We start from the raw sequence: 107844 nt of genomic DNA, 5'->3' as shown, positions 1-107844 counted from the left end.
GGCGCTCCCTCGTGGCGTGAAAGGGGCGCGGGTGAGTCGGTGATCTCGGAGAGGTGCTGACATTCGACAGTTCGTGCTTCATGTAATATCATGAGTTACATGAGACGCGACAGCAAACTTTCCTCGATCCTGCACGTGCTGCTGCACATGGCGCACAGCGGCCGTTCCATGACCTCCGAGGAGCTCGCCGGCTTTCTCGATACGAATCCGGTCGTCGTTCGTCGCACGCTGGGCAGCCTTCGCGAGCTGGGGTATGTCGATGCCGTCAAAGGCCACGGCGGTGGCTGGTCGATCACCTGCGACCTTGCGCATGTCACGCTGCATGACATCTACGTGGCCGTGGGCGCCCCCGCGGTCTTTGCCTTGGGCAATCGCAACGAGCATCCGGCCTGCCTCGTGGAGCAGGCGGTCAATACCGCCCTCGATGCTGCCTTGCGTGAAGCAGAAGCCTTGCTCGTCGCGCGTCTTGCCGACGTGACCCTGGCCGATCTCTCGGCCGACTTCAATCGACGCTTCGCGCGTGTCAAAGGAGCCCCGGATGCCGCCCATTGATCCCGTCTCCCTGGCCGATGCCGCCGTGATTGGCGGAAGCTACGCTGGTCTGTCGGCTGCCCTGCAACTGGCCCGCGCACGCCGGCGAGTCGTGGTGATCGATGCCGGCCAGCGACGCAATCGCTTCGCGTCCGCTTCACATGGTTTTCTGGGCCAGGACGGCCGCTCGCCCGGTGAGATCGTGGCGGACGCCCGGGCACAGTTGCTGGCGTATCCGAACGTGGAGTGGCGCGACGCCACGGCGACGCAAGCGACGGCCACAGCAGAGGGCTTTCGCGTGTCCTTCGCGCAAGGTACTGCGCTATCGGCCCGCAAGCTCGTGCTCGCCACGGGCGTGATCGACGGACTTCCGCCCATCGAGGGCGTGGCAGCGCGCTGGGGCCAGCACGTGTTTCATTGCCCCTACTGCCATGGCTACGAGCTCGATGGCGGGCACATCGGCGTGCTCGCCGTGGGACCGGTGTCGCTGCATCATGCCCTGATGCTGCCGGACTGGGGCACCGTCACGTTCTTCACGAACGAGGCCATCACGTTGAGTGAGAGCGATCGGGCCGCGCTCGACGCCCGTGGCGTCACGCTGGAGCCTGCCCGCGTGGTGGCCATCGAGGACGAGGCAACCGTGGCGCTCGCCGACGGGCGCCGGGTGCCGCTCGCAGGCCTCTTCGTCGCGCCGCGCACGCAGATGGCGAGCCCGATCGCCGAAGCCTTAGGGTGTGCGTTCGACGACGGACCCATGGGGCCGTACCTGCGGGTCGATGCCATGCAGCAGACGTCCGTACCCGGTGTGTTCGCCTGCGGTGATGCGGCACGAGCCGCGGGCAACGTGGCGTTGGCCGTGGGCGATGGTGCGATGGCGGGAGCGGCCGCGCACCGGGCGCTCATGTTCGGTTGAGGGCGCGACGCGCCGCGTGGATGGATGCGGCGCGCCATCTGAGCATCACTCGCCGGCGCGATCCCGGTGATCGACTGGCACGAAGCCAAAGCCCTTGCCCTGTGCGCGCACGTGTCCGATGCCCGGGAATGCGAGGTGCGCGCCCGCGATGGCGGTGCGCTCCTGGGCGAACTGGCTGAGGAAGCGCTCGCGGGTGGCTCGAGCAGCCGCGGGGTCAACGTCGTACACGATGGTGATGTCCGGCCTGGGCATCTGCACGGATTGCACGTGGAGCAGATCGCCGATGAATGTCAGGGATTCGTCCTGGCTCTGCAGGCGGTAGAAGCTGTGGCCAGGCGTGTGACCGGGCGCGGGAATGGCGGTGATACCGGGCAGGATCTCGGTCTGGCCCTGAAAACCGCGCACCTGGCCGCGGGCTACGTAGGGGCCAAGGCTCGCGGTGCCTTGCTGGAAGTACGCAGCGTCGTAGCCCTTGACGCCTTGCTGGTGATCGGGCGCGAGGAAGTAGTCCACCTCAGCCTGACCGACGTGCACCACGGCATTGGGGAACACCGGCTTGCCGTCCTGGCTGAGCCCGCCGCTGTGGTCGGCGTGGATGTGCGTGATCAGCACATCCGTGATGGCCTCGGGTGCGATGCCCAGCGCGGCTAGACGTTGCACAAGCTTGCCGCCATTGCCCGGCCCGAAGAGCGTGCCCGCCCCGGTTTCGATCAGCACGTGGCGCTCACCGATCGTGACGAGGTAGGCGTTGATGGAGGCTTCGACCGGGTTCCGACGGAAGGCTTGGTGCAGCAGGGCGTCCGTTTGCGCAGGCGTGGTGCCGAGCAGGAGTGCGTGCAGATCCTGCGGCACTGAGCCGTCGGACAAGGCGGCGACTTGCAGCGCACCCACGGCGTAGTGCTGGATGCCGGGCTGCTGACGCGAAGCGGTGGCTTGCTCCGCGACAGGGCCGGCGTGAAGGGCAGGTGCGGCAGCAGCGAGTGCTGCGACGAGGAGGAGGATGGGCAGCGGACGTTGGGAGGGCATGGGTTCAGTCGTGGCCGTCGGCCCCGATGCGGTATCGGCTGCATCGATAGGGTGGGCGGCGTCTCGTGGCAGAATGAAGGAGTGGTCAGCGTAAAGCCTGCCCATCACGGCGGAAAAATCGTATCTGCCGATCTGACCTATCGGAATCATGGATATCCACCGGGCCGACTTGCCGCTGCTCATCTCTCTGGACGTGTTGCTCGCCGAGCGCAATGTCACGCGGGCTGCGCGGCGCCTGCATCTGAGCCAGCCTGCGCTGTCCGGGCAGCTCGCGCGATTGCGGGAATGGTTCGGGGATCCGTTGCTGGTGCCCTCCGATACCGGGCGCGGCATGGTCCCCACCGAGCGGGCGCTGGCCTTGCAGCCACGCCTTGCCGAGGCGTTACGCGCCCTGCGCGAAGCTGTGGCACAGGATGCGGCATTCGATCCGCGCACGTCCGAGCGCACCTTCGTGATCGCGGCCAACGACAACGTCCTCAGCATTCTTGCGCTGCAGGTGATGGACGACCTGATCCGGGATGGCAACCCCGCGCTGCGTCTGGCGATCTTACCCCCCACGGCGCCCGACCTGATCGATCGCATGGCAGCGGGTGAGGTCGATCTCGTGCTGGGCGACGTGTCCGGCTTGCCGGGCTCGTTGAAGGCGCGGGCGCTCTTGTCCGACACGTTCGGCTTCGCGCAGCGCAAGCAGCATCCAAGAGGCATGACGGCGCCCAGCCTGGACGAGTACTGTGCTTTGCCGCACGTGGTGGTGTCGTCCCGTGCGGAGTTTTCCACGGCGGTGGACGATGCCTTGTCCGAGCTCGCGCGCGAGCGGCGGGTGGCGATCGCCGTTCCGAGCTATGCGCAGGTGGCCGTCGTGCTGTCGCAGACCGATGGGGTGGCGACCCTGCCGCGTCAATTGTTGCGGCGATTTGCGAGCCTGGTCGACGTCTTCGATGTGCCGCTGCCCCTACCGCCTTTCGAGATGGCGATGGCGTGGCATCCTCGGGCGCATCAGGATCCCTCCGCCCAGTGGCTGCGCGCGCGAGTGCTGGCCGCGGCCGAGACGCTGGCGCAGGCCCGCGACCCGGTCAGTGTGCCGTGCCTTGCGCGGCCAACACCTCGCCCTGCCAGCTGAAGTAGGGGTTGAAGGTAAGCCGCGCGTGGACTTTGCCGGGCTCCTGGTAACCCCAGTCGGAGAACCACAGCGTCTCGTCGGCAGCGCAATCGTCGCGCGGTGGCAGGGCTTGTCCGTTCCAGCAGATGCGCAGGCTGCCTGCTCGGCCGTACAAGGCGTTCTCAGGCGAGAAGAGCACACCCATGTGCGAGAACTGGCTGATCCGCCAGTCGGGCAGGCGATCGGGCCGCACGAGGATGCGCGGATCGTGTCGCGCCTGGACCGGTGCATTGCCATACCAGATGAGTCGGCTTGCCGGGTGGGTGAAACGCGTATGGAACGTGTCGGCCAGGGCGCCCGTGTCGATGACGGAATCGTGCTCGGCGACGACCATCAGCGTGGGTTTGTCATACGGTGCCTGCGCGAGGTCCTGCAGGACCTGGCGGCTACTCCGGTAGAACTGCGCAAACCCGTTGGTGGGCACGGTGAGATAGCGCACCGCATTCTGGACGGGCCGTGAGCCGTCCGGCGTGAGCAGCCACGGACGCACCCAGCGGATCCACGGGGTCAGCCAGTCGTAGGCACTATCCGATCGGAACGCGGGCGAGAACAGGAGCAGGCCGTCGACATCATCGCCAGCGTAGGCGCGATGCACGGCCAGGTTCGCGCCGGTCGAAAAGCCGCCGAGATAGACCTGGTCCACATCCGCGCGCAGCGCGGCCACCTGGGTGGCAACCACACGCTGCCAATCGCCCAGGCTCACGTCGAGCAGGTGCTCGGGGCGCGAGCCATGACCGTCGAGCAGCACGGTGCGCACCAGAAAGCCCTGCGCGGCCAGTTGCTCGCCGATGTCATGGAACGACCAGGGCGAATCGCCCAGGCCATGCACCAGCAGGACACCGCGTCGGGTCGGCCCGGCGGGTCGCCATTCCCGGGGGCCGTTCCAGGCGAGCTCGCGGTCGTGGTCCGCGCTCTGGAAAGCCCGGGTCGCCCGCAGTTCGGCGAGGGTGCGGGATTGATACTCGGCAAAGCTCGTCGGGACGACCGGTGGCGCGGGCGTGGTGCAGGCGGCAAGGCCAGCGAGCAGCACGCACGCAACCGCGAGATTCAGGCGGCGTGGCTGCCGCGTGTGGCGAGGGCGCCGGGACACATTGCCGGGCGACAGGACGGTGGACATGGGGATCTCGAAACGCCGGCATGCAGGGCCGGCACGCAGGGCTCTCGCCGGTATACCATGGCGCCATATCCCTGACACCGTTCAGATCTCAGGAGCCTTCTCTCGTGCTCACGCTCTACATCGGCAACAAGAACTACTCGTCCTGGTCCATGCGGCCATGGGTCTTGATGAAACAGGCCGGCATTCCCTTTGACGAAGTGGTGGTGCGTTTCGACGGCTTCGAGCCGCAGTCGCAGTTCAAGCAGCGCATGGCCGAGATCTCGCCGGTGGGCAAGGTGCCCGTGCTGGAGGACGACGGCCTGCGCATCTGGGATTCGCTCGCCATCGCGGAGTACTTGGCCGAGCGCTTTCCGCGGCGCCAACTCTGGCCGGCCGACGTGCCGGCCCGCGCCCTGGCGCGCGCCGCCTGCGCTGACATGCACAGTGGCTTCACGGCATTGCGCTCGCACCTGCCGATGAACATCGAGGCGAGCCTGGCCGCCGTGGGCGAGCGGGTGCTGCGCGAGCAGCCGGCTGTCGTGGCGGACGTGCGGCGTCTGGAAAGCCTGTGGCTCGGGCTGCTCGAGGCCCATGGCGGGCCGTTGCTCTTTGGTGCCTTCTCGATCGCCGACGCCTTCTTCGCGCCGGTGGCCAGCCGCATGCGCACCTACGCCGTCCCCTTGCATCCGGACGTGCAGCGCTACGTGGATCGTGTGCTGGCGCTGCCGGGCGTGGTGGCGTGGGTGGACGATGCCGTTGCGGAGCACGACTTCCGGCCCTTCGAGGAGCCGTATCGACAGGCCGCGCCATGAAGGCTCACGTGTGCGGCGTCAGCTGCCCCGGCGGATCGACCTGGACCGTCACGTGATCGATCGTGTAGCGCGTCTGTAGCCAGGCTGCCACCTGGGCGGGAAGGGCGAGGGGATCCGCGTCCGGCGCTGGCGTGACGTGCACGGTGGCCACGCTGGAGGCGTCGGTGAGCGTCCAGGCATGGAAGTGACCGGCTTCGGCCACGCCGGGCAGCCGGGCGATCTCGCGCTCGGCTTCGTGGGCGTCAACGCCGCGTGGCACGGCCTGCAACAGCACGCGGATGGCGTCCGAGACGAGGCCCCAGGCCGAGCGCACCACCAGCGCAGATACCAGGACGGACAGCAGCGGATCCAGCAGCGTCCAGCCCGTCAGCAAGATGCCGATGGCGGCGGCGATGGCGCCCAGCGATCCAAGCAGATCGCCCAGGACGTGGAGGAGGGCGCCCTTGAGGTTCGCGTCTCCGCGATTGCCGGACCACAGCACATAGGCCCCCACCACGTTCACGATGAGCCCGATCGTCGCGACGATGAGCATGGGCCCGGCGAGCACCGGCGCTGGCGTGTGCAGCCGTTGAATGGCTTCCCAGACGATCCAGGCCACCAGGAGGAGCAGCGACGCGCCATTGGCGAGCGCGGCCAGCACGCGGACACGATGGAATCCGTAGGTGCGGGTGCCGTCGGCCGGGCGACGCGCAATGCGATAGGCCACGAGCGCAAGCAGCAGCGCGGCGGCATCCGAGACCATGTGGCCGGCGTCGGCGATCAGCGCGAGCGAACCGGACAGCCAGCCACCGACGGCCTGGACCACGGCGTAGCCTGCCGTGATGGTGAACACCACCGCGAGCCGACGTTCGTTGCCGGCGGTGACGACGGGGCTGTGAGTGTGGCTGTGGCTGTGGTCGTGCGCATGCCCGTGACTCATCGACGCGTTCTGCCGGCGCTCGCCGCCCGAGGCGGGAAGGTCATGATCATGATCGTGGCCATGACCATGACCATGATCGTGATCGTGTGGTTGGGGGGCGGGTTCTTGTGCGGGCATGCGGACATCCTGGTGCAAAGACGGGGCAATGACGAATACGGCACTCTACACCGTTGTCGTTCGCGCTCCGGAGGGCTCGGCGTTCGCGAGACCGGAGCGCCACACTGCCCCATCTGCCCCTCGACAGGTGAGCAAAGGGCGGGCTTGGTGTCCATGACGGCATAATGCGGGCAGGCGCGCTGCGCCCTGTCTTCACTCTCTGACCGTCTGCCCATGTCGCGTACCCGCGCTTCCCTCGCTGCCCCCATCCCGTCGTCGCTGTCCGAGCCGATCGAGTCTGCCCCGGCGGGCATCGATCGCCTCACGATGGGCGAGCGGCTGCGGGCCTTGCGCAAAGGGGCCGGGCTCACGCTGCGCGAGCTCTCGGCACGCTCGGGCGTGACGCTGCCCACGCTGTCCAAGATGGAGCTGGGACGGGTGTCGATCAGTTATGAGAAGTTCGCTGCCGTGGCGCGTGCGCTGGACGTGGACATCGCGCGTCTCTTCGATCCTCAGGCGGCCGCGCCGGTGGCGGTGCCCACCTTCGTGCGCTCCTCGCCTGCAGGCGCTCCCCTCTACACCAGCGATCACTACGCTCACCACATGCTCGCGGTGGACTATCCTGGCAAGTGGATGACGCCGGTGCATGGGCGCATTCTCGCCCGCTCGCTCGGGGACTTTCCCGAATTCATGCGGCATCCCGGACAGGAATTCGTGACCGTGCTGACGGGCGCTGTCCGCATCTGCTTCGAGACCGGCGAGCACGTGGATCTGAAGCCCACCGAGTCTGCGTACTTCGACAGCGGCGTGGGGCACGTGTATGTGTCCACGAGCCGCCGCCATGCGGAAGTGCTGATCGTGATGGCGCGACGCTAGCCCGCTCAGGGTTTGCACCGATTATCAGATAAGAGAACAGTTGGCATGCTTTCTGCATGATTCCAAACGGGGTGCCTGCGGCGTCCGATTATCATTTATGATAATTCTGGATGGTGCCGCGGGCGCACCCGAAGTGTGCGTCATGCACGATGTCAGGGCGAACGCGGAGAGCCGCGGCGCCTGCTGACTGCGCTTACTGCCGGTTTGCGGCTCAGGGGTTGATCATGAAGTCCCGCGTCACGTCGATTCTCGCTTCGGCCCTGGCGGCCGCCTCGCTGTCTGGCCTGGCCCACGCCGCCTACCCGGACAAGCCCATCCAGCTCATCCTGCCGTTCCCGCCGGGAGGCGCGGCCGACGTTGGCGGACGACTCGTTGCCGCCCAGCTCGAGAAAGTGCTGGGCACCACGGTCATCGTCAACAATCGCCCGGGCGGCGGCACGATCATCGGCGCGCAGGCGGCGGCCAACGCGGCGCCCGATGGCTACACGCTCTTCATGAGTTCGAACTCCACGTTCACGCTCAACCCGGCCATCCGTTCGGATCTGCCCTACGACGCCGTCAAGGATTTCGAGCCGATCGGCGCCGTGGGCACGTTGCCCATCGTGCTGGCGGTGAATTCCGCGCAACCCTACAAGACGCTGGCCGAGCTGGTCGACGCCGCCCGCGCCAAGCCCGATGCGCTGATGTACGCCTCCTTCGGCACCGGCACCGTGGCTCACTTTGCGGGAGAGATGTTCAAGTCGGCCTCCGGGATCCGCATCTCGCATGTGCCTTATCGGGGCAGTGCGCCCGCCATGACCGATCTCATCGGCAATCAGATCCCCATGGCGTTCGACACCGTGGTGGGTGTCCTGCCGCAACTCAAGTCCGGCAAGGTGCGTCCGCTGGCCGTGACGACGTCCAGCCGGGCCAAGGCATTGCCGGATGTGCCGACGGTGGCAGAGAGCGGGTATCCTGGCTTCGATCTGAGTTCCTGGGTCGTCATGGTCACGCCGGCAGGCCTGCCCGACGATGTCGCCGCCAAGCTCAAGGAGGGTCTCGTCACGGCGATGGCCGATCCGCAGTTGCAGGAGCGCATGGCGGCGGCGGGCTTCGAACCCGTGCCGACCCGCGTCGACGACTGGAAGTCGCGCGTCTCCGAGGAGACCGCGCGCCTGAAGACCATTGCCGAGAAGGCCAACATCAAACCCGAGTGACACGCTTGCCCATGACTGCCGAATCCTTGTTGTCCCTGTCCGCCGTGGAGCTGCGCCGCCAGATCGGTGCGCGCCAGCTCTCGCCTGTCGAACTGCTCGAGGCGTGCATCGCGCGTATCGAGGCCGTCAATCCTGCCGTGAATGCAGTGACGGCAACGGCATTCGATCGGGCGCGGGTCGAGGCGCGGGAAGCCGAGGCGGCGGTCATGCGCGGGGACGCGCTCGGCCTTTTGCGTGGCCTGCCGCTGGGTGTGAAGGATCTGGAGGACACCGAGGGGCTGCTCTCGACCTATGGCTCTGCGCGCTTTCGCAGCTACGTGCCCGCGCGTGACAATGCGCTCGTGGCCCGGCTGCGCGCCGCAGGCGCCATCGTGACGGCCAAGACGAACGTGCCGGACATGGGGGCCGGCGCCAATAGCCGCAATCCGGTCTGGGGCGCGACGGGCAATCCCTTTGATCCGACATTGAACGCGGGCGGTTCTTCGGGCGGTTCGGCGGCCGCCCTGGCCCTGGACATGCTGCCGGTGTGCACGGGCTCGGATACGGGCGGCTCGTTGCGCATCCCCGCCGCCTTGTGTGGCGTCGTGGGGTTCCGGCCCTCGCCCGGGCTGGTGCCCGTGGATCGGCGGCAGCTCGGCTGGACGCCGATCTCGGTGGTCGGCCCCATGGGGCGTACCGTCGAAGATGCCTGCCTGCAGTTGGCCGCGAGCGTGGCACTGGACGACTGCGACCCTTTGTCCTATGAACGTGACGGCAGCGCGTTCCTCTCGCCCGCCATGGCCGATCTCGGCAGCCTGCGGGTGGGGTTCACAGAAGACTTCGGCGTGTGCCCCGTGGATGACGGCATCCGCCAGGTCTTTCGCGAACGTGTCGCGTCCATCCGCCATCTCTTTGCTCAGTGCGCCCCCGTCACGCCCGACATGGGCGAGGCAGACCGCTGCTTCGATATCGTACGCGCAGCGAGCTTCGTGGCGGGGTTCCGCGATGCGTATGCGCGCGAGCCCGAGCTGCTGGGCCCGAACGTGCGGGCGAACTACGAGATGGGCGCGGCCATGACGCTGGACGACGCCACCTGGTCGCATCAGGAGCAGACCGCCATCTTTCGCCGGTTTCAGCGGCTCTTCGATGATGTGGACGTGATCATCGCGCCGACGACGCCGGTCTCGCCGTTCCCCTGGACGCAGCTCTATCTGGAGTCGATCAACGGCCAGCCGCTGCGCAACTACTACCACTGGCTGAGCCTGACCTACGTGGTGACGCTCGCCACCAATCCGGCCATCAGTCTGCCGTGCGGGGTGGATCACCGCGGCATGCCGTTCGGGCTGCAGGTGATCGGCCGCTATCGCGATGACGCGGGCTTGCTCGGCGTGGCCCGTGCCATGGAAGCCGCGTTTGCGGGTATTCGCGAGACGCAGCGCCCGCGCCCTGATCTGTCGCGCCTGGCCGAGCCACGTCCGGAGCTGCGCTCCATCGTGACGCATCCCCCGGTGTTCGACGGCCCCGCGGGCGGGGCGGCCAGCGCACCGGTCTGAATCAGGTTGGGCGGCGACGGCAAGGGCGCCGTCGCACGCCCTTGAGTTATCAAATACGAGAAATAGGAAGTGCAATGTCGGATGCGAAGCGGTATGACGTCGCCGTGATCGGCGCAGGCATGGCGGGGGCATCGCTCGCGTGGCAGATCGCCCCGAGCGCGAGCGTGATCCTGCTCGAGCGCGAGAGCCAGCCCGGCGATCACTCGACCGGCCGTTCGGCGGCCATGTTCATGGAGACGTATGGCACGCCCATGATCCAGGCACTCACGCGGGCGAGTCGTGCGTTTCTCACGCAGCCGCCGGACGGCTTCACGGATCAGGCGCTGCTGCATCCGCGTGGCGTGCTGTACCTGGCCACGCACGAACAGACGGATCTGCTGCAGCAGACCTACCAGCATCTGCGCGCACAGGCCGACAACGTCGAGCTGATCGACGCCCAGGCCTGCGTGGCGCGTGTGCCATGTCTGCGCGCCGAGCGTCTGTCGGGTGGCATCGTCGAGCCTGATGCCATGGACCTGGAGGTGCATGCGCTGCACCAGGGCTATCTGCGCGGTGCGCGTCAGGCCGGGGCCGAGCTGCGTTGCCACGCCACGCTCACCAGCGCGCGGCGCGAAGCCGACCATTGGGTGCTGACGCTCGCCGATGGCAGCCTGGTGCACGCCCGGCAGTTGGTCAATGCCGCTGGCGCGTGGGCCGACGACGTGGCGGCGCTGTGTGGCGCCCAGCCGGTGGGCCTGGAGCCGCGCCGGCGCACGGCCTTCACCTTTGCCGCTCCGGCTGGCGTCAACACTCAGACCTGGCCCGCGGTGGTGGGGGTGGCCGAGAACTTCTACTTCAAGCCCGATGCTGGGCAACTGCTCGGTTCGCCGGCCAATGCGGATCCTGTCGCGCCGCATGACGTGGTGGCCGAAGAACTTGACGTGGCGATCGGTATCCACGAGATCACCGAGGCCACCACGCTCGAGATCCGTCGCCCTTCCCACGTCTGGGCCGGGCTGCGCTCGTTCGTGGCCGATGGTGACTTCGTGATCGGCTGGGACGATGCCTGCCCCGACTTCTTCTGGCTCGCCGGGCAGGGCGGTTACGGCATCCAGACCGCGCCGGGCGCGTCGACGTTGGCAGCGGCGCTGTTGCGCCGCGAACCGCTACCCGCGGCGTTGACCGATCACGGGGTGGACGCGTCGGCCGTGGCCGTGCGCCGCCTGCGACCCTGAACTTTTCCCTAGGAGACTCCATGAGCGTGCAACGCTTTGCCTCGCCCCTTCCGCTGCCTTTCTCCCGTGCGGTGCGCGCGGGTGACTTCCTTTTTCTGTCCGGGCAGGTGCCCATGGACGCAAACGGCCAGGTCGTGCGCGGCGACATCCAGACACAGACCCACGCCGTGATGGCCCGCATCTGCGAGAGCCTGGCGGTGGCTGGAGCGTCGCTCAAGGACGTCGTGCGCGTGACCGTCTGGCTGGCCGATCTGGCCGACTTCGCGGGCTTCAACGAGGCCTATGCGACGCACTTCGCCAAGGAACACCTGCCGACGCGTTCCACCGTCGAGGCACGCCTGGCGCTCGACGTGGGCGTGGAGATCGAGGTGCAGGCGTATCTGCCGGATCGCTGATCACGCCCGGCTGCGTACGCAAAGACACACCTTCGGATACATCTGCACTGCACTCTCATTTACTATTTGCGCTCTACCGTAACTGGAATGACGTAGCGCATGCGTGCATCCGACCATTCGCAGGAACCGGCAGACCGCCGTCCCCTGGCCTCGCGCGGCACGCGCTGGGCCCAGGGCATGGCTGCTGCCTTGCTCAAGACACCGGCCACGCCCAACGGCATCTCTGCCACGGGCATCGGTTTCGCCGCCGCAGGGGGCCTGGCCTTCGCGTTCGCCCCGCAGCATCCCTGGCTGTTCCTTGTGGGCGCCTTGCTCGTGCAGGCCAGACTGTTGTGCAACCTGCTGGATGGCATGGTTGCGGTGGAAGGGGGCAGGGGCTCGCCTACCGGCGCGCTCTACAACGAGATCCCGGATCGCTTTGAGGACAGCTTCCTGCTGATCGGTTTCGGCTATGCGAGTGGCGTGCCGGAGTTCGGTTTCATCGCGGCCTTGCTGGCGGTGCTCACCGCCTACCTGCGGGCCTTCGGTGCCTCGCTGGGGCTGGGTCAGGATTTCCGCGGGCCCATGGCCAAGCCGCAGCGCATGGCCGCGCTCACGATCGGCGCCGTGCTGGCGCTGCTCGAGGTGAGCCTCGTCGGGTCGTTGTACGTGCCCATCGTCGTCATGGTGATCGTCGTGATTGGCACGGCCTGGACGTGCTGGCGGCGCATCGCGCGCATGGCCGGCACGTTGCGGAGGCCGTCATGATCGATACCGCACTTGTCGGTCTGTCGCGGTTCCTGGTAGGCGGTCACCCCGAATGGGTGGGCTGCGAGCCGTCCGCGCGCCAGCGCATCTATTTCGCCAATCACGGCAGTCATCTGGACACCGTGCTCATGTGGGCGGCGATCCCGAAAGTCCATCGTCGCACCACCCACCCGGTCGCGGCCGCCGATTACTGGGGCAAGGACAAGTTCCGGCGCGCCATCGCGATCGGCCTGCTCAATTCCGTGCTGGTCAACCGCAGTGGCGGCGCCACCGGCGAGGATCCGCTTGCGCCGCTCGAGGCCGAACTCGCGCGCGGTCATTCGCTGATCATCTTTCCCGAGGGCACGCGCGGCAGCGAGGCCTTGCCGGGCTCCTTCAAGTCAGGCCTCTACTGGCTCGCCCAGCGGCACCCGAACGCCGAACTCGTGCCCGTGTACCTGGAGAATCTCGCGCGGGCGTTTCCGCGTGGCGCCTTCCTGCCCGTGCCGATCTCGTGCGCGGTGCGTTTTGGCGCGCCGATCCAGCTTGCCCCGGACGAGGACAAGACCACCTTTCTGGCGCGCGCCCGCGGTGCCGTGATCGCCCTGGCGTGAGGACATGATGGATTCGACCTTGCTGACGTTGTTTGGTGGCCTGGTGGTGCTGCTCACCCTGGCTTCCGTCATCGGACGCGTGCTGGGCCAGCGCGCGACCACGGCCGATGGCCGCGCCACGGTGGAGAACTTGAACGCCCGCATCCGCGCCTGGTGGGGCATGGTGGCGATCTTTGCCATCGCGTTCGTGTTCGGCCGGACGGTGACGCTCGTGCTGTTCACCCTCACGTCCTTCTATTGCCTGCGCGAGTTCATCTCGCTCACGCCGACCCGCCCGGCGGACCACACGGCGCTCGCGTTCGCGTTCTATGTGTTCCTGCCGCTGCAGTACATCCTGATCGGGGTGGATTGGCAGACGCTCTTCTCGATTGCCATCCCCGTCTACGCCTTCCTGCTGCTGCCAGTGCTGTCCGTGCTCAAGCACGATACCGACAACTTCCTCACCCGCACCGCCAAGGTGCAGTGGGCGCTGATGCTCACGGTGTACTGCATCAGCCATGCGCCGGCGTTGCTGTTGCTCAAGATCCCGGGCTACGAGGGGCAGGGCGTGCTGCTGCTCTTCTTCCTCGTGGCCGTGGTGCAGCTGAGCGACGTGCTGCAGTACGTCTTCGGCAAGCTGATGGGCAAGCACAAGATCGCGCCGGTGGTGAGCCCGAACAAGACGTGGGAAGGTTTCATCGGCGGCGGCCTGGCAGCCACGCTGATCGGTGCCGCGCTCTATGGCATCACGCCCTTCACACCCTGGCAGGCCGCCGGGATGGCGCTGGCCATCGTGCTCGCGGGCTTCTGCGGCGGGCTGGTGCTGTCGGCCGTCAAGCGTTCGATGGGCGCGAAGGACTGGGGTCGCATGATCCAGGGCCACGGCGGGGCGCTGGATCGCATGGATTCGGTCACGTTCGCCGCGCCCCTCTTCTTTCACCTCACGAACTACTTCTTCGTGCCGTGAGCGGGCAAGCGGCGATCCGGCGCAGGTGCCGGATCGCCGAGGCCGCGGGGCAGCGCCCCCGGCACCCCGAGCCGAGCGCTCAGGGTTTGACGACGTGCCAGACGCTCTTGAAGCCGTCGCCCGTCTTGTCGCCAGGCTTGGCGTCGGATTTGTAGCGATACAGCGGCAGGCCCTTGTGGGCCCACTGCTTGGTACCGTCGTCGCGGGTGACCACGGTGTAGTCGCCTTCCGGCGCTGCCGTGGCGCTGGCAGCCAAAGGCGGCCACAGATCCGCGCAGGGGCCGTTGCAGGTGCTCTTGCCGCTGTTGGCAACGTCCTTGTCGAACGTATAGAGCGTCATGCCATCGGCATCGACAAGCATGCCGCCCGCCGCCTTGGCGGGGACGGCGGCATAGGCCGCGTGGCCCGCGAGAGCGAGGGCAGCGGCCAACAGGGTCAGACGAACGCGCTTCATGACATCCTCCTCGGATGAACGTGGGATCACGCGCGTTCATTGTGCGCTTCGCGCGCCGGTTTGTGCAGACTGCCGCTGCGGCACAGCCGCCGCTCAGAACCGGTGACGCCAGCCGATGGCCGCCTGGGTGGCATGCCAGCCGGCGTCCCACCAGCTGCCGCGCGCATGTGACACCACGCCATATACCCCGGTGCGCGCGGACAGGGGGTAGGCGTAGCCTGCCGAGACGACGTGCTGACGATGCGTGGCATCGCGGCGTGCCAGGCTGCCGGTGCCGCGCGGCAGGCTGGCCTGCCACGACGTCATGATGCGCCCGGGCCCAAGCGCCATGTCTGCACCGAGCATCAGGCCGAGCACCGTGCTGCCGGGAAACTGTGCGTATTGGCCCGGCGAGGGCGCCTCTGGCACCAGTGCGCCGTGTCTCAACCAGGCGGCTGCTGCCGTGATCGTGGCGGTCTTGCCTGTCCATCGGGTGGCCAGCGTCACCGCCGAGGGCGATGCCGCGTCGCCAGCGGCGCGCATGGCGAGCTCATTGGCCGTCCCCGTCTGCCAGGTGGCTCGCTCGCCTGTGAGTGCCGCGGCCCAGGGGCCGGCCGTGGCGGTCAAGGCTGCGCTCCAGACGCGTGCACCCGCCTGCGCTCCGTCGTCGCGCGCCGCACGGCTGTAGCCCACGCTGGCCTGCCATGGGGCGGACGCCGGCGTGCTCAGCACCAGCGCGTTGTCCAGCCGATGGGTGGCGTAGGAGAGCAGTGCGGTCTGGGCGCCGGCCATCAGGTATGACGCTTGGAATGGATCGAAGGCGCTCAGCGCACCGGATGCTGGCGACGCCTGCCGGCCCAGACGGAACTCGCCAGCTGGTGCGGACAACCCCATCCAGGCTGCCCGGCCGAAGGCCCTGCCGCCTTGTGCGGCGCGTCCCGTGCCCGCGACGAATCCGCCTTCCAGCTGGAGATTCGCGCGCACGCCGCTGCCCAGCGCATGCTGTGCGCGCAGGCCCCAGCGCGAGCCCGACTGCGTGCCGCTCGCCAGGCTCACGGTGCGGGGCGTGTCGGTGGCACGCTCGAGCGCTACGCCGACGTCGACGACACCATAGAGCGTGACTGCGTCTTGGGCGGCTGCGCCGGCCGGGAGCAGGACGCACAGGGCGAAAGCCTTGAGCGGCCCGAGGGTGCGGCGCATCACAGGTATTTCAGCCAGGTGATGTCGCGCCGGCGTGCCTTGAGGGCGGCAAACGCGCGCACGGGTGGGTAGAGCGCGACAGCCAGCAACAGGGTGCAAAGCCAGATGCCGGCCATCGACGAGAAGCCGAAGTACGTGCCCTGGTTCAGGCCCCAGATCGCCACCGCGCCGAGATAGAGCAGCTTGAGCACGTAGAGATGGAGCAGGTAGAAGAACATGGGCGCGCCGCCGTAGCCGCGCAAGGCGTGGAGCCAGCGCGCCTGCGCGGGCGCGCGTTCGAGCAGCGCGAGCAGCCACAGCCCCAGGCCGAGCGTGACGAGCAGGAAGAAGAGCGAGGGCGGGTACTTGGTGATGTTCAGAAAGCTCATCACGCTCTGCAGCGCGGTGTCGCCCGGCGTCCAGGGCTGCGCCTGGCCGTAGGCGTTGAACCCGCGCAGCACGCCGAAGGTCAGGAGCGATGCGGCACCCAGGGCCAGCAGGCGGCGTTGCCGCGCGAGGGCGTTCGTGCCGGCGCCGAACCACGGGCCGATCGCGTAGCCGAGTGCGATCACGCCGATCCATGGCAGCCACGGATAGGAGGTGCGCAGCCGGAGCGTGTCGCTCACCTCGATCCAGCCGCGGTCGTGCAGGATCGCCCACGGCACGTGCAGCGCTGAGCCGGGCGCGACGTGTACGGCGTCCAGCAGATTGTGGCCGGCCACCAGCGCGATCCCGATCAACGCGAGCACCGGACGCGGCAGCCAGATCAGGGCGGCAAGCGCGATCATGCTGAGCCCGATGACCCAGATCACCTGCAGATAGACGACAGTCGGGGGAAACTGGAATGTCCAGGCGAAGTTCACCAGCGTGACTTCGAGCACCACGAGGAAGAATCCTCGCGTGAGCAGGAAGCGGCTCGTATCGCTTCGGCTCGTCTTCTGACCATACAGCCAGGCAGACAGACCCGTCAGAAAAATGAAGACTGGCGCGCAGACGTGCGCCGCCAGCCGGCTGAAGAAGAGTTCCGGGGACGTGCTTGCCACGTCCATCGGATCGCCGACTTGGTAGTGCAGGTAGAAGGTTTCGCGCACGTGGTCGAGCAGCATGATGAGCATGACCAGACCGCGCAGCGCGTCAATGCTGACAAGGCGGGACGAGGGGGGTGGGGATGACATGGCCGAGCGCCGGATGAAAACGCAGTATTGTAATGTAATAACATTGCAATTCTGCGACGCAATGCCGCCGCCCGTCGCAGCGCTTCGCGCTCGTCGCTGCGCCGGGCGGGTTCAGTGCAACCAGCGCATGAGCCTGGCCATCTCCGGTGCGGTGAGGAACTGGATCCGGTGCTCGCGCGCGTATGCCGCTGCCTGGTCGGTGATGTCGCCAATCGTGACGAAGATGCCTTCGTGGGCGCCTTCGGCGTCACACGCGGCGGCCAGCTCGCGTAGCGCCGGCACGCCCACCTGCGTCGCCTTCCAACGGCGTGCACTCACCAGGGCAACCCGGCCACTTCGGATCAGGGAGAAGTCCACGGGACCGTTCGGCACACGGGTCACACCGCAACCATCCTCGCGAAACCCGCGGGCCATCTCGTCGCCGAAGGTCTTCCAGCTCATCCCGCGCACGGCGTCCGTGACCGCCTGCACCCGGGCATCCGAGGGATGATGACGCCGCTTCCACCCCGAAATGCCAGCGATGACGACGAAAGGCACGGCAGCAAAGAGCAGAAAGACCGACAGCGCCGGCTGGGGCACGACCTTGGCAAAGAGCAGCAGCACGCCCGCCACCAGAGCGCTCATCCACCACGGCGAGCGCAACAGCACGGCGAACACGGAGTTCTGGGCCATCTTGAACTTCACAGCGATTCTCCCGGGTCGGACAAGGGGCGCCAGTATAGGCGAGGGGCGGGTCAGCCCGGCGCCGGGCCGAAAGCGGCCGCCAGGGCGAGGCCGTGCGTGGCAGGGGCCAACCCGCAGAGCGCGAGGAGCGCGCCGTCCTCGAACGAGGCCACCGGGACGCCGGCCAGCCCCTGGCGGGTGGCTTCCAGCGTGACCGCCGCCAGCGCCGTGCCAGTCTCGATGAGGACGAAGCGCCCGCCGCGCTCGCCGTATTTGGCGAGCGTGCCTTGCGCCTGCACAACGAAGAAGAGCACGAGCGCCGGCGGCCCGGCCCAGTCCACGCCCAGCGACGCGGCGAGCGCCTGCCAGGGCGGCAGCGCGCCAAGCGGCACCAGCCCATGATGCTCCGGATCGTACCAGGCGAGCTTGCCCTGGAGCGCCGGTGCGTCGGCCACGTTCAGCACGGCCGCATAGGTCAGCACCGGATACTTGGCGCCGCCGGAGGGCAGCAGCCGGCCACGCTCGCCGGGCGTGATCGCGGCCCGGCTCGCGAGGGGGGACAGCAGATTGCCCAGCCCGGCGGCGGTGAGCGGTGTTGCGCCGAAGCGGCGTTCGCTATGGCGCTCGCGCCACAGCGCGGTGAGCGGCGAATCCGGTGCTGGCAGCCGTTGGGCGGCAGTCCCGTAGAGAGGGCGAGGCGGTGGCGCGGCCTGCATGGCGTCCATACTGATGGCCTCGGCCAGTCGCAGGGCGCGCGCGGGCGTGAGGCTGCTGTTGTCCCAGAACAGCCGAAAGGCTGGGGCGGGATCTTCCGGTGGCAAGTCAGTCATGCGGTCAGCCCAGCGGATGCGGCAGCGGGTTGGGAAACGGCGTGCGGGCCACAGCACCCGGGTAGCGCCAGCCTGCCTGCGCGCAGCTGCCGCCGAGAAAGGGCGCGCGTTCATCCGCATGCAGACTCGCCAGGCGCGGGGCGATGACGCGCATTACGCGCAGCCCGGTCTCGGCCACGTCAGGCGGGGTGAGTTCGCGATAGTAGAGATCGATGCCGGCGCTCGCCAGGTGCTGGACGAGTGCGTGCAGCTGCGGCGCAGGGCCGTCATGGACCGCGGCAGCGTGCGCGGGCAGGTGAGCCGGCGTGCGATGTCGGATCAGGGGCGTCTCGCCCCAGAGGTCCGGCCGCATCGTGTAGAAGGCTGCATGCTCCTCGAATCGCCGCAGTGCCGCGGGTGTGGTGGGCAACGCGCTGGCCCGCGTGCGGCGCAGGTGGCCGGCAAAGGCGATCGATTGCCGCCACTCCGCCATGGCCTTGTCCAGCGCGTGTGCCGGATCGGCTCGGCAGGCCACACCCAGGCCATGCCGCATCGCGCCTTCCTGCGGGAGGCCGCCCGCCACGGCGATGACCGGGTGTGGGTTCCAGGCCTGGGTGAGGTCGAAGGCATGCAGATGGCCGCCACGCGCGGCGACGGCGTCGGCCCACGCGGCGGGCAGCGGCACTTCGCGTCCGCCCAGGCCGTGCAACCAAGTCACCGTGAGCGCGTCGCGTTCGAGCACCTCTTCGGCCGCCCGCAGCAGCGCAAGCCAGGGGCCGCCCGCGGCGTCCCGATGGGCGGCCAGGCCGCTGGACGTGGACGGCATGCGGGGCTCGCCTTGGCGCGGCCCGAGGCCTACCCATTCCTGCGCCGCCCAGAAGCCGGCGTTGTCCCGCAGACGATAGACCTGGGCGAAGCCATCGGCGGGGTCGGCCGCACTTGGCCAGGGAAAGTCTGGCTGGGCACGTTGCGCGGGCGTGAAGAACGTGTCCAGGCCGTCGGCCACGATGGCGTCTCGCGGGATGGCCGCGCGCGGCGTCACGGCAAAGCGGGCATGGGCGGCGGCGATCCGTTCGAGCGCTTCAGCGAGTGCGCCAGTGCGGGCGTCGGCCTTGGTGATGCCGACAGCGCCGCTCACCGTTTGCCACGGTTGCGCCGGATCCGCCGGCACGGCCGCGTTCGCCAGCCCCGGCAGGTCGCTGGGCGGCATGGGCACGTCGTGCACGGCCGGCACCAGGCCGCTGCGCGGATGTGCCGCGCGATCGAGCAGTGCCGTCGACAGCGCGGGCGCGATCAGAACAGGCCCATCACGCTCAGCCACAGCACCACTTCGATGACGAGCAGGATCGACATGCCGACAGTGAGGATGGCTGCGCGGATCAGCCCGTCGCGCGCCGGCAGACGATGGCTTTCATAGACTTTGGCGAACACGATGAAAGGCACGACCAGCGCGAGCAACGCGCCGATGCCGCCACTCAGCACGCCAAAGGCAATGGCGCACAGAATGGTCAGCGGAAACATGAAGAAGCCGAGCAGGCGTTGCTGCCTGGGTGTCATGCCGGACGCCGGCGCGGAGAGGGGATGCCCGGTGCCGGCGCCGGTGACGGGCGACGAGGCTGCCGACGGGGCGTCAACGCCTATGTCGACGTCCGTGTCCACCTGGGCAGGGACTGCAGCGCCGGCCGGTTCGGTCTTGCCAAGGCGCCCGGCAGCCCCGTCGCTTGCGTCGTCATCCACGGCGTGGAGCCCGCGTACGCCTGCCAGCATCTGCGCAGGGACCACCGTGCCCACGATCGCCGAGACGATGCAGCAGCTGCTGCAGGTCGTGGAGGTGGAGCCGCCGCCGGCGGCCGCCAGCGTTACATCACGGGCTCGTGTATCGAACGCGTCGGGGAGTCGGTACATGGACACTGGGCGCTGGCTGCGAAGCCGCCATGATAGCGCGTGGGCGGTGCGCGTTCAGCGAGGTGCGACCCAAGGTAGCGCCACGCTGCCGTCTCCCGTTCCGCCCGAGGCATCGCCGCATACTGGGCACCACGGCAACCGGAACACCCGGGCGCGATCCGTGACGAGCGTGTCCAGGTTCAGGGTGACGCAGGTCTCGAGCAAGGCGATCCAGCCGGCATGGGGTGGTGCCGCGTCGCTGACACGACCGCGCGACAGCCGCTGACGAACCAGGCCGGCCGCAAGCCCCGCATCGGCACCGGCCAGCGGGCGTGGCGGTACGGGCGGATCCCCCCAGCGATGGCGGATGCGCGCGCCCAGGCAGGCGATGCAGGCTGTCTCGCCCGGCACCACGTACGGCCCGATGCACAGGGTGTGGTGATGGGAAAGATCCAGGAAGAGATGCGGACGGCGCAGCGCGTGCGCGGCGTAGGCGCGCAAGGCCTGTTGCCAGTCGCCCGTGCGGCGCACCACCAGATGGACATCGGCGTCTTCTGCGTCTGGCGTCCATGCGAGTCCAGGGAGGTCCGCCTGCAAGGCCGCGGCGAGGTCGGCGTCCGGCTCGTCCAGCCAGCGCACGCTCCAGGTCTGGGCCGGCGCGGCCGCCGCGTGAGGTATCAGGGCACCGAGCCGGCGCAGCTGGCGCACCGCGGCGGGCGCCATCGATTCCTCGACCTGGCCCTGCGTCCAGGCCTGGAGCAGAGCGGTGCGCTCAGTCGGCAGGACGGCCTCGTCGACCACATAGGTCTCGTCGGCTCCGCCCGTGACGAGCAGGAACTCGTCCTGGGTGAACAAGGCCCAGTGCGGGGAAGGGACGAGGGGGAGGGCAGCTTGGACCATGGCTGCCGCTATGATACCTGCCCACTCCCTGGCATCTCGACGATGACACGTCTCGCGGTCGAACCTGCCCCCTGGCGGCGCGCCCTTGTCTGGGTCGCGCTGATCGGCATCGTCTTCGTGGGCGGCTATCGCGCCACCAACGCGGCCGCTGCGGCGCACGCCGTGCCTGGCCCGCTGCTGCCCCTGGATGCGACCATCCCGTTCTGGGCGTGGACACTGATCCCGTATCTGAGCCTGAACCTGCTGGTGCCGGTGGCGTGTCTGTTGCAGCCCACGCGCGCGCGGCTCGATCGGCTGGCGCTGCGCCTGATGGCAGCCATCGCGCTGTGCCTTCTGGTCTTCTGGTGCTGGCCGACGGCACTCGCATCGCCGCGACCCGAAGTCGGCATGCCATGGGCGCCACTGTACGTCGCCTTGCGTGCCTTCGATGGCCCGCACAATCTCGTGCCGTCCCTGCATGTGGCGGTGGCGATGATCGTGTGGGCAGGCCTGCGCCGCCAAGTGCCAGCGGGCGCCTGGCGGTGGGCCTGGTCGGGTGTGTGCGGGCTCATCGTCGTGTCGACGCTCACGACCGGGCAGCACCACCTCGTGGATGTCTTGGCGGGGCTGGGCGTCGGGCTGGCCATGCTCGCGATCGTGCGCGATCCGCCCGGTTAACGCTCAGCCGGCCTTGCGAAACGTGAGGTTGATGCGGCGCTCGCCGACCAGCGGGTGGGCGTGGCCGCGCACTGGGGCCACCCCGTGAAAGCGCAACCGGTCAGGACCGCCCCAGACGACCACGTCGCCGTGCTCGAGCCGTATGCGCACCGACGGGTCCGTGCGGCGCAGCCCACCAAAGAGAAAGGTCGCGGTCATGCCGAGCGAGACGGACACGATGGGGGCATCGAGATCCTGCTCGTCGCGATCCTGATGCAGGCCCATGCGGGTGCCGGGGGCGTAATGATTGACGAGGCAGGCATCCGGCGCGAAGTGGGGAAAGCCCGCCGCCTCGGCGGCGCTGGCAGCGAGCGCCGTCAGCGCCGGCGGCATCGGCGGCCACGGCAGGCCGCTTTGCGGATCGATGCCGGTGTACCGATAGCCGCGGCGGTCCGACGCCCATCCGAGCGGGCCGCAGTTGGTGAGGGCAGCCGACATGGCGTGACCGCCCGGCGTGATCATGTGACGCGGTGGGGCGCAGCGCACCACGGTGTCGATGGCCGCGAGCACGTCCGCCACGCCCGTCAGGGCGAAGCCGCGCAGCACGACGGCGGCGGGGCCGATGGCCTCGCGCTCACCCGCGTTGTGATTGGCAAAGAGGTCGAAGCTCATGGGTCAGGCCGGCAGCAGAGAGGCCGCCAGCACGCAGCATAGCGCGTTGGCGGGTGATGCCAGGGTGAGGCCGGCCGTCACGTGACGCGGCGTGCCCACGCAAGGCGATCGGCGACGCGCAGGCCGGCACCCGCTTGGCCTCGCCGGCCAGGACATGGGAAGATCTGCTGTGACGTCCCGGCATCGCGGGACCGCTCTTGGGAGATTCACTGTGAAGACCACGCTCGTGCGCGTCGAGGAACTGGCTGCCGCGCCAGGGTGGCGCGTCGTCGACTGCCGCCATGACCTGACCGATCCGAACGCGGGGCGCGCCCAATACGACCAGGGCCACATCCCGGGCGCCGTGCATGCGCACCTCGACTCGGTGATGTCGGGCGCCAAGGATGGTCGCAACGGTCGACACCCCTTGCCGGATCGGCAGGCGCTGGCGGACTGGCTGGGCGCGCAAGGTATCGGGCCGCAGGACCAGGTCGTCGTCTACGACGCGTCAGGCGGGGCGATGGCGGCTCGCCTGTGGTGGCTGCTGCGCTGGCTCGGGCACGAGGCAGTGGCTGTCCTCGATGGGGGCTGGCAGGCGTGGGTGCAGGCGGGACTGCCGGTGAGCACCGATCTGCCCGCACCCGCGCCGACGACGTCCCGTGGGGGAAAGCCGGGTGCGCACGGTGACGACTCAGGATGTCGTGGGCAATCTCGCCACGGGCCGGCAACAGGTCGTCGATGCCCGGGCCGCGGGACGTTACGCCGGCATCGGCGAGACGCTGGATCCCAAAGGTGGGCACATTCCCGGAGCGATCAATCGCCCCTTTGCCGACAACCTCGCGGCCAATGGGCACTTCAAGCCCGCTGACAGCCTGCGCGCGGAGTGGGCGGCCGTCCTGCAGGGCAAGCCACCACGCGAGGTGATCGCGCAGTGCGGCTCCGGCGTGACGGCCTGCCACAACCTGCTGGCGCTGGAAGTGGCCGGCTTGGGTGGCGCTGCGCTGTATCCGGGCTCGTGGAGCGCCTGGTGCAGCGATGACAGCCGACCGGTGGCGACTGGCCCGACGCCGTGAGAGCGATCAGCCGCGCGGCGGGATGTTCAGGCCGCGCGTGACTGCCGGGCGGGCGATGAAGGTCTCCAGCACGCGTTTGACGTTGCCGAAATCGTCGAAGCCCACGAGCTCGCCCGCCTCGTAGAAGCCGATGAGATTGCGCACCCACGGGAAGACCGCGATGTCGGCGATGGTGTAGGTATCGGCCACCAGCCAGGCACGCCCATCCAGCTGCTTGTCGAGCACGCCCAGTAGGCGCCGCGCTTCCGCGACATAGCGGTCACGTGGGCGCTTGTCCTCGTATTCCTTGCCGGCGAACTTGGTGAAGAAGCCCAGCTGGCCGAACATCGGCCCCACGCCCCCCATCTGGAACATGAGCCACTGCAGCGTCTCGTAGCGCTGTGCGACGTCCTCGGGCAGGAACTGGCCGGTCTTGCTGGCCAGGTAGACCAGGATCGCGCCTGACTCGAAGAGGGCAAGCGGCTTGCCCCCGGGGCCGTCCGGATCGAGGATGGCCGGAATCTTGTTGTTCGGGCTCACCGATAGAAAGGCCGGCAGATGCTGCTGGTTGTCGTCGAAGCTCACGCGGTGCACTTCGTACGGCAACCCGGTCTCCTCCAGCAGGATCGACACTTTCACGCCATTGGGCGTGGGTAGTGAGTACAGCTGGAGACGGTCGGGGTGCGTGGGCGGCCATTGCTGGGTAACGGGAAACGAGGCGAGCGCGTTCATGGACTCATCCAGGAGAGGCGGGCAGTGGCTGTCGGGATGGCAGCCCGTCCGCCAGTGTGCCATCGAATCCCGTGTCTGGCAGGCCGTGGAAACGCTCTGTGACGCGCGCCGACCTCGGGTGCAGGATAATCCCCGCGTCCAGCATGGAGGAAGACGGAATGCAGCGGCGCGGCGGATTCAGGTCCATCGGAATGGGAGCGTGGATCGTTGTCGGCACGATCGGCGTGACGTCGGTCTCGGCTGGCGAGGCAGGCACGGTGGCATCGATGGCCTTGCCGCCGGCCCTGGTGGGCGCCGCGCCTGTCTATCGGCAATACCGCGACTGGCTGCTCGTGTGCGACAACGCCCTGCGGTGTGAAGTCAGTGCGATGGTGGAGGACGCCCAGCACGCGGTGCGGATCATGCGCGAGGCGGGGCCGCAGACGCCCGTCACCCTGCGGGTCGAAGCCATGGGGGCGCTCGACGCCGACCTTCTGCGGATCGACGACAGCCCCACGGTGCTGCAGACGCTGCCCTGGGAGGCGGGGGCGGACGACAATCACCACAGCGATCTGACCCTGACGGGCGAGGCAGCGCGCCGCGCGGTGGCGGAGCTGCGCGATGCACGTCAGCTGGACCTGGGCGACACCGCGGACGATCCGATCGTCTCGCTGATGGGCCTCACCGCGGCCTTGCAGGCGATGGACGAGGCGCAGGGGCGCCTGGATACCCCCGGCGCCCTGGTACGCACCGGCCCGCTACGCGAGTCACGCGTGCACGCACCCGCAGCCTTGCCTGTCGTCCCGGCCTATCCGATCGCCGCCGCGCCGGCGCCCGCCATGCTGGCATCGGCGGTACGAAAAACGCACGCCCAGGTGCTGGCTGATCGCTGCGAACAGCCGCTGCAGGGTCCGCGTGATAGCGCCCACGCGCTGGATGCCGACGTGGCCCTGGTGTTGCTGGAATGCCAACAAACGACCACGCAGCGTCGTTTTCTTGGCTTCATCGTGCCGCGCACCCAGCCTGAGCGTGCCCTTGGCCTCGTGTTGCCGGCGCCTGCCGGCAGCGGCGCCGTCACGGATGGTCCGCTCTTGACCTCCGCGTGGTTCGACCCTGACACGGGCACGCTCACCGTCGCTCACAAAGGCAGCGGCCTGGCCGATTGCGGCTACTTCGGGCAATGGCGCTTCGACGGCCAGGGGTTTGCCCTGGCCACCTACCTGGAGCAGCAGACCTGTACCGGGCTGCCGTACGCCTGGCCCGCGTGGTATCGCTCGTTGACTCAACCGCCAGCGTCGGCGTCGTCCGGTGCGAGCAGCGCGGCGAGGGCGGCGATGGGTCCTGCGGCGGCCTCGGCCGCCGCCGCTTCGATCGCCTGGTAGTGCGCAAGCACCTGCTCGCCCAGCGGTGTCAGGCGCGAGCCACCGCCCTGAGCGCCGCCGGTGGCACTCTCCACCGCCGGCCCGCGCAAAGCCTGGTTCATCGCATCCACGAGCTGCCAGGCCCGCCGGTACGACATTCCGAGTTCGCGAGCTGCGGCCGATAGCGAGCCCGTCTCAGCAATGGCTTGGAGCAGCGCGATCTTGCCGGGGCCGATGGCAATGTCGTCGCCACGGTACAGCCGCACGCGAAAGCGCACGCGCGCGCTCATCGCCGCGCCCGCCGAGCGTCGACGGCGCCACGGCGGGATGCGCAGATCCGGGACAGGGGCAGGCGTGGCAGATGCATGATCGTAAGGGTCAGCAAAGCAAGACCTCCACCCTAGCACGCGGATCCGGGGTACCCGTGTGCGGCTCGGGGTTTCCGCGCGAATGTGCCCGCAAAGTCTTCAAGCGCGTGCACCGGGGCCTTCGATGGGCAGCCATGAAAAAGCCCGCGTGAGCGGGCTTTTTCTCATCCGTCGAATGGCGTGAACTCAGGCGCCGGCCCCCGACAGGCGAGGGAGGCTGCCTGCCAGATGCGCTTCAGCATCGACGTTCGTCATGGGCCGGCGAGCAGGCGCCCCGCCGCGATCCTCATCCACGCGGAACACCGCGACAGCCGCTTCCAGCTGGCGCGCTTCGCCATGCAGGGCCGCTGCCGCCGCGTTGGAGGCTTCCACCAGCGCAGCATTCTGTTGCGTCATCTGGTCCAGGTTGGTCACGGCCAGATTCACCTGACCGATGCCGTCACGCTGCTCGCCCGACGCGGCACTGATCTCGCCGATGAGATCGGACACGCGGCGCACGCTCGCCACGATGTCATCCATGCTGCGCCCGGCTTCTTCCACCTGCTCGGAGCCCACCGCCACGCTCTGCGAGGAAGCGCCGATGAGCTGCTTGATCTCCTTGGCAGCCTCGGCGCTGCGCTGTGCGAGCGAACGCACTTCGCTCGCGACGACCGCGAACCCACGCCCCTGTTCGCCGGCGCGGGCGGCTTCGACCGCGGCATTCAAGGCGAGGATGTTAGTCTGGAAGGCGATGCTGTCGATCACGCCGATGATGTCGCTGATCCGCCCGCTGCTCTCGGTGATCTGCCGCATGCTCGTCACGACGCTGCCCACCACCTCGCCGCCGCGCGCCGCGGCCTGCGCAGCCGTGGCGGCGAGTTGGTTGGCCTGGCGGGCCGTCTCGGCAGACTGCGTGACCGTGGCGGTGAGCTCCTCCATGCTCGCGGCGGTCTCCTCCAGATTGGCCGCCGTCTCTTCGGTGCGCGAGGACAAGTGTTGGTTGCCCGCCGAGATCTGCGCGGATGCGGAGGACACCGAGGCGACGCCGTGGCGCACGTCGCGCACGACGTGGCGCAACTGACCCGCCATCTGCGAGAGCGCGCGCAGCAGCACGCCGAGTTCATCCTTGCGGGTGTCCTGGACGTTCACTGTCAGATCGCCCTGGGCGATGGTCTGGGCAACGTCGACAGCCTGGCGCAACGGACGGGTGATGGAGCGCACCATGAGTCCGGCCGCGCCGAAGGCCAGCAAGGCCAGTACGGCGGCCAACGCCGCGCCGGTGGCGAGCGTGCGTGCCTGATCGGCGGCGGCTTCCGCAATGGTCTCGTCGCGGGAGACGCGTTGCAGTTGAACGAAGCCATCGAGCGAGGCGAGGTAGGCGGTGCCGGCCGGGCGCAACGAGCTCTCCACGTGCCGCGCCACGCCGGTGGCGTCCCCCGCTTTGCGCAGGGCTTGCGCACGTCCGATCGATTCCAGCAGCGCCTTGCGACTCTCGACAATCCGATCGAGCTGGGCGCGCTCGCGCTCGCCCACCGGCATGGCCTGGATCACCTTTTGGAGTTCGCTGATCTTGGCGCTGGCCACCTGCCGGTCGGCCTCCAGCCGCTGGCTGAGCGCCTCGTCTGCGACGGCGACGCTCACGATGGCGCGATCCACGCCCAGCTCGGTGAGGCTGCTCCACTGCATGGCCACCATGATGCGTTCCTCGGCCGCACGCAGGCGCGCGGCCGCAGCGTCACCCACCGACACGACGTGCAGGATCAGGCCGATCGCGAGCACGCCCAGGGAGACGAGCAGCGCGATGACGAGCGTCCACAGCTTGGCCGCCATGGATAGGTTGTTCAGTTTCATGATTGGGTAGATAGAGTAGGGAAGGCCGATCAGCAGAGAAGATCTGCTGTCCCCGCTGCAGACGCCGGCGAGGCACGTTTGGCGGCGCGCAACGGCGCGTCGCACGCCTATAACGGCCAGTTTGGCGGCGACTTGAGCAGCGCCGCACATGATGAACGCAAAAAAGCCCGCTTGCGCGGGCTTCTCAGCAATCAGACCGAAGTCTGTCAATTCTTGGTGCCCAGAAGAGGACTCGAACCTCCACGCCTCTCAGCGCTAGTACCTGAAACTAGTGCGTCTACCAATTCCGCCATCTGGGCACTGGCGCAGCAAGCTGCGTCAGAAGCTGCGCATTATACACATAATTTTTAACGTGTGTGGGATTCGCGGCGCGTACGGCGCGGTTCGCCATTCGGCAAGGTGCGAAAAAGACATGGGCATGCGACACACATCTGCAACCCACTCGGCGCAGAATGCAAAAAAGCCCGCTTGCGCGGGCTTTTCAGCAATCAGACCGGAGTCTGTGAATTCGTGGTGCCCAGAAGAGGACTCGAACCTCCACGCCTCTCAGCGCTAGTACCTGAAACTAGTGCGTCTACCAATTCCGCCATCTGGGCCCTACCGGTGTCCAATGCTTTTAAGCGTTGGTCGCCGTAAAGAAACGTACTTTAACAGAAAACTTTCCGATTTGGCAAGTGTGCTGCAAAATACGGCTTTGCTTGTTTGCTCATGCGCTTGGGAACTCACCTTCGCGTCGAGCAGCAAAGCGCGGCATTCTAAAGAGAAATTCAAACTTTGGCAAACCGAAGCGATAAAAAACATCCCGTCCCCTCCACACCGGTGGATTTCGATCCCGACGTCCCGTCGCGCGAGGCGATTCTGCAGGCGTTGCGCGACGCCGATGCGCCCCTGTCCGTGGACGAGCTCGCCGAGCGGCTGAGTGTCTCGCGCGAATCGACGTGGGTTGGCTTCGAGCGGCGCTTGACGGCGATGGAGCGCGACGGGCAGTTGATGCCGAATCGCAAGGGCGTGTTGTTGCTCGCATCCAAGCTGGATTTCATCGCCGGACGGGTACAGGGTCACCGGGATGGCTTCGGGTTCCTGATTCGTGATGACGGCGGCCAGGATCTCTTTCTTTCGCAGCGCGAGATGCTCAAAGTCCTGCACGGGGATCGCGTGCTCGCGCGCCAAGTGGGTGAGCACCGGGGCAAGCCGGACGGGCAGATCGTCGAAGTCATCGAGCGCCGCACGAACCGCCTCGTGGGCCGCTTCCTGCACGAGCGGGGGCTGGATCTCGTCGTTCCGGAAGACCAGCGCATCAAGCACGACGTGCTGGTCGCGCCCGCTGACGTGAACGGTGCGGCGCACGGGCAGGTCGTCACGGTGCAGATCATCGCCCAGCCGACGCGGCATACGCAGCCGCAGGGCAAGGTGATCGAGATCCTGGGCGAGATCGACGATCCCGGCATGGAGATCGAGATCGCCGTGCGCAAGTTCGACGTGCCGCACGAATTTTCCGAGGCCGCCCAGCGCGCAGCCGACAAGCTGCCGGACGCGGTCCGCAAACGCGATCTGACTGGACGCATCGACCTTCGCGACGTGCCGTTCATCACCATCGACGGTGCCGACGCGCGCGACTTCGATGACGCGGTCTATTGCGAGCCGGTCGAACTCGGTACCGCCACGCGCAAGCGTCCCGGCTGGCGCCTTTTGGTGGCGATCGCCGACGTCAGTCATTACGTGCAGCCGGGCGAGCCGCTGGACGTGGACGCCATCGAGCGCAGCACCAGCGTGTATTTCCCGCGTCGGGTGATCCCGATGTTGCCGGAATCCCTGTCCAACGGGCTGTGTTCGCTCAACCCCGCCGTGGACAGGCTGGTGCTGGTGTGCGACATGGTGATCCCGGCCTCGGGCGCCAAGGCGGGCACGATCTCGGCCTACCAGTTCTACAACGCCGTCATCCATTCGCATGCGCGCACCACCTATGATCAGGTGTGGGCTGCGCTCGCGGGCACGGACGACGCCGCCATCCTGGGCCGGCGCGCCACGCCGGGCGCGCCGGCGCCACTCCCCCAGGCGCTGATGCCGCACGTCGAGCATCTGCACCTGCTGTACCAGTTACTGTTCCAAGCGCGGCAGGCGCGTGGTGCCATCGATTTCGACACCGTCGAGACGAAGATTGTCTGCAACGAGTTCGGTCGCATCGAGCGCATCGTGCCGCACACCCGCAACGACGCGCACAAGCTCATCGAGGAGTGCATGCTCGCGGCGAACACGTGCGCCGCGGACTTTCTCGCCCGCAGCAAGCACCCGGGTCTGTACCGCGTGCACGGTGGCCCGACCACGGATCGCCTGCAGAACCTGCGTCAGTTCCTGAAGACGCTCGGGCTGTCGCTGGGCGGCGGTGACAAGCCGGCTGCCGCCGACTATGGTGCCCTCATGCGCGAGATCGCCGGGCGTCCGGATGCGAGCCTCATCCAGACCATGGCGTTGCGTTCCATGCAACAGGCGGTCTACAGCCCCGAGAACGTCGGCCACTTTGGCTTGGCCTACCCGGCATATACCCATTTCACCTCGCCGATTCGTCGCTATCCCGATCTGCTTACGCACCGCGTGATCAAGGCCTTGCTCGATGGCCGTCGCTACGTGCCGGACGGGGTCGAGGGGGGAGGCAAGGGCAAGGAGGCTCGCGAAGCCGAAATCGCCGCCTGGGAGAAGCTCGGCATGGTCTGCTCCGGCAACGAGCGGCGTGCCGACGACGCGTCGCGCGACGTCGAAGCCTGGTTGAAGTGCTGGTTCGTGAAGGAGCGCGTGGGCGAGAGCTTCAGCGGCACCATCACGGGCGTGGCCGCATTCGGCATCTTCGTCACGCTCGAAGATCTGTATGTCGAAGGCATGGTGCACATCTCCGAACTGGGCACGGAGTACTTCCAGTTCAACGAGAGCCTGCATGAGCTGCGCGGTGAGCGCACGGGCATGCGTTACCGCCTGACCGACAAGGTGCAGGTGCAGGTCGCCCGGGTCGACCTGGAATCGCGTCGCATCGAGTTTCGACTCGAAAAGGGCGTGAGCTACGCCAGCCTCAAGCGCTCGGCAGACAAGTCGGCAGGGCCGTCCTCGGACGCACCCGCGGCGCGGCCCAAGCTGGGCGTGTCGACCCCCGCAGCCAAGGGTGCGACGGCCAAGACGCGGCGTGCGGCAGCCAGCAAGGCGACGCGACAGGCGAAGGACGCGCGCCAGGAAAAGCGCGGCTCCAGCCGCAAGCAGCGCAACAGTCGCTAAGCGGGCCCAGGCCGCGCGATTTGCGGCCTCGGTGTGCAAGGTAGGGCAGCGCTGCGCGTGTGTGCTGCCAGCTGCCTACTGCATTGGCGCCTCGGGCGCGCTGGCCGCATCCAGGGCGGCAATGGCATCGGCATCCAGGCGCAACTGCGTCGAACCGATCAATTCGTTCAGTTGTTCGATGGACGTTGCGCTCGCGAGCGGCGCGCAGATGCCTGGGCGCGACATCTGCCATGCCAGCGCCACCTGCGCCGGCGTGGCGTTCAGCGACTCGGCCACGCTGTCCAGTGCGGCCAGGATCGCCCGGCCGCGCGGGTTCAGGTATTTCTGCACGATCATCTTGCCGCGCACACTCTTGCCGGCGTCTTCCTCGCTGCGGTACTTGCCAGTGAGAAAGCCGCTCGCCAGCGGAAAGAAGGTGATGACGCCAAGATGATTGGCGCGCACAAGGGGCTCGAGCTCGGCTTCGTAGCCGGCGCGCGCGACGAGGTTGTATTCCGGTTGCAGAGTCTCATAGCGTGGCAAGCCATGCTGCGCGCTTTCCTGAAGGGCTTGCGCAAGACGTTGCGCCCCGTAGTTCGAGGCGCCGATCACGCGCACCTTGCCCTGTTCGATGAGGCGCGCGTAGGCACCCAGTGTGTCGGCGAGCGGCACGTCGCTGTCGTCGTCATGCGATTGGTAAAGATCAATGTGGTCAGTTTGCAGCCGGCGCAAGGAGGCCTCGACGGCCTGCTGGATATAGGCCGGCGCGAGCCCCTTGCGCCCCTCGCCCATGTCCTTGCCGACCTTGGTGGCGAGCACGATGCGGTCGCGCTTGCCGCTCTGACGCAGCCACTTGCCGATCAGCGTTTCGGATTCGCCACCCTGATTGCCGGGCACCCAGCGCGAATACACGTCGGCGGTATCGATTAGATTCAGGCCCGCGTCGACGAAGGCGTCGAGCAGGCGGAACGTCGTGGGTTCGTCCACCGTCCATCCGAAGACGTTGCCGCCAAATGCGAGAGGCGCAACGTTCAGGCCGGATTGGCCGAGTTCGCGGTGTTGGAGCATGGCGATCTCCTGAAGGATTAGGGTTTTCCGGGGCTCGCAGGGATCATACCGAGCGCGGTGGACCCCGCCAAACCGCGCCTGCCCGGTTAGACTAGCGGGGCTTCGCCGCGCCGCAGGCCGCACGGCGATAACCCATTCGATTCCGGTAGGAGATGTGCCATGTTGAGAACCGCCCGTTTTGGTGCCCTGGCCGCGACGGCCCTCTTCGCTGCGGTGTGTGCCATGCCCGCTGCAGCCCAACAGAAGTCGGTTGCCGTCCTGTCCATCGTCGAGCACCCCGCACTCGATTCCGTGCGCGATGGCGTGAACGAGGCGTTGAAGGAAGCCGGCTTCGAGCAAGGCAAGAACCTGCGCTGGCAATTCCAGAGCGCCCAGGGCAACGTCGCCACCGCGGCGCAGATCGCGCGCAAGTTCGTGGGTGATCGTCCGGACGCCATCGTAGCCATCGCCACGCCGGCCGCGCAATCCGTTGTCGCCGCCACGCGCGACGTGCCGCTCGTCTATTCTGCGGTCACCGACCCGATCGCCGCGCAGCTCGTCAAGGGCTGGGAGCCGTCGGGCACCAACGTCACCGGCGTGTCCGACGAGCTCTCGCTCGACAAGCAGATCGAACTCATCAAGCAGATCCTGCCCAACGCCAAGCGCGTCGGCATGGTCTACAACCCGGGCGAAGCCAACTCGGCCGTCGTCGTCGAACGCATGAAGGAAGCGCTGCCCAAGCACGGCATGACGCTCGTCGAAGCCGCCGCGCCGCGCACCGTCGACGTCGGCGCTGCCGCCGGCCGACTCGTGGGCAAGGTCGATGTGATCTACACCAGCACGGACAACAACGTGGTCTCGGCCTACGAGGCGCTGGTCAAGGTGGGTAACGACACCAAGACGCCGCTCATCGCGGCCGACACGGACAGCGTCAAGCGCGGCGCCATCGCCGCCCTGGGCCTGAACTACCATGACATCGGCCGCCAGACGGGCAAGATCGTCGTGCGTATCCTGAACGGCGAGCAGCCGGGTGCCATCGCCTCCGAGCGCAGCGAGAACCTGGATCTCTTCGTGAACCTGCAGGCTGCCAAGCGCCAGGGCGTGGAAGTGCCTGAAGCCGTCGTTTCCTCTGCCGCGGAAGTGATTCGCTGATGTCGCTCTTCTCCCTGCTCGGAGCCCTCGAGATCGGCCTGATCTTCGGTCTGGTCGCCCTCGGGGTGCTGATTTCGTTTCGGGTGCTGCGCTTTCCGGATCTGACCGTCGACGGCAGTTTCCCGCTGGGCGGCGCCGTGGCGGCCACGCTCATCGCCGCTGACGTCAATCCGTTTGCGGCCACCGCCGCGGCGGTGGGTGCGGGTGCCGTGGCGGGCTTCATCACGGGCTGGCTGAATGTGAAGCTGCGCATCATGGATCTGCTCGCCAGCATCCTGATGATGATCGCGCTGTATTCCGTGAACCTGCGTATCATGGGCCGGCCCAACGTGCCGCTGATCAACGACGACACGGTCTTCACCCTGAGCCTGCCCGGGATGCTGCCCGACTACATGGAGCGCCCGCTGATGGTGCTTCTGGTCGTGATCGTGTGCAAGCTGCTGCTGGACTGGTTCTTCGCCACGCGCCAGGGCCTGGCCATGCGCGCCACCGGCTCCAATCCGCGCATGGCGCGGGCCCAGGGCGTGGCCACCGGCCGCAGCGTGCTGGGCGGCATGGCGCTGTCCAACGGTCTGGTGGCGTTGGCCGGCGCATTGTTCGTGCAGTCCCAGGGCGGCGCGGACATCTCCATCGGCATCGGCACCATCGTGATCGGCCTGGCCGCGGTCATCGTGGGCGAAAGCATCCTGCCGGCACGGCGCTTCTTCTGGATCACGCTCGCCGTGATCCTGGGCGCCTTGCTCTACCGGATCTTCATCGCGCTCGCCCTCAACAGCAACTTCATCGGTCTGCAGGCCCAGGATCTGAACCTGGTCACCGCCGTGCTCGTCACGTTCGCGCTGGTCCTGCCCATGATCAAGAAGAAGTTGTCACGACCCGCCCGCAAACCGGGCTGACCGTGCCCACCGACGGGATGCCGGCAGGGCTCTGCCGGCATCCCTGTCCGAAGGAGACTCACGTGCTGCACGCACACGATCTACACATCACTTTCAACGCCGGCACGCCCATCGAGAACCGGGCGTTGCGCGGGCTTTCGCTGGATATCCCGCAAGGGCAGTTCGTGGCCGTGATCGGCTCGAACGGCGCGGGCAAGTCGACCTTCCTCAATGCCGTCTCGGGCGAGCTGTCGCTGGATTCGGGCGTCATCGAGATCGATGGCGTGCCCGTCACGCGCCAGCCGGTGTGGGAGCGCGCAGGCCGGGTGGCGCGCGTCTTCCAGGATCCGCTCGCAGGCACCTGTGAAGATCTCACCATCGAGGAGAACATGTCGCTCGCGCTCTCGCGCGGCCAGCCGCGCGGTTTCGCGCGGGCACTGGACAAGTCCTCGCGCGAGCTCTTCCAGGAGCGGCTCGCGGTGCTGGGGCTCGGCCTGGAGCGCCGCCTGAGCGATCGCATCGGCCTGCTCTCGGGTGGCCAGCGCCAAGCCGTGAGCCTGGTGATGGCGGCCCTGCAGCCCTCGCGGATCCTGCTGCTCGATGAGCACACGGCGGCGCTGGATCCCAAGACGGCCGCCTTCGTGCTGGACCTGACCACCCGCATCGTGGCCGAGCACGGCCTCACCACGATGATGGTCACGCACAGTATGCGTCAGGCGCTCGACGTGGGCGAGCGCACGGTCATGCTGCACGAGGGCAAGGTGGTTCTCGATGTGAGCGGGCCCGAGCGCAAGGGCATGGACGTCAAGGACCTCTTGCAGCTCTTCGAGAAGGTCCGTGGCGAGGAGTTGTCGGACGACGCCTTGTTGCTCGGCTGATCGACTATCGCCTGTGGGACTCGCCGGCCGGCACCGTGACTTCGGTGCGGCCGGTGTCGTTTGTGGTGATGGTCTCAGCGATGCGTGCCGATGCGGCGGGCGAGGTGGCTCGTGCCGCGTGGGCCTGCGCAGTGCGAGGACGCCAAAAAAAAACGGCGCCCCCGCAGCGCCGGCGCCAACGAGAAGGGAGACGGCTCCTCGTCAGACATGCGCTGGTTGACGCCGCATGGGCGCCATCCGCTCAGAAGTAGCGGCCTTGCGAGGAAGTGCGGCGGCCGGCTTCTTCCACCGTCTCGGCGTACGCGTCAAGGAAGGCACCAAAGGAGCGGCCCACTTCGCGCAGCGCACGGCCCAGACGGCGAACAGGCTGGAGCATGTCACTACGGTCTTCTTCGCGGACCATGCGATTGACGAGCTGGCGCTCCATGTCGTCGGTCAGGCGGATGTCGGCGTTGAGGTTTACGTAGGCCATGGTGTTTCTCCTGTTCAGTGCGTAAGGTGTGTTTGCTAGGGTTAACCCTATTATAGGGAAAACCCTATGCTCTTAGCAAGGAAAAACTAGGGAAAACCCTAGATCGTGTCAACCGAGCAACGGTCCATACGAAAGGCGCTCGGCACGGGAGGTACGGCGCGGGTCACCCAATGACAAAAGCGCCCCTCAGGGCGCTTCGCGTGTTAGCCGAAGAGGGGCGGCCCCGTCGCCCCGGCAGGGTTATTGCAGGCGCTCACCCACAATGCGCAGGCTGGCTTCACGACGCGTTTCTGCGTAGACCTCGACGAAGGCGCCGAAGGCAGCGCGAGCACGACGACCAGCGCCAGCCATCGAAGCCAGTACGCCGTCTTGCTTGCGCGACGTACCGGCGAGCAGGGCGCGCTCGAGCTGGTCGGTGAAGCGGATGTCGGATTGGGCGTTGACGATCGTGGTCATGGCAGTTGCTCCTGAGAGCCCCCGAAGCCGTTGCTTCGCAAGGGTTAACCCTATTTTAGGGAAAACCCTAGGCCTGTGTCCAGGGGAATTATCGGGAAAACCCTAGGTCGTCGGATATGTGGCAGCAATGCAACGATCTGCGGTGCTCCGGCAGGCACCGCAGATCGCAGGTTGGCTAATGACTGATCATCCACGGCCTGGCGCCAGGAAAGGCCTTGGGCTGGCCATTCGCTGTCGTCTTCGGCGTGCAGCAGGTGCAGGACATGCCATGGCGGGCCGTGGAGCGCGGCTCGTGCCGACTGCGCTCGTTGGTGGCATGGGCCGAGCGCGCTGCTGCCGTCAGGGCCGAAAGCGCGGGCGGCGTGGCGATGGTGCGTCCTGCGGAACTGCCGCATGCGGGGCAAGCGGCGGGCTCCTGGCGTCGCGCAAGCGGCACCAAGGCATCGAAGCCGGTGCCGCACGCCGTGCACGCATACTCATAGACGGGCATCACGCACCTCAGCGGTCGTAGGCAATCGGCAGGTCCGCACCGCCTGCGATGGCGATGCTCGGCCCGTCGGCCCCCGGATTGATGTCGAAGTCGAAGATTTCCGTCGGCAGCCAGAGCGTGGCGCACGCGTTGGGAATGTCGACAACGCCGCTGATGTGCCCTTGCACCGGTGCCGTGCCCAGGATCGAATAGGCCTGCGCGCCGGAGTAGCCGAACTTCTTCAGGTACTCGATGGCATTGAGACATGCCTGGCGATACGCCACATGTACGTCCAGGTAATGCTGCTTGCCCTGTTCATCCACGGAGATGCCCTCGAAGATCAGGTAATCATTGTAGTTGGGCGTGAGCGGGCTCGGTTTGAAAATGGGGTTCTTGATGCCGTACTTGGCCATGCCACCTTTGATGAGGGACACGCGCATGTGTACCCAGCCGGCCATCTCGATGGCCCCGCAGAAGGTGATCTCTCCGTCGCCCTGCGAGAAGTGCAGATCGCCCACGGACAGCCCGGCACCCGGCACGTACACCGGGAAGAAGACGCGTGCGCCGCGCGACAGATCCTTGATGTCGCAGTTGCCGCCGTGCTCGCGCGGCGGCACCGTACGTGCGCCGTCGGCGGCTGCCGCCGCCTTGGCGTCGCCCGTGAGCTTGCCCATGTGGGCCGTGGCCGCAAAGGGCGGGTTGGCAAGCGGTGGCACGCGATCCGGCTGGGTGGCGATGAAGTCCACCTCGCGCTGGTTCCAGGTGTCCAGCATGGCCTTGTCGGGCAGGCAGCCGATCAGGCCCGGGTGGATGAGACCGGCGAAGTTCACGCCGGGAATGTGCCGCGAGGAGGTGTAGATGCCGGAGAAGTCCCAGATGGACTTCTGCGCGTGCGGAAAGTGTTCCGTCAGAAAACCACCGCCGTTGTTCTTGGAGAAGAAACCGTTGAAGCCCCAGAGACTGTCAGCCTTCGGTCCAAGATCCAGCAGATCCACCACCAGCAGGTCGCCGGGTTCGGCGCCATGCACGCCCACCGGCCCGGACAGGAAATGCACCGTGGTGAGGTCCACGTCGCGCACATCCTCGGCGCTGTCGTCGTTCTGGATGGCGCCGCCGGTCCAGTCATAAGTCTCGAGGATGAAGTCGTCACCGGGCTTGACCCAGCACGCCATCGGGATGTCCGGATGCCAGCGGTTGTGGACCTTCTCGTTCTCGTACGGGGATTGGGCGAGATCGACCTGGATGAGAGTCTCGGGCATGGTGCGCTCCTTCGGTGGGTGAACGGATCGGAAAGCTCAGACAGACAGATAGCGGCTGATGGTGGCGACGTTGGCGTTCTCGCGGCGGTCCTCGTGCACGAAGCGGCCCTTGTCGATCACAATGAGGCGATCAGCGATCTCCATCGTGAAGCTCAAGACCTGCTCGGAGACGACGATGGCCAGGTTGCGCAGCTTGCGGATCTCCAGCAGGCTGCGCGCGATGTCCTTGATGATCGAGGGCTGGATTCCCTCGGTGGGTTCGTCCAGCAGCAGCACCCGCGGGTTGGTGACGAGGGCGCGGGCGATCGCGAGCTGTTGCTGCTGGCCGCCGGACAGGTCCCCGCCGCGGCGCCGGCGCATGTCGAAGAGCACTGGGAAGACGGCGTAGATTTCTTCGGGGATCGGCGTTGACAGCGCGCGCGTGCGAAAGCCCGTGCGGATGTTTTCCTCCACGGTGAGGGCGGGGAAGATCATGCGGCCTTGCGGCACGTAGGCCACGCCCTCGCGCACCCGGCGAAAGCTTGGCAGGCGGGTGAGCTCGGCGCCTTGCAAGGCGATGCGGCCTTCGTTCGCAGGCAACAGACCGATCAGGGTCTTGAAGAGCGTGGTCTTGCCCATGCCGTTGCGGCCCATCACCGCGACGATCTCGGCCTCGCCTACGGAAAGATCGATGCCCTTCAGGACAGTGCTCTGGCCGTAACCGGCGACAAGCTGGGTGACGTCGAACATGGCGTTCTCCTCAGTGGCCCAGATAGACTTCGATCACGCGCGGATCTGCCTGCACCTGATCCATGCTGCCTTCGGCGAGCACCTTGCCCTGATGCAGCACGGTGACCCGATGGGCGATGTCCTTGACGAACTCCATGTCGTGCTCGATCACGATGAGCGAGCGGCCCTGGCTGATGCGATTGAGGAGCTCGGCCGTCTTGCTGCGTTCCGATACGCTCATGCCTGCCACGGGCTCGTCCAGCATCATGAGCTCGGGCTCCTGCATGAGCAGCATGCCGATCTCGAGCCACTGCTTCTGGCCGTGCGAGAGCTGGTCCGCCGGGTCGTCCAGGCGATCCGCCAGGTAGATCTCGTGCGCCACTTCCTCGACCCGGGCGACGACGTCCGGCGTGCGCCGAAAGGCGATCGCGCCAAATACCGTGCGGCCTCTCGGAAACGATACCTCAAGGTTCTCCCGCACACTCAACGTCTCGTAGATCGAGGGCGTCTGGAACTTGCGTCCCACGCCAGCCCGAACGATGGCGTGCTCAGAGAGCCGCGTGAGCTCGATGTCCTTGAAGCGGATGCTGCCTGCCGTGGCTTGGGTGCGGCCGCAAATGAGATCGAGCAGCGTCGTCTTGCCCGCGCCGTTGGGGCCGATCACCACGCGTAGCTCGTTGCGGTCCACGTAGAGGTTGAGACTGTCGACGGCAGTGAAGCCGTTGAAGCGGACCGTGAGATCTTCGACGTACAGCGCAAATTGCGGGGCGGCGGGGTTGCCGCCCACCGGTGTGTGGGTACTCGGGCTCATGCGGTCTCTCCCGGAAGTGTGGCGTTGGAGGCCGTGTTGGCCGGGCGCGTGGACTCGGCGTGCGGGCGTGTGGAAGGGGGCTCGACACGCGGGCGCGGGGCTCGGCGCACCAGGCGCGGCCGGACATAGCGTTCGTAGACGCCCGCCAGTCCGTTCGGGAAGAGCATCACCACCGCGATGAAGAGCCCGCCCATGAGAAAGAGCCACAATTGCGGGAATGCCTCGGAGAAGTAGCTCTTGGCGAAGTTGACGACGAGCGTGCCGTAGACCGCACCGAGCAGCGAGAGCCGCCCGCCCACCGCCGCGTAGATCACCATCTCGATCGAAGGCACGATGCCCACGAAGGAGGGCGACATGAAGCCCACCTGCAGCGTGAACATCGCCCCGCCAATGGCCGAGAACGCCGCGGCGATGCAGAACGTGAACGTCTTGAAGTTGGCGACGTCGTAGCCGGAGAAGCGCACACGCTCTTCCTTGTCGCGCATGGCCATGAGGAGCTTGCCGAGCTTGGAGGACAACAGCCCTCGCGCCAGCAGGATGCAGCCGATCAGCAGGCCGGCGTTGACGAAATACAGTGTGGTGCGCGCCGAATCCGTGCGGATGTCCCAGCCCAGGAGCGTCTGCAGGTCGGTGATGCCGTTGACGCCACCCGTGAGGCCTTGCTGGCCGATGATGAGCACCGACAGGATGAGCGCGATGGCCTGGGTCACGATGGCGAAGTACACCTCGCCCACGCGGCGCTTGAACATCGCTACGCCGATGAGCAGCGCCAGCAGCACGGGCACCAGCGGGATCGCCACCAGCGTGAAGGCGAAGCTCTTGAAAGGCTCCCAGAACCAGGGCAGGGCGGTGAGCTGGTTCCAGTCCATGAAGTCCGGGATGCCGGGCGTGGACTGGATCTTGGTGGCCTCGGGCGTGGAGGCCTCCAGCTTCAGGAACATTGCCATGCAGTAGCCGCCCAGGCCGAAGAAGATCCCCTGGCCCAGGCTCAGGATGCCGCCATAACCCCAGCACATCACCAGGCCCAGCGCCACGAACGCGTAGGTCAGATACTTGCCGACCAGGTTGAGCCGGAAGGCGTCCAGCAGAAGCGGGAAAACGGCGAAGAGGAGGGCGGCAAGGATGGCGATGCCGATGGCGCCCTCGCGTCCGCCCAGGAGATTGCGATACAGGGTGTGCATGATGGCTCCGGTGGCGGCTATTTGCGCAGCTTCAGGCTGAAGAGGCCTTGGGGCCGCAGCATGAGGATGAGAACGACCGTCGACAGCGTGAGCACCTTGGCCATGGAGCCGGTCATGAAGAACTCGGACACGGACTGCGTCTGTGCGATTACGAACGCCGAGGCAATCGTGCCGAAGAGGCTTGCCGCGCCGCCGAACACCACCGTGAGGAACGTGTCGACGATGTAGAGCGAACCGCTGGTGGGGCCGGTGGCGCTGATCGTGGTGAAGGCCGCGCCCGCGATGCCGGCGATGCCGCACCCCAGCGCGAAGGTGGTGCGGTCCACCCGGCGCGTGTCGATGCCCACGGCACCGCTCATCGCGCGGTTCTGCACCGTGGCGCGCACGCGCAGCCCCCAGCCCGAGCGGAACAGGGCCAGCATGACGCCTGCCGTCAGCAGCAGCGTGACCACCATCACGAAGAGTCCGTTGATGGGGATGTCCACGAAAGGCAGCGGCTGGTACGAGCCCATCAGCCAGTCCGGCAGCACCGGGCTCACCTCGCGCGGCCCGAAGATCGAGCGCAAGGCCTGCTGCAGGATGAGCGACAACCCCCAGGTGGCGAGCAGGGTATCTAGCGGCCGCCGATAGAGGTGGCGCACCATGGCCCACTCCACCAGCCAGCCCAGGGCGAAGGTCACGCCGAAGGCGGCCAGCATGGAGACGAGGTAGTAGTAGGGCATGGCCTGGGGCAGCCAGGCTTGCGTGGCGGACGAGAAGACGTACGTGGTGTACGCGCCGATGGCGAGGAATTCGCCGTGGGCCATGTTGATGACGCCCATCTGGCCGAAGATGATCGCGAGCCCCAACGCCATCAGCAGCAGCACGCTGAAGACGGACAGGCCGTTGAAGCCCTGCATGAGCAGGATGGCGCCAAGCTCGGAGAACGATTCCATGGCGAAGACCTCGCTGCGGGAAGGAAGATGGCCGCCGAGCACGGGCGGCCGGCTGGCTTACTGATAGCCTTCGGGGAAGGGATTGGGCTCGATGAGATCCGGGGTTTCCCAGACCACGTCGAACTGTCCGTCGCCGCGCATGCGGCCTACGCGGGTGCGGCTCCACAGGTGGTGGTTGGGGTGGATCTTCACGTAGCCTTCGGGCGCCTTGTCGAATTCCAGATTGGGCGAGGCGGCCACCACGTCGTTGACCTCGAAGGAGCCCGCCTTCTCCACGGCCATCTTCCAGAGCCAGGGGCCCAGGTAGGCCGCCTGGGTCACGTCGCCGATCACTGAGTTCGGCCCGTACTTGGCCTTGAAGGCATCGACGAAGGCCTTGTTGTTGGGGTTGTCCAGGCTCTGGAAGTACTTCATGCAGGAGTAGTAGCCCTCGACGTTCTCCCCGCCGATGCCCAGCAGCTCGTCCTCGGTGACCGAGATCGTGAGCAGGGTGGTGTTCGCGCTGGAGAAGCCCGCGGCCTTCAACTGCTTGTAGAAGGAGACGTTGCTGCCGCCCACCACGATGGCGTAGATGACGTCGGGCTTGCGCAGCTTGATCTTGTTGAGCAGCGAGCCGAACTGCGTGTGGCCCAGCGGGTAATACTCCTCGCCCACGACCTGACCCTTCAGCACGTTCTCGATGTGCTTGCGGGCGATCTTGTTGGAGGTGCGTGGCCAGATGTAGTCCGAGCCGATCAGGTAGAAGGTCTTGGCCTTCTTCTCGCGGTTGACCCAGTCCAGGCCAGACAGGATCTGCTGAGTGGCTTCCTGGCCGGTGTAGAAGACGTTCTTGGATTGCTCCAGGCCTTCGTAGAAGGTCGGGTAGTAGAGCAGGCCGTTCTCCTTCTCGAAGATCGGCAGCACGGCCTTGCGCGAGGCGGATGTCCAGCAGCCGAACACGGTGGCCACGCGATCGCTCACGAGCAGCTTGCGCGCCTTCTCGGCAAAGGTCGGCCAGTCCGAGGCGCCGTCTTCCTGGATGACGCGGATCTGGCGGCCGAGGATGCCGCCGGCGGCGTTGATCTGGTCGATGGCCAGGCGCTCGGCCTGGATCGAGCCGGTCTCGCTGATTGCCATGGTGCCCGTGGCCGAGTGCAGCTGGCCCACCACCACCTCCTTGTCGGTGACGGCGAGCTTGGCGCCCTGCGCGCGGCCGAAACCGGGGGCGGCCAGCATGGGCAGGGCGGCCAGGGCCATGGCGGCACGGCGGCGGCCAGGGGATTGCAGGTCTTCGGGACGGGGTTTGGCACGAGACATCGATCGCTCCTTGAGGACGGCTTTGCGAGGCCGGAGACGGCGGCTGCCGGGACGGAGTCGATACTAGGCGTAACTGCTGCGGTGCAATATACGTCGATTGACGTAGCCGGATTCCGCAGGTGCTGGTGTACAACAGGGGTGCAGCAATATCCCGCCACGCCTGGGTCTGTGTAAGGAAGCGTCACTGCCATGGAGGCCTCTCCACCCTCGAGTGCACCGCAGCGGATCGCCACCGTCCGGCGCGACTACAACACGTGGGTCGCCAACGAGACCCTGGAGGACTACGCGCTGCGTTTCACGCCGCGCGCCTTTCGCAAATGGTCAGAATGGCGGGTGGCGAACACGGCCGTCGGCGCGGTGTCGTTCCTCGCGCTGGAAGCGATCGGCGGCGCCATCGCGCTGAACTACGGCTTCGTCAATGCCTTCTGGGCCATCCTGGCGGTGTCGGTGCTGATCTTTCTCACCGGCCTGCCGATCGCCTACTACGCGGCGCGCCATGGGTTGGACATGGATCTGCTCACCCGCGGGGCCGGTTTCGGCTATCTCGGCTCGACGCTGACCTCGCTGATCTACGCGTCCTTCACCTTCATCTTCTTCGCCCTCGAAGCGGCCATCATGGCGCTGGCCATCCAGTTACTGACCGGGCTGCCGCTGTCCATCGGGTATCTCGTGTGCGCACTCGTCATCCTGCCGCTGGTGGCCTACGGGGTGACGCTGATCAGCCGCCTGCAGGCCTGGACGCAGCCGATCTGGCTCCTGATGCTCGTCGTGCCCTACGTGGCCATCCTGCATCAGGATCCGCAGGCGCTGAACGGGCTCTTCGCCTTCGCTGGCATCGAGGGCAACGGAGGGCAGTTCAATCTGCTGCTCTTTGGTTCGGCGGCCGCCGTGGCGGCGGCGCTGGTGACGCAGATCGGCGAGCAGGTGGATTTCCTGCGCTTTCTCCCGGAGCAGACGCGCAGGAACCGGGGGCGCTGGTGGGCGGCGCTGCTGTGTGCCGGCCCTGGATGGATCCTGCCGGGGGCGGCCAAGATGCTGGCCGGCGCGTTCCTGGCCTACCTGCTGGTGTCGGCTGGCGCCACGGCGGACAAGGCGGCCGATCCGACGCAGATGTATCTGCTCGCCTACGGCTACGTCTTTGCGGATCCGGCGTGGGCGCTGGCGGCCATGACGCTCTTCGTGGTGATCTCGCAGGTCAAAATCAACGTCACCAATGCGTACGCGGGCTCGCTCGCGTGGTCCAACTTCTTCTCGCGCGTCACGCACAGCCACCCCGGGCGGGTGGTCTGGCTCGTCTTCAACGTGCTCATCGCCATCGTATTGATGGAGCTCGGGGTGTTCCAGGCGCTTGAGCACGTGCTCGCGCTCTTCGGGCACGTTGCGCTCGCGTGGATCGGCGCGCTGGTGGGCGATCTCGTCATCAACAAGCCACTGGGCCTGAGCCCGCACGGGGTGGAGTTCCGCCGCGCCTATCTGTACGACATCAATCCGGTTGGCGTGGGCAGCATGTTCGCCGCCTTCGGGGGGTCGATCCTGGCCTTCGCCGGCGCGTTCGGCGAACTGGCTGGCGCCTTGTCGCCGTTCCTGGCCTTGTTCGTGGCCATGCTGCTCGCCCCGGTGATCGCGCGCGTCACGCGCGGGCGCTACACGTTGGCCCGGCCGCGGGACGGTCTGCCGCCCGGGCCCGCCAGCCTGCACTGCGTGATCTGCCGCAATGCCTTCGAGACGGACGACATGGCGCACTGTCCGGCCTACAGCGGCTTCATCTGCTCGCTGTGCTGCACGCTGGATGCCCGGTGCCACGACCGCTGCAAGCCCGAGGCGCGGTTGGCCGAACAGCTGGGCGGCGTGCTGGCGCAGCTGGTGCCGGCATCCTGGCGGCCCCTGGTGCATCGGCGCCTCGCGCACTATCTGCTGGTGCTGGTGTCGTTCAGCGCCATCCTCGGCGTGGCGCTGGGGCTGCTGTACTACGAGGAATCCGCCAAGCTGCAGGTGGCGGGGATCGATCCGCCCCGCTCTTTGCCACCTTCGCCAAGATCTATACCGTGTTGCTGCTGATCGCGGGCGTGGCCTCCTGGTGGCTGGTGCTGGCGCGCGAGAGCCGCCGCGTGGCCCAGGAAGAATCCGATCGCCAGACCGCGCTGCTGCTGCGCGAGATCGATGCGCACAATGCCACCGACGCGCAATTGCAGCGCGCCAAGGAGGCGGCAGAAGCCGCCAATCTGGCCAAGAGCCGGTTCCTGACCGGGATGAGCCACGAGCTGCGGGCGCCGCTCAACGGGATTCTCGGCTACGCGCAGGTGCTCCAGCGTGACCCGGCCATGCCCCTCGGGCGGCGCGAGGCGGTGGAGGTGATCCTGCGCAGCGGGCGACACCTGCTGGGGCTGATCGATGGCCTGCTCGACATCTCTCGCATCGAAGCCGGCAAGCTGCGCCTGGAGCGCACGGAGTGCGTGTTCCCGGCTTTCCTTGACCAGATCGTGCGCCTGATGCGCCCGCAGGCCGAGGACAAGGGCTTGCGTTTCGAATGCGTCGTGCAGTCCCGGCTGCCGGATATCGTGCACGTGGACGAGAAGCGACTGCGCCAGGTGCTCATCAACCTGCTCAGCAACGCCGTGAAGTACACCGACTCGGGTCGTGTGCGGCTGCGCGTGCGCTACGCGCGCGAGCTGATGCAGTTCGACGTCGAGGACACGGGACCAGGCATTCCGGCGGAGGATCTGGAACGCATCTTCCTGCCGTTCGAGCGTAGCTGGGCGGGCGAGCGCCAGGCCGATACCGGCACGGGACTCGGGCTCACGGTGTGCCGCATGCTGACCCACGTGATGGGCGGCGAGCTGCAGGTCCAGAGCACCGTGGGCGAGGGCAGCCACTTCGGGCTGAAGCTCTTCCTGCCGGAGGTACGCATGCTGAGCGGTGACCCGCACGTGCCGGGTGTGGTGTTGGGCTATCGCGGTGCGCCCCGGCGTCTCCTGGTGGTGGACGATCAGGTCGCGCACCGTCGGCTGCTGCGCGACATGCTCGAGCCGCTCGGCTTTCACGTGGACGAAGCGCTGGACGGCGAAGCGTGTCTGGCGGCGGTGGCCGCACAGGTGCCGGATCTCGTCCTGCTGGACGTCACCATGCCTGGGCTGGACGGCTGGGCCGTACGTGCAGCCTTGTATGCCCGTCAGCCGCAACTGCCGGTCATCATGGTGTCTGCCACGGTGGCCACGCTGGATGCTGCGGCAGTGGCAGGCACCACGCGCTTCGTCGCCAAGCCCGTGATGCTGCCCGAGCTGCTGCTGCGGATCGGCCAGTGCCTGAACGTCGAGTGGATCACCGAGCCTGCCGGTGAGCTTGCGCCGCTGCAGGACACGCCCGCCACGCTCGACATCGTGCTCGAGCGCGACGATGCGGACGCCTTGCTCGAGCTCGGCGCGATGGGCTATGTGAAGGGCGTGCTCGTCAAGCTGGACGAGATCCAGGCGCGCCTGCCGCGCGCCGCACCGCTCACCGCCCACCTGCGCACGCTCGCCGCCGGCTTCCGGCTGAAGGAATACCAACAGGTGCTCAAACGCCATGTCCGCCATGCCCAAGCCCCTGAATGAGGGCAAGCTCGTCCTGCTCGTGGACGACGTGCCCGACAACCTGCGGCTCCTGTCCGATGCACTGGACGCCGCGGGATACACGGTGCTCGTCGCCACGGATGGCATCTCCGCGCTGGAGCGCCTGGATTACGTGACGCCGGACATCGTGCTGCTCGACGCGGTCATGCCGGGCATGGACGGCTTCGAGACGTGCCGCCGATTGAAGGCACATTGGGGGGCAGGGCACGTGCCTGTCGTGTTCATGACAGGCCTGACCGAACCGGAGGACGTGGTTCGCGGTTTCCAGGCAGGCGGCAGCGACTACGTCACCAAGCCCGTCGATCCGGATGCGGTACTGGCGCGCATCGAAGCCCACCTGCGCAGCGCCCGGATGATGTCCAGTGCGATCGACACCCTGGATGCCGTCGCACATGCGGTGGTAGTGCTGGATGCCGAAGGCAGGCCGCTCTGGGAGACGCGGCGCGCGCGGCACTGGTTGCGGACGTACTTCGAGGCGCACGAAGCAAGGGACGGTAGCGGCGAGCGTCCCGCAGGTACCGGTGCTGTCGATGAGCCGGACCGGAACCCATGGTTACCGCAAGCAGATCTGTCGTCAGCCGAGGGGTCGAGCGAGCGGCGACCGGCGCGGTTCGCCACGGCGTTGCCTTCTCCCCTGGTGCGCTGGGTGGCGGAGTGGCTGACTGCCGTCGCGCGCAACGAGCCCTTGACGCCGCGGGTGGTCGAAGGCCCAGGCCGACTCGTCATCCGGCTCGCCCGGGCACAACGGCCTGGCGAATTCATCCTGCTCCTGGAGGAGGAGGCCGATGCGTTGCGCGCCGCGCAGGCCTTGGCAGGCCAGTACCGACTCACGCCGCGCGAGACTGACGTCTTGCTCTGGGTGGCTCGCGGCAAGACGAACCGGGACGTGAGCGACATCCTCGGCATGAGTCCGCGCACGGTGAACAAGCATCTGGAGCACGTCTTCGTGAAGCTGGGTGTCGAGACGCGTGCCGCGGCCACGGCGCTGACCCTGCGGGCGCTCGGGGCTGCCTCGCCATCGGATCTCGCCTCGTCGCCGTGAGGCACATGAAAAAGCCCGGCTTGCGACCGGGCTTCGACAGCGGATCCTATGCGCTGATGTGCGATCAGTCTTCTTTCAACTGCGGCAGCGCCGTGCCGCTGGCCGACAGCAGGCCGGCTTGCGTGTAGGTGACGAGCTTGGCACGGGTGTCGGTGATGTCCAGGTTGCGCATCGTCAGTTGGCCGATGCGATCGGCCGGCGTGAAGGGCGCATTCTCGACCTTCTCCATGGACAGGCGCTCGGGCGCGTAGGTCAGGTTGGGCGAAGTGGTGTCGAGCAGCGAGTAATCGTTGCCGCGGCGCAGTTCGATCGTGACTTCGCCGGTGACGGCGCGCGCCACCAGCGCTGGGCGGCTTCGCGCAGCATGATGGCCTGCGGATCGAACCAGCGGCCCTGGTACAGCAGGCGGCCGAGCTTGCGGCCGTTCTCGCGGTACTGCTCGATCGTGTCTTCGTTGTGGACGCCGGTCACGAGGCGCTCGTAGGCGATGAAGAGCAGGGCCATGCCCGGGGCTTCGTAGATGCCGCGGCTCTTGGCTTCGATGATGCGGTTTTCGATCTGATCGCTCATGCCCAGCCCGTGACGCCCGCCGATGCGGTTGGCTTCGAGCATGAGTTCGACCGGGTCGCTGAACGTGACGCCGTTCAGAGCGACCGGCTGGCCTTCCTCGAAGCGCACGGTGACGGTCTCGCGCTTGACCTCGACGTCATCACGCCAGAACGCCACGCCCATGATGGGCTTGACGATGGTCATGCCGGCGTTCAGGAACTCCAGGTCCTTGGCTTCGTGCGTGGCGCCGAGCAGATTGGAATCCGTCGAATATGCCTTCTCGGACGACATCTTGTAGTCGAAGCCCGCGGCGCGCATGTACTCGGACATCTCCGAGCGGCCACCGAGCTCGTCGATGAAGGTCTGGTCCAGCCAGGGCTTGTAGATCTTCAGGTCCGGATTGGTGAGCAGGCCGTAGCGGTAGAAACGTTCGATGTCGTTGCCCTTGAACGTGCTGCCATCACCCCAGATGTTGACGCCGTCTTCCTTCATGGCGGCAACCAGCATGGTGCCGGTGACTGCACGCCCGATGGGGGTCGTGTTGAAGTACGTGACACCAGCCGTGGTGACGTGAAAGGCACCGGCCTGGAGCGCCGCGATGCCTTCGGCCACGAGCTGTTTGCGGCAGTCGATCAGGCGGGCGAGCTCGGCGCCGTATTCCTGCGCGCGGCGGGGAATGGCGTCGTAATCGGGCTCGTCGGGCTGGCCGAGATTGGCGGTGTAGGCGTAGGGGATGGCGCCCTTCTTGCGCATCCAGAGCAGGGCGGCGCTGGTGTCCAGGCCGCCGGAGAAGGCGATGCCGACTTTCTGACCGGTCGGGAGTTGGGGCAGGATCGTGGTCATGGTGCGATGGATGCGCGAAAAGTGGCAACCGACGCTGCGAGGTCGCGGCACCTCGCAGCGGGCAAGAAATGGCGAAGGGCCGCGACAAGCGGCCTAACCCATGATTGTAGCGCGCAGGCTCAGCCCTGGCGGCCGAGGACGAGGAACTCCATAAGTGCCTTCTGCACGTGCAGTCGGTTCTCGGCCTCGTCCCACACCACGCTCTGGGCGCCGTCGATGACGTCAGCGGTGACTTCCTCGCCACGATGGGCGGGCAGGCAGTGCATGAAAAGCGCTTCCTTGTCGGCGAGCGCCATCATCTTGGCATCGACGCACCAGTCGGCAAAGGCCTTGCGGCGGGCCTCGTTCTCGTCCTCGTAGCCCATGCTTGTCCACACGTCGGTGGTGACGAGATGCGCGCCTCGGCAGGCGTCCTCGGGGCGATCGAACACCTTCAGGTGGCGCGCGTCGATGCCCTGGATGCGATCAGCATCCAGCGTGTAGCCGGCCGGGCACGACACGTGGACGGTGAAATCCAGCATCTCGGCGGCCTGCAGCCACGTGTAGGCCATGTTGTTCGCATCGCCCACCCAGGCCACGGTGCGTCCCTGGATCGGGCCGCGATGCTCGAGGAAGGTGAAGATGTCCGCGAGGATCTGGCAGGGATGGTATTCGTTCGTGAGGCCGTTGATGACAGGCACGCGCGAATGCGAGGCGAAGCGCTCCAGGCGGGTCTGCTCGAAGGTGCGGATCATGACCAGATCCACCATGCGCGAGACGACGCGCGCGGTGTCCTCGATGGGCTCGCTGCGTCCGAGCTGGGAATCGCCCGCCGTCAGGTTGATGACCGAGCCGCCCATCTGGTACATGCCGGCCTCGAAGGACACGCGGGTGCGCGTGCTGGCCTTCTCGAACACCATGGCGAGGGTGCGGTCATGCAGGGTGTGGTGCGGTTCGTAGCGCTTGAAGCGGTCCTTGATGAGACGCGCGCGGCCGAGCACGTAATCGATCTCGTCGCGCGTGAAGTCGCGAAACTGAAGAAAGTGCCGCAGCGGGCCGGTCGGTTGGGCAGTCGTTGTCATAGGTCGCGGGCCCGGCGCCGCAGCGCCGGGCGTCGGTCAGGCGCTGGCGCCCGACAGAAAGGTTTTGATGGTGGGCACGAGGCGGGCGACGATCTCGTCGGCATCGGCTTCGGTCAGGATGAGCGGCGGCAGAAGGCGCACGACGCGGTCACGCGTGACGTTCACCAGCAGGCCGGCTTCCAGCGCCTGGCGGACGATGGCACCGCACGCGCGGTCGAGTTCGATGCCAATCATGAGGCCGCGGCCACGCACTTCCTTCACGCCGGCCACGCCGGCCAGCGCTGAGCGCAGCGCATCCTGAAGATGGGTGCCCACGCGGTGCGCGCTTTCGAGCAGGCCATCGTCCTCCAGCGTCTGCAGCACGGTGAGCGCGGCATGACACACCAGCGGGTTGCCGCCGAACGTGGTGCCGTGGCTGCCCGGCTTGAAGACGCCGGCGGCGCGTCCGCCCATCAGCGTGGCGCCGATCGGCACGCCGCCGCCCAGGCCCTTGGCAAGCGTCATGACGTCCGGACGGATGTCGGCCCACTGATGGGCGAACCACTTGCCCGTGCGGCCGATGCCGGACTGGACTTCGTCGATCATGAAGAGCCAGCCACGCTCGTCGCACAGGCGGCGCACGGCCTGCAGATACTCGATCTCGGCCGGGCGGATGCCGCCTTCGCCCTGCAGCGTCTCGAGCAGCACGGTGTTCACGCGCGGCTCGGCCGCGGCGGCATCCTCGATCGCCTTCAGGCTGTTGTAGGCGACCTGGATGTAGCCGGCGGGCAGGGGCTCGAAGCCCTCGCGCGCCTTGGCGCTGCCCGTGGCCGCCAGCGTGGCGAGCGTGCGGCCATGCCAGGACGAGTCCATCGTGATGACGTGCGCATGCGGGTTGCCATTCTGGTGGCCGTAGTAGCGCGCGAGCTTCAGCGCTGTCTCGTTGGCTTCGGAGCCGGAGGACGTGAAGATGCACTCGGACAGGCCGGAGAGCGCGACCAGACGCTCGGCCAGCGCGGCCTGCTGCGGTACCTCATAGAGGTTGGAGACGTGGATCACGCGCTGCGCCTGCTCCGTGATGGCAGCGACCAGGCGCGGGTGGGCGTGACCCAGGGAGTTCACGCCGATGCCCGACAGCGCGTCCAGGTATCGTCGCCCGTCGGCATCCCACAGCCAGACACCCTGGCCATGCGTGAAGGAAACCGGAAGACGGGAGAAGATATTGGACAATGCCGAGGACATGCGTTGGCTCCGTGTGAACGGGGAAAAGGGTGCGGAAACCCGCGGATCCTGGCCTGTGGCGGCTGCTGCAGGCCAATGGGGATGATACTTGAGATTACCTGTCGATCATGACAGGAACTGACGGCAACGATGTACTAAAATCGCGGCTCATCTGAAAAGACCCCATGACAGATCCGGTTCGGCAAATCATCATCAAGGGTGTCACATCGCGTGGCTCCACTTTCCGTCCCAGCGACTGGGCCGAGCGCCTGGCTGGCGTCATGGCCCAGTTCCGTCCGCCTGGCATGGCGGCGAGCCACCTGACCTACTCGCCGTACACCCGGCCCACGAACATCGATGGCGTCAAGAGCGTCGTGGTCGATGAGCGGTTGCGCGCGCTCGAGCCGCTCGCCTGGAAGTTCTTGCTCGACTTCGCCAAGGACAACGACCTGCAGATCGTCGAGGTCTGCATGCTGCCGGACGGCACGCAGGCCTGACGCTGTACGCGGCCATCACGGCCGCAGCGGATAACGTCACCGCGCCTTGACCCGGTCGCCAGGCTTTGTCTTATCATGGGACAGGCCTTGGCCGCGTCGCCCACCTCGGGCTGCCCCGCCTTGTCGCCGGCATCCTGGAGCCGCCATGTCTGTCGTCATGTCCCCGGAGGAGGCCGCGCTCGCGCCGCCCACCGAGGGCGACGGCCAGCGCTGGCTGCTGCGCAAGAACTGCTCGTTCACCCCGCGTCAGGTGCTGATCTTCTACGGGACGCTCACGGCCTTGTCCTTCGCCTTCGCCAGCGTGTTTGCCTGGCGCGGTGCGTGGATGGTCTGGCCTTTCGCGCTCTTGGAGAACGCCGCGCTCGCCGTTGCCTTGCTCTTCTATGGCCGACACGCACTCGATCGCGAATGCGTGTTCCTGGAGGGGGACACCGTGCATGTCGCCGTGGTCCGCGGTCATCACACCACACACCACCGTTTCAACGCCGATTGGGTACGCCTGGATTGGCGCGGCCGGCGCGCGGACGTGCTGTGGCTCTGCGAGGGGCGGCGCGAGGTGGCGGTGGGCACCTTCCTCACGCCCGGCCGGCGTCGACGTTTCGCCCAGGAGCTGCGAAGCGCGCTGCGCGCGCGCTGAGCGGGGCGCTGGCTCAGCGTGCTCGGCGCAGGTCGCGGGGCCGCATGCCCGCCAGCAGCAGCACCGCGCCGTAGATCGCGCCCCCGGCGGCCACGAGGCCCAGCAGCCAGCCGATGCGCACCATCGGCGTGGCCTGCAGTGCGTACCAATCCAGTCGGGCGTTGGCCAGGATGAGGAATGCGGCCATCGCGAGCACAGCCAAGACCAGGCGCAGCAGGAACTTGCCCCAGCCCGCGGCCGGCCGGTAGATGCCGCGACGCAGCAGGCCGACGAAGAGCGCGAGCGCGTTGGCGCAGGCGCCCAGCCCGATGGACAGGGCGAGGCCTGCATGGCCCAGGAAGGGCACGAAGATCGCGTTCAGGATCTGGGTGACGACGAGCACGGCGATCGCGATGCGCACGGGCGTGCGGATGTCCTGACGGGCGTAGAAGCCGGGGGCCAGGATCTTCACGGCGAGCAGGCCGGTCAGCCCGACCGCATAGGCCACGACCGCGGTGGTGGTCTGCATCGCGTCGCGCTGGTCGAACGCACCATAATGAAAGAGGGTCGCGACGAGGCCGTCGGCCAGCAGGGCAAGGCCAACGGCGGCCGGGATGCCCGCGAGCAGCATGAGACGCAGCCCCCAGTCCAGCAGGGCGCCGTAGGCCTTGGTGTCGCCGGCGCCGTGCGCGCGTGACAGGCTGGGCAGCAGCACTGTACCCAGTGCCACGCCCAGCAGCGCGGTCGGGAATTCCATCAGCCGGTCGGCGAAGGACAGCCAGGTCACGCTGCCCGGCGTGAGCCAGGTGGCGATGTTGGTGTTGATGATGATGGAGATCTGGGCCACGGACACGCCGATCGTGGCCGGCAGCATCTGGCGCAGCACGCGGCGCACGGTCTCGTCGCGCCAGGCGTCGCCCACGCGCGTGCGCAGCCGTGGCGCAAGCCCCAGGCGGGCGAGGGCGATCCACTGCACCGCGAGCTGGGCGACCCCGCCCGCCATGACGCCGATGGCCAGCGCGTGGATGGGCGGATCGAAACGGTCCACGAGCCACAGGCTCGCCGCGATCATGGCCAGGTTGAGCAGCACCGGGGTGAACGCCGGCACGGCAAACCGCCGCCACGTGTTGAGCACGCCCGAGGCAAAGGCCACGAGCGACATGCAGAGGATGTAGGGAAACATCGCCCGCGTCATCCACACCGCCGAGACGAACTCTTCGGCGCGAGCCTCGTGCCGCATGCCGGTGGCCATGGCGGTCACGATCCAGGGGGCGGCGATGACGCCAATCGCGCTGACCACCATCAAGGCCACGGTGAGCAGGACGGCGACCCTGTCCAGGAGCTGGCGCACGGCATCCTCGCTCTGCTGCTCGCGCGCAGCACCGAGGATGGGTACGAAGGCCTGCGAGAACGCGCCCTCGGCAAAGAGCCGGCGCAGCAGATTGGGGATGCGGAATGCCACCCAGAACGCGTCGGTGAGCGGGCCGGCACCGAAGGCGCGCGCGATCAGGACGTCGCGGACCAGGCCGGTGATGCGAGAGAACAGCGTGAGCCCGCTGATGGTGGCGGTCGAGCGCAGCAGACCCATGGGAAGGCTTCTTGAAAAAGACGCGGCCCGCGAACGGCGGGCCACGGCACAGCAATGGCGACGGACGCGACGGGCCGGCGGCCCGCCACGCGCTCGCGCAGTTTACTTCGGCGCCAGACGGATCGCGCCATCCAGACGGATGGTCTCGCCGTTCAGCATCTCATTGGTGATGATGTGCTGGGCGAGCTTGGCGTAATCCTGCGGCGTGCCCAGGCGCGAGGGGAAGGGCACGCTCGCGGCGAGCGAATCCTGCACTTCCTGCGGCATGCCGAACATCATCGGCGTGCCGAAGATGCCGGGGGCGATGGTCACGCAGCGAATGCCCACCTTCGCCAGGTCGCGTGCGATCGGCAGGGTCATGCCCACGATGCCGCCCTTGGAGGCGGAATAGGCCGCCTGGCCGATCTGGCCGTCATAGGCAGCCACGGACGCGGTGTTGATCAGCACGCCGCGCTCGCCGGTGGCTTCGGGCGTGTTCTCGCTCATGGCCTCGGCGGCCAGGCGGATCATGTTGAAGCTGCCGACGAGGTTGACGGCGATGGTCTTCTGAAAGAGGTGCAGCGGGTGCGCACCGCTCTTGTTGACTGTGCGGGCCGCGGGGGCGATGCCGGCGCAGTTGACCAGGCCAAAGAGCGGGCCGAGTTCACGGGCGCGGGCCACCACGGCCTGGCCGTCTTCCTCGGAGGTCACGTCGCAACGCACGAAGGTCTGGCCGAGCTCGTCAGCGAGCTTGGCGCCGGCTTCTTCCTGAAGATCGGCGATGACGACCTTGGCGCCGTTGGCCGCGAGCATGCGGACCGTACCGGCACCCAGGCCGGACGCGCCGCCGGTGACGATGAAGACTTTGTTGGCGATTTCCACGATGGCTTTCCTTGTCGCGGGAGAGATTACTTCAGCGCTTCGAAGAGGCGCTGCTTGATGTCGTCGACCGACCCCACGCCAGCGATGCGGCGGTACTTCGGTGCCTTGGCGGGCTCGGCAGCCGCCCACTCCTGGTAGTAGTCCACGAGGGGGCGCGTCTGGTCGCGATAGACCTCCAGGCGCTTGCGCACGGTCTCTTCCCGATCGTCGTCGCGCTGCACCAGCGGCTCGCCCGTCTCGTCATCCTTGCCTTCCACCTTGGGCGGATTGTGCGTGACGTGATACGTGCGACCGCTCGCCGGGTGCACGCGGCGACCGCTCATGCGCTCGATGATCTCGCTTTCCGGCACGTCGACTTCGATGACGTAGTCGATCGCCACGCCGGCGTCCTTCATGGCGTCGGCCTGCGGGATGGTGCGCGGAAAGCCATCGAAGAGGTAACCCTTCTGGCAATCCGGCTCCTTCAGGCGATCCTTCACGAGGCCGATGATGATGTCGTCGGGCATCAGGCCGCCAGCGTCCATGACCTTTTTGGCTTCCAGGCCAAGCGGCGTGCCGGCCTTGACGGCCGCACGCAGCATGTCGCCGGTGGAGATCTGCGGGATGCCATATTGCTCGCGCAGAAACGCGGCTTGGGTGCCTTTGCCGGCGCCGGGCGCGCCAAGAAGGATAAGACGCATAACGAATGTCCTGATAGCTGTTGCGCGGTTGGATCGGGAACAAAGCTGGGCAGCCGCGCCTGTCCTCTGAATTTGTTCAAACCGTTAAGAATTACATAGGGATATATCCCCGGTCAATGGGGCTTTCCCCAGTCAACCTGGTGGCGCAGCCGCGAGTGCGGCCCGCACGCGCGCCAGATCCTCCGCCGTGTCCACGCCGCCGGGGGGCGCACCGTGCGTGACGTGCACCCGGATGGCATGGCCGTGTTCGAGGGCGCGCAATTGCTCCAGCGCTTCGACTTGCTCCAGCACGCCCTGGGGCAACGTGGGAAAGCGCCGCAGGAACGCGACGCGATACGCATACAGGCCGATGTGGCGCAGCGCGGGCACGCCGGGCGCCAGCACGCGCTGGCCGCCAGCGAGGGCGTCGCGCGCCCACGGCAGGGGGGCGCGGGAGAAGTACAGCGCGCGCCGCGGGCATCGCACACCACCTTCACGGCATTCGGATCGAAGAGCTCGTCCGCGCTGTTCACCGCATGCGCGGCCGTGGCGATCGCCGCGTCGGCGTCGTCGGCCAGCGCATCCGCCACGGTCGCCACGAGCGCCGGGTCGATCAGCGGCTCGTCGCCCTGGACGTTGACCACGATGGCGTCGTCCGGAAGGTCGAGCAGACGACAGGCCTCGGCGAGCCGATCGGTCCCGGTCGGATGCGTGGGCGAGGTCATCACCACCTCGATGCCATGCGCGCGCACGACATCCGCGATTTGCGCGTCGTCCGTGGCCACCACCACTCGCTGGGCGCCGCTGGCCGCGGCCTGGCGTGCGGTGCGCACCACCATCGGCAGGCCGCCCACGTCGAGCAAGGCCTTGCCGGGCAGGCGGGTGGACGCGGCCCGGGCGGGCACCATGGCGATCCAGTCGGCCATGGTCAGGGCAGCGTGACGGGCGCGGGTGAGGCGTCGGTGGCAGGCAGTTCGCGCGCCGCGGACACGAGCATCATCGGCACGCCGTCCTGGATCGGGAATGCCAGCCGGTCGGCCTTGCAGACCAGTTCGTTGCGCGCGGCGTCGCGGCGCAGCGGGCCCTTGCAGATCGGGCAGACCAGGATATCAAGCAGTCGAGTGTCCATGCGGGGGAAGGTCCGGGCTGAGTGACGGGCGGCACGCGGTCAGACGCTGGTGCAGCCAATCGAAAAAGTGCGGATCGGACAACGCGATGCTGGCGCTCACCGCCCACAACCGCCGATCCGGCAGATGCGCGCATTTTACGGCGTCTTTCTCGGTGAGCAGAATGGCCTGCGCCGCAAGGTCGTCGAAGTCGAGGTGGGAGAAGTCTGCGTGGTCGGGAAGGGCGCGGGTCTGGGCAAGCGGAACGCCCGCGGCGCGCAGGGCGGCGAAGAATCGCTCAGGCCGGCCGATGCCGGCGACGGCGGCAACGGGTGCATGGGCCTGCGCCAGCGCCGGCAGTGAAAGCTGCGCTCCACTCGCCAGGTGGCGTGCCCCCGTGGAGGTGACGTGCATGCCGACGAGACGCGTGCGTGCCGCGGGGGCTTTGGCGGGATCGCCATTGCAGACGATGGCGTCGACACTGTCGCGCACGTGGACGGCTTCACGCAAAGGCCCGGCCGGAAGCACGCGGCCATTGCCCACGCCGCGCTCATCCTCCACGAGCAGCTCGACGTCCCGGCCAAGCGCCCGGTGTTGCAGGCCATCGTCCGACACGATGACGTCCACGGCAGGGTGGGCGGCGAGCAGGGCACGAGCGGCAGCGGGCCGATCCGGATGCACAGCCACCGGTACGCCCGTGGCGGCCGCGATGAGCGCAGGTTCGTCGCCGATCTCAGCTGCGGCTGGCGTGCCCAGCCCCACGCGAGGTACGGCCCCCACCGTCACGCCGTACCCACGGCTCACCACCCCGGGGTGCCAGCCGCGGGCCTGCAAGGCCTGGACGGTGGCGACGAGCAACGGGGTCTTGCCGGTACCTCCCACGAGCAGGTTGCCGATCACGAGGACCGGGACGGGTGCGCGCCAGGCGAGCTGCGGCTCGCGCGCATAACGCTCGCGGCGTCGGTCAGACACGCGTTGCGCCATCCAGCCCAGTGGCGCAAGCACGCGCGCGAGGAGGCCGTCGTGCTGCCAGGCGGTCTGCAGGTGGCCGGCGAGGCGCGCGCGCCAGGGTGTCGCCGCATCAGGCCGTGACGCGGGCGTCGTCATGGCCCCGCGGGACGCTGCGCGTCCTGGGCACCGAAGCTCAGGCGGCCGATGCCCGCGGCGCGAGCGGCTTGCATGACGTCCACCACGGACTGATGGCTCGCCTGGGCATCCGCGTAGATCACGAGCAGCGGTGATTCGCGGCCTTGGGCCGCCGCGCGCAGCGCCGCCGCCAGGCTGCCGGGTTCGCTGGCGAGCGTCTGGCCTTCGAGCGCGACGCGCCCGTCCGCAGACACCTCCAGATGCAGAGGCGCGCCTGCCTCCATCTGGGTCTCCCCGGCGGCGGGCAGCGCGACGCCGAGCGTGCCGAAGCGGGCGAACGTGGTGGTGGCCGTCAGAAAGATCAGCAGCACCAGCAGCACGTCGATCAACGGGATGAGGTTGATCTCCGCTTCCTCGGGTGGCTGGGCGCGCCGGAATCTCATCGGCTGGACTCCGGCCGCAGCGTATCGAGCAGGCGCGAGGCGGCCTGCTCCATGGCAACGACGTAGCCAGCGACGCGGGCGCGGAACCAGCGTTGGCAGATGAGAGCAGGGATGGCAACGAAGATGCCGAACGCGGTGTTGTACAGTGCGATCGAGATGCCGCGGGCCAGCTGAGCAGGATCACCGCCCGTGGGTGACCAGCCGCTGAAGATCTCGATCATCCCGATCACCGTGCCGAAGAGGCCCATCAACGGTGCGACGGCTGCGATCGTCCCCAGGGCACTGAGGTAGCGCTCGAGCTCGTGCGTGACCTGGCGCCCTGTATCCTCCATGGCTTCACGAACGCGCTCGCGCGACAGATGCCGTGCCTTGAGGCCACTGGCGAGGATCTGCCCCACGGCGGAGCGGGCGGCGAGATCAGCCAGCGCATCGGCGGGGACGTTCGGACGTGCCGCGAGTGTGGCCGCCTGGGCGAGCTGGCCAGACGGGACGACGCGATCCGCGCGCAGCGCGAGCAGGCGCTCGATGATCAGGGCCAGGGCAACGACAGAAGTCGCCAGCAGGGGCCAGATGGGCCAGCCAGCGTCGCGGATGATGGACAGCATGAGGGATCCCGGCAGCGTAACGCGGGCAGTGTAGCGGGATCCGTGCAGCGGCGAACAGCGCGATGACCGCAGACTATCCACAGGAGTTGTGGATATCTTTGTGGGAAACGCCCTGGAAATGGCGTGAATGCGTGGCCTGCGGGCCGTGCTGGAATCGCGGGCAGCGAGTGCTGACGCGATATTCCCATATAAATCAATACCTTGAACAACCGTGACGCTTTGATGACAGACAAAATCCTTGACAGGCGCATCCCCGTTGGCTGTGGAAAGCTTTTTGCCGGGAGAGGCCGATGAACGCGGGCTCTGCGCTCGGCTCGGCGCCAAACGATGCCCCTCTCACGGTCACGCAACTCAATCGCGCCGTGGCTGGGATGCTGGAGCAGGCGGTGCCACCGGTCTGGGTGCGCGGCGAGGTGTCCAATTTCCTGAGCGCCGCCTCGGGTCACTGGTACTTCACGCTCAAGGATGCCGGCGCCAGTGTGCGTGCCGTGATGTTCCGCATGAAGGCGACCCAGGTGGGCTTCGTGCCGCGCGCGGGCGATCGCGTGGAAGTGCGCGCCAAGGTCTCGTTGTACGAGGCACGCGGCGATTACCAGTTGCAGGTGCAGGCCATGCGCCGAGCGGGGCAGGGCGACCTCTTCGAAGCCTTCCTCCGCTTGAAGGAAAAGCTGGAGGCCGAAGGCCTGCTGAGCCCTGAGCGCAAGCGCGCGCCGGTCGAGTTGCCGCGTGCCCTCGGGGTTGTCACCTCGCTGCACGCTGCGGCGCTGCGTGACGTGCTGACGGCGCTGGCGCGGCGCCTGCCGCACGTGCACGTGCATGTGTACCCAACCCCCGTGCAAGGCGCTGATGCGCCGCCTGCGATCGTGCGGGCCATCGAGACGGCCAACCGGCGGGCCGACGTCGATACGCTGCTGCTCGTGCGCGGTGGCGGCAGCATCGAGGATCTCTGGGCGTTTAACGATGAGCGCGTCGCCCGCGCGGTGGCAGCCAGCGCGTTGCCGGTGATCTGCGGGGTCGGCCACGAGTCGGACTTCACCATTGCGGACTTCGTGGCGGACGTCCGGGCGCCCACGCCCACGGCCGCTGCCGAACTTGCCGGCACGCCGCGCGAGCAGCTGCTGCAGTCTGTGATGCATCTCGCCCAAGGCTTGCGGCGCGCGCAGAGCCGGCGTCTGGAGCAGCTCGCACAGCGGCTGGATCGTTCAGCAGCCAGGCTGGTGTCTCCTGCGCAACGCCTCACACGCCAGCAGGATCGGCTGACCGCCCTGCAGGCCGCGCTGCAGCGCGCGCAGGCGCTTCGGCTCGAGCGCGCACACCAGCGCGTGGCGCGCTTGGCGGACCGGATCGTCTCGCCTGCGCAGACGGTGCAATGGCAGCAGGCGCGCGTGGCAGGGCTGGCGACGGCGCTGGGCCAGGCGCAGGGGCGCCGCCTGGAGCGACTCGCCCAGCGGGTGAAATCGGCGGGCGCGCATCTGCGGGTATTGGGGCCACAGGAGACACTCGCGCGCGGCTACGCCATCGCACGCGACGAAGAGGGTCGCATCATTCGCGATGCCAGTGCGCTGCGTGCGGGGCAGGGGTTGTCCGTCAGCTTCGCGCAGGGCAACGCTGACGTGCGCGTCGAGCGCACGTCAGACGCCGCCGGCAGCGCTCAGTAGCGCGTGGGCATGCCGTGGATGCGCGTGCCGGGCTTGATGCCCCGCTGCGCAAACCACCCTGCGTTCATCTCGAGCGCGGCGGCCACGGGCTCGGACGAGCAATGACTGTCCTCGGTCTTGGGCTGCATCTCGGCGATGTTCACGATCGTGCCGTCATCGCGCAGGAACGCCACAGCCAAGGGAATGAGCGTGTTGCGCATCCACATGCACTGCGTGCCGTGCGAGCCGAAGAGAAACAGCATGCCCTGCTGCTGCCCGAGCTCAGTGCGGAACATGAGCCCGCGCTGAAGCGTCTCCGGCGTATGCGCCACCTCGGCCTGCACACGATACATGCCGACTGACAGATCGAGCGTCGGCAACGGTGCGTCGCCTGCGAGCGACACACCGGAGAACCCACACAGGACAGCGGCGGCGACCCGGGTAATCCAACCCCGGGGCGTCATGCGGCGTTCGTGATGTTCAGTGCCTGCTTGCCTTTCGGTCCCTGGATCACCTCGTAGGAAACCCGCTGACCTTCTTTCAAGGTCTTGAAGCCGGTCATCTGGATCGAGGAGAAGTGTGCAAAGAGATCTTCGCCGCCGTCGTCCGGCGTGATGAAGCCAAATCCTTTTGCATCATTGAACCACTTGACGGTGCCGGTGGCTTTCGGCGCGCCGCCGGGATCGGCGGGCGAAACAGGGGATACATCAGCCATTTAGCGTGCCTTTGGGCTTGGTGAAGCGAGCGCTGCACGTCGGCGTGCTCGCGTGGGGAAATCATCCGAAAGATGCGATCGTGCGTCAAGCCGGGAGAATCCCCTGCGAAAAAGAACGACGAAAAACACTTGCACACCTTCTTCGAATTGCGCTATAGTTACGTTCTTCGCGGCGCATTAGCTCAGTTGGTTAGAGCGACGGAATCATAATCCGCAGGTCCGGGGTTCGAGTCCCTGATGCGCCACCAGTTTTTGCAGTATGCGTGAGCGTTGACGCGGCGGCAAGCCCGCCTCCTCAGAGGATTGTTTCAAGGTTTCAACGCATGCTCGTGCCGCGATCGAACGGCACCCTTTCAGTACCTGTCGAACTGCCACCTCGTGTGGCAGTTTTTTTTTGCCGCTCATGCCTCCTCGCTTCGTCGTCTTCGATTTCGACGGCACACTGGCCGATTCGATGCCGTTCTTTCTCGAGAACCTCGATGCGGTGGCGCGCACCCACGGGTTTCGCAGCTTCGCGCCCGAGGATCTTCCCGCGTTGCGGCGCATGAGCACGCGCGAGCTGATGGCGCATGTCGGCCTGCCCTGGTGGAAACTGCCGCGGGTGTCGCGCGATTTCCGCCAACGCATGAGGGCTTCTGCGCATCGCATCGCGCTCTTTCCGGACGTGCCGCGGATGCTGGCGACGCTGGCGCAGCAGGTGCCGGTCGGTATCGTGACATCCAACAGCCAGGCGAACGTCGAGGCGATCCTCGGGGATGCCATGGCGCACGTGGCGGTGGGGGAATACGCCGCAGCCTTCCTGGGAAAGACGGGGCGCTTGCGCCGGATCTGTCGTCGGGCCGGCGTGGCGCCCGAGGCCAGCATCTACATCGGCGATGAGGAGCGCGACATCGCGGCGGCCCGAGCGAGCGGCATGCGGTCGGGTGCAGTGTCGTGGGGCTATGCCGCCGCGGAGGCGATCCGTGCTGCGCAGCCGGATCATGTCTTCCTCGACCGCGATGATCTCGTCACGCAATTATTGCGTGCAGCCTGACACCGCCCGTGCGAGGGCGGTGTGTTGTGCCGTCAGTGGCTCAGCAGCAGCGGAACGGGGCAGTCCTTGAGCAGGGCGCTCGTGAAGCCACCGAACACCAGCTGGCGCAGGCGCGAGTGGGCATAGGCTCCAATGACGAGCAGGCCAGCGTTGTTGCTCGTGGCGTGGTGCAGGAGCACGTGCGCCGCATCCCCTGAGCTTTCGAGTTCGACTGCGTTGGCCTTCACGCCGTGTCGCAGCAGATGAGGGACCACGTCGGACGCGCGGCCGCCCGTGCCCAGATCCTTGTCGTTGATGATGCTCACGACATCCACCCGGCCCGCCTGACGCAGCAAGGGCAGGGCATCGTTCAGGGCCCGTGTGGCCGGCGATGTGCCGTCCCAGCCGACCACCACGGTGTCCAGCGACAGGCTGGTGACACTTGCCGGCACGACCACCACGGGTCGCGAGGCGCTGAACAGGACGTCCGAGAGCAGTTCGCGCTGCGTGCCCGTCGCATCGGAGGAGGCGTCCGCCACCACGATGTCCGCCAGGCGCGCCTGCGCGGTGACCTGGGCTCGCACGTCAGAGAACGACGCCGACGCCACGGCGACGTTGGCGCTCACGCCGGCCTGGCCCGCCTCGGTACGCAGCGCCTGGGCGATGGCCTCGGCTGCTTCGCCTTGCTGTGCGTTGTCGCCGCCGACGATGTTCTTCACGAGCGATGCGCCGAACACGTTCGGCACGGCGCGGTGCGGGACGGCGACCAGCGCATCGAGCTGGGCGCCCGAGCGGGCGGCGAGGGCGGCTGCCCAGCGGCTGGCCGTGGGCGGGTTGCGATCCTCGACTTCGTCTTCGAAGCGATAGGTGAAAACGCTCTTGGGGTAATCCAGGGCCATGCGAGCTTCTCCTCAAGCGGTGCGGCGCGTTCGGCGGAATGCCGTGGCGGGTGATGCTTTTATAGCGATGTGCCTGCGCCGGCGTTTTGACCTGCATCAGCAAATTGAGCGCCCAGCCTGCTTTCCCGGTTGATGAGATAATCGACGATCCCCTCGTTTTCGGTCCGGTTCACGCCGGTACGTCATCATGTCCGGCAGCTCTCTCGGTACTCTCTTTCGCGTCACCAACTTCGGCGAATCGCACGGCCCGGCCGTGGGCTGCGTCATCGATGGCTGCCCGCCGGGGATGCTGCTGGACACGGCCGACATCCAGGCCGAGCTCGATCGCCGCCGGCCGGGCACCTCGCGCCACGTCACGCAGCGCCAGGAGCCGGACGCCGTCGAGATCCTCTCTGGCGTGTACGAGGGCCGCACCACGGGCACTCCAATCGCGCTCCTCATCCGCAACCAGGACGCGCGCAGCAAGGATTACAGCAACATCGCCGAGACCTTTCGCCCGGGTCATGCGGATTACACCTATCGCCACAAGTTCGGCATCCGTGACCCCCGCGGTGGCGGGCGCTCGTCGGCCCGCCTGACGGCGCCCACCGTGGCGGCCGGAGCCGTGGCCCGCAAGTGGCTCGCCGAACGCTATGGCGTGCGCATCCGAGGCTACATGCGGGCCCTGGGCGAGATCGACATTCCTTTCGAGAGCTGGGACGCCGTGCCCGGCAATCCGTTCTATGCGCCCAACGCCGGCATCGTGCCGCAGCTCGAGGCCTACATGGATCAACTGCGCCGCGATGGCGACTCGGTCGGGGCTCGCGTGGACGTCGTTGCCGAAGGCGTGCCGGTGGGCTGGGGCGAGCCGATCTACGATCGCCTGGACGCCGACATCGCGCACGCCATGATGGGGCTCAACGCCGTCAAGGGGGTGGAGATCGGTGCCGGGATGGCGAGCGTCGCGCAGCGCGGCAGCGAGCACGGCGACGAGATCACGCCCGACGGCTTTCTGACCAATCACGCGGGCGGCATCCTGGGCGGCATCTCCAGCGGCCAGCCGATCACGGTCAGCCTGGCGATCAAGCCCACTTCCAGCATCCGCACGCCGCGCCGCTCGGTGAACCTCGCCGGTGAGCCGGTCCAGGTGGAGACCCATGGCCGCCACGATCCGTGCGTGGGCATCCGCGCCACGCCCATCGCCGAAGCCTTGCTGGCACTGGTCCTCGTCGAGCATGCGCTGCGGTATCGCGCGCAGTGCGGCGACGTGCCCGTCGCCGGGCGCGTGCCCGGCCAGATCTGATCGCTTTTCCGTCTAACGCAACCCCCGGAGAACCTTGATGAAACTGCGCGTCGTATCCCGTGTGGCAATTCCTCTGATGTTGGCTGGTGTTGTCGGCTGCACCTCGGTGCAGACGACCGGCGCTGGCGATGTGGGCGTCGCCCGCAACCAGTACATGAGCGGACTGGTCTCGGAAGCGCAGGTCGAGCAGGCGGCGGCTCAGCAGTACGCGCAGACGCTCAACGAGGCTCGTGCTGGCGGTGCACTCAACACGAACGCAGCCGTCGTGAATCGGGTGCGCAACATCTCGCAGCGCCTCATCGCCCAGGTGCCCGCCTTCCGTCAGGATGCGGCCAAGTGGGATTGGCAGGTCAACGTCATCAGCAGCGATGAAGTGAACGCCTGGTGCATGCCGGGCGGGCGCATCGCCGTCTACACCGGCCTCATCGACCGACTGAAGCCGTCTGACGACGAGCTCGCTGCCGTCATCGGCCATGAGATCGCCCACGCGCTGCGTGAGCACACGCGCGAGCAGATGTCCCAGCAGATGGCGTCCAACGTGGGGCTGTCCATCCTGGGCGCGGTCACCGGTAACGCCGCAGTCGCGGATCTGGGCGGCCAGCTGAGCCAAGTGATGTTCGGCCTGCCCAAGAGCCGCCAGGCCGAGACCGAGGCCGATGCGATCGGTGTCGAACTCGCGGCCCGTGCAGGCTACGATCCTCGTGCAGCCGTCACCCTCTGGCAAAAGATGTCGTCGCTGGGCAGCGGCCAGGTCGAGATCCTCTCCACCCACCCGTCGCCGGCCACGCGCATCAACGATCTGAAGGTCATGTCCGAGAAGGTCGTGCCCGCCTACGAGCAGGCCAAGGGCCGCCGCTGACATCCAGGGCCTGCCGCGTGGCGGGCCCGTTCCTGTTTTTCCCACCTCCCTTTTGAGGAAGCCGTTTCATGAGTATCGAGCGAATCGCCCCCGGCAAGCGCATGTCCGAAGCTGTCGTCTACAACGGCGTGGTCTATCTCGCGGGCCAAGTGGCCGAGGATGGCAAGCTGGACGTCGCCGGCCAGACCCGCCAGGTGCTGGACGCCATCGACGCGCTGCTGGCCAAGGCTGGCACCGACAAGACCAAGCTGCTCACCGCCACGGTGTACCTCGCCAGCATCGGCGACTTCGCCGGCATGAACAGCGTCTGGGATGCCTGGGTCTCGCAAGGCAATCTGCCCACCCGCGCCACCGTCGAAGCGCGCCTGGCCGCGCCGGATCTGAAGGTCGAGATCGTCGTCACCGCGGCGGTCTGATTCTGCGGGGGACGACCGCGGCGTGCCGGCACTCGGCAGCGCGCCGCACACTGTTCTGGCGCCTGTGCGCGCTAGAGCAGGAGGGTGGCGGCCAGGGTGCCGCCACTTTCCCGGCACTGGGCCAGCGTGGCCTCGTCCACCGTCTTGGGTGCCAGGATGGCCTCGGGCGTCTGCGCCCCGTTGCGTGCCACGATGGGCGCGAATGTCTCGCGCAGCCGCCATCCCGTGACAATCCGCTGCAGCTGCCGCAAGGCGCCCTGGCCATCCGTGCCGGCGGCGATGATCGCGGCATAAGGCCGGCCGGCAACCGCGTCGAGCACCGCATAATAGTGGCGGTCGAAGAAGGCCTTCATCTCGCCCGTCAGCGCGGCGAGGTTCTCGGGGGCACAGAACACATAGCCATCGGATTGCAATACGTCTTGCGTCTGGACGTCCTCCGCGCGCACGAGTCGCACGTGCAGGGTCGCATCCTCCATGGCGTGCGCTGCATCGCGTGCGCCCTGCGCGGCGGCTTCGGCCATCTGGCGGGCCGCACCAGTGCGAGAATGCCAGACGATCAGCAAACAGGGTCGGGAGGAGGGCGCGGATGAAGGCATGGCAATCATGGTATCAAAGGGGCCGCGTCCAACGCGCGTTGGCGCGCTGGCATGCCGAGGGTCACATCGATGCCGATGTGCGGGTTCGTGAGTGCGCGGCCGTGCCCACGCCCACGACGCGGGATTGGCTGCGCTTCTGGCGCGACGCGGCCGCCTGGCTCGGCATCGTGCTCCTGTGTTCCGCGCTCGTGTGTTTCGTGGCGGCCAACTGGTCTCGTCTGTCTCCGGGCGTGCGCATGGGCGGCGTGCAGGCGCTGCTGGTGCTCGCCACGGTGTGTGCCGCGGTCGGCCGATGGCCGGCGTGGGTCCGCACGCTGGCGATCGGCGTCGCATGCGTGAGCGTCGGTGCATGGCTCGCTCTCATCGGCCAGACGTATCAGACAGGAGCCGACCCCTGGGGCCTTTTTGCGCTCTGGGCCGTGCTGATGGTGCCCTGGGCGCTGGCCTCGGGCGCGGTGACGGTGTGGCTGCTGGTGCTGGCCGTGGCCAACGTCGGCCTGCGGCTCTGGAGTGACATCTACCTGGGCCGCTGGCAGGTCATGCTGGCGTTTATCGTGGCCAATGGATTGGCTCTGCTCATCTGGGAGCGTCTGCGGCGGTACCGTCCCCGTTGGGATCCTGCCCGGCATGGCGCCCGCGTGCTCGCGGGGTTCCTGGTCATCGGTGCCGCCCTCATCGGCATGGGTGAGCGCTTTGGCGTCACGAGCGCGGCCACGCCGGCCCTGGCGCTGTGGCTGCTGCATTCTGCCGCCGTACTTACCGTGTATCGGTGGTGGCGTCCGGATGTCATCGTGCTGGCGCTGTGGGTGTTGAGCGCGCTGGGCATGTTCACGCTGTACACGGCGTGGTGGTTCGTCAGCGTCCTGACGCTCGACACCTGGATCGTCTGGCCGGTCGTGGCAGCGCTGGTGCTGGGGGCGGCTGCCGCGAGCGCCCGTTGGCTGCGCGGTCTTGCTCACGCGACGGAGGCAGCATGACGAGCTCGCACAGCCCCACAGACACGGTGGCGGCGCTCTCCTCGTCACTGATGGCCGACGGTGTCTGGCGTACGCCCGCCTCGCGTGATGCCGCTGGCACGCCGTGGTTCGTTACGTTGCTCCAGGCGGGCGCGGCCTGGCTCGCGGCCTTGTTGCTGTTGCCCTTTCTCGGCTGGTTCCTGCTGGGAATGGGCGAGGCCCGCATGGCCGTGCCCATCGGCGTCGTGGCCTTCGGGATCGTCGCGGCGCTGCTGGGCAGGCTGGGGCGCGAGCGCATGTTCCTCGGTCAGCTCGGGGCCGCGCTGGGGCTGGCCGCCGGCATCATCGCGCTCGCCTGGGCCTACGATCGCGCGTTCGGGTGGATCCTGCCGGCCGTGCTGGCGGTGAGCCTGTATCTGGCCGGACCGAGTTTCTCCAACCGTCTCCTCAACGGTTTCACGCTGTGTGCGGCGGTGTATGTCAGTACGTTCCGTGGCGACCCGTTCGACGCGCTCCTTGCCGGCAGCCTGACCGCAGCGGCCATGCTCGGCTGGACGTCACTGCTCGCCTGGGCGGTCACTGCCTGGCCGAGGTGTCGGCAGGCGCTAGCCGCAGCGCCCCTCGCCTGGGCGTGCGCGGTATCGGCAGGGCTGCTCGTCCTCATCGGCGCCGAGCCGCTGGGCACCTCGGTCGCGGCCCCCCTGGTGCCGGGCGAGTGGCAGGCGGCCCGCATCGCCTGTGCTGTGCTGCCCCTTGCAGCCTGGACGTTCGCCTGCGCCCAGCCGGGCGCGCCGCGACTCGGCCGCGGTGTGGCGACGGGCGTGGCGGCGGTCTTGCTCCTGCTGGTCCCGCTGGGGCACGCCGCGCCCGGCATCGCCCTGGCCGTCGCCTGGCTCATCGTCGGCTTTGCCCAGTCGCGCCTCGTCCTGCTCGCCGCGGCCGCGCTGGGCGTCCTGGGCTATCTCGGGCGCTATTATTATCAGCTTGACGTCTCGCTGCTGCACAAGGCGGCTTGGCTGGCTGGTGCCGGCCTGGTGCTGGGCCTCGCCGCCGTGGTGTCCGGCATCCTCCTGCAGCGCGAGGGGCGCCGCGCGCCGGTCGAGGCGGGGGCGGAGGTCTCGAGTGACGACAGCACGTCCCTGACGGCCCACGGCGATGCCTTGCCTCAGCGCCCTGCGCTCTGGCCTCGCGTGGGTCTGGTGCTCGGTCTCTTGTTGGCACTGACGATCGGCAACCTCACCGTTGCGCGATACGACCGCGTCGTGATGGAGGGGCAGCCCCTGGTGCTGGCGCTCGCGCCAGTCGACCCTCGCTCGCTCATGCAAGGCGACTACATGACCCTGCGATTCACGGCGGCTGCCGAGATCAACGAGGCGGTGCGTTATGTGGCGGGCGAAGGCCGCGAGAAACGACCGGCGTATGCCGTCTTCCGGAGCACCGAACTGCATGCCCCGGCGCAGTGGATCGGTCTGCTCGATACCCTGGGACCGTTGCAGCCGGGCGAGGTGGCGGTGCGCCTCACCCCAACGCCGCGCGGCGTGCGCTTTGGGACCGACGCGTACTTCTTCGAGGAAGGCCAGGCGTCACGCTACGAGGCCGCACGTTTCGGTGAATTCCGGGTGGATACGAATGGCACGGCAATTCTCGTCGGTTTGCGCGACGGCGAGGGCCGGCCACTATAAAATCGGGGAATGGGCAACCCGACGGCACGTCGCCGGCGGGCGCGGCCACCTCATCGGGAGCACCACCGTGAAGCAGATCACCGCCATCATCAAACCGTTCAAGCTCGACGAAGTCCGCGAGGCGCTCGGCGAGATCGGCGTCAACGGGCTCACCGTCACGGAAGTGAAGGGCTTTGGTCGCCAGAAGGGCCACACGGAGCTCTACCGTGGGGCCGAATACGTCGTGGACTTCCTGCCCAAGATCCGGATCGAACTCGTGATCTCCGACGGTCTGGTCGATCAGGCCTGCGAGGCGATCATCAAGGCCGCCCACACGGGCAAAATCGGAGATGGCAAGATCTTCGTCTCGTCGGTGGAGCAGGTGATCCGCATCCGCACCGGCGAGACGGGCGACGACGCGGTCTGATCCCGCAAAGGCGACACCAGAGCGCGCCTGGCTAGGCGCGCAGCAGCGCGAGCACCACGCCCTCGCCGCCATCGTTCGGGCGTGCTTCGACGAAGGCGAGCACTTCGCTCTTCTGGCTCAGCCAGCGGCGCACCTTCTCTTTCAGCACCGGGGTCCGGTTGACCGACCCCAGCCCCTTGCCGTGGATGATGCGCACGCAACGGCGCTCGCGCACCACGCAGGCCCGCAGAAACTCGGCCACCGCTTCGCGGGCTTCGTCCACCCGCAGGCCGTGCAGATCCAGTTGTGCCGTCACGGTCCAATGACCCCGGCGCAATTTGCGCGTGACGTCTGGACCGAGTCCCGAGCGTCGATACGACAGACTGTCGTCCGATTCGAGCAGCCATTCCGCGCCGTACTCGTCCGAGACGGATTCGCGCAGCACGGCATCGTCGTCTGCCCAGCGCTGCAGCGGCAGGGCGGGGGGCGGCTCGCCGCGCGGGCGCACGCGTCCGCTGGGTTTCAGCGGCGTGACCCTACCGACCAGCCGTCGAAACACGCGCGCATCCTCGACCGACGTTCGACTGGCGCTCGCCGCGGCCGAGGCCGCCAGCGCTGCCGCTTCGGCCGCACGCTCGCGCTCCGCCTGCCCGGCCTTGAGCGCCTGATGCACCTGCTTCAGGCCTGCCAAGGCAGGGTTGAGCGGCGCGGCAGGCACGGCCGGCGCCTCGGGCGCCGCGCGGTGCTGCTTACGCCGGCTTTTCATTCTCCAGCCAGCGTTGGGCGTCCAGGGCGGCCATGCAGCCGGTCCCGGCGCTGGTGATGGCCTGGCGGTAGACGTGGTCCTGCACGTCGCCCGCGGCGAAGACGCCCGGCACGGACGTCATCGTCGCCAGCCCGTTCAGGCCGCTGCGCGTGACGATATAGCCGTCCTTCATCTCGACCTGGCCCTCGAAGATCCCCGTGTTGGGCGAGTGGCCGATGGCGATGAAGACACCCGTGACGGCCAGATCGCGCGTCTCGCCCGTCTCGCGGTGGCGCAGGCGTGCACCGGTCACGCCGCCGTTGTCGCCCAGCACCTCGTCGAGTTCTTCGAAGTAGGCGAACTCCACCTTGCCCTCGGCCGCCTTCTCCATGAGGTGATCGACCAGGATCGGCTCGGCGCGGAACTTGTCGCGGCGGTGCACGACGGTGACCTTGCGGGCGATGTTGGTGAGATACAACGCTTCTTCGACGGCGGTGTTGCCGCCGCCCACGACGGCGACGTCCTGGTTGCGGTAGAAGAAGCCATCGCAGGTGGCGCAGGCCGACACGCCCTTGCCCATGAAGGATTGCTCGGACGGCAGACCCAGGTACTTGGCGGAGGCCCCAGTGGCAATGATGAGGGCGTCGCACGTATAGGTGCCCGAATCGCCGATCAGGGTGAAGGGGCGCTTGGACGTGTCCACCGTATGGATGTGATCGAAGACGATTTCGGTGTTGAAGCGCTCGGCGTGCTGCTGGAAGCGCTGCATGAGGTCCGGTCCCTGGACGCCGGCGAAATCCGCGGGCCAGTTGTCGACGTCGGTCGTGGTCATCAGCTGGCCGCCCTGGGCCACGCCGGTGATCAGCATGGGCTTGAGGTTGGCGCGCGCGGCATAGACGGCGGCCGTATAGCCGGCAGGGCCGGAGCCGAGGATGAGGACGCGGGCGTGTTTGGGCGTGGACATGAAGCGGTGATTCCCTGACGAGAACTGGATCGAACCACCATTATAGAAAAGCGGGCAAGCGCAGCGGCGTCATACCCGGACGCACCATGGGTGTAACCGTCATTTACCGCGGGCGTTTTGCCCTGAACCGCCTTGCAGCGCTCTATATAATCGCGCCATGGCTCGTCCCGCATCCGCGTCTTCACGCACCTCCCGAAACTCCCGCAACACGGCTGCAGCGCAGACGGCGTTGCCATCCCGCCTGTCCGGCCTGCTGCGCGAGGCCCGCTGGCTCGTCTTCGCCACGCTGGCGGCCTGGCTGGCCCTGGTGCTGGCCAGTTACCACCCGGCCGATCCGGGCTGGTCGCACGCCGCTGCGGCCGAACGCATCCACAATCATGGCGGCAGCCTGGGCGCGTGGATGTCCGACATGCTGCTCTATCTGTTCGGCATGTCGGCCTGGTGGTGGGTGGTCCTGTTGCTGCACCGCGTACGCGCGGGCTATCAGCGTCTCGCAGAGCTGCTGCGCCACCCAGGGCAGCCGGAAGTGCTCCCCCGCGTGCGCTGGGAGCAGGCCGTCGGGTTTTTCCTGCTCCTGCTGGGGTCCGTGGGGCTCGAGGCCCTGCGCCTGAACTCCTGGGGCGAATCCCTGCCGGCTGGCAGCGGCGGCGTGATCGGCGGCGTGCTCGCGGATTATGGTCGACTCACGCTGGGCTTCACGGGCGGCACGCTCGCACTCATCGTGCTCGTCACGGTCGGCTCGAGTCTCTTCTTCGGCTTCTCCTGGCTTGCCATGGCCGAACGCATCGGTCGACGTGTCGAAGCCTTGCTGCAGCACGGCATGCTGAGCCTGGATGCCTGGCGGGATCGTCGTGCCGGGGCGCTGGCCCAGGCCGAGCGTTCCGAGCAGGTGGTGGTCAAGCAGGAGAAGCTCACCCACGAGCAACCCGTGCGCATCGAGCCCGCCATCGTCGACGTGCCGCAGTCCAAGCGCCAGGTCAAGGAAAAGCAGCGTGAGCGTCAGGCGACGCTCTTCATCGACCACAACGGCGAGGATGGCGTGCTGCCCTCGCTGGGCCTGCTCGATCCGCCGCCCGCGGCCGTGGAGACGGTGGCTGCCGAAACGCTGGAATTCACCTCGCGCCTGATCGAGAAGAAACTCGCGGATTTCGGGGTGGAGGTCACCGTCATCAGCGCGCAGCCGGGCCCGGTCATCACGCGCTACGAGATCGAACCCGCCGTGGGCGTCAAGGGCAGCCAGGTCGTCAACCTCGCCAAGGATCTTGCGCGTGCCTTGAGCCTGGTCAGTGTGCGGGTCGTCGAGACGATCCCCGGCAAGAACCTGATGGGGCTCGAGTTGCCCAATCCGCGACGCCAGACGGTCCGGCTCTCCGAGATCCTGGGTTCGCAGGTCTACCACGCCAGCGCGTCGATGGTCACGCTCGCGCTGGGCAAGGACATCGCCGGCAACCCGTCCGTGGCGGATCTGGCCAAGATGCCCCACCTGCTGGTGGCAGGTACCACGGGCTCGGGCAAGTCCGTCGGGATCAACGCGATGATCCTGTCGCTGCTCTACAAGGCCGATGCAAGCCAGGTTCGTCTGATCCTCATCGATCCCAAGATGCTCGAAATGAGCGTCTACGAAGGCATTCCGCACCTGCTCGCGCCGGTGGTGACGGACATGCGCCAGGCCGCCAACGCGCTGAACTGGTGCGTGGCCGAGATGGAGAAGCGCTACAAGCTCATGAGCAAGCTCGGCGTGCGCAACCTGGCCGGCTACAACGCCAAGATCCAGGAAGCCGCCAAGCGCGAGGAGCCGATCCCCAATCCGTTCTCGCTCACGCCGGACGATCCCGAGCCCCTGGGCACGCTGCCCATGATCGTCGTGGTGATCGACGAGCTCGCCGACCTGATGATGGTGGTGGGCAAGAAGATCGAAGAGCTGATTGCTCGCCTGGCCCAGAAGGCCCGTGCCGCTGGCATTCACCTCATCCTGGCCACCCAGCGCCCGAGCGTGGACGTCATCACCGGGCTCATCAAGGCCAACATCCCGACGCGGATCGCCTTCCAGGTCTCCTCCAAGATCGACTCGCGCACCATCCTTGACCAGATGGGCGCCGAGACCCTGCTGGGGCAGGGCGACATGCTCTACATGCCGCCGGGCACCGGTCTGCCGCTGCGCGTGCACGGTGCCTTCGTCTCCGACGAGGAGGTGCACCGCGTCGTCGAGCGCCTGAAGGAAAGCGGTGAGGCCAATTACATCGAAGGCATCCTCGATGCCGGCGAAGCCGACGGCGGCGACCTGTCGGGCGGTGCCTCCGGTCCGGCCGATGCCGAAGCCGATCCGCTCTATGACCAGGCGGTCGAGGTGGTGGTCAAGACCCGTCGGGCATCGATTTCGCTGGTGCAACGGCATCTGCGCATCGGGTACAACCGCGCTGCCCGTCTGCTCGAGCAGATGGAGCAGTCCGGCCTGGTGTCGCCGATGCAGTCCAATGGCAACCGCGAGATCATCGTCCCCAAGCGTGACGAGTGATCTGGCTCTCCGCAAGAAAGGTTCGTGATGCTTGATCGCTGGAATTCCCTGGCCCGCCGCACTGGCGTTGCCGTCGCCCTTGCCGCCGCCGCGCTCGTCTCGGCACCCGCCGTGGCGGCCGATGCCGCTGGTCAGTTGCGGGCTTTTGCCAAGGACGTGAAGTCCGCCACCGGCACCTTCACGCAGGTGACGCGCTCCTCGCAGGGCGAAAACGCCACGCCGCAGAGTGGGCGCTTCGCCTTTCAGCGGCCCGGCAAGTTCCGCTGGGACGTGCAGAAGCCCTACGAGCAGCTCACCGTGTCCGACGGCAAGGAGCTCTATCAATACGATCCCGATCTCGCCCAGGTGAGCGTGCGCGGTGCCGCTGCAGCGGTGGGCAACGCGCCGGCGCAGGTGCTCTTTGGCGAGGGTTCGCTCGATTCGGCGTTCACCTTCCAGGCGCTGCCTGCGCGCGACGGCCTGGATTGGCTGCGCGCCACGCCGCGCGGTTCGGACGCCGGTTTCACGCATATGGATCTGGGCTTCTCCGGCAACTTGCCGGCGCAGATCGTGATCCTCGACGCGTTCGGCCAGACGACCCAGGTCGAGTTCAGCACGCTCGTGCCCAATCCTGCCGTCGCCGCCTCTGAATTCACCTTCGTCGCGCCCAAGGGCGTGGACGTCGTCAAGATGCAGTAAGGGCCGGGCACCGTGGCCGACCTCTTTCGCGACAATCCGGCCTTCAGCGCACATGCGCCGCTGGCCGAGCGGCTGCGCCCGCGTGCGCTCGCGGACGTGGTGGGCCAGGCACATCTGCTGGGGCCGGGCAAGCCGCTGCGCGTGGCCTTCGAGTCGGGTCGGCCACACTCCATGATCTTCTGGGGGCCGCCGGGCGTGGGCAAGACGACGCTCGCTCGCCTCATGGCCGACGGGTTCGATGCCCAGTTCCTCGCCATTTCCGCGGTCCTGGGCGGTGTGAAGGACATTCGGGACGCGGTGGTGGCGGCCGAGGCGGCTCGGGCCCGTGGCCGGCGCACGATTCTGTTCGTCGACGAGGTCCATCGCTTCAACAAGGCCCAGCAGGATGCGTTTCTCCCTTACGTGGAGAACGGTCTTTTCACGTTCATCGGCGCGACGACCGAGAACCCTTCGTTCGAAGTGAATTCGGCCCTGTTGTCGCGTGCCCGCGTCTACGTCCTGCAACCGCTGACGCCGGAAGAGCTTGGCGAACTGGTCGAACGGGCGATCGCGGCTGACAGCGTGCCGCCCCCCAGCGATGACGGCGAAGCTTCGGCGGCCACCGAGCCTGTCGAGCCCGCGCTGACGTTCACAGACGACGCCAAGGTGCAGCTGGCCGCCTGGGCGGACGGCGATGCGCGTCGCGTGATCAATGCGGTGGAAGTCGTTGCCGAGGCGGCGCGCGGGGCAGGGCGCCACTATGTCGACCCGGAATGGCTCGAGACGGCGCTCTCGCAGAATCTGCGCCGATTCGACAAGGGCGGCGATGCGTTCTATGACCAGATCAGCGCCCTGCACAAATCCGTGCGCGGCTCTGATCCCGACGCTGCCCTGTACTGGCTCGCGCGCATGATGGATGGTGGGGCGGACCTGCGGTATCTCGCCCGGCGCATCGTGCGCATGGCCTGGGAGGACATCGGGCTTGCCGACCCGCGCGCCATGCAGATCGCCAATGACGCGGCGGCGACCAGCGAGCGCCTGGGTCCGCCCGAGGGGGAGCTCGCGCTGGCACAAGCCGTGATCTATCTGGCAGTGGCGGCCAAGAGCAACGCCGGCTACATGGCCTTCAACCGGGCGCGCGCCTTCGTGCGTCAGGACACGTCGCGCCAGGTGCCCGCTCACCTGAGAAACGCGCCCACCAAGCTCATGAAGGCGCTCGGTCACGGCAAGGCCTACCGTTACGCGCACGACGAGCCAAACGCCTACGCCGCTGGCGAAAGCTACCTGCCCGATGGCATGGCACGCCCGAACTGGTATCAGCCGGTCCGCGCGGACTCGAAGCCAAGATTCAGGAAAAACTCGCATTTCTTCGTGGATTGGACGCTGCTGCGGACAAGTCTTCCTGACGTCTGGGCGTGCGCACTGCCGCGATTTGCGCAGCACGCAGTCATTGAGTGGATTATTCGTATGCAAGTGTTACTGCGCTGACAGGTTTCCGCGTCTAAAATATTGCGGCCCTGTTTCAGCCGGAACCTTTGTGTCGAGTGTCGTCAATTCCCGCCAATCCCTGCCGCTCATGCCGGACGCCCCGCAGGACGTGAGTGCGGTGCGCAGCCGCGCGCGCCCGTTTGCGGGTGGCGATGCGTACGTCGACCGGGCGCCGTCAGCGGCACACGCGCGCGTGGGCATCCTGCTGTGCACCTACCAGGGCAGCGAACACCTGGCGAGCCAACTGGACTCCTTCACGCGACAAACACATACCGATTGGCAGGTCTGGGCGTCGGACGACGGCTCGGTTGATGGTACGCTTGCCATCCTCGAAAATTACGGCAGGCAGTGGAGGCCTGGTCAGTTGACCATCCTGGCAGGGCCACGTGCCGGTGCGACCAAGAATTTCCTGCAGTTGACGTGTCTGGATGCGCTCGATGCGCACGTCGACTATCTCGCGTATTCCGACCAAGACGACGTGTGGGAGAGCGACAAGCTCGAGCGCGCACTGGCTGCGTTGCGCGAGGTGCCCGCCGATGTGCCTGCGCTGTACTGCTCGCGCACGCGGCTGGTGGACGAGCACGATGCCGATCTGGGCCTGTCGCCGTTGTTTCGCAAGGGGCCCAGCTTTGCCAACGCCTTGGTGCAGAGCATCGGTGGCGGCAACACCATGGTGCTCAACGCGGCGGCGCGCGCTTTGATTCGTGCGGCCGGTCCGGGCGTGCCGGCTGCCTATCATGATTGGTGGGCCTATCTCGTGGTGACAGGCTGCGGCGGCCGGGTGATCTACGACACCGAACCGTCCCTGCGCTATCGCCAGCACAGCGCCAATCTCCTGGGCACCAATGTCACGTGGCGCTCCAAGTGGACGCGAATCCGCGGCTTGTGGGAAGGGCGCTTTCGCCGATGGAACGACGACAACATCGCGGCCTTGCGCACGCTGTCGAACCGACTCACGCCGGAAAATCGGGCGCTGCTGGAGCAGTTCGCCAAGGCGCGCGAGAAGTCGCTCGTGCCGCGCGTGGTCTCGCTCTGTCGTTGCGGCATCCATCGTCAAACGCTCCTGGGCAATCTTGGCCTCCTCGCAGCCGCCGTTTTGAAGAAGATCTGAATTCATGACTTTGCTCGTTACCGGCGGTGCCGGCTTCATTGGCAGTAACTTCGTCCTCGACTGGCTGGCTCGGCACGATGAGCCGATCGTCAACCTGGATCGACTCACCTATGCGGGCAATCTCGAGAATCTCGCCGCATTGCGTGACGATGCCCGGCACGTCTTCGTGCAGGGCGATATCGGTGATCGCGCCTTGCTCGACAGCCTGCTCGCCGAGCACCAGCCGCGCGCCATCGTGAACTTCGCCGCGGAAAGCCATGTGGATCGCTCCATCCATGGCCCCGAGGATTTCATCCAGACCAACGTGGTCGGCACCTTCCGGCTGTTGGAGGCGACGCGGTCCTATTGGGCCGCCCTCGCGCCCAATGCGCGCGAGGCCTTCCGTTTTCTGCATGTCAGCACGGATGAAGTCTATGGAACGCTGGCGCCGGATGCCGCTCCCTTCACCGAGCAGCACGCCACCGAGCCCAACAGCCCTTACAGCGCCAGTAAGGCAGCCAGCGATCACCTCGTGCGCGCGTGGCACCACACGTACGGGCTGCCGGTGATCACCACCAATTGCAGCAACAATTACGGCCCGTACCACTTCCCCGAGAAGCTGATTCCGCTCGTCATCGTCAACGCGCTGGCCGGCCGTGCGCTGCCGGTGTATGGCGACGGCATGCAGGTGCGCGACTGGCTGTACGTTAAGGATCACTGCAGCGCCATTCGCCGCGTGCTCGAGGCCGGCAGACTGGGCGAGGTCTACAACGTGGGCGGCTGGAACGAGAAGCCGAACATCGAGATCGTGCGCACCATCTGCGGTCTGCTCGATGAATTGCGCCCGCGCGCCGATGGCGGACGCTACGACGAACTCATCACCTACGTCACGGACCGCCCCGGCCACGATCGCCGCTATGCCATCGACGCCCGCAAGATCGAGCGCGACCTCGGCTGGCGTCCGGCGGAATCTTTTGAGACCGGCATCCGCAAGACGGTGGCGTGGTATCTCGACAATGCCGACTGGGTCACCCGCGTGCAGGACGGCTCCTATCGTGAATGGGTGGGCAAGCACTACGGAGCCAGCGCATGAGGATCTGGCTCACGGGGGGCAATGGCCAGGTCGGCTACGAGTTGCGGCGCTCGCTCGCGCTGCTGGGCGAGGTGCAGGCACCGGGGCGCGACGCCTGCGATCTGCAGGATCCGGATGCGATCCGCCGCGCCGTGCGCGAGTGGCAGCCTGACGTCATCGTCAACCCCGCCGCCTACACCGCGGTGGACAAGGCCGAGTCCGACAGCGCCGGTGCCGAGGCCGTGAACGTGCGCGCGCCTGCCGTGCTGGCCGAGGAAGCCGAGCGTCTGGGCGCCATGCTCGTGCACTTTTCCACGGATTATGTGTTCGACGGCACCCAGACGCAGCCCTACACGGAAGACGACACCACGAACCCGCAGGGCGTGTATGGCGCCACCAAGCTCGCCGGCGAAGTCGCCGTGCAGGCGGCCTGCTCGCGACATCTCATCCTGCGCACGAGCTGGGTGGTGGGCGCGCACGGCGGCAATTTCCTGAAGACCATGCTGCGCCTGGCCGGCCAGCGCGCATCGCTGAACGTCGTCGCCGACCAGACGGGCGCGCCGACCTCGGCCGATCTGCTCGCGGACCTCACCGCGCTGCTCGTGCGTGAGGCCTCGCGTGCGCCGACGGCCTTTCCCTACGGGCTCTATCACGCCACGGCCGCAGGCGCCACCACCTGGCACGCCTACGCACAGCACGTCGTGGCCCGAGCGGCCAAGGCCGGCCGGGCGCTGGCGGCAGGCCCGCAGGACATCCATCCGATCTCCACGGATCAATATCCGACGCCCGCGCGGCGTCCGGCCAATTCGCAACTCGACACCGGAAAGCTCAGCCGCACGTTCGGCCTGCGGCTGCCGTCCTGGCAGGACGGCGTGGACCGCGTTCTCGATCACGTCCTTCGGAATCCCTCATGACTCTTCAGCGCAAAGGTATCGTCCTCGCCGGCGGGGCGGGCACGCGCCTGCACCCGGCCACCCTGGCCATCAGCAAGCAACTGCTGCCGGTCTTCGACAAGCCGATGATCTACTACCCGCTCAGCACGCTCATGCTGGCGGGCATCCGTGACATCCTCATCATCAGCACGCCGCAGGACACGCCGCGCTTCGAGCATCTGCTGGGCGATGGCAGCCAGTGGGGCCTGAACCTGCAGTACGTGGTGCAGCCTTCGCCGGACGGCCTGGCGCAGGCCTTCGTGCTGGGTGAAGAATTCCTGGCGGGCAGCCCCTCGGCGCTGGTGCTGGGCGACAACATCTTCTACGGCCATGACTTCCCGCACCTGCTCGCCAACGCGATGGCGCGCGAGGAGGGCGCGAGCGTGTTCGCCTACCACGTGAACGATCCGGAGCGCTACGGCGTGGCCGAGTTCGACGCGAGCGGCCGCGTGCTGTCGCTGGAAGAAAAGCCCAAGCAGCCGAAGTCGAGCTACGCCGTGACCGGCCTGTATTTCTACGATGCCGATGTCGTGCATCACGCCAAGTCGCTCGCGCCGTCGCCGCGCGGGGAACTCGAGATCACGGACCTCAATCGCCGTTACCTGGAAGCGGGCAAACTCAGCGTCGAAATCATGGGTCGCGGCTACGCCTGGCTCGACACGGGCACGCACGAGTCGCTTCTCGAAGCCGGTCAGTTCATCGCCACAATCGAAAGCCGCCAGGGTCTGAAAGTGTGCTGCCCCGAGGAGATCGCGTATCGCCAGGGCTGGATCGATGCGGGCGCACTCGAGACGCTGGCCATGGCGTCGGCCAAGAACGGCTACGGGCAGTATCTCCTGCGCGTGCTGAAGGAGACGCAACGATGAAAGCCACGCCGCTTGCCATTCCGGACGTCGTGCTGATCGAGCCGCGCGTCTTTGCCGATGATCGGGGCTTCTTCTTCGAGAGCTTCAATCAGGCAGCCTTCGAAGCGGCCATCGGCCGGCCCGTCAATTTCGTGCAGGATAACCACAGCCGCAGCGGCAAGGACGTACTGCGCGGTCTGCACTATCAGATCCAGCAGCCGCAGGGCAAGCTGGTGCGCGTCGTGCAGGGCGAAGTCTTCGACGTCGCCGTGGACCTGCGCCGGCGCTCGCCCACGTTCGGGCAGTGGGTGGGGGCCGTCCTGTCGGCCGAGAACAAGCACCAGCTCTGGGTGCCCGAGGGCTTCGGTCACGGCTTCATCGTGTTGAGCGCGAGTGCCGAGTTCCTCTACAAGACCACGGATTACTACGCGCCCGCCCATGAGCGCTGCATCCGCTGGGACGATCCCGCCCTGAAGATCGATTGGCCCGCTGGCGTGCAGCCGGTCGTCTCGGCCAAGGACGCGCAGGGGCGCTTGCTGGTCGAGGCTGAGGTCTTTGCTTGATGCAAGCGTTTTCTGCCAGCCCGCGCGAGTTGGTTGCCAGTCTGTGGCGCAACCGCGCGCTCATCGGGGCGTCGGCGAAGCGTGAGGTGCTGGGCCGCTACCGCGGCTCGGCGCTGGGATTGCTGTGGTCTTTCTTCAATCCGCTACTCATGCTCTCCGTGTACACCTTCGTCTTCAGCGAGGTGTTCAACGCTCGGTGGGGTGCGGCGAGCCAGTCCAAGACCGAGTTCGCGCTGATCCTGTTTGCCGGGTTGCTCATTTTCAACGTGTTCTCCGAGTGCGCCAACCGCGCGCCGTCGCTGATCCTGTCGAACCCGAACTACGTGAAGAAAGTGGTCTTTCCGTTGGAGGTTCTCCCCGTGATCGCGCTGATGTCCGCGCTGTATCACTTCGTGGTGACCGTGGCGGTCTGGCTGGCAGCGTACGTCGTGATGTTCGGCGTGCCGCACGCCACGATTTTCTATCTGCCTTTGATCATCGGGCCGTTCTGTCTCTTCATCCTTGGGGTCTGCTGGGCGCTCGCTTCACTCGGCGTGTTCTTGCGCGACGTCGCGCAGATCATCGGGGTGCTGACGATGGCACTGATGTTCCTTAGCCCCATTTTTTACCCTGCCACGGCGGTTCCCGAGGCGTACCGACACATTCTCTCGCTCAATCCGTTGACCCAGGTCATCGAGAATTCGCGCGCGGTGATGTTCTGGGGGCGTGCCCCGGACTGGAGCTACGTCGGGTTCGCCTGGATCACAGCGGCGGTGATCGCATGGGTCGGGTTCGCATGGTTCCAGAAGACGCGCAAGGGGTTTGCCGATGTCCTCTGACGACTGGGTGATGCGGGTCGGGGGGCTCGCGAAGTGCTATCACATCTACGAACAGCCGAGGGATCGCCTGAAGCAGTTCGTGATGCCGCGCCTGCGCCGTAGTGTCGGGCTGTCTGCCAAGTCCTACTTCCGCGAGTTCTGGGCGTTGCGCGATGTCGGGTTCGAAGTGCGCCGTGGCGAAGCCGTGGGCATCGTCGGCCGCAACGGCAGTGGCAAGTCGACGCTGCTGCAACTCGTGTGCGGCACGCTCAATCCGACAGCCGGCGACGTCGAGGTGCGCGGGCGCGTGGCGGCGCTGCTGGAGCTTGGCTCAGGCTTCAATCCGGAGTTCTCGGGCCGCGAGAACGTCTATCTGAACGCCACGTTGCTCGGGTTGACGACCGAAGAGATCGACGCGCGATTCGATGAGATTGCCGCATTCGCCAACATCGGTCGCTTCATCGAGCAGCCGGTGAAGACGTATTCCAGCGGCATGTTCGTGCGCTTGGCGTTCGCCGTGATCGCGCACGTTGATGCCGACATCCTCGTCATCGACGAAGCCCTTGCGGTGGGCGATGTGTTCTTCCAGCAGAAGTGCATGCGCTTTCTCAAGCGCTTTCGCGAGAATGGCGGCAGTCTGCTGCTCGTGTCACACGACACCGCTGCCGTGCTCAGCATGTGCGAAAAGGCATTGCTGCTCTCGCCGATGGACCAGCGCAAACCCTATTTCGGCGGGGCCGAAGAGGTCTGCAAGGTCTATCTGGAAGATCTCTACGCCGATCCTTCGCGCGGCAATCCGGGGGCTGATGCTGACGACGTGGGCGCAGGCGCGCCGCTGCAGACCGTGTTCAGGGGCGAGCCTGAGGCCCCCGCCATGTACTCGGTGTCGCCGTTCAACCAGGAGGCGCGAGCCTTCGGTGAAGGCAAGGCCACCATCGTCGACGCGGGCTTCTTCGACGCCGACGGACGCCGGCTGAACGCGCTCAAGGCCGAGGACCGCGTGTCGTTGCGAATCGAGGTCAATGTCCATCAGCGGGTGGTGTTTCCCGCCTTTGGTTTCATGCTCAAGAATCGGCATGGCGAATTCCTCTTCACTGAAGGCACGGACAGTACATTCCGTTCGCATGGATTGTGTTTCGAGGCAGGCCAGAAGGCGGTGGCGAACTTTGAGTTCGACATGCCGCAGCTGATTCAAGGCGTCTACACCGTCAACGTGGCATTCGCCGAAGGCCTCGGGCACGAGCACCAGCAACAGCACTGGTTACACGACGCGCTGGTGCTGGAAGTGTTGCGCAGCCGCCAGGTACACGGATACTGCGGTGTCCACGGATTGGTTTCCAGAATCGAATTGGGCGGTGAGCATGGATGAGCCGACGCAGGCATGGGTCGAGGCACGGTACGGGCGCTTTGCCGTGCCTGATGGCAATGACCTGATTGGCGACTCGCTGCGCGAGTACGGCGAATGGGCGCAGGTCGAACTGGATTTGTTGGCGCATTTCATCCGACCGGGTCAGACCGTGTTGGATATCGGCGCGTTCATCGGTACGCATGCGCGCGCTTTCTCGGTCATGGTGGGCGAGACCGGCAAAGTGTGCGCCTTCGAGCCGAACGAGGCCGCGTATCGGTTGCTCGCGCTCAATGCGCAGCAGGCGCCCCTGCGCAATATCGACACGCGCAAGTTCGGGTTGGGGCGAGAGAAAGCGTTGTTGAGCGTGCGCCCGATGCAGGGCAATGGCGGTGGCTCCTCGCTCGAGGCCGCGGGCGGCGATGCTGGCATCGACGTCTGGCCGCTGGATGACGTGCCGCTCGACGGACCGGTGCATTTCCTCAAGCTCGACGTCGAGGGGATGGAGCTGGACGTGCTGGCCGGTGCCGAGCGTGTGATTCGCCGCCATTCGCCCATCCTCTTTCTGGAAGTCAATTCGCTCGAGAAATCCGGCGCCGCCCTGGCCTGGGCCAGGGTGCACGGCTATGCGAGCTTTGGCGTGATGACGCCGGCCTTCAATCCGGCCAATCTGCGTCAATCTGAGAACAACCATTTCGGCAACGGCCAGGAATGTGGGCTGTTGCTGTTACCACAGGCACAGCTGCCAACGTACCAGTCGGTGCTCGATGCCTGTGGCCTGCCGCGCATCGACACCCTCGATGCCCTGGCGCTACTGCTGTTGCACAAGCCGCAGTACCCCACTGAGATCCTGCCCCAGGGGCTCGGTGATCTTGCGAGTCTGGATTACCCATCGCCGCGCGCAGAGCGACTCGCGCAGGCGCTGGAGGGGCAGGCGCGCAAGATCCATGACCTCGAAGCCTTGCTCGCCGAGGAGCGGAGCCGTGCCGAAGCCGAGCACGCTGCCAAAGCCTATGCCGAGACGCTGGCGCTGGAGCGTCTGGCGCAGCTCGAGGCCATGGACACGCAACTGTCTGCTGTGCTCGCGGCAAAGGGGTTGGCAGAAAGCTTCGTGACGGCCCACGAGGCCAGTATTCAACAGCTGAACGACGAGATGGCGTTAGCGCGGACCGCTGCCGGTGCGGCGCAGGCGAGCATCACGGGCCTTGACGCGCACGTGGCCAGCCTGACCGCGCGCGTGGCCAGCCTTGAGGCGTTGCTGCGCGTGCAGGAGTCCGCCCTCGCGGCATTGCGCGAAGAGCTCGCCAGCATCCGTGCGCGCCGCAGCTACAAGCTGCTCGCCGCGGCGGGTCTCCTGCCCAAGGCGGGAGACGCGACATGAGCGGTCTGGTCTGGTCAGTCGATTCTCTGATCATCAAGGACAACGTGGTCTTCGGCTTCGGCTGGGCCTTCCACGAGCAGCAGGAGATTGTCAGCGCACGCATCCGCCTGGTTTGCCAGGATACGGAAGCCACGCAGGCGATCGGGGCCGACGTCGGCAAGTTGCGTGAAGACGTCGGACACGCCTTTCCAGGGCAGGCCCGGGCGTCCAACAGCGGCTTCGTCGTGTTCGGTGCCTATCAGGGCGCGGCGCTCACGGATGTCTTCCTCGATGTCACGCTGGCCGATGGTGCCGTCGTCGAGGCGCAGATCCCGGCGTCCAAGTTCGTCATGGCCAGCGACGCGAGAACAGCTTCGCACCGGGGCGCCGCGCTCCAGCAATTCCGGACACTCGCTCGCCGCGCATTCGGGCTCGTCAAGGCTATGAAATTCCGCAGCCTTGTCGAGAAGACCCGGCGCTACCTGAAAGGGCGGCCGCGTGCTGCGCTGACGCACCCCTCACAGTTGGGTGGCTACTTCCGTCAGTCCGAGCTCGATACGCTGTGTCTGATCGTCGATCACGACCTGGGCGGCGGGGCCAATCACTATCGCGCACGTCTGGTCGACGAGATGATCGCGCACGGCGCATCGGTCATCATCCTGAGCTTTCACGTGGCCACGCTCACGCACGTGCTCATCCTGCGCAATAGGCGCCTGGACGTGCGCTTGGCGGTCCCGAGCAAGAGCTTCCTGGTGGAGGCGGTCAGTAGCATGCCTGTCAAGGAAGTGATCTACAACACGGCAGTGTCGTTCGCCCGTCCGGAAGAGATTCCGGAGCTGCTGTTGAGTGTGAAATACCGCACTGGCGCACGGCTGAAAGTGCTAGCGCATGACTTCTACGTGGCTTGTCCGTCACACTTTCTGATCGATGCCAGTGGCAAGTACTGCGGGGCACCGGACCTGAGCGTGTGCAGGACCTGTCTGCCCGCTAACCCCCACGGGTTCGCAACTCTCTTTGCCGCACGCGATATCGGGACGTGGCGGGATCTCTGGGGCGCCATGCTGGCAGGGGCTGACGAGATCGTCGCCTTCTCGCAGAGCACCGCCGACATTCTCTGCCAAATCTACCCCCAGATCTCCCAGGCGCAGGTGGCGGTGGTGCCGCACGACACCACCTACCTGCGCAAAGGGGAGTTGCACGTGTCCAATACCCAGCAACTGCGCATCGGGGTGGTCGGGCAGATCGGCTTTCACAAGGGTTCGGCCTTCGTGAAAGCGCTCGCCGCCGAGATCAAGCGTCGTCAGTCGGATATCAAGATCGTCGTCATCGGTACGATCGAGTCAAACTGCGATACCGATGTCGTGCAGCAGACTGGACCTTATGCCCACGACGAGCTGCCGGATTTGATCGTGCGCTCGGGTGCGAATACGATGTTGTTCCCCTCCATCTGGCCGGAGACGTTCTCGTTCGTCGTCCAGGAGCTGATGGATCTGCATCTGCCCGTGGCCGCTTTCGATTTCGGGGCGCCGGCTGAACGCTTGGCCATCTATGACAAAGGCTGTGTTCTGGATTCCATGAATCCGGCGGCCGTCCTGGATCAGCTCATTTCATTCCATCGCAAGACCTATCTTGCTTCCTGAGTTCCTATGTCCGACATTCACGTCTTCACCAGCGCCGCTTTCAACTACATCCCGAAGGTCCGGATGCTGTTCCAGTCCATCCGCAAGCACCATCCGGAATGGAAACTGCACCTGGCCCTGGCCGACGAGCTTCGTCCGCACATCGACCTTTCCCAAGAGCCGTTCGACCAGGTTTGGGCGGTGGCCGATCTTGAGATCCCCGACTGGAAGGGTTGGGCGTACTGCCACACCATCGTCGAGCTCGCCACGGCCATCAAGCCTTTCGTGCTGGGCCGTCTTCTGGATTTGCCGGATGCAAAGAAGGTGATCTATCTCGATCCGGACACGGTCGCGTTCTCGCCGCTGGACGACATCATCGAGGCACTGGACAGCGCGAACATCGTGCTCACACCGCATCAGACGAAGCCGGAGACGTCGCTTCCGGCTGTCATCGACAACGAGATCTGCAGCCTCAAGCACGGTATCTACAACCTGGGCTTCGTGGCCGTCGCAGCCACGGATGTCGGTCGCGCCTTTGCCGCGTGGTGGGGCGAGCGCATCTATCACTTCTGCCGCGCAGACATCCCGAACGGTCTGTTCACGGACCAACGCTGGATCGATCTCGTGCCCGCTTTCTTCACGGACGTGGCGATCATGCGATCGAGCCGTCACAACGTGGCGACATGGAATCTGACCACGCGCGAGTTCAGCATCAGCGAGGACGGACAGTATCTGGTCGATGGTGAACCGCTCGGTTTCTACCACTTCACCGGTTTTGACAGTGGCGCCCACCGCATCATGGCGGCCAAGAATTCGCGCGACAACGCTTCGGTCAAGAAGCTCGTGGACTGGTACGACCACGAGACCGCAGCGCTGGCCCATGACCCGCTTGCGAAAGAGCGCTGGGCCTACGGCAGCTACTCCGATGGCACGCCGATCGGCAAGGCTGAGCGCCTGGTGTACCGCGAGCGGGTCGATCTGCAGCGCGCCTATCCCGACCCCTTTGACGCGACAGGCTACCTGGTCTGGTGGCGTCAGCAGGGCAAGGTCGAGTACCCCGGCCTCTTCGATGAGGCCACGCGCGAGCAGGCTATGGGCAAGCTGTCCTCGGTGCTCACCCCGGGTTATCGCGGTGGCAACGCCGAGGTCGATTGGCAGCGCATGCGCAGCCTGATGCGCCAGTCGCTCACGCAACCGCGCACGGCGTTGGCCCTGGGCAAGCGCAGCTGGGAGATTCTGCGTAACGAGGGCGTGGCCGGTATCAAGCGTCGCCTTGGTGGCTGACACCGCTTGCACGGAAGCGGGAGGGTAGAATGACGGCTTTCTCGCCGCGCTTGTCCGGGCGCGGCGGCACTGCCATCTTCCGTTGGTTACTTCATGCTTGATCCTTTCCTGCTGCGCAAAGACATCTCCGCCGTCGTCGAACGCCTCCAGTCCCGGGGCTTTTCCTTCGATGCCGAGCAGTTCGAGTCCCTCGAGGCCGAGCGCAAGGCGTCCAGGTCCAGACCGAGAATCTGCAGGCCCGACGCAATGCGCTTGCGAAGCAGATCGGCAAGGCCAAGTCGCAAGGCGAGGACGCCAGCGCCCTGATGGCCGAATCGCAGGCCATCCCGGGGGAGCTGAAGAACCTCGAAGAGGTACTGGCGGGCGTGCAGTACAAGCTCAACGCGCTGCTCCTGGATGTCCCCAATCTGCCGCATGCTAGCGTGCCGCAGGGCGAGGATGCCGAGGGCAACGTCGAAGTGCGCCGCTGGTTGCCGGGCGCCGCAGGCGACGAAGGCAATCCGGCCCCGCTGGGCTTCGCGCCGCGTGATCACGTCGATCTGGGCGAGCCGCTCGGCCTGGATTTCGCCACTGCCGCCAAGCTCTCCGGTGCACGCTTCAGCTTCATGCGCGGCCAGCTCGCCCGTCTGCATCGCGCGCTCGCGCAGTTCATGCTCGACGTGCAGACGCAGGATCACGGCTATACCGAGTGCTACACGCCCTACATCGTCAACGCCTCGACGCTCGTCGGCACCGGCCAGCTGCCCAAGTTCAAGGACGACATGTTCGCCGTGAGCAAGGGCGGCGAAACCGGTGAGGAAGGCGAGGGCGAGGACGCCTACCTCATCTCCACCTCCGAGATCACGCTGACCAGCACGGTGCGTGACAGCATCGTGGCGGGCGATGCGCTGCCGATCCGCATGACGGCGCACACGCCGTGCTTCCGGTCCGAGGCCGGCTCGGGCGGTCGCGACATGCGCGGCATGATTCGTCAACATCAGTTCGACAAGGTCGAGATGGTGCAGATCACGCATCCGGAGGCGTCGTACGATGCACTGGAGTCGATGGTGGGCCATGCCGAGGAAGTCTTGAAGCGCCTGGAGCTGCCGTACCGCGTCATGCTGCTGTGCACGGGCGACATGGGCTTTGGCGCGGCCAAGACGTACGACCTGGAGGTCTGGCTCCCGGCGCAGGATGCGTGGCGCGAGATCTCGTCCGTCTCCAACTGCGAAGCCTTCCAGGCCCGCCGCATGCAGGCGCGCTTTCGCAACGCGCAGGGCAAGCCCGAGCTCGTGCATACGCTCAATGGTTCCGGTCTGGCCGTGGGCCGTGCGCTCGTTGCGGTGCTCGAGAACCATCAGCAGGAAGACGGCAGCATCCGCATCCCGGCGGCGTTGCAGCCCTATCTGGGCGGTCAAGAATTTTTGAAGTCCACTTGATCACCTTTGGAAAACTCTGCTATAGTTATTGTCTTACCTCGCTAGCGCTGATTCATTGATTCAGCGTCACCGGAAGGGTGGCAGAGAGGTCGAATGCGCCGGACTCGAAATCCGGTATACGTTTAGGCGTATCGTGGGTTCGAATCCCACCCCTTCCGCCAGAAGTATCAAGCACTTAGCAGTAAATGAAAGGGCTCCGCGAGGGGCCTTTTTCTATTGGTGGTGGGGGAAATATTGACGAAGCGCTCCCCATCACGCCGCTTTCCCTCCAATCTTCCCAATCGCCGCCGCTAGTGTGTCCACCGCGAGGTGGGAGTATCGCTGCGTCGATCTCGGGTCTTTGTGGCCCAACACGCGGCCGACTGTGTACAGATCCACGCCTGCGTTGATCAGTTCGCTGGCCGCGCTATGGCGCAGATCGTGAAAGTGGACATGGGGCAGGCCGGCTCGAGTGCGAGCGCGCTCGAACGCTCGCTGAATGGTGATGTTGGGCCCTGTCGGCATCCTGCGCGCGCAGAAAGCGATCCTCGGGTGGATCGGCACGATGCGTGGTGCGCCGTTCTTGGTGTCCTGCAGGTGAAATCCGTTGGCCCGCGGCACCGCCCGCAGGATCTCCGACAGCCGCATCCCAGAGTAGAACGCAACGCGGATCGCCTTGCGCGCCTTGAGGTTGGTGCAGTGGCGAACCAGCATCAGCATTTCCTGCCGTGAGACGTAGTGCTGGCGCTCGTTGGACACATGCGGCACCGGCACCCCTGCAGCTGGGTCGTGCTCGCACATCGAGTGGTGCCGCCACGCGTACCGGCACGCGCTTGTGAGGTAGCGGATCCGGTTGCGCAGCGTGGCCGGCGACAGAGGCGCGCCGTCGTCCTTAACGGCTTTGGCTGAGTAGAACCGGCACGCTTCGGTCAGGGCGGACAGCGGTCGGCCCTTGTACGCCCAGTACATCTGGGCGAGCTCGCGTGCGATGTTGTCGCCCGACTTCAATCGGGGCGCGCGCTCCTTCAGGTACACCGCTACGGCATCCTCGATGAGATGTTCCGGACGTTGGACACTTGTCCCGATCGCATAGAGCCGGGCGGATTCCTGGCGGTCGAAGGTGTCAGCCTGGGCTTGAGTCCACGTTTTTGGAAGTAGCTTTCGAGCCCGGACTCGCTGGCCCCCAATCTGACGGTCGAATTCAAAGATGAAACGACCGCGCGTTTTTTCTCGGTAAATCGGCATGTGCTCAGGTACTCGGTGAGGTCGGTCAGATCGAAAGAAATCCGGCGGCCGATTCGATAGCAGGGGATCGGACCATCCGGGGCGGCCAGAGCATAGACCTTGCGGGGCGACACGCCCAAGACGGTCGCGGCTTGCTGTGGGCTCAGTTTTTCCACTCTATCCCCCATTCCCGCCGCGTCACCGCCAGCAGGCGGGCGAGGGCGGGCAAAGAAATGTCGTTCATTCAACATACCCTTCGTGCAGCCTTCGCTTGGCGTTTTGGTAGGCAAGGCCAGCTTCGGCTGCTGTGAGAAATGACCCGAGCCTATGAACCTTCCCTCTGACTAGAATGGATGCGTAGTAGCGCCGCTTTGATTTGCTGTAGTGGGCACCGAGCACCCCGGAGTAGGAGTTTTCTGTAGGTCGCTTTCGGTTTTGCAGGTTGGTCGACTGGTCCACATCGCGGAGGTTGGCAATGCGGTTGTCAGTCCTCACACCATTTATGTGATCGATGAGACGCTTGGGCCACTCTCCGTATACGTAGGCCCATGCTAGGCGATGGGCTGGCCGCTTGGTGCGATCAATAGAGATGATGACGTACCCATCTTTTCTGCATAACGACCCGGCAATTCTTCCAGTCCGGTGCACCCCCGCCCTGGCTTTCCAGTGGAACGCGCCGCTGTTTTGATCATAGGTCAGAAGCTCGCGTATCCTTTGTGGCGTTGGGTCTGGCTTGCGATTCATGCGGACACCTTTGCTATTGATTTGACGTCGCCAACAATCCCCGCACGAGGCCGGGCGGTTTCGGTGCTGTGCGGGTGGTCAGGCATCGGGCGATCCAGGCGGGCGCTTCATCCCCTTCACGTTGCCGTGCAAACTCTTCGCGCGCTCAAGCTGGTGGCGCGCCCTGTCAACCTTGTCTTGGTGCCATTTGAGCAGCCACTGATGCGCCTCATCCCAGGTTGGGAAGATTGCCTCTGTGCTACCCATCCTGGATCGCCGATCGCCCCCGATCCACACAGAGCAGCCAGTCTGCCGCTCAACGCTGACCGGCTCGATCTTGCGCGGGTGGTAGGCGCTGGCCAGGTACCACGTCGTCGCTCCTTCAGCCATTGGCACTCCCTTCGCCCTGACGGGCAGCCTTCAGGGCGGCGCGCTCATCATCCGCGACGCAGTAAAGCTGTAGGAACTCATCGACCACGGACACGTCGCCCGCGTACCAGCGTCGGCCGAGCTCTTCCAGGTGCTTGCCCATGCCTTCGAGCATCGTGGCCACGCTAGGATTGCGCATGCCATACTCCAGCGATTCCTTCGCCTGCCGGATGACCCCGCTGTGGTCGACCATCATGCCGGTGTGGTCGGCGGTCAACAGGGTGGGCTGCGCCTGCCCGCCATCATTGGCGGCCGCATCGGCAAGCATGTTGCGGATCGCGATCTTGAACGTGTCGCGGCACTTCTCGGCCAGGGTCTTCGGGATCATGCGGGCCTCGTTGCCGTCAGGGCAGCAGTCGCGGTACTTCGCCTCCACGGGGCCGACCGATCCGCAGCCGGGGCAGTAGCGCGCGAGAGGTTCGGTCTGCGCCTGCCCGCTGGGCTGGGCGGCCAGTGCACGGGCATAGTGGTGCAGCAACCCGTCCGCAGCGTCCTTCGCCCACTGGTCAGCGAAGTAGCCGCCGATCAGTGCATGTCGCTCAGCGTCGGGAATGTCGCGCAGCACGGCGGCAGGTTGAGGGGCGGCGTAGACCGGCGAGCCTTCAGGCAGGTTGACATTCATGTGCGCCATAGACGCATCGCGCCCGACGTGTCCGGCCGGTTGCGCATCCGCAGCACCTGTCAGCGCCGCAATAGCCGCATCCAGAGCCTCCAGTTGCTCGCTCGCCGGGCTCTGCGCCGTGTCTGCCTGGATGCAGGCGCGCAGGTCGCGTAGGGTGGTGATGTGGGTCATGCGGAACTCCGTGTGTCATTGCCGCTCATCTGCTGCGCAGCGGCCCGCAGGCCACGCGCGATTGCGACGTCGTGTTGGTATTCCGCTCGTGCGGCTGGGCTCACCCACGCATCACGGTCGGCCGAGGTGGTCTGCGCGCGGCGCTGGCGAGCGGCGTTGCGGTCGAGGGCCGCGGCGGCAGAGAGCATCAGGGCGTGAGGGGTGGTCATGCTGCCTCCAGCGCGGCCTCGATAGCCGACAAGTCCTGTTCGATCTCGCGAACCTCCTGCCCGTCCGGCCGGCTGGCGCATTTGCCCCAGGACGGCGGAGGCATAGCAGCGCCCGATGTCCAGCGCGTTGCGCACTCGAGCACCGCCCCGCAACGGCGCCACGCCCCCAGCGCCAATCGCCGCCAGCTCTGCATCCCTCTGCCGCAGGAGGGCGACCAGCTCGTCGTGGTGCAGGGTGTCGTAGTGGTCGGTCATGGAAACCCCTTGGCGATCTCGGCCGCAGCGCGAACCACGGCCCGACGGGCGGCTGACAATCGATCGCACTCATCGAATTCGTCTTCGACGCACGAAACCGGCGAATAGCACCCCTCGCAGCCGTTTCGATCCGCTGATACCCAGCGCTGCTGGTCTGCCGCATGGTTGTGGTCAATGCCCAGCCGAAGTCGAGCCGCCAGATCAAAAGCATCCCCGCTAATCTCCAGGGGGTTCCAGAACTCATAGCCGTCATCCGGCGCATGAACCGTTACGGGGATCAGCATGCCTCCCCATTTCTCGTCGTAAGCGGCGTCGAGGCCGATGGCTTTGGCGGCCAGTTCCAGCAGTTCACGGTCGTTCTGGTCGGTCATGTCTCGTCCTCGCGCATCCATTCGGCACGACCAATCAGGGTCATGTCTTCATGCTTCGCGCGGTAGTAGGCGTCGCCACCGCCAGGCACCCGCACGTATCCCATCGCACCCCACGGCATCACATCGGTGATGACCATGAAGCAGGCGGCGAATGCGGGGTTGCCGGTTGTCGGCGATAGCTGAACGACGGAGCCAGGCAGGATCGACGCGCGCGCGGCGTCCTCCGCGGCGGCGGGTTGGTGTTGCATTGGGGTGTCCTCGGAGGGTTACTTGATGGCGAGCCGCACGCCCTGAGTGAGCCGGGCGCCGGGCACTTCAAAGCCGTCTTCGATGGCTTTCTTGATGAGCGTCTTGCTCGGCACGGGAGGCGGCGGCTCGGCGAAGTAATCGCGCGGCAGCTTGTCCGCATCAAAGATCTCAACTGCAGGCGGCGACTTGGCCACGCTGATGACGAACCAGGAGCAGGGGATTTTCTTGATCCCGTTCTTCACCATGGTGTCCAGCACATAGGCCCGGATGCGGGCGACGCGCGATTCGATGGCCTTACGTCGCGCAGCCATCTCGGCCTCCGCCTTCTTGATCTTCTCGGCGTCGCCCTCCAGGTCTCGCACGTAGGCAACGATGTGCTGCGCCTTCTCTTCCAGATCGCCCTCGATGCTCTCGAGCGTGTCAGCCAGAACATCGTCCGCAAGGTCCAGATCAGCGATGGCGTCCAGTTGCTGGCGGCGCTCGGCCGCCAGGACGTATAGGGGGATAGTCATGGCTGGCTCCTGATCAGAAAGGTATGTCTTGTTCGGTCTCGTAGCCGGCCTCCTGCGCAGCGCGGTTTCCTGCCGCCACGCTCTGCCCGCCGCCTTGCTTCGGCTTGTCCCGCAGCGCTTGCACCATCTTGGGCAGCTGCGAGGGGACTGTCTTCCGGTCAAGGATCTCGCTCGCCACAAGCTCGGTCTCAGCTTGGAATGCGCCGGCCAGGCCGGGTCGCCACTTCCCGTTGTCCCCGTACTCTTCCATGCGGATCAGCAGGCCGACCTTCTTTCCGAGCAAATCCGGAAACTGAGGGACAACCACGTCGACCTCCTGGCCTGCATCGAAATCGTAGACACGAGCGCGCTGGTTGATGGGGTTGGTCAGCTCTCGCACTTGCATGCAGGTCATCATCGCCATCAGCTGCTTGAAGCCGTAGATCTGGGTGCCGTCGGCCTTCTGGGTATAGATGGCGAATCGCGCGCGCGTTCCGTCGTCCGTCACGAAGTCGAAGTCAATGCCAATCGTTCCGGTGTCGGCGACGACATGCTGGGCGCGGGTGAAGGTGCCGACGTATTTGCCTTTCTCGGTGATGCGGCCGCCGACGCGATCCGCTTGCTTAGCAGCTTGAGTGTCGAGTTTGTACATGAGTGCTCCTGGGTCTTCAGTTGGAAATTGGGCCGGCAGCCCTGGAATTGCGGTGTTTGGCTCTCACCGGTTTGGTAAGCGCCTCATGGATCGGCCAAGATCTCTGATAGATCCGGGACTTGACCGTGGCGAAAGGCATTCCGTGGTCTTGGCAGTGCTCCATCAGGGTTGCCACCTTTCCCTGAAACTCAAACTGGACGTTGTTCCTCTTGTTTCTCCCCTGAGTTGTGGCGTCCTGCCATTCGCAGTTCGTGGGCTCATAGCCGCCATCGTTGTTTATTCGACCAAGCGTCGTTCCCTCTGGACGCTCCCCCATGTCAGCGAAGAATCTGGTGAAGTCGTGCCATTCCTTGCACACCCTTATCCCGCGACCCCCGTAGTCCGGGAACTTGCGATTTGCAGGGTTTTCGCACCGGGTCAGCATTGACGACCACGACTTGTAGGTTGGGGTGCCGAACATGCCGTGGCGCGTCTTGCATGCTCTGGTCGTGGTGGCGCGTTTGCACCCGCAGCTCGTTGTTCGCCCAGACCGTAGGTTGCCGACCTGGACGGTGGACTCGTTGCCGCAGTCGCAGCGGCAGAGCCACCTGCTTTGACTGCCTGACGGGCTGGCTTGACGAACCACAACGAGGCCGGAGAACCTCTGCCCTGTGAGATCAAGCCGCTTCACTGTTCACCCCATAGAAGTCGACGATCTGAGCGTCAACCTCGGCTAGGTCATTCGGGATGTGCTCATCCTCGAACATATCGACTGGGCTCTTGCAGCAGTCCATCCCGTTCGTCTGGGTCCGGAACACGTACTGGCCGTTGACCACCTCGGTGCGAAGAACAACGGTGAAGTAGCCTTCCGGCACGAGGGTCTGGTCGACGAGCTTGCCGACCGTCTTCATTCGGATGTTTCCCACATCATCTGTCTGGGTGTGGGACAGGATGTAGACGCGACGGCCTGGCGCCAGCGCGCCTGCGCAGTTGAAGAGGTTCCACGCGCTCTTGCCGATATCAGTGAAGCGGTCGTAACCCTTCTCGCTGGCGCGGGCCATCAGCTGATTGACCAGCATCGCCTGGAAGTCATCGATCACCACGACCTCATGCGGCGATCCCTTCATGATCTTCTCGATCAGCGCGGCGTCGTCCGTCTGGAAGACGTTGCCCTCATCCTTCATCGAGGCCCGGACCTTCCAGCCCTTAGACCGAAACGGCAGGGGCTTCTTGATGCACTGAATCAGAACTGTTTTCGAAGGGTCGAGGTTCCGCAGGCTGGTGCTCTTGCCGGTCCCGCTGGAACCAAGCACGAGGGTGGCTATGCTCATCGAGTGCTCCTGAGTGTTTTACGAGTGCAACTGCAGCGCCACGCTGGGCGCGAAGGAAGGGATCGGGTAGGCCGGGCAGGTAGTGGTATTCGGGTTTCACCACCCCTCCCGTCGTCGCAGCCAGCGGTTGCATGCGTCGCCCACCTGGGCAATAGCGACCATGGCGACGACGTAGCCGATCACGGCGTACAGGTCAGCGGACATACATCACCCCGGCGCTGATAGCCCAGACGGTGAAGCCGATCAGCCCGAGAGCGATGGCAGCGCCTGCCTCGGCCCAGGTGCGCCGAGTGTCGCGGCGCTCCTCGCGCTCGTCTTCCCGCTCGCGGGCGTGCTGCGACATGAGGGCGTAGCGGATGGATTTGTCGTCGGTGGTCATAGCTCCTCCAGAACCTTGACGGCTTGCTCGCGCACGGCTTCCTGAGCCATGGCGAACGATTTGCGATAGAAGAGGGGATCCAGCACTCCAGCGAGCAGCGCATCGATGATCTCGAGCGGGGCTTCGCAGGTGAGCCACGTGCGCATGGCTTCGCGCACCGGCTCGCTGCCTCTGTGAATCGCCCAGGCCGCGGCAGTGCCGGCAGCGATAGGGCTCATCGGCTGCGGCTCCGGGATCTCCGGCGGGGCGTAAGCTGCGGGCGCGAGGTAGGGGCGCGCGCGGTCATCCAGGCACGTCAGCATGGCTGGTCTCCGATATGGAATAGGGGCCCGATGCGCTCGGGTGGGCGCCATCGCAGCAAAGCGTCCAGGCGTCACGCTGCCTCCGGGGGCAGCGGTGTATCCCGTGGCTGGTGCTGGTCAGGGTTTGGGGTAATTCCCCGAATTCGGGGGATTTGGAATGAGTCCGGCCGCGCCAACGGTGCCGGCACCGTGAACACACTGAGCCCTGGCGCTGGGCAAAAGAGGCCGGGGCGCGGCGGTGAGCGTTGCCCCGGGTTGATGGCGGCCAGGTGCGAATCTGGCATTGGTAGAGCGTTGGCCGCTACCACCGGCAGGCCAGTCTCGAACTGGCAAACGGATCAGCTACCTGCGCATCGCCTGCGCGTACTGCTCGCCACCAAGGCCAGCGCCTGCATCCGATAAAGCACGGTTTGACCCGGACGTGTTGGATGGGGTTGGTTGTCAGGTCGCTAACACCTGACTGCAAGCGCTGGTCTTGGCGCCCCTCATCTGGCAGAGGGGAGGCCGATCAATATCGGTGTCCGGCCTGGATCCGCGATCCCGCCCAGGTGCGGGGAGATACCCCAGCCGGCGCCAGCGGCCGGCCCGTCGCGGCGGGTGAGTATTGGTCATGCCGGGAACCAGCCGGCGAAGAGGGCTGCGAATGGGTCGCGCGTCGCCTCCGGCTTGCCCCACAGCGGCGACGGTGAGCCGTCCGGGTTGCGGCGCTCGCCGACCCTGGCAACGCTGCCATCCGAACGCAGCGTGGCAAACAGCACGTCTGCCTGCTTGGGGTGCAGGCCAAGAGCGACGGCCAGATCAACGCGAGAGTGTGGCCGGGAGTACATCAGACCGCGCGCCAGGATGAGGCGGTTGGCCATCTCCTGTCTGGTGGGCTGTTGGCTCATGTCGGCTCCTTCACACGGGCAAGGGCGGCATGACCGGCCTCGCATGCGGCACACGCCTCATCAATCGCGAGGTCGTCGTACCCAGCCTCCTTCATGTCGCCGTCGGTAGGGAAGCTCTTGAGAAGCCGGGCCAGCGCCTCGGCCAGCGCATCCCGATCCGCGAGCAGGGCTTTGATATTGGCGGGGTTGGCGGCGGCGATGTAGGCCGCGTTGGCGCACGCCTGGCGGTATGACTCGCCGATGCCTAGTGATACGCCAGCATGCACAGTAGCGATGTTCCGGCGCCCCAGCTTCACGGTGTCGCGCTGCTGTGCCCACAGGCCTTGGGTCGCAGCCTCAGCCAGCCGCGCCAGGTCGTCGTACTTGGTCGTCATGTCAGTCCTTCTGGGTGGGTTGGCGGTAGCCGTACAGAGCGGATAGTGCATCCCTGGCGCTCCAGTCGTCTGTGTTGAACTCCAGCAGCAACGTCGGCGAGTGACTTCCTCCATCCACCTCAAAGCCCCGGTCGCGCACGGAGCAGCCCGGAGGAATGAACTCCGCCCGCGCAGCCTCATACCCCTCATTGCGCCCCTGCTGGCGGGCCTGGGCGAGGGCGGTAGCATCGTAGAGTTTGGTGCCCGGCTCATAGTCAAAACCCCGGACATCCTTGTTCCAATGCAACACGCGTTGCGACTCATCACCCTCGACAGTGGCGACATGAGTGGGCGAGTGGTCTGCCTCGGTGCCCGCGTCAGGCGCAGGGCCCCACTCGCCCGACTGCACACGTCGTTCGTAGTCTTCACGCTCGCGTTTGGCTTTCTCGCGCAGCACCTGGGCCATCTTTGCCATCGGGCTCACCGGTACCGCAGCGCTCGTCCCCAGCTTCTCGATGACGGCGCGTTCAGGATCTTTGTCGTTGAGCATCTTCCCACTCCCTAGCGTCGCGCCGTAATTGATCTTTGGTTCTCTGGTTTCGTCTTTGCTCGGAGGCTGTCGCCCACCGACAATTGGAAGGTTCGTAGTTGCCGTTGACATCGATCCGGTCGATTGAGGTTCCCGCGGGACGTTCGCCCATGTCATCGAAAAACTGTTCGAAATTCGCCCATCGCTCGCAAACAGCGATGCCCCTTCCTCCATAGTGTCGATACGATGGAGCCGTCGGGTTGCTGCACCTGGCGTGCATGGATGACCAGCTGTAGTAGGTTCTCGACCAGCACCGGCCATGCTTCGTTGCTTTGGCGGCGCGGTTCTGCTGGTTGAAGCAGCCGCAGCTGACCGTCACCTTCTTGCTGAGGTTCGACTTCGGCACTTCGACCATGGAGCCGCAGTCACAGCGGCAAAGCCAGTAGGGCCTTATGCCGCGATTGCCCGCGCGAGAAAGGGCAACGAGCCGCCCAAATCGCACTCCCGTCAGGTCGAACCCTCTAGGCAGGCTGATGAATCCTTTGTTGGTCAGTGGCAAAAGTCGAGAGTCGATGATTCCGGCTCTATCCATCATTCATCCTCTGCGCCTTAGCGCGTCATGGCTCCACCGAGAAGATGAACTCGGGGAACGGGAATCCTTCGTCGTCGGTGGCGGGGCGAAGGTGCATGCCAGACAGCCGCGCGGCCTTCTTGAAATCAACCGGGCAGAGGCAGTGATCGCCGTACTTGGCATACGTGCCGTCGTCATCAATCAGCGCAGCGTCGATCCCGAGCGCGCCGGCTAGTTGCTCGATGCTGCTGCACATGACGGACTCAGCGCCGCGCAGCACTTCGACCTCGGTGCACATATCTGCTCCTTGTTGGTGGTGGGCTACGGGGTCAGCAGCGCCAGTCTTTCAAGACGGACGGAAGGCTGCACACCTCGTATTCCCCGTTCGTCCAGCCTTCTTGGTAGTCCACGGGCTTGGCCCCATCGATCCGAACGGCGTGGTCGGCGGCGACGTCTGACCAGTTCATGTTGTTTGCCGCCCAGTCGTGAACCTCGTATTCGTCCGACGCGAAGAGCGGGCCGGTGTCTTCGGCCAGGCTCTTCTCGACGTCGCCGTCGAACTCGTGGGCATAGTGGGACGCGCGATGGCGAGCGATTACCTCCACGGGGATGCCCCAGGTGCTGCCATCAGGCATCTCGATCACCAGGAATGGCTCCTTGGCAACTGCCTCAGCGCGGTCGCTCATATCTCTCTCCAGTTGATCCAGCGGAACGCCCGCTGCGGCTATCTACGAATGAGGTGTGGCGGCTCCCCGAGCAGTCCCGAGCCCTGCAGGTAGGCCCTAATATCGGCGGGCCACTCGGCTTGCTTTATCGGCGCTGAACCGCCACACGTCATGCCCCTCGTGAGAAGGGCGGGGCGTCAGGCAGTCAGCCTGCGCACCAGTTCGATTGCCTGGGCGACCGTTTCGAGCTTGGCGATCTCGTCGTCAGGTATATCGATTCCGAACTCGAGCTCCAAGCCCATCACCGCCTCGATCAACTCAAGCGAGTCGGCGTCCAGATCGCCCCCGAACGTCTTGTCCGGGGTCAGGTAGCCTTCGTCCACGCCAAGCTGCTCGGCGATGATCTTGGTGACGCGCTCTTCCACTTTCTCGGCCATCAGGCCCTCCGCATGAAAATCCCTGCGCTCACGATTGAACGGGGATTCAGATGCCCCTGCGCCGGCCGCTCTCGCATGCCTGGCGCAGGATGGGGCTGTCACCATGTCCCCCATGGGCCTGTGCGCGTGGGCTGTCTACCCCAGGCTCGCGTCCTGCCTCTTTTCGCTTGGCGGCGTCTTCCGGTTATCAGGGGTGGGTGCTCCCCAACCGTCGGCCAACTGTGTGCCCATGCCGATATCGCCCGGCTTTCTGCGCCCGTGTGCTCAGGGTTGCCCACGTTTGGTGTCTGCTACGTGGCGTCGCCGCCCATGGCTGTCTCCTTGGTTCGTTGCCCCACATTCGCTGGCGGCAGGGTGGCGCCGATGCTCCCCAGGAAACCGAAACGCCCTTGTTGAAAGGCGCTTTGGTTGCCTGGCCGACCCGCGGCCACTCCCGCACAAGGCGGCTCCGCGTAGTCGGCCAAATCTTCAATCTCCGCTCGGTTCTATAGCCCCCACTTGAGGCCAGGCCGCGCTTCGATAGCCCCCGGTCTATTCATCAGGCGTGGGGGATTGCCACCTGCACCTAGCCACGGCTTGCGCCGTCATCGGTGTGTTCTATGGCTTGACTGGTTGTTGAAGAGCGGTCCTGCTGTCCTTCCGACCCACCCCGCTGTACTTGCTGGCTTCCGCCTAGGCGTTCCGTGCGTTGCTGATCGTGTGATTGAATTCTACAACTGTAGATTTATCGTTGTCAACAACTGTAGAAAACAAGTGTAGAATTCGGCCATGGCATCGACCGAAGCCATCGCACTCCACGCGACAGAAGTGAGCCCACGCGGGGCTGCCTGGAAGAGAACCGCTACACGGCGAGGGCCCGAGAGGGCACCCGGTGCAAATCCGTAACGATCCGTGGGGCTGGCCGAACATCGACGCCCGGGACTGCGCAGACGCGCAGCATCGATGACCGCTCAAGGGCGGGGTGACACCTCTTCTCTACCTCTTGTTGGGGTAGGGGGAGGCCTTTGGGTGACAGGAGTGTCCTAACACCCCAGTAAGGAAAATGCGGCGCGGCCGCAAAGGAGATCGAAATGCGGAGATGGCTCGCCCGCCTGCTGTGCGGCGCTGAACTCGACGAGCTGACGCGCTGGCGTACGTGGAGCCGTGCGGCACGCGCAGAGCTCGGAGAGTTCCCGGACGCCGTTGAAGTGCTGGCCTACTTGGAGGCCGCCCGCAACGACGCAATCGGACCGTATTGGAACCCTTCAGCGATGCGTGGCCGCATGCTCAGGCGTCAAGCCACCAGCCGGCTCAAGGGCTCGCCTGACTCGCTGAATGTTGGCGTCGAACTTCCGGAGATGGGAGGCCCGCAGGAGCGAGAACTCCGTCGCAAGCTGATTCTGAAGGGCGTAGTCCGGACCGAGTCCATCCCTCCGGGCTGGCGCGCGACGCCAGAGGGCGCGCGGCACCTGCACGGCGACCCGCTGTCTCCGAAGCCGGTCGTGCGCACGACGTCGCGTGCTCGGCCGGGCCTCGCACGCGTGCCTGACGCGTGAAAGCGGCGTGCGGCGGTGGTGCCCAAACAGGGCTCCAATGCGCTGAGGGCCGCGCCAGTGCTGTATGTGGGGTGGTGCCCAAAAAGCAGAAAGCCCGCCGAAGCGGGCTGTTTGTCATCTGTCCTCTTCTTCGAGTCCGAGAGACTGAGTGTCCCCAAACCTAGGGTGAAGGCGATTCAGCTTCGAGATGAAGTCGGGATAGTCATCCGACAGCTTCATCGCGGTGACAACAGATGCCAAGTGCTCACGCAGCTTCGGGTGCCCTATCTCCTGCGTGAGTCTGCGATGAAGGTGCGCTTTTTTCTCGTCCTTGGAAGCTTGCCGCTTCAACTCCTCAAGTAGGCCAGGCGCGAGTCGCTCATAGACGATGTCGTTGGTCAACATGCCAAAGTACTGCGGCCTGAACCTTGGGTTGCTCGCGGGGTAATCCAGCCGCCGGAGTCGGAAGAGTTCCTCGTAGTACTCAGGAGGGAAGGTCTTCACGTAGGGCTGAAGCTCTTTGGCGACGAAGGACTCGAGTATCTTTGCAAGAGCGTCACGCTCGCGGTCTCGCTGGAAGCCTGTCGCCTCATCAACCAGCGCGATGATGCCCACATGAGCGAGTCCGCGCATAAGAATCTCAGCCCTGGCCGCGACAGCCAACTGTGGCTTAGACAGGGCGCCGGCCTCGCGAGCCTTCAGCCACACGTCGCAGATCATTGGCAAGGATGACGCTTCGAAGCCGATCCGAAGCGGCCCCCCTCGGGGATCTCTGTACATTTTCGGAGTAGTCACCATGGTGCGCAACTCCTCGGAAATAAAGGGATTTAGCGAAGCAGCGACCAAAAAAGGCGGCAAACCACCAGAGTCCTCATTCTCCATTTTGCGCCTGAGTTGCCAGCCGCCAGTGACAGGCCCGAATGCCCCTGTAACACCGCCCTGTGAGATGAGTCGCGTCCCATCAGGTAGGACCGCACAAGGGATGTCAATGCTGCCGAGCGTCAAGTTCCCAACGTAATCGGCCATCGGTGTGGCCGCGATTAGCTTCCTGGCGGCAGCCGCATTTTTGGCGATTTCGCTGCGTCGCTCAGGCGTGAGCTTCTGAGCCCTCGCCGCACCTCCTGCTGCCCTGCCATCGCTTTTTTTGGACGTGACCATCTCGCAACTCCAAAGTGAGGAGGTGCCATTATTGCTTGCTTGCAGTCCTGAAGCAAGCACATGCTTGCAAAGAGCGCTTTAGCAGGCAAACAGAGGATCTATCTACAACCCAAACCCACACCAGAACACCCGGCCTATCACCTGGTCGCCATCCTTCACGAGCGGGAAGGGCGGGTATGTCTCCTTGTCCTCGTTGTCCGAGTGCGCAGTCGTAATGCCAGCCTTCGACCAGAGACGCTTCACGTAGAACTCTTTGTCGTGGAAGATCGCGTAGACCTTGCCGTTGACCGTCTCCGTCTGGGATAGGTCAATCAGTATCGTGGCGCCGTGCGGGATGTGGCCGGCCATCGAGTCGCCGTCGACCTCTGCCAGCACCGCCCTGTCCGGGTTGTTGACACCCTGGGAGCGCAGCCAGTCGCGGCGGAACGACAGCCGCCCGCGCTGCTCGGCGTCGTAGATGATCGTGCCGCGGCCAGCGGACAGCTTGGCGTCGATGCGGTTGATGTAAGCATACTCGGCGTCATTCGACGCAGGCCCATCGTCAATCTGCGAAGGGCCGGCGCTGCTGGCCGTCACGCCGAGCTGCGAGAGGACGGCCAGCAGCGCCCCCTCGGCTCTTGCTCGGTCTTCCTTTTTCAAGCTGCGCAGCACATCTTCGCTTACTGCAGGGAGGGGCCAAGCGTCCGCTTTCTTTACCTCTCCCACAGGCTTTACTGGCGCTTGGTCGACGCGCGGGCGCCCTTTCTCATCCAGCCAGTCGCGGCCTTCGTCCAGCAGTTGTTCTACCGTGAGTCCAAAAGCGGACGCCATCTCGAGCGTCTTCTTAGACGTCTTGCTGTCTCGAAGCTCCAGGGCGCTGATAGTGCCCGCCCCGAGGCCGACGCGCGAACCCAGGTCTTGGAGCGTCCAGCCCAGCTTCGTGCGGTAGTAGTGGATTTGCTTGCCGAGTGCCATGTCGCGGAATTTAAACAGTTGTAGAAGGGCAGGCAAACACAGTTGTTGAAGTCTTTGTTCTACAAATGTAGAATCGAGGCATGAACAAGCCCATTGCATCCGCCATTGACGTCCTCGGCAGCGCATCGTCGCTGGCGCGAGTGTTGGGCGTCACACCTCAGGCCGTCTGCTTCTGGCGTGACGAAAAGCGCTCGGTCCCTGCGGACAAGTGCCTAGCCATCGAGATCGCCACCGCCGGCGCCGTCACCCGCCGCGACCTGCGCCCCGATGACTACTGGCTCATCTGGCCCGACCTTCCGGCACCCGCTGCCGCCGAGGTCGCCCAATGACCACGCCCGCTCTCAACGACATCATCCTGCGTCCTGGCGAGTCGGTCCTGCTCGCCAACGGCGTGCGGGTGACTGCGCTGGCTCACGGGCAGCAGCCGATCCTGACCGGCCGCGAGCTCGACGCTGATCGGCTGCGCCTGGCTGCCCAGGTGCGCGAGAGCAGGGCGGAGTCGTGATGGCCGCATCAATGCACCGTCGCCCGCGGCCCTTGCGCGCACTCGTCCGCTTCCTCGGCTTCGGCCGCGGCGTAGCGATGGCGACTCTCGGCCTCCAGCAACGATCGGAACACGACCATCACATGCTCGTCGCTGGGCCGATCCAGCGCGTCCCAAGCGATTTCTCGCGCGGTGTTCAGCTTCACGCGCACTTCGTTGGCGGCCTGCTCGAGCGATTCGTTCACATCCATTCCTTGTTCGTTGACCTGGCCGAATCGTGCCGGGCCTCGCGTCGCGCCGCCATTGTGGGCAGCACGTACGCGATGACTGAACTGTAGAGATCCACCGGAGACACGTCATGAACACGATTTCTCAGATCCCGCGCAAGCCTGTCACCGAGCTGGTCAAGGACATGCTCGATGGATGGCGTCGCAGCCTGCAACTGAGCCAGTCCAAGATCGTCCAGAAGGTGGTTGACGCCCACAAGGCTATTGATGCTGAGCGGACGACGGAGATCGTCTTCGAAGAAGAGCGTCGCGGGCGCGACACGATTCACTGCCAGCGCATCAACATGCAGAAGGTGTACCGCTGGCTGGGCGGTTGCGAATCTGAGGACGACGGCCCCGGCAACATGCCAGCCAACTTCCTGCCCTCCGTGCTTGCGTCGATGCCGGTTGAGCTGCGCGTGAAGCTTGCCAACGACATCCTGGCGCCGGCCGGGCTCGTCACCCGTGCCGTGCGTGTCAGCGCCGAGGGCGAAGAGTTCGACCCGAGCGCCCACGTGCTCGCGTTGCTGAAGGAATTCCCTGAGGCGAAGAAGGCGGCGTTTGAACTGACGCGCTGCACGAGCACTGAGACCCTGCAGCGCGCGCTGGTCGAGGCCACGGAAGCGAAGGCCGCAGCCGCAGACCTCGCCAGCGCCATCGAAGGCGAGCTCGCCAAGCGCGGCGCTGTCCGGTTGGTGGCGTGATGGCTTACTACAAGAACCTCCCCATCCCCACGCGCCTCGTGCGCGACGCCCACGAGCGCCACCTGCGCCGCATCCGCCAGGAAGAGCGCCGAGTGGATGCAGAGCGCGCCGAGCGCATCCAGCACGCCCAAGCATTCCACCCCGCCTATCGCGCCCGTGACGGCTACGTGCGCATTGCCGAGGACGTCTGACATGGCCATCGCCTACCTGATCGACATTTGGAAGCGGCTGTTCGCGGCCTCGCCCGTGTGCGTGGACCTGCGCCACCGGTTGCTCGAGCAAACCAGCCAAGAGCGCCGTGGGGCGCGGGGAGGGCGGTGATGTCGGCCCCCATTCAGCCCCTCGACTTCATCGCCGGCGTGAAGGTGGTGGATATCGGCGACCTGCGTGTCGCCCGCGGCATGACCCGGCGGCCGTACTCGGCATGCAAGCACCTGTCATTGACCTATGACCAGACGGAACGCCGCATCTGGTGCAGGGACTGCGAGACCGAGGTGGAGTCGTTCGACGCCTTCATGCAACTGGTCAATCGTCACAGTCAGTTCGACGCGAAGATCGAGCGCCTGCAGGCCGCCGAGAAACACACTCTGTTCAGCCGTGCCGGCAAAACGATGGACGAAGCGTTCCGCAGCCGCAAGATGGCTCCGCTGTGCCCGCACTGCAAGGAGATGATCTTCCCTGAGGACGTCGCCAACGGCGTGGGGATGGGCAACAAGGAGATGGAAATCAGCCGCCGCGCCGCTCGCCAGGCGCAGGGAGCGAAGCCATGAGCACTCACGTCATCAACAGCGACGAGTCGTTCCAGCGCTTCATGGGCGAGGTACGGCAGCAGTACGCCGCCCACCGCTTCCTGCGCGCCTCGCTCAAGACCGGCAAGGACCGTAGCGGCCCGCAGAACAACCTTACGCACGCCTGGTACGAACAGATCGCCCGCGAGCTGCGTGAGGACGACGCGCTGGGCTGGAAGTGCTACTGCAAGCTGCACCACGGCGTTCCGATCCTGCGTGCTGAGGACGCCGAGTTTCGGCAGACCTACGACAGCACGATCAAGGGCATGGGTTACGAGCAAAAGCTCACCGTCATGCGCCTGTTCCCTGTCACCTCGCTCATGACGCGCGAGCAACTGAGCAAGTATGCCGAGGCCGTTCGTGACGACTTCCAGTGTCGCGGCGTGTTCCTCGAATTCCCGGAGGGGCACTGATGCTGAACCGAACCGTAGGCCTGAAGCGCAGCACAGAGCTGCGGACGCGCGCGCCCTGGGTCCGTGCGCCGCGCGAGCAGAAGCCCCGCCAGGTGACGGCGCGCCCGAAGCCGGCCGGTATGAAGGGCAGGGCGCCCACGGCCGAACAGAAGCGGTTCTGGGATGCGTTAGCCAGCATCGGCTGCATCGCGAGCATGAAGGACGGCATCGCAGATCCCATCGTCAGCATCCACCACATCGACGGTCGGACCAAGCCCGACGCGCACTGGCTAGTGCTGCCCCTGAGCGCCGGCAACCACCAGGACGGCACCGGAGCACCTGGCCGCATCGCCGTGCACCCCTTCAAGGCCCGATTTGAGGCCCGCTACGGCACTCAGCGCGAACTGCTGCGCGAGTGCATCGAGATCCTGCTGTGTCGCGGCGTGGAAGTGCCTGATGGCGCTCTGCTCGCGGCAGGCATGAAAAAGCCCAGCGACTGCGCCAACAGTCCCGGGCCGGTTCAACCTGATGAGGAGGTCGAATGACCAACATCATACCTAATTCGGGCGCAACGATGACCAGCCGTGAGATCGCGGACCTGGTCGAGGTGCGTCACGACAGCGTCAAGCGCAGCATTGATCGGCTGGTCGAGCGCGGCGTTATTGCTTCTCCACCAATGGAGGAAAAGCCTACCGACGGCCGCCCGGTGTCGGAGTATGTGTTTTCCGGCGAGCAGGGCAAGCGCGACAGCATCGTCGTCGTGGCCCAGCTGTCGCCGGAGTTCACGGCCCGGCTGGTGGACCGCTGGCAGGAACTGGAGGCCGGCGCCGCTGCCATCGTGGTGCCACAGTCGCTGCCAGAGGCCCTGCGCCTGGCCGCCGACCTGGCCGAGAAGGCCGAAGCGCTGAAGCTCGAGCGAGACGAGGCTGTGCGCACCAAGGCGCAGATCGGCAGTAAGCGTGAAGCGAGCGCCATGGCTGCGGCATCCAAGGCTTCGCGCGAGGCCGAGCGCCTGCGCGACGAACTCGGGCACAACGCCCGGCACGCAACGATCATCGCCGTGGAGCGAGCCACGGGTAAGACGTTCGCCAAGAACGCCTACGTGGAGCTGCGCCGCTGGTGCAAGCATCGCGGCATCAAGGCGACTGAAGTCACGGATCCGCGCTATGGCACGGTCAAGGCTTGGCCGGCTGGCGCATGGGACGCCGTGTTCGGCGTGGACCTGTCCGCGCTGTTCGGGAGGGCCGCATGAGCGCCGCCAAGCCCCTGCCGTGGTTCCGTATGTACAACGAGGCCATCGACGACGAAAAGCTGCGCCTGGTGGCCTTTGAGGACCGCTGGCACTTCGTCGCAATCCTGTGCTGCAAGGCGCAAGGCATCCTCGACAGCGGCAGCCCCATCGTTCACCGACTCGTCGCCGTGAAACTCGGCATCGACCAGCGCACGCTGGATGACGTCGCCCGTCGCCTTGCAGAAGTCGGCCTGATCGATGAGCAGACCTTGCAGCCGCTGGCTTGGGACAACCGCCAGATGCGTTCGGACAGCAGTTCTGAGCGCGTGCGCGCCTTCCGCGAGAAGGTGAAACGGGAAGGAAACGTTTCAGTAACGGCCCAAGAGGTAGATACAGAGACAGAGAAAGAGACAGAAGGAGAAAAACAAACCCCCTCGTCGGGCAAGCCCGCCGCGCCTGCAGGATTCGCTGCCTTCTGGGAGGCGTATCCCAACACTGCCCGGCGAGTTGCCAAGTCGAAGTGCTTGGCCCTCTGGAAGTCCCGAAAGCTGGAGGCCGTCGCGGACGACATCGTGAGTCACGTGAAAGCCATGGCGACCACCCGCCAGTGGCAGGACGGCTACGAGCCGGCGCCGATGACCTACCTCAACCAGAGCCGCTGGCAGGACGAGATCCCGACTGGCAAAACCGCAGGAGCGACGAAGCATGGAAACTTTGGCAGCCAGAACTATCGGGCAGGAGTTGGCGCAGATGGCTCCTTCTGACCGCCGCACCGAGAATCGCAACTGCGAAGAGCATGGCGGCTATGTGTCGCGTCACTTCAGCTTCGGCAAGGGATTCTGGAGCCCGTGCCCGGTGTGTGAAGGCGCGCGCCTGGAAGCGCAGGCCAAGGCCGACAGCGAGAAGGCCGCTCAAGAACGCCGCGACATCGGCATGCGCAACGCCATGCGCCGCGCCGCCATTCCACCACGGTTCGCCGACCGCCGCTTCAGCAACTTCGACGTGACGTGCGAGGGTGCAGGCAAGGCGCTGGCGACGGTGCAGCAGTACGCGGACGACTTCAAGGCCACGCTGGATGCCGGCCGCAGCCTGATCCTCGTGGGGAACGTTGGCGCCGGCAAGACGCACCTGGCCACGTCCGCAGCGCACCGCGTGATCGAGCTCGGCTACTCGGCCGTGTTCTCGTCGGTCATGGAGGCCGTGCGCAGCGTGAAGGAGACCTACCGGCGCGGCAGCGAGCGCACCGAGCGCGACGCCATCGACGCCCTAATCGACCCTGATCTGCTGATCCTCGACGAGGTGGGCGTGCAGTTCGGCAGCGACGCCGAGAAGCTGATCCTGTTCGAGATCATCAACGGCCGGTACGAGAACGTGCGCCCCACGATCATCATCAGCAACCTCGACATGGAAGGCCTGAAGTCCCACCTGGGTGATCGGGTTGTCGACCGGCTGCGGGAGGGCGGCGGCAAGCTCGTTGTCTTCGACTGGCCCAGTCATCGGAGGGCAGCGTGATGCCCGCCCGCGGAGACGTGAAGTCCATCCCGGCCATCCTCGAAGCGCTCGAGAGCATCGGCCCCATGTCGGTCGAGGAGCTTTGCAGCCACACGGGCTACTCGCGCGCGACGGTGGGCCCGGCCGTCGCCAAGCTGCACGGCGAGCGCCGTGTGTACATCAACCGCTGGATCCAGCCGATGGCAGGCGCAAAGCGGCCCACGCGAGTGTTTGGCATTGGCCCGTACTCGAACCGCAAATACACGCCAGTCGGTCAGAGCGAGAGCCACCGCCGCTACAAGGCCCGTCACGGTGCCAAGCTCGCCCTGCGCGCTGCGCCCGGCCTGGGCGTCTTTGGGCACATGGCCCGCCAACTCACGAGGAGCGCCGCATGACGCCCGCCAGCCAACAAGACGCCGCGGTCCTCGCCGCGCTCGCGCACCACCCGCAGACGCGCCAAGCCATCGCGCAGGCGTGCGGCATGTCGGACGCGCTGACAAAGCAATTGATCCGCCGTCTGACTGCCCGAGGCCAAGTCTACGCCAGCGGCCGCACGGTCTGCGACGACGGCATCCGCCGGCCGGTTTACGCGCTGCTGGGCGTCCCGGTGACTCCGGCCGTGGCACAGACCGAGCCGGTGCGGGTTGCCGTGTCAGCGCCTGTCGTCGCCGCAGG

119 protein-coding genes, 4 tRNA genes and 5 pseudogenes (2 of these 128 running past the window's edge) are annotated in these 107844 nt (G+C 66.4%); 63 read left to right on the top strand and 65 right to left on the bottom strand.

What is annotated here, in order from left to right; genetic code table 11:
- From IMZ29_RS01515 to IMZ29_RS01505, 3 genes are all read left to right on the top strand, one after another.
- On the top strand, position 1 holds a 1-nt sliver of the coding sequence (locus IMZ29_RS01515) for an IclR family transcriptional regulator (RefSeq protein WP_216179531.1). 764 nt of this gene lie to the left of the window's left edge; only 1 of the gene's 765 nt is visible here; its start codon lies beyond the left edge, outside the window; only part of the stop codon is in view: it crosses the left edge, with 1 base visible at position 1.
- A gap of 98 nt (positions 2-99) precedes the next feature.
- A complete protein-coding gene (locus IMZ29_RS01510; RefSeq protein ID WP_216179604.1) occupies positions 100-552 on the top strand; it encodes an Rrf2 family transcriptional regulator in 453 nt (150 codons plus the stop codon).
- On the top strand, positions 539-1444 hold the full coding sequence (locus IMZ29_RS01505; RefSeq protein ID WP_216179529.1) for an NAD(P)/FAD-dependent oxidoreductase: 906 nt from the start codon (positions 539-541) through the stop codon (positions 1442-1444). The genes IMZ29_RS01510 and IMZ29_RS01505 overlap by 14 nt, the downstream gene beginning before the upstream one ends.
- 45 nt (positions 1445-1489) lie before the next feature.
- Here the strand turns inward: IMZ29_RS01505 and IMZ29_RS01500 are convergent, their stop codons facing one another.
- Positions 1490-2470, bottom strand: a complete 981-nt coding sequence (locus IMZ29_RS01500; protein WP_216179527.1) for an MBL fold metallo-hydrolase — start codon at positions 2468-2470, stop codon at positions 1490-1492.
- A 148-nt stretch (positions 2471-2618) separates the two neighbouring features.
- On the opposite strand from IMZ29_RS01500, the gene IMZ29_RS01495 reads away from it, so the two are divergent.
- The gene (locus tag IMZ29_RS01495) at positions 2619-3590 is read left to right on the top strand and encodes a LysR family transcriptional regulator (RefSeq protein WP_216179525.1); all 972 of its coding nucleotides are present in this window, start codon (positions 2619-2621) and stop codon (positions 3588-3590) included.
- Here IMZ29_RS01495 and IMZ29_RS01490 read toward each other — a convergent pair.
- On the bottom strand, positions 3544-4746 hold the full coding sequence (locus IMZ29_RS01490) for an alpha/beta fold hydrolase (RefSeq protein ID WP_216179523.1): 1203 nt from the start codon (positions 4744-4746) through the stop codon (positions 3544-3546). The two genes, IMZ29_RS01495 and IMZ29_RS01490, sit on opposite strands and share 47 nt — an antisense overlap.
- Before the next feature lie 104 nt (positions 4747-4850).
- Between IMZ29_RS01490 and IMZ29_RS01485 the strand changes: the two genes are divergently transcribed.
- Complete coding sequence (locus tag IMZ29_RS01485; RefSeq protein WP_216179521.1) at positions 4851-5537, top strand: glutathione S-transferase family protein; 687 nt, start codon at positions 4851-4853, stop codon at positions 5535-5537.
- A 4-nt stretch (positions 5538-5541) separates the two neighbouring features.
- On the opposite strand, the gene IMZ29_RS01480 is transcribed toward IMZ29_RS01485, so the two are convergent.
- On the bottom strand, positions 5542-6573 hold the full coding sequence (locus IMZ29_RS01480; RefSeq protein WP_216179519.1) for a cation diffusion facilitator family transporter: 1032 nt from the start codon (positions 6571-6573) through the stop codon (positions 5542-5544).
- 213 nt (positions 6574-6786) lie between these two features.
- On the opposite strand from IMZ29_RS01480, the gene IMZ29_RS01475 reads away from it, so the two are divergent.
- From IMZ29_RS01475 to IMZ29_RS01440, 8 genes are all read left to right on the top strand, one after another.
- The gene (locus IMZ29_RS01475; protein ID WP_253206630.1) at positions 6787-7428 is read left to right on the top strand and encodes a helix-turn-helix domain-containing protein; all 642 of its coding nucleotides are present in this window, start codon (positions 6787-6789) and stop codon (positions 7426-7428) included.
- Positions 7429-7652: 224 nt separating this feature from the next.
- Positions 7653-8624 (top strand): Bug family tripartite tricarboxylate transporter substrate binding protein, encoded by a 972-nt coding sequence (locus tag IMZ29_RS01470; RefSeq protein WP_216179517.1) that lies wholly within the window; start codon positions 7653-7655, stop codon positions 8622-8624.
- Positions 8625-8635: 11 nt separating this feature from the next.
- The gene (locus tag IMZ29_RS01465; protein ID WP_216179515.1) at positions 8636-10156 is read left to right on the top strand and encodes an amidase; all 1521 of its coding nucleotides are present in this window, start codon (positions 8636-8638) and stop codon (positions 10154-10156) included.
- 74 nt (positions 10157-10230) lie between these two features.
- A complete protein-coding gene (locus IMZ29_RS01460; RefSeq protein ID WP_216179513.1) occupies positions 10231-11370 on the top strand; it encodes an NAD(P)/FAD-dependent oxidoreductase in 1140 nt (379 codons plus the stop codon).
- Positions 11371-11390: 20 nt separating this feature from the next.
- Positions 11391-11765, top strand: a complete 375-nt coding sequence (locus tag IMZ29_RS01455) for a RidA family protein (RefSeq protein WP_216179510.1) — start codon at positions 11391-11393, stop codon at positions 11763-11765.
- A gap of 99 nt (positions 11766-11864) precedes the next feature.
- Entirely contained in the window at positions 11865-12512 is a 648-nt protein-coding gene (locus IMZ29_RS01450; protein WP_216179508.1) for a CDP-alcohol phosphatidyltransferase family protein, read from the top strand.
- Positions 12509-13105, top strand: coding sequence for a lysophospholipid acyltransferase family protein (locus IMZ29_RS01445; RefSeq protein WP_216179506.1), 597 nt, complete (start codon positions 12509-12511; stop codon positions 13103-13105). Before IMZ29_RS01450 ends, IMZ29_RS01445 begins: the two co-directional genes overlap by 4 nt.
- A 4-nt stretch (positions 13106-13109) precedes the next feature.
- A complete protein-coding gene (locus IMZ29_RS01440) occupies positions 13110-14051 on the top strand; it encodes a phosphatidate cytidylyltransferase (RefSeq protein ID WP_216179504.1) in 942 nt (313 codons plus the stop codon).
- Positions 14052-14130: 79 nt separating this feature from the next.
- Here IMZ29_RS01440 and IMZ29_RS01435 read toward each other — a convergent pair whose 3' ends face one another.
- From IMZ29_RS01435 to IMZ29_RS01400, 8 genes are all read right to left on the bottom strand, one after another.
- Entirely contained in the window at positions 14131-14505 is a 375-nt protein-coding gene (locus tag IMZ29_RS01435) for a COG4315 family predicted lipoprotein (protein ID WP_216179502.1), read from the bottom strand.
- 93 nt (positions 14506-14598) lie between these two features.
- A complete protein-coding gene (locus IMZ29_RS01430) occupies positions 14599-15684 on the bottom strand; it encodes a porin (protein ID WP_216179500.1) in 1086 nt (361 codons plus the stop codon).
- The gene (locus IMZ29_RS01425) at positions 15684-16838 is read right to left on the bottom strand and encodes an acetyltransferase domain-containing protein (protein WP_216179498.1); all 1155 of its coding nucleotides are present in this window, start codon (positions 16836-16838) and stop codon (positions 15684-15686) included. Before IMZ29_RS01425 ends, IMZ29_RS01430 begins: the two co-directional genes overlap by 1 nt.
- Before the next feature lie 111 nt (positions 16839-16949).
- A complete protein-coding gene (locus IMZ29_RS01420) occupies positions 16950-17510 on the bottom strand; it encodes a restriction endonuclease (RefSeq protein ID WP_253206629.1) in 561 nt (186 codons plus the stop codon).
- Positions 17511-17572: 62 nt separating this feature from the next.
- The gene (locus IMZ29_RS01415) at positions 17573-18331 is read right to left on the bottom strand and encodes a SagB/ThcOx family dehydrogenase (protein ID WP_216179494.1); all 759 of its coding nucleotides are present in this window, start codon (positions 18329-18331) and stop codon (positions 17573-17575) included.
- A gap of 4 nt (positions 18332-18335) precedes the next feature.
- Positions 18336-19631: a YcaO-like family protein gene (locus tag IMZ29_RS01410; protein WP_371820059.1), complete on the bottom strand. Its 1296-nt coding sequence runs from the start codon at positions 19629-19631 to the stop codon at positions 18336-18338.
- Positions 19604-20215: a hypothetical protein gene (locus IMZ29_RS01405; RefSeq protein ID WP_216179492.1), complete on the bottom strand. Its 612-nt coding sequence runs from the start codon at positions 20213-20215 to the stop codon at positions 19604-19606. The genes IMZ29_RS01410 and IMZ29_RS01405 overlap by 28 nt, the downstream gene beginning before the upstream one ends.
- A gap of 54 nt (positions 20216-20269) precedes the next feature.
- Complete coding sequence (locus IMZ29_RS01400) at positions 20270-21094, bottom strand: TOMM precursor leader peptide-binding protein (RefSeq protein ID WP_216179490.1); 825 nt, start codon at positions 21092-21094, stop codon at positions 20270-20272.
- Between the two features lie 42 nt (positions 21095-21136).
- Between IMZ29_RS01400 and IMZ29_RS01395 the strand changes: the two genes are divergently transcribed.
- The gene (locus IMZ29_RS01395; protein WP_216179480.1) at positions 21137-21751 is read left to right on the top strand and encodes a phosphatase PAP2 family protein; all 615 of its coding nucleotides are present in this window, start codon (positions 21137-21139) and stop codon (positions 21749-21751) included.
- 3 nt (positions 21752-21754) lie between these two features.
- Here IMZ29_RS01395 and alkB read toward each other — a convergent pair whose 3' ends face one another.
- Positions 21755-22402, bottom strand: a complete 648-nt coding sequence (alkB, locus tag IMZ29_RS01390) for a DNA oxidative demethylase AlkB (protein ID WP_216179478.1) — start codon at positions 22400-22402, stop codon at positions 21755-21757.
- A 211-nt stretch (positions 22403-22613) separates the two neighbouring features.
- Here alkB and IMZ29_RS01385 point away from each other — a divergent pair.
- Positions 22614-23454, top strand: a pseudogene (locus IMZ29_RS01385) (sulfurtransferase).
- Positions 23455-23460: 6 nt separating this feature from the next.
- Here IMZ29_RS01385 and IMZ29_RS01380 read toward each other — a convergent pair.
- Entirely contained in the window at positions 23461-24165 is a 705-nt protein-coding gene (locus IMZ29_RS01380) for a glutathione S-transferase N-terminal domain-containing protein (RefSeq protein WP_216179476.1), read from the bottom strand.
- Positions 24166-24356: 191 nt separating this feature from the next.
- On the opposite strand from IMZ29_RS01380, the gene IMZ29_RS01375 reads away from it, so the two are divergent.
- Positions 24357-25526, top strand: a complete 1170-nt coding sequence (locus IMZ29_RS01375; protein WP_216179474.1) for a DUF1176 domain-containing protein — start codon at positions 24357-24359, stop codon at positions 25524-25526.
- On the opposite strand, the gene IMZ29_RS01370 is transcribed toward IMZ29_RS01375, so the two are convergent.
- The 4 genes from IMZ29_RS01370 to IMZ29_RS01355 all read right to left on the bottom strand — a co-directional run bounded on the left by IMZ29_RS01370 (position 25427) and on the right by IMZ29_RS01355 (position 28299).
- On the bottom strand, positions 25427-25795 hold the full coding sequence (locus IMZ29_RS01370) for a winged helix-turn-helix domain-containing protein (RefSeq protein WP_216179465.1): 369 nt from the start codon (positions 25793-25795) through the stop codon (positions 25427-25429). The genes IMZ29_RS01375 and IMZ29_RS01370 overlap by 100 nt on opposite strands.
- 264 nt (positions 25796-26059) lie before the next feature.
- Positions 26060-27703, bottom strand: a complete 1644-nt coding sequence (locus IMZ29_RS01365; protein ID WP_216179463.1) for a methyl-accepting chemotaxis protein — start codon at positions 27701-27703, stop codon at positions 26060-26062.
- Positions 27704-27917: 214 nt separating this feature from the next.
- Positions 27918-28002, bottom strand: a tRNA-Leu gene (locus tag IMZ29_RS01360).
- 212 nt (positions 28003-28214) lie between these two features.
- A tRNA-Leu gene (locus tag IMZ29_RS01355) sits at positions 28215-28299 on the bottom strand.
- 178 nt (positions 28300-28477) lie between these two features.
- Here IMZ29_RS01355 and rnr point away from each other — a divergent pair.
- Positions 28478-30964 carry a ribonuclease R gene (gene rnr, locus IMZ29_RS01350; RefSeq protein WP_253206628.1) on the top strand — a complete coding sequence of 829 codons (2487 nt, stop codon included), beginning with the start codon at positions 28478-28480 and terminating at the stop codon, positions 30962-30964.
- 75 nt (positions 30965-31039) lie between these two features.
- On the opposite strand, the gene IMZ29_RS01345 is transcribed toward rnr, so the two are convergent.
- Complete coding sequence (locus IMZ29_RS01345) at positions 31040-32011, bottom strand: aldo/keto reductase (protein ID WP_216179461.1); 972 nt, start codon at positions 32009-32011, stop codon at positions 31040-31042.
- A 159-nt stretch (positions 32012-32170) separates the two neighbouring features.
- On the opposite strand from IMZ29_RS01345, the gene IMZ29_RS01340 reads away from it, so the two are divergent.
- The 3 genes from IMZ29_RS01340 (at position 32171) to IMZ29_RS01330 (ending at position 34895) form a co-directional block, all read left to right on the top strand.
- Positions 32171-33142 carry an ABC transporter substrate-binding protein gene (locus tag IMZ29_RS01340; protein ID WP_216179459.1) on the top strand — a complete coding sequence of 324 codons (972 nt, stop codon included), beginning with the start codon at positions 32171-32173 and terminating at the stop codon, positions 33140-33142.
- Positions 33142-34038: an ABC transporter permease gene (locus IMZ29_RS01335; RefSeq protein WP_216179457.1), complete on the top strand. Its 897-nt coding sequence runs from the start codon at positions 33142-33144 to the stop codon at positions 34036-34038. The genes IMZ29_RS01340 and IMZ29_RS01335 overlap by 1 nt, the downstream gene beginning before the upstream one ends.
- Before the next feature lie 62 nt (positions 34039-34100).
- Positions 34101-34895 (top strand): ABC transporter ATP-binding protein, encoded by a 795-nt coding sequence (locus IMZ29_RS01330; RefSeq protein WP_216179455.1) that lies wholly within the window; start codon positions 34101-34103, stop codon positions 34893-34895.
- 241 nt (positions 34896-35136) lie between these two features.
- Here IMZ29_RS01330 and IMZ29_RS01325 read toward each other — a convergent pair whose 3' ends face one another.
- From IMZ29_RS01325 to urtA, 9 genes are all read right to left on the bottom strand, one after another.
- Entirely contained in the window at positions 35137-35367 is a 231-nt protein-coding gene (locus tag IMZ29_RS01325; protein ID WP_216179454.1) for a hypothetical protein, read from the bottom strand.
- Positions 35368-35607: 240 nt separating this feature from the next.
- Entirely contained in the window at positions 35608-35823 is a 216-nt protein-coding gene (locus IMZ29_RS01320) for a hypothetical protein (RefSeq protein WP_216179452.1), read from the bottom strand.
- Positions 35824-35998: 175 nt separating this feature from the next.
- Positions 35999-36313, bottom strand: a complete 315-nt coding sequence (locus IMZ29_RS01315; RefSeq protein WP_216179597.1) for an FmdB family zinc ribbon protein — start codon at positions 36311-36313, stop codon at positions 35999-36001.
- Between the two features lie 8 nt (positions 36314-36321).
- On the bottom strand, positions 36322-37551 hold the full coding sequence (fmdA, locus tag IMZ29_RS01310) for a formamidase (RefSeq protein WP_216179450.1): 1230 nt from the start codon (positions 37549-37551) through the stop codon (positions 36322-36324).
- Positions 37552-37587: 36 nt separating this feature from the next.
- The gene (gene urtE, locus IMZ29_RS01305; protein ID WP_216179448.1) at positions 37588-38280 is read right to left on the bottom strand and encodes an urea ABC transporter ATP-binding subunit UrtE; all 693 of its coding nucleotides are present in this window, start codon (positions 38278-38280) and stop codon (positions 37588-37590) included.
- Positions 38281-38290: 10 nt separating this feature from the next.
- A complete protein-coding gene (gene urtD / locus IMZ29_RS01300) occupies positions 38291-39070 on the bottom strand; it encodes an urea ABC transporter ATP-binding protein UrtD (protein WP_216179446.1) in 780 nt (259 codons plus the stop codon).
- Positions 39067-40251 carry an urea ABC transporter permease subunit UrtC gene (gene urtC, locus IMZ29_RS01295; RefSeq protein WP_216179444.1) on the bottom strand — a complete coding sequence of 395 codons (1185 nt, stop codon included), beginning with the start codon at positions 40249-40251 and terminating at the stop codon, positions 39067-39069. The genes urtD and urtC overlap by 4 nt, the downstream gene beginning before the upstream one ends.
- A 17-nt stretch (positions 40252-40268) precedes the next feature.
- The gene (gene urtB / locus IMZ29_RS01290; protein WP_216179442.1) at positions 40269-41186 is read right to left on the bottom strand and encodes an urea ABC transporter permease subunit UrtB; all 918 of its coding nucleotides are present in this window, start codon (positions 41184-41186) and stop codon (positions 40269-40271) included.
- 57 nt (positions 41187-41243) lie between these two features.
- Complete coding sequence (gene urtA / locus IMZ29_RS01285) at positions 41244-42422, bottom strand: urea ABC transporter substrate-binding protein (protein WP_253206642.1); 1179 nt, start codon at positions 42420-42422, stop codon at positions 41244-41246.
- Positions 42423-42671: 249 nt separating this feature from the next.
- Between urtA and IMZ29_RS23465 the strand changes: the two genes are divergently transcribed.
- From IMZ29_RS23465 to IMZ29_RS01275, 3 genes are read left to right on the top strand one after another with little or no spacing between them, the layout of a single operon-like run.
- The gene (locus IMZ29_RS23465) at positions 42672-44540 is read left to right on the top strand and encodes a purine-cytosine permease family protein (RefSeq protein ID WP_253206627.1); all 1869 of its coding nucleotides are present in this window, start codon (positions 42672-42674) and stop codon (positions 44538-44540) included.
- Positions 44528-46072 carry an ATP-binding response regulator gene (locus IMZ29_RS23460; RefSeq protein WP_443083788.1) on the top strand — a complete coding sequence of 515 codons (1545 nt, stop codon included), beginning with the start codon at positions 44528-44530 and terminating at the stop codon, positions 46070-46072. Before IMZ29_RS23465 ends, IMZ29_RS23460 begins: the two co-directional genes overlap by 13 nt.
- Positions 46044-47132, top strand: coding sequence for a response regulator (locus IMZ29_RS01275; protein WP_371820055.1), 1089 nt, complete (start codon positions 46044-46046; stop codon positions 47130-47132). The genes IMZ29_RS23460 and IMZ29_RS01275 overlap by 29 nt, the downstream gene beginning before the upstream one ends.
- A gap of 64 nt (positions 47133-47196) precedes the next feature.
- Here IMZ29_RS01275 and argG read toward each other — a convergent pair.
- The 3 genes and pseudogenes from argG to IMZ29_RS01260 all read right to left on the bottom strand — a co-directional run bounded on the left by argG (position 47197) and on the right by IMZ29_RS01260 (position 50806).
- Positions 47197-48524 (bottom strand): annotated as a pseudogene (gene argG, locus IMZ29_RS01270) (argininosuccinate synthase).
- Between the two features lie 119 nt (positions 48525-48643).
- On the bottom strand, positions 48644-49585 hold the full coding sequence (gene argF / locus IMZ29_RS01265; RefSeq protein WP_216179438.1) for an ornithine carbamoyltransferase: 942 nt from the start codon (positions 49583-49585) through the stop codon (positions 48644-48646).
- Between the two features lie 36 nt (positions 49586-49621).
- Positions 49622-50806: an aspartate aminotransferase family protein gene (locus IMZ29_RS01260; protein ID WP_216179436.1), complete on the bottom strand. Its 1185-nt coding sequence runs from the start codon at positions 50804-50806 to the stop codon at positions 49622-49624.
- 164 nt (positions 50807-50970) lie between these two features.
- Between IMZ29_RS01260 and IMZ29_RS01255 the strand changes: the two genes are divergently transcribed.
- On the top strand, positions 50971-51282 hold the full coding sequence (locus IMZ29_RS01255; protein ID WP_216179434.1) for a DUF3579 domain-containing protein: 312 nt from the start codon (positions 50971-50973) through the stop codon (positions 51280-51282).
- Positions 51283-51427: 145 nt separating this feature from the next.
- On the top strand, positions 51428-51919 hold the full coding sequence (locus tag IMZ29_RS01250) for a DUF2244 domain-containing protein (protein WP_216179432.1): 492 nt from the start codon (positions 51428-51430) through the stop codon (positions 51917-51919).
- A 13-nt stretch (positions 51920-51932) separates the two neighbouring features.
- Here IMZ29_RS01250 and murJ read toward each other — a convergent pair whose 3' ends face one another.
- From murJ to IMZ29_RS01210, 8 genes and pseudogenes are all read right to left on the bottom strand, one after another.
- On the bottom strand, positions 51933-53486 hold the full coding sequence (gene murJ / locus IMZ29_RS01245) for a murein biosynthesis integral membrane protein MurJ (protein WP_216179430.1): 1554 nt from the start codon (positions 53484-53486) through the stop codon (positions 51933-51935).
- 102 nt (positions 53487-53588) lie between these two features.
- Positions 53589-54347 (bottom strand): 3-hydroxyacyl-CoA dehydrogenase, encoded by a 759-nt coding sequence (locus IMZ29_RS01240; protein WP_216179428.1) that lies wholly within the window; start codon positions 54345-54347, stop codon positions 53589-53591.
- A gap of 26 nt (positions 54348-54373) precedes the next feature.
- On the bottom strand, positions 54374-55027 hold the full coding sequence (gene adk / locus IMZ29_RS01235) for an adenylate kinase (RefSeq protein WP_216179426.1): 654 nt from the start codon (positions 55025-55027) through the stop codon (positions 54374-54376).
- Positions 55028-55159: 132 nt separating this feature from the next.
- Positions 55160-55932, bottom strand: a pseudogene (gene kdsB, locus IMZ29_RS01230) (3-deoxy-manno-octulosonate cytidylyltransferase).
- A 2-nt stretch (positions 55933-55934) separates the two neighbouring features.
- A complete protein-coding gene (locus IMZ29_RS01225; protein WP_216179424.1) occupies positions 55935-56135 on the bottom strand; it encodes a Trm112 family protein in 201 nt (66 codons plus the stop codon).
- The gene (lpxK, locus tag IMZ29_RS01220) at positions 56116-57219 is read right to left on the bottom strand and encodes a tetraacyldisaccharide 4'-kinase (protein WP_216179421.1); all 1104 of its coding nucleotides are present in this window, start codon (positions 57217-57219) and stop codon (positions 56116-56118) included. The genes IMZ29_RS01225 and lpxK overlap by 20 nt, the downstream gene beginning before the upstream one ends.
- A complete protein-coding gene (locus IMZ29_RS01215) occupies positions 57216-57641 on the bottom strand; it encodes an ExbD/TolR family protein (RefSeq protein ID WP_216179419.1) in 426 nt (141 codons plus the stop codon). Before IMZ29_RS01215 ends, lpxK begins: the two co-directional genes overlap by 4 nt.
- Positions 57638-58246 carry a MotA/TolQ/ExbB proton channel family protein gene (locus IMZ29_RS01210; RefSeq protein ID WP_216179417.1) on the bottom strand — a complete coding sequence of 203 codons (609 nt, stop codon included), beginning with the start codon at positions 58244-58246 and terminating at the stop codon, positions 57638-57640. Before IMZ29_RS01210 ends, IMZ29_RS01215 begins: the two co-directional genes overlap by 4 nt.
- 290 nt (positions 58247-58536) lie before the next feature.
- On the opposite strand from IMZ29_RS01210, the gene xseA reads away from it, so the two are divergent.
- A complete protein-coding gene (gene xseA, locus IMZ29_RS01205; RefSeq protein WP_216179415.1) occupies positions 58537-59904 on the top strand; it encodes an exodeoxyribonuclease VII large subunit in 1368 nt (455 codons plus the stop codon).
- On the opposite strand, the gene IMZ29_RS01200 is transcribed toward xseA, so the two are convergent.
- Entirely contained in the window at positions 59898-60347 is a 450-nt protein-coding gene (locus IMZ29_RS01200) for a DUF192 domain-containing protein (RefSeq protein ID WP_216179413.1), read from the bottom strand. The genes xseA and IMZ29_RS01200 overlap by 7 nt on opposite strands.
- Positions 60344-60598, bottom strand: a complete 255-nt coding sequence (locus IMZ29_RS01195) for a cold-shock protein (RefSeq protein WP_216179411.1) — start codon at positions 60596-60598, stop codon at positions 60344-60346. The genes IMZ29_RS01200 and IMZ29_RS01195 overlap by 4 nt, the downstream gene beginning before the upstream one ends.
- A 171-nt stretch (positions 60599-60769) precedes the next feature.
- Here IMZ29_RS01195 and IMZ29_RS01190 point away from each other — a divergent pair.
- Positions 60770-60846: transfer RNA gene (locus IMZ29_RS01190), tRNA-Met, on the top strand.
- Positions 60847-61001: 155 nt separating this feature from the next.
- The gene (locus IMZ29_RS01185) at positions 61002-61631 is read left to right on the top strand and encodes an HAD hydrolase-like protein (RefSeq protein WP_256445140.1); all 630 of its coding nucleotides are present in this window, start codon (positions 61002-61004) and stop codon (positions 61629-61631) included.
- 32 nt (positions 61632-61663) lie between these two features.
- On the opposite strand, the gene IMZ29_RS01180 is transcribed toward IMZ29_RS01185, so the two are convergent.
- Entirely contained in the window at positions 61664-62509 is an 846-nt protein-coding gene (locus IMZ29_RS01180; RefSeq protein ID WP_216179407.1) for a universal stress protein, read from the bottom strand.
- A gap of 187 nt (positions 62510-62696) precedes the next feature.
- Here IMZ29_RS01180 and aroC point away from each other — a divergent pair, with 187 nt between their 5' ends.
- From aroC to IMZ29_RS01165, 3 genes are all read left to right on the top strand, one after another.
- Complete coding sequence (gene aroC / locus IMZ29_RS01175; RefSeq protein ID WP_216179404.1) at positions 62697-63791, top strand: chorismate synthase; 1095 nt, start codon at positions 62697-62699, stop codon at positions 63789-63791.
- A gap of 37 nt (positions 63792-63828) precedes the next feature.
- Complete coding sequence (locus IMZ29_RS01170; RefSeq protein WP_216179402.1) at positions 63829-64650, top strand: M48 family metallopeptidase; 822 nt, start codon at positions 63829-63831, stop codon at positions 64648-64650.
- A gap of 68 nt (positions 64651-64718) precedes the next feature.
- Positions 64719-65066: a RidA family protein gene (locus IMZ29_RS01165; RefSeq protein WP_216179400.1), complete on the top strand. Its 348-nt coding sequence runs from the start codon at positions 64719-64721 to the stop codon at positions 65064-65066.
- A 71-nt stretch (positions 65067-65137) separates the two neighbouring features.
- Here IMZ29_RS01165 and IMZ29_RS01160 read toward each other — a convergent pair whose 3' ends face one another.
- Positions 65138-65587, bottom strand: coding sequence for a flavodoxin family protein (locus IMZ29_RS01160; protein ID WP_253206626.1), 450 nt, complete (start codon positions 65585-65587; stop codon positions 65138-65140).
- Positions 65588-65652: 65 nt separating this feature from the next.
- Between IMZ29_RS01160 and IMZ29_RS01155 the strand changes: the two genes are divergently transcribed.
- From IMZ29_RS01155 to IMZ29_RS01145, 3 genes are all read left to right on the top strand, one after another.
- Entirely contained in the window at positions 65653-66639 is a 987-nt protein-coding gene (locus IMZ29_RS01155) for a DUF2157 domain-containing protein (protein WP_216179396.1), read from the top strand.
- A complete protein-coding gene (locus tag IMZ29_RS01150) occupies positions 66636-68300 on the top strand; it encodes a GDYXXLXY domain-containing protein (RefSeq protein ID WP_216179394.1) in 1665 nt (554 codons plus the stop codon). The genes IMZ29_RS01155 and IMZ29_RS01150 overlap by 4 nt, the downstream gene beginning before the upstream one ends.
- 67 nt (positions 68301-68367) lie before the next feature.
- A complete protein-coding gene (locus tag IMZ29_RS01145) occupies positions 68368-68706 on the top strand; it encodes a P-II family nitrogen regulator (RefSeq protein ID WP_216179392.1) in 339 nt (112 codons plus the stop codon).
- 31 nt (positions 68707-68737) lie between these two features.
- On the opposite strand, the gene IMZ29_RS01140 is transcribed toward IMZ29_RS01145, so the two are convergent.
- A complete protein-coding gene (locus tag IMZ29_RS01140) occupies positions 68738-69451 on the bottom strand; it encodes a Smr/MutS family protein (protein ID WP_216179390.1) in 714 nt (237 codons plus the stop codon).
- Positions 69435-70394 (bottom strand): thioredoxin-disulfide reductase, encoded by a 960-nt coding sequence (gene trxB, locus IMZ29_RS01135; RefSeq protein WP_216179388.1) that lies wholly within the window; start codon positions 70392-70394, stop codon positions 69435-69437. Before trxB ends, IMZ29_RS01140 begins: the two co-directional genes overlap by 17 nt.
- A gap of 157 nt (positions 70395-70551) precedes the next feature.
- On the opposite strand from trxB, the gene IMZ29_RS01130 reads away from it, so the two are divergent.
- The 15 genes and pseudogenes from IMZ29_RS01130 to IMZ29_RS01060 all read left to right on the top strand — a co-directional run bounded on the left by IMZ29_RS01130 (position 70552) and on the right by IMZ29_RS01060 (position 87540).
- Positions 70552-72909: a DNA translocase FtsK gene (locus tag IMZ29_RS01130; RefSeq protein ID WP_216179385.1), complete on the top strand. Its 2358-nt coding sequence runs from the start codon at positions 70552-70554 to the stop codon at positions 72907-72909.
- Between the two features lie 27 nt (positions 72910-72936).
- On the top strand, positions 72937-73587 hold the full coding sequence (gene lolA, locus IMZ29_RS01125; RefSeq protein ID WP_216179593.1) for an outer membrane lipoprotein periplasmic chaperone LolA: 651 nt from the start codon (positions 72937-72939) through the stop codon (positions 73585-73587).
- Between the two features lie 12 nt (positions 73588-73599).
- Positions 73600-75054 carry a replication-associated recombination protein A gene (locus tag IMZ29_RS01120; protein ID WP_371820054.1) on the top strand — a complete coding sequence of 485 codons (1455 nt, stop codon included), beginning with the start codon at positions 73600-73602 and terminating at the stop codon, positions 75052-75054.
- 49 nt (positions 75055-75103) lie between these two features.
- Positions 75104-76165: a glycosyltransferase family 2 protein gene (locus tag IMZ29_RS01115; RefSeq protein ID WP_371820053.1), complete on the top strand. Its 1062-nt coding sequence runs from the start codon at positions 75104-75106 to the stop codon at positions 76163-76165.
- Between the two features lie 4 nt (positions 76166-76169).
- Complete coding sequence (gene rfbB, locus IMZ29_RS01110) at positions 76170-77237, top strand: dTDP-glucose 4,6-dehydratase (protein WP_216179383.1); 1068 nt, start codon at positions 76170-76172, stop codon at positions 77235-77237.
- Entirely contained in the window at positions 77234-78130 is an 897-nt protein-coding gene (rfbD, locus tag IMZ29_RS01105) for a dTDP-4-dehydrorhamnose reductase (protein WP_253206625.1), read from the top strand. The genes rfbB and rfbD overlap by 4 nt, the downstream gene beginning before the upstream one ends.
- On the top strand, positions 78127-79014 hold the full coding sequence (rfbA, locus tag IMZ29_RS01100) for a glucose-1-phosphate thymidylyltransferase RfbA (RefSeq protein ID WP_216179378.1): 888 nt from the start codon (positions 78127-78129) through the stop codon (positions 79012-79014). Before rfbD ends, rfbA begins: the two co-directional genes overlap by 4 nt.
- Complete coding sequence (rfbC, locus tag IMZ29_RS01095) at positions 79011-79556, top strand: dTDP-4-dehydrorhamnose 3,5-epimerase (protein WP_216179376.1); 546 nt, start codon at positions 79011-79013, stop codon at positions 79554-79556. The genes rfbA and rfbC overlap by 4 nt, the downstream gene beginning before the upstream one ends.
- Positions 79556-80374 carry an ABC transporter permease gene (locus tag IMZ29_RS01090; protein WP_216179374.1) on the top strand — a complete coding sequence of 273 codons (819 nt, stop codon included), beginning with the start codon at positions 79556-79558 and terminating at the stop codon, positions 80372-80374. The genes rfbC and IMZ29_RS01090 overlap by 1 nt, the downstream gene beginning before the upstream one ends.
- Complete coding sequence (locus tag IMZ29_RS01085; RefSeq protein WP_216179372.1) at positions 80364-81722, top strand: ABC transporter ATP-binding protein; 1359 nt, start codon at positions 80364-80366, stop codon at positions 81720-81722. The genes IMZ29_RS01090 and IMZ29_RS01085 overlap by 11 nt, the downstream gene beginning before the upstream one ends.
- The gene (locus tag IMZ29_RS01080) at positions 81715-83079 is read left to right on the top strand and encodes an FkbM family methyltransferase (RefSeq protein ID WP_216179370.1); all 1365 of its coding nucleotides are present in this window, start codon (positions 81715-81717) and stop codon (positions 83077-83079) included. The genes IMZ29_RS01085 and IMZ29_RS01080 overlap by 8 nt, the downstream gene beginning before the upstream one ends.
- On the top strand, positions 83076-84698 hold the full coding sequence (locus tag IMZ29_RS01075; RefSeq protein ID WP_216179368.1) for a glycosyltransferase: 1623 nt from the start codon (positions 83076-83078) through the stop codon (positions 84696-84698). Before IMZ29_RS01080 ends, IMZ29_RS01075 begins: the two co-directional genes overlap by 4 nt.
- A 6-nt stretch (positions 84699-84704) precedes the next feature.
- Positions 84705-85961 (top strand): glycosyltransferase family protein, encoded by a 1257-nt coding sequence (locus IMZ29_RS01070; protein WP_216179366.1) that lies wholly within the window; start codon positions 84705-84707, stop codon positions 85959-85961.
- A gap of 93 nt (positions 85962-86054) precedes the next feature.
- Positions 86055-87379, top strand: a pseudogene (serS, locus tag IMZ29_RS01065) (serine--tRNA ligase).
- A gap of 71 nt (positions 87380-87450) precedes the next feature.
- Positions 87451-87540 (top strand) — tRNA-Ser (locus IMZ29_RS01060).
- 91 nt (positions 87541-87631) lie between these two features.
- On the opposite strand, the gene IMZ29_RS01055 is transcribed toward IMZ29_RS01060, so the two are convergent.
- The 18 genes and pseudogenes from IMZ29_RS01055 to acpP form a co-directional block, all read right to left on the bottom strand.
- Entirely contained in the window at positions 87632-88603 is a 972-nt protein-coding gene (locus IMZ29_RS01055; protein WP_216179364.1) for a tyrosine-type recombinase/integrase, read from the bottom strand.
- A 14-nt stretch (positions 88604-88617) separates the two neighbouring features.
- Positions 88618-88770: pseudogene (locus IMZ29_RS23130) on the bottom strand (helix-turn-helix domain-containing protein); the annotation flags it as partial.
- 52 nt (positions 88771-88822) lie between these two features.
- Entirely contained in the window at positions 88823-89326 is a 504-nt protein-coding gene (locus tag IMZ29_RS01050; protein WP_216179362.1) for an HNH endonuclease, read from the bottom strand.
- Positions 89327-89687: 361 nt separating this feature from the next.
- A complete protein-coding gene (locus tag IMZ29_RS01045; protein ID WP_216179360.1) occupies positions 89688-90527 on the bottom strand; it encodes a hypothetical protein in 840 nt (279 codons plus the stop codon).
- Positions 90524-90736 carry a hypothetical protein gene (locus tag IMZ29_RS01040; protein ID WP_216179358.1) on the bottom strand — a complete coding sequence of 71 codons (213 nt, stop codon included), beginning with the start codon at positions 90734-90736 and terminating at the stop codon, positions 90524-90526. Before IMZ29_RS01040 ends, IMZ29_RS01045 begins: the two co-directional genes overlap by 4 nt.
- A gap of 251 nt (positions 90737-90987) precedes the next feature.
- Entirely contained in the window at positions 90988-91362 is a 375-nt protein-coding gene (locus IMZ29_RS01035; RefSeq protein ID WP_216179356.1) for a hypothetical protein, read from the bottom strand.
- Complete coding sequence (locus IMZ29_RS01030; protein WP_216179354.1) at positions 91359-91610, bottom strand: hypothetical protein; 252 nt, start codon at positions 91608-91610, stop codon at positions 91359-91361. Before IMZ29_RS01030 ends, IMZ29_RS01035 begins: the two co-directional genes overlap by 4 nt.
- Positions 91611-91628: 18 nt before the next feature.
- On the bottom strand, positions 91629-92123 hold the full coding sequence (locus IMZ29_RS01025; protein WP_216179346.1) for a siphovirus Gp157 family protein: 495 nt from the start codon (positions 92121-92123) through the stop codon (positions 91629-91631).
- A gap of 13 nt (positions 92124-92136) precedes the next feature.
- The gene (locus IMZ29_RS01020) at positions 92137-92754 is read right to left on the bottom strand and encodes a hypothetical protein (RefSeq protein ID WP_216179344.1); all 618 of its coding nucleotides are present in this window, start codon (positions 92752-92754) and stop codon (positions 92137-92139) included.
- A 656-nt stretch (positions 92755-93410) separates the two neighbouring features.
- The gene (locus tag IMZ29_RS01015; protein ID WP_216179342.1) at positions 93411-94064 is read right to left on the bottom strand and encodes an ATP-binding protein; all 654 of its coding nucleotides are present in this window, start codon (positions 94062-94064) and stop codon (positions 93411-93413) included.
- 193 nt (positions 94065-94257) lie between these two features.
- Positions 94258-94443: a hypothetical protein gene (locus IMZ29_RS01010; protein WP_216179340.1), complete on the bottom strand. Its 186-nt coding sequence runs from the start codon at positions 94441-94443 to the stop codon at positions 94258-94260.
- Positions 94440-94745 (bottom strand): hypothetical protein, encoded by a 306-nt coding sequence (locus IMZ29_RS01005; RefSeq protein WP_216179338.1) that lies wholly within the window; start codon positions 94743-94745, stop codon positions 94440-94442. Before IMZ29_RS01005 ends, IMZ29_RS01010 begins: the two co-directional genes overlap by 4 nt.
- 608 nt (positions 94746-95353) lie before the next feature.
- Positions 95354-95632, bottom strand: coding sequence for a hypothetical protein (locus IMZ29_RS01000; protein WP_216179336.1), 279 nt, complete (start codon positions 95630-95632; stop codon positions 95354-95356).
- Positions 95629-96006 (bottom strand): hypothetical protein, encoded by a 378-nt coding sequence (locus tag IMZ29_RS00995; protein WP_216179334.1) that lies wholly within the window; start codon positions 96004-96006, stop codon positions 95629-95631. The genes IMZ29_RS01000 and IMZ29_RS00995 overlap by 4 nt, the downstream gene beginning before the upstream one ends.
- 1 nt (position 96007) lies before the next feature.
- Positions 96008-96535 carry a hypothetical protein gene (locus IMZ29_RS00990; RefSeq protein WP_216179333.1) on the bottom strand — a complete coding sequence of 176 codons (528 nt, stop codon included), beginning with the start codon at positions 96533-96535 and terminating at the stop codon, positions 96008-96010.
- 596 nt (positions 96536-97131) lie between these two features.
- Positions 97132-97383 carry a hypothetical protein gene (locus IMZ29_RS00985; RefSeq protein WP_216179331.1) on the bottom strand — a complete coding sequence of 84 codons (252 nt, stop codon included), beginning with the start codon at positions 97381-97383 and terminating at the stop codon, positions 97132-97134.
- 31 nt (positions 97384-97414) lie between these two features.
- Positions 97415-97771: a hypothetical protein gene (locus tag IMZ29_RS00980; RefSeq protein ID WP_216179329.1), complete on the bottom strand. Its 357-nt coding sequence runs from the start codon at positions 97769-97771 to the stop codon at positions 97415-97417.
- Positions 97772-97947: 176 nt separating this feature from the next.
- Positions 97948-98187, bottom strand: a complete 240-nt coding sequence (gene acpP / locus IMZ29_RS00975) for an acyl carrier protein (protein WP_216179327.1) — start codon at positions 98185-98187, stop codon at positions 97948-97950.
- Positions 98188-99257: 1070 nt separating this feature from the next.
- Here acpP and IMZ29_RS00970 point away from each other — a divergent pair.
- A complete protein-coding gene (locus IMZ29_RS00970; protein ID WP_216179325.1) occupies positions 99258-99722 on the top strand; it encodes a hypothetical protein in 465 nt (154 codons plus the stop codon).
- Positions 99723-99836: 114 nt separating this feature from the next.
- On the opposite strand, the gene IMZ29_RS00965 is transcribed toward IMZ29_RS00970, so the two are convergent.
- The gene (locus tag IMZ29_RS00965; RefSeq protein ID WP_216179323.1) at positions 99837-100859 is read right to left on the bottom strand and encodes a P63C domain-containing protein; all 1023 of its coding nucleotides are present in this window, start codon (positions 100857-100859) and stop codon (positions 99837-99839) included.
- A 102-nt stretch (positions 100860-100961) separates the two neighbouring features.
- Positions 100962-101813 (bottom strand): XRE family transcriptional regulator, encoded by an 852-nt coding sequence (locus IMZ29_RS00960; protein ID WP_216179321.1) that lies wholly within the window; start codon positions 101811-101813, stop codon positions 100962-100964.
- Between the two features lie 80 nt (positions 101814-101893).
- Between IMZ29_RS00960 and IMZ29_RS00955 the strand changes: the two genes are divergently transcribed.
- Both IMZ29_RS00955 and IMZ29_RS00950 read left to right on the top strand, forming a co-directional pair.
- Positions 101894-102142, top strand: coding sequence for a transcriptional regulator (locus tag IMZ29_RS00955; protein ID WP_216179319.1), 249 nt, complete (start codon positions 101894-101896; stop codon positions 102140-102142).
- On the top strand, positions 102139-102318 hold the full coding sequence (locus tag IMZ29_RS00950) for a hypothetical protein (RefSeq protein ID WP_216179317.1): 180 nt from the start codon (positions 102139-102141) through the stop codon (positions 102316-102318). The genes IMZ29_RS00955 and IMZ29_RS00950 overlap by 4 nt, the downstream gene beginning before the upstream one ends.
- An 8-nt stretch (positions 102319-102326) precedes the next feature.
- Here the strand turns inward: IMZ29_RS00950 and IMZ29_RS00945 are convergent, their stop codons facing one another.
- Positions 102327-102548 (bottom strand): hypothetical protein, encoded by a 222-nt coding sequence (locus IMZ29_RS00945; protein ID WP_216179315.1) that lies wholly within the window; start codon positions 102546-102548, stop codon positions 102327-102329.
- Between the two features lie 107 nt (positions 102549-102655).
- Between IMZ29_RS00945 and IMZ29_RS00940 the strand changes: the two genes are divergently transcribed.
- The 11 genes in view from IMZ29_RS00940 to IMZ29_RS00895 are tightly spaced (at most 1 nt apart) and all read left to right on the top strand, a layout consistent with a single transcriptional unit that may run on beyond the window.
- Complete coding sequence (locus tag IMZ29_RS00940) at positions 102656-103267, top strand: toxin YdaT family protein (RefSeq protein ID WP_216179313.1); 612 nt, start codon at positions 102656-102658, stop codon at positions 103265-103267.
- Positions 103267-103458 carry a hypothetical protein gene (locus tag IMZ29_RS00935; protein WP_216179311.1) on the top strand — a complete coding sequence of 64 codons (192 nt, stop codon included), beginning with the start codon at positions 103267-103269 and terminating at the stop codon, positions 103456-103458. Before IMZ29_RS00940 ends, IMZ29_RS00935 begins: the two co-directional genes overlap by 1 nt.
- 1 nt (position 103459) lies before the next feature.
- On the top strand, positions 103460-103588 hold the full coding sequence (locus tag IMZ29_RS23025) for a hypothetical protein (protein ID WP_256445139.1): 129 nt from the start codon (positions 103460-103462) through the stop codon (positions 103586-103588).
- The gene (locus tag IMZ29_RS00930; RefSeq protein ID WP_216179309.1) at positions 103588-104037 is read left to right on the top strand and encodes a hypothetical protein; all 450 of its coding nucleotides are present in this window, start codon (positions 103588-103590) and stop codon (positions 104035-104037) included. Before IMZ29_RS23025 ends, IMZ29_RS00930 begins: the two co-directional genes overlap by 1 nt.
- Positions 104034-104468 carry a hypothetical protein gene (locus IMZ29_RS00925; protein ID WP_216179307.1) on the top strand — a complete coding sequence of 145 codons (435 nt, stop codon included), beginning with the start codon at positions 104034-104036 and terminating at the stop codon, positions 104466-104468. The genes IMZ29_RS00930 and IMZ29_RS00925 overlap by 4 nt, the downstream gene beginning before the upstream one ends.
- Positions 104468-104992, top strand: coding sequence for a Ref family recombination enhancement nuclease (locus tag IMZ29_RS00920; protein WP_253206624.1), 525 nt, complete (start codon positions 104468-104470; stop codon positions 104990-104992). Before IMZ29_RS00925 ends, IMZ29_RS00920 begins: the two co-directional genes overlap by 1 nt.
- Positions 104989-105699 (top strand): Rha family transcriptional regulator, encoded by a 711-nt coding sequence (locus tag IMZ29_RS00915; protein WP_216179305.1) that lies wholly within the window; start codon positions 104989-104991, stop codon positions 105697-105699. The genes IMZ29_RS00920 and IMZ29_RS00915 overlap by 4 nt, the downstream gene beginning before the upstream one ends.
- Positions 105696-106442, top strand: coding sequence for an LvrA C-terminal domain-related protein (locus tag IMZ29_RS00910; protein ID WP_216179303.1), 747 nt, complete (start codon positions 105696-105698; stop codon positions 106440-106442). Before IMZ29_RS00915 ends, IMZ29_RS00910 begins: the two co-directional genes overlap by 4 nt.
- A complete protein-coding gene (locus IMZ29_RS00905; protein ID WP_216179301.1) occupies positions 106429-107190 on the top strand; it encodes an ATP-binding protein in 762 nt (253 codons plus the stop codon). Before IMZ29_RS00910 ends, IMZ29_RS00905 begins: the two co-directional genes overlap by 14 nt.
- Positions 107190-107564 carry an ArsR family transcriptional regulator gene (locus IMZ29_RS00900; protein ID WP_216179298.1) on the top strand — a complete coding sequence of 125 codons (375 nt, stop codon included), beginning with the start codon at positions 107190-107192 and terminating at the stop codon, positions 107562-107564. Before IMZ29_RS00905 ends, IMZ29_RS00900 begins: the two co-directional genes overlap by 1 nt.
- On the top strand, positions 107561-107844 hold the 5' portion of the coding sequence (locus IMZ29_RS00895) for a MarR family transcriptional regulator (RefSeq protein ID WP_216179296.1). 49 nt of this gene lie beyond the right edge of the window; the window shows 284 of its 333 coding nt (coding positions 1-284); the start codon lies at positions 107561-107563; the stop codon falls past the right edge of the window. The genes IMZ29_RS00900 and IMZ29_RS00895 overlap by 4 nt, the downstream gene beginning before the upstream one ends.

Source organism: Verticiella alkaliphila, assembly GCF_018904615.1.
Taxonomy (GTDB): Bacteria; Pseudomonadota; Gammaproteobacteria; order Burkholderiales; family Burkholderiaceae_B; genus Verticiella; species Verticiella alkaliphila.
Note: the sequence above shows the minus strand (reverse complement) of the source record. Positions and strands in the feature narration are given on the sequence as shown.

Coding starts and splice junctions, on each gene's coding strand:
- murJ (WP_216179430.1), bottom strand. CDS start 53,486: ATGGGTCTGCTGCGCTCGACCGCCACCATCAGCGGGCTCACGCTGTTC.
- IMZ29_RS01030 (WP_216179354.1), bottom strand. CDS start 91,610: ATGCAACACCAACCCGCCGCCGCGGAGGACGCCGCGCGCGCGTCGATC.
- IMZ29_RS01080 (WP_216179370.1), top strand. CDS start 81,715: ATGGATGAGCCGACGCAGGCATGGGTCGAGGCACGGTACGGGCGCTTT.
- IMZ29_RS00965 (WP_216179323.1), bottom strand. CDS start 100,859: ATGGTCACGTCCAAAAAAAGCGATGGCAGGGCAGCAGGAGGTGCGGCG.
- IMZ29_RS01260 (WP_216179436.1), bottom strand. CDS start 50,806: ATGTCCTCGGCATTGTCCAATATCTTCTCCCGTCTTCCGGTTTCCTTC.
- IMZ29_RS01465 (WP_216179515.1), top strand. CDS start 8,636: ATGACTGCCGAATCCTTGTTGTCCCTGTCCGCCGTGGAGCTGCGCCGC.
- IMZ29_RS01395 (WP_216179480.1), top strand. CDS start 21,137: ATGACACGTCTCGCGGTCGAACCTGCCCCCTGGCGGCGCGCCCTTGTC.
- IMZ29_RS01430 (WP_216179500.1), bottom strand. CDS start 15,684: ATGCGCCGCACCCTCGGGCCGCTCAAGGCTTTCGCCCTGTGCGTCCTG.
- IMZ29_RS01325 (WP_216179454.1), bottom strand. CDS start 35,367: ATGGCCTACGTAAACCTCAACGCCGACATCCGCCTGACCGACGACATG.
- IMZ29_RS01040 (WP_216179358.1), bottom strand. CDS start 90,736: ATGACCACCCCTCACGCCCTGATGCTCTCTGCCGCCGCGGCCCTCGAC.
- IMZ29_RS01495 (WP_216179525.1), top strand. CDS start 2,619: ATGGATATCCACCGGGCCGACTTGCCGCTGCTCATCTCTCTGGACGTG.
- IMZ29_RS01000 (WP_216179336.1), bottom strand. CDS start 95,632: ATGAGCCAACAGCCCACCAGACAGGAGATGGCCAACCGCCTCATCCTG.
- adk (WP_216179426.1), bottom strand. CDS start 55,027: ATGCGTCTTATCCTTCTTGGCGCGCCCGGCGCCGGCAAAGGCACCCAA.
- IMZ29_RS01165 (WP_216179400.1), top strand. CDS start 64,719: ATGAGTATCGAGCGAATCGCCCCCGGCAAGCGCATGTCCGAAGCTGTC.
- IMZ29_RS01185 (WP_256445140.1), top strand. CDS start 61,002: ATGCCTCCTCGCTTCGTCGTCTTCGATTTCGACGGCACACTGGCCGAT.
- IMZ29_RS00970 (WP_216179325.1), top strand. CDS start 99,258: ATGCGGAGATGGCTCGCCCGCCTGCTGTGCGGCGCTGAACTCGACGAG.
- IMZ29_RS01335 (WP_216179457.1), top strand. CDS start 33,142: ATGTCGCTCTTCTCCCTGCTCGGAGCCCTCGAGATCGGCCTGATCTTC.
- IMZ29_RS00990 (WP_216179333.1), bottom strand. CDS start 96,535: ATGCTCAACGACAAAGATCCTGAACGCGCCGTCATCGAGAAGCTGGGG.
- IMZ29_RS23025 (WP_256445139.1), top strand. CDS start 103,460: ATGGCCATCGCCTACCTGATCGACATTTGGAAGCGGCTGTTCGCGGCC.
- IMZ29_RS01050 (WP_216179362.1), bottom strand. CDS start 89,326: ATGAATCGCAAGCCAGACCCAACGCCACAAAGGATACGCGAGCTTCTG.
- IMZ29_RS01470 (WP_216179517.1), top strand. CDS start 7,653: ATGAAGTCCCGCGTCACGTCGATTCTCGCTTCGGCCCTGGCGGCCGCC.
- IMZ29_RS00945 (WP_216179315.1), bottom strand. CDS start 102,548: ATGGATGTGAACGAATCGCTCGAGCAGGCCGCCAACGAAGTGCGCGTG.
- IMZ29_RS01070 (WP_216179366.1), top strand. CDS start 84,705: ATGTCCGACATTCACGTCTTCACCAGCGCCGCTTTCAACTACATCCCG.
- IMZ29_RS00930 (WP_216179309.1), top strand. CDS start 103,588: ATGTCGGCCCCCATTCAGCCCCTCGACTTCATCGCCGGCGTGAAGGTG.
- IMZ29_RS01435 (WP_216179502.1), bottom strand. CDS start 14,505: ATGAAGCGCGTTCGTCTGACCCTGTTGGCCGCTGCCCTCGCTCTCGCG.
- IMZ29_RS01250 (WP_216179432.1), top strand. CDS start 51,428: ATGTCTGTCGTCATGTCCCCGGAGGAGGCCGCGCTCGCGCCGCCCACC.
- lpxK (WP_216179421.1), bottom strand. CDS start 57,219: ATGACGACGCCCGCGTCACGGCCTGATGCGGCGACACCCTGGCGCGCG.
- IMZ29_RS01075 (WP_216179368.1), top strand. CDS start 83,076: ATGAGCGGTCTGGTCTGGTCAGTCGATTCTCTGATCATCAAGGACAAC.
- IMZ29_RS01160 (WP_253206626.1), bottom strand. CDS start 65,587: ATGGCCGAAGCCGCCGCGCAGGGCGCACGCGATGCAGCGCACGCCATG.
- rfbB (WP_216179383.1), top strand. CDS start 76,170: ATGACTTTGCTCGTTACCGGCGGTGCCGGCTTCATTGGCAGTAACTTC.
- IMZ29_RS00920 (WP_253206624.1), top strand. CDS start 104,468: ATGCTGAACCGAACCGTAGGCCTGAAGCGCAGCACAGAGCTGCGGACG.
- IMZ29_RS01090 (WP_216179374.1), top strand. CDS start 79,556: ATGCAAGCGTTTTCTGCCAGCCCGCGCGAGTTGGTTGCCAGTCTGTGG.
- IMZ29_RS01085 (WP_216179372.1), top strand. CDS start 80,364: ATGTCCTCTGACGACTGGGTGATGCGGGTCGGGGGGCTCGCGAAGTGC.
- IMZ29_RS01455 (WP_216179510.1), top strand. CDS start 11,391: ATGAGCGTGCAACGCTTTGCCTCGCCCCTTCCGCTGCCTTTCTCCCGT.
- IMZ29_RS01400 (WP_216179490.1), bottom strand. CDS start 21,094: ATGGTCCAAGCTGCCCTCCCCCTCGTCCCTTCCCCGCACTGGGCCTTG.
- IMZ29_RS01345 (WP_216179461.1), bottom strand. CDS start 32,011: ATGCTCCAACACCGCGAACTCGGCCAATCCGGCCTGAACGTTGCGCCT.
- IMZ29_RS01440 (WP_216179504.1), top strand. CDS start 13,110: ATGATGGATTCGACCTTGCTGACGTTGTTTGGTGGCCTGGTGGTGCTG.
- IMZ29_RS01020 (WP_216179344.1), bottom strand. CDS start 92,754: ATGTACAAACTCGACACTCAAGCTGCTAAGCAAGCGGATCGCGTCGGC.
- IMZ29_RS01505 (WP_216179529.1), top strand. CDS start 539: ATGCCGCCCATTGATCCCGTCTCCCTGGCCGATGCCGCCGTGATTGGC.
- IMZ29_RS01015 (WP_216179342.1), bottom strand. CDS start 94,064: ATGAGCATAGCCACCCTCGTGCTTGGTTCCAGCGGGACCGGCAAGAGC.
- IMZ29_RS01490 (WP_216179523.1), bottom strand. CDS start 4,746: ATGTCCACCGTCCTGTCGCCCGGCAATGTGTCCCGGCGCCCTCGCCAC.
- trxB (WP_216179388.1), bottom strand. CDS start 70,394: ATGTCCACGCCCAAACACGCCCGCGTCCTCATCCTCGGCTCCGGCCCT.
- IMZ29_RS00915 (WP_216179305.1), top strand. CDS start 104,989: ATGACCAACATCATACCTAATTCGGGCGCAACGATGACCAGCCGTGAG.
- acpP (WP_216179327.1), bottom strand. CDS start 98,187: ATGGCCGAGAAAGTGGAAGAGCGCGTCACCAAGATCATCGCCGAGCAG.
- urtA (WP_253206642.1), bottom strand. CDS start 42,422: ATGGCCCTGGCCGCCCTGCCCATGCTGGCCGCCCCCGGTTTCGGCCGC.
- IMZ29_RS00900 (WP_216179298.1), top strand. CDS start 107,190: ATGCCCGCCCGCGGAGACGTGAAGTCCATCCCGGCCATCCTCGAAGCG.
- IMZ29_RS00905 (WP_216179301.1), top strand. CDS start 106,429: ATGGCTCCTTCTGACCGCCGCACCGAGAATCGCAACTGCGAAGAGCAT.
- rfbA (WP_216179378.1), top strand. CDS start 78,127: ATGACTCTTCAGCGCAAAGGTATCGTCCTCGCCGGCGGGGCGGGCACG.
- IMZ29_RS00980 (WP_216179329.1), bottom strand. CDS start 97,771: ATGAGCGACCGCGCTGAGGCAGTTGCCAAGGAGCCATTCCTGGTGATC.
- IMZ29_RS00935 (WP_216179311.1), top strand. CDS start 103,267: ATGGCTTACTACAAGAACCTCCCCATCCCCACGCGCCTCGTGCGCGAC.
- IMZ29_RS01055 (WP_216179364.1), bottom strand. CDS start 88,603: ATGCCGATTTACCGAGAAAAAACGCGCGGTCGTTTCATCTTTGAATTC.
- IMZ29_RS01150 (WP_216179394.1), top strand. CDS start 66,636: ATGACGAGCTCGCACAGCCCCACAGACACGGTGGCGGCGCTCTCCTCG.
- IMZ29_RS00925 (WP_216179307.1), top strand. CDS start 104,034: ATGAGCACTCACGTCATCAACAGCGACGAGTCGTTCCAGCGCTTCATG.
- IMZ29_RS01275 (WP_371820055.1), top strand. CDS start 46,044: ATGTCCGCCATGCCCAAGCCCCTGAATGAGGGCAAGCTCGTCCTGCTC.
- IMZ29_RS01210 (WP_216179417.1), bottom strand. CDS start 58,246: ATGCTGTCCATCATCCGCGACGCTGGCTGGCCCATCTGGCCCCTGCTG.
- IMZ29_RS00995 (WP_216179334.1), bottom strand. CDS start 96,006: ATGACGACCAAGTACGACGACCTGGCGCGGCTGGCTGAGGCTGCGACC.
- IMZ29_RS01420 (WP_253206629.1), bottom strand. CDS start 17,510: ATGGCCCAGAACTCCGTGTTCGCCGTGCTGTTGCGCTCGCCGTGGTGG.
- IMZ29_RS01035 (WP_216179356.1), bottom strand. CDS start 91,362: ATGACCGACCAGAACGACCGTGAACTGCTGGAACTGGCCGCCAAAGCC.
- rfbC (WP_216179376.1), top strand. CDS start 79,011: ATGAAAGCCACGCCGCTTGCCATTCCGGACGTCGTGCTGATCGAGCCG.
- IMZ29_RS23465 (WP_253206627.1), top strand. CDS start 42,672: ATGGAGGCCTCTCCACCCTCGAGTGCACCGCAGCGGATCGCCACCGTC.
- IMZ29_RS01380 (WP_216179476.1), bottom strand. CDS start 24,165: ATGAACGCGCTCGCCTCGTTTCCCGTTACCCAGCAATGGCCGCCCACG.
- IMZ29_RS01510 (WP_216179604.1), top strand. CDS start 100: ATGAGACGCGACAGCAAACTTTCCTCGATCCTGCACGTGCTGCTGCAC.
- IMZ29_RS01450 (WP_216179508.1), top strand. CDS start 11,865: ATGCGTGCATCCGACCATTCGCAGGAACCGGCAGACCGCCGTCCCCTG.
- rfbD (WP_253206625.1), top strand. CDS start 77,234: ATGAGGATCTGGCTCACGGGGGGCAATGGCCAGGTCGGCTACGAGTTG.
- IMZ29_RS01215 (WP_216179419.1), bottom strand. CDS start 57,641: ATGAGATTCCGGCGCGCCCAGCCACCCGAGGAAGCGGAGATCAACCTC.
- IMZ29_RS01130 (WP_216179385.1), top strand. CDS start 70,552: ATGGCTCGTCCCGCATCCGCGTCTTCACGCACCTCCCGAAACTCCCGC.
- IMZ29_RS01375 (WP_216179474.1), top strand. CDS start 24,357: ATGGGAGCGTGGATCGTTGTCGGCACGATCGGCGTGACGTCGGTCTCG.
- IMZ29_RS01010 (WP_216179340.1), bottom strand. CDS start 94,443: ATGACCACCGACGACAAATCCATCCGCTACGCCCTCATGTCGCAGCAC.
- aroC (WP_216179404.1), top strand. CDS start 62,697: ATGTCCGGCAGCTCTCTCGGTACTCTCTTTCGCGTCACCAACTTCGGC.
- IMZ29_RS01425 (WP_216179498.1), bottom strand. CDS start 16,838: ATGTCATCCCCACCCCCCTCGTCCCGCCTTGTCAGCATTGACGCGCTG.
- IMZ29_RS00940 (WP_216179313.1), top strand. CDS start 102,656: ATGAACACGATTTCTCAGATCCCGCGCAAGCCTGTCACCGAGCTGGTC.
- xseA (WP_216179415.1), top strand. CDS start 58,537: ATGAACGCGGGCTCTGCGCTCGGCTCGGCGCCAAACGATGCCCCTCTC.
- IMZ29_RS00960 (WP_216179321.1), bottom strand. CDS start 101,813: ATGGCACTCGGCAAGCAAATCCACTACTACCGCACGAAGCTGGGCTGG.
- urtD (WP_216179446.1), bottom strand. CDS start 39,070: ATGAGCCCGAGTACCCACACACCGGTGGGCGGCAACCCCGCCGCCCCG.
- IMZ29_RS01320 (WP_216179452.1), bottom strand. CDS start 35,823: ATGACCACGATCGTCAACGCCCAATCCGACATCCGCTTCACCGACCAG.
- IMZ29_RS01340 (WP_216179459.1), top strand. CDS start 32,171: ATGTTGAGAACCGCCCGTTTTGGTGCCCTGGCCGCGACGGCCCTCTTC.
- IMZ29_RS01255 (WP_216179434.1), top strand. CDS start 50,971: ATGACAGATCCGGTTCGGCAAATCATCATCAAGGGTGTCACATCGCGT.
- IMZ29_RS01370 (WP_216179465.1), bottom strand. CDS start 25,795: ATGAGCGCGCGCGTGCGCTTTCGCGTGCGGCTGTACCGTGGCGACGAC.
- fmdA (WP_216179450.1), bottom strand. CDS start 37,551: ATGCCCGAGACTCTCATCCAGGTCGATCTCGCCCAATCCCCGTACGAG.
- urtC (WP_216179444.1), bottom strand. CDS start 40,251: ATGCACACCCTGTATCGCAATCTCCTGGGCGGACGCGAGGGCGCCATC.
- IMZ29_RS01500 (WP_216179527.1), bottom strand. CDS start 2,470: ATGCCCTCCCAACGTCCGCTGCCCATCCTCCTCCTCGTCGCAGCACTC.
- IMZ29_RS01445 (WP_216179506.1), top strand. CDS start 12,509: ATGATCGATACCGCACTTGTCGGTCTGTCGCGGTTCCTGGTAGGCGGT.
- IMZ29_RS00955 (WP_216179319.1), top strand. CDS start 101,894: ATGAACAAGCCCATTGCATCCGCCATTGACGTCCTCGGCAGCGCATCG.
- alkB (WP_216179478.1), bottom strand. CDS start 22,402: ATGAGCTTCGACCTCTTTGCCAATCACAACGCGGGTGAGCGCGAGGCC.
- IMZ29_RS01405 (WP_216179492.1), bottom strand. CDS start 20,215: ATGTACCGACTCCCCGACGCGTTCGATACACGAGCCCGTGATGTAACG.
- IMZ29_RS01225 (WP_216179424.1), bottom strand. CDS start 56,135: ATGGACACTCGACTGCTTGATATCCTGGTCTGCCCGATCTGCAAGGGC.
- IMZ29_RS01195 (WP_216179411.1), bottom strand. CDS start 60,598: ATGGCTGATGTATCCCCTGTTTCGCCCGCCGATCCCGGCGGCGCGCCG.
- IMZ29_RS01475 (WP_253206630.1), top strand. CDS start 6,787: ATGTCGCGTACCCGCGCTTCCCTCGCTGCCCCCATCCCGTCGTCGCTG.
- IMZ29_RS01170 (WP_216179402.1), top strand. CDS start 63,829: ATGAAACTGCGCGTCGTATCCCGTGTGGCAATTCCTCTGATGTTGGCT.
- IMZ29_RS01460 (WP_216179513.1), top strand. CDS start 10,231: ATGTCGGATGCGAAGCGGTATGACGTCGCCGTGATCGGCGCAGGCATG.
- IMZ29_RS01005 (WP_216179338.1), bottom strand. CDS start 94,745: ATGCTGACGTGCCTGGATGACCGCGCGCGCCCCTACCTCGCGCCCGCA.
- IMZ29_RS01365 (WP_216179463.1), bottom strand. CDS start 27,703: ATGAAACTGAACAACCTATCCATGGCGGCCAAGCTGTGGACGCTCGTC.
- IMZ29_RS01025 (WP_216179346.1), bottom strand. CDS start 92,123: ATGACTATCCCCCTATACGTCCTGGCGGCCGAGCGCCGCCAGCAACTG.
- IMZ29_RS01200 (WP_216179413.1), bottom strand. CDS start 60,347: ATGACGCCCCGGGGTTGGATTACCCGGGTCGCCGCCGCTGTCCTGTGT.
- IMZ29_RS00910 (WP_216179303.1), top strand. CDS start 105,696: ATGAGCGCCGCCAAGCCCCTGCCGTGGTTCCGTATGTACAACGAGGCC.
- IMZ29_RS00950 (WP_216179317.1), top strand. CDS start 102,139: ATGACCACGCCCGCTCTCAACGACATCATCCTGCGTCCTGGCGAGTCG.
- IMZ29_RS00985 (WP_216179331.1), bottom strand. CDS start 97,383: ATGTGCACCGAGGTCGAAGTGCTGCGCGGCGCTGAGTCCGTCATGTGC.
- IMZ29_RS01415 (WP_216179494.1), bottom strand. CDS start 18,331: ATGACTGACTTGCCACCGGAAGATCCCGCCCCAGCCTTTCGGCTGTTC.
- IMZ29_RS01045 (WP_216179360.1), bottom strand. CDS start 90,527: ATGACCCACATCACCACCCTACGCGACCTGCGCGCCTGCATCCAGGCA.
- IMZ29_RS01480 (WP_216179519.1), bottom strand. CDS start 6,573: ATGCCCGCACAAGAACCCGCCCCCCAACCACACGATCACGATCATGGT.
- argF (WP_216179438.1), bottom strand. CDS start 49,585: ATGACAACGACTGCCCAACCGACCGGCCCGCTGCGGCACTTTCTTCAG.
- urtB (WP_216179442.1), bottom strand. CDS start 41,186: ATGGAATCGTTCTCCGAGCTTGGCGCCATCCTGCTCATGCAGGGCTTC.
- lolA (WP_216179593.1), top strand. CDS start 72,937: ATGCTTGATCGCTGGAATTCCCTGGCCCGCCGCACTGGCGTTGCCGTC.
- IMZ29_RS01315 (WP_216179597.1), bottom strand. CDS start 36,313: ATGCCCGTCTATGAGTATGCGTGCACGGCGTGCGGCACCGGCTTCGAT.
- IMZ29_RS01180 (WP_216179407.1), bottom strand. CDS start 62,509: ATGGCCCTGGATTACCCCAAGAGCGTTTTCACCTATCGCTTCGAAGAC.
- urtE (WP_216179448.1), bottom strand. CDS start 38,280: ATGTTCGACGTCACCCAGCTTGTCGCCGGTTACGGCCAGAGCACTGTC.
- IMZ29_RS01155 (WP_216179396.1), top strand. CDS start 65,653: ATGAAGGCATGGCAATCATGGTATCAAAGGGGCCGCGTCCAACGCGCG.
- IMZ29_RS01140 (WP_216179390.1), bottom strand. CDS start 69,451: ATGAAAAGCCGGCGTAAGCAGCACCGCGCGGCGCCCGAGGCGCCGGCC.